This is a genomic window from Pontibacter sp. HSC-14F20 (assembly GCF_019599265.1).
Lineage (GTDB): Bacteria > Bacteroidota > Bacteroidia > Cytophagales > Hymenobacteraceae > Pontibacter.
This window is the reverse complement of record NZ_JAHZTC010000004.1, coordinates 172,186-258,312: the sequence shown is the minus strand read 5'-3', so window position 1 is coordinate 258,312 and position 86,127 is coordinate 172,186. Positions and strand designations below refer to the sequence as shown.

Below are 86,127 nucleotides of genomic sequence, written 5' to 3'. Positions count from 1 at the left end.
TGGATAGAAGAACGAAATGAGAAACAAGTAAAAATCCACTGGAGCTTCACAGTCAAGGAGGCCAGGGAAAAGATGGCTTCTCAGTATGCTAAAGTGATACCTAATGACTAAATTGACTGTGTACTAGGTCCGGCTCACCATAAACAGTTCTAGTGATGACTCCTCCGGCATTGAGCACCCAATTAAACCCCACCCGGGAGGCAATTGCATTTACTCTGAAACCGTTAGAGGCATAGCCAACAGAAATTGGCAAACTCAAGTTCTTTGTTGCCAGAGTATGTAGGGGAACACTTAGATTAAGAGCTCCAGTGGAATAATTAACTGGGATATCTCCATACCTCCCTAGTTCAGCTGAATTCGGAGACGGAGGTAAGATTGATGGAAGCTTAAATTCGCTTTCCTGCCCAAAGACTTGTGTGCACCTGAAACATAGTATAAGTGATATAAACAGCAAGGGGAAAGCTTTTGGAGGGCTTTTCTGTAAGGTTCTGGCCATACTACTTTTTTATTGTTTTCTATCTAAAGGATTAAATCTCTAAAGTAATAGCTCCTGTTCAGCTTCAGCTTGAACCAAAGTTTTAATCAATAACTTGCTAAGACAACCTAATACTCTGCTCGAAATTTAACATATAAACATCTAGAGATATTTTTATACGACCTATCAGCACTTTGTTGATACTAGTCAGGGGCAAATAATCACGGAAAACCATTCTAATAATGAGAAGCAATAAAGTAGAGTACATATAACAAAAGGCTTTTCTCACTTAAGCTACACTTAACTTGATTGTCATATCTGTGCTAGCTTAACCATTATCATATTTTTTACACCGATTGCATAACCGTGTCAAGAAATCTTTTATAAGTATAATAGCATGTTACTAATTTTGTTTGACTCATAATCGGTCTAATCACTAAACAATATCTAGTATTAATCGTGTAGAGTGTGCCAATACTGGCCTAACCTGCCCGTCCTTAATAACATTAAATAATTTTTATACATTACTAATTATATATAGAAGGGGTTTCATAAATTTTAATTTTAATATTTAATTGCACTAAAAACCTCCATGCAAAGAAACTAACCTGAAAAAAATTCAATTTTATCCAGCATTGATTTTGGATAAAACTTTAGCTATTCCCTTTGCGAGAATCCTGAGAATGAACTAGCTGTCTTGGTGTAGTTGGCTATGCTAGAATCACCCTTCTCTTGCACGAATTTGCCTCTAAATAGCTTGAGATGAAGCATGTACGCAGCAAGCCAGCAGAAATTGAAAGACTAGATTTAAACAAGCCTGGCTTAGGCATTAAGTATCCTGAGAAGACGCATCACCTGTTCTATAAGACTCGGCTTAGTCATTAAGGAATTTGCAGGCCCTTCTTTGGCTCTGAGCAGTACCCTATGAGTTTCCACATACGGCCTCAGAGGAAGGTTTTAGAGTAAGAATAAAAGAGCAGCAGCAAAACCATTAATTCACAGCCAGCGGACAAACCTGCTCACCGGGAGGGGCCGGTAGGCAAACCGGAAATATCTCCAGTCTTCAAGTATTGCAGGCAATGCCTCTGGAGATGATGATTCCTAATTAAAATACAGACATTCTAAAAAAAGACAATAAACTGACAAAGGAAATTCAAAACCAAGCTAATAACATATGAGTATATTCTCATAACCCCATATACATGCTAACACTCAAGAAACCTCAACCACCCAGCACCAGGTCCCAAAAAAAGCAAAACAAAAAGTGCCACAGATACAATATTCCTCTGATTTTCACCAGGAGGAGAGGAAGTTCCGAAGGTGACTTGAGTGGAGGGCGATCGCCCTGTCCTCGATGCTCCTCCTGTTCATGCTCTATCTTATCGATGGCATGGCGTAGGTGATGGTGCTTGCTCGCAAGGGCATACGACATACACTATTTTGTTATAAAATATTTTACATTTTTCCCTCTCCAATTATTCTTCCGATTTGAGAACCCATTCGATACCACTTTCATAGTATATACCTTAGAACCCAATGCTTGTCTGCACATCTTGGTCCTTTAGCGTTCGGTTGATAAGCCTTCTTTTATTCTTTTTATGCAGTTAGCCCTCTTCTGCACAACGAGAGACATCCTATTGGTATTTCCATAACCAAGCCGGTTTAAGATTTCATAACTAATCCGTAGAGGCCCTTACAGACGGTAAAATATTTCTGGATCGCAGAATATTTAAAGAAGGATCATCCGCAATTTCTGACTCACAAGGCAACTTACTCTTCTATACCGACGACATTTCGGTCTGGAACAAAAACCATCAGTTGATGCCGAATGGCCATGACTTACCCGGACATTGGTCCACCACGCAAACGGCTTTGATCGTACCTAAGCCCGGCTCCAATCACCTGTATTACCTATTCACAACCGATGAAAGAAGCAAGCTTTCGCCAAGCAATGAGGGGCTACGTTATTCCATAGTCGATATGCGGCTTGACAATGGCAGAGGCGATGTAGTGGCAAGTACTAAGAACATCCCTATGTTTGCTGAGTCAGCAAAGCAGCTAACTGTTGTCAGGTATACCAACGGCAAGGATCTCTGGGTGCTGGCAAGAAACTACCAGCGCAACTCGATTCTGGCATTTCAGCTAAGTGAAAACGGGATAGCAGCCTGTTGAGTCACAGGTAGGCATCAAGCCTAGGAGCAGCGACTACCTGGGCTATTTGAAAGCATCGCCGGATGGCCTTAAGCTGGCACAAGTTTTTTATGGAAGCAGGATAGTCGAAACCTGCTCCTTCGACCCAACCACCGGGGAAGTATCAAATCCGGTTTTGCTTCAGGCGGAGGAGTTCTTTGATGTCTACGGTGTTGAGTTTTCGCCTGATGGCAAACTCTTATATGTCAGCTCGGGAGCTTCCTTTGCCGGAGGCCCTCCTGCAAGAGTCCATCAACTGAGCCTGAAGAAAACTTCTGCAAGCGAAATCTTAAACTCATAAATCCTCCTAATGAAAAGAACCATCGGAAGTGAGCAAAATAGCGTGGGCGCTCTGCAGCTAGGACCGGACGGAAGGATATACGTAGCAAAGCGTGAGGGCTACTTAGACGTGATCACTACTCCGAATGCTTTAGGCACTGCATGTGGATATGTCACGGATGCAGTTTATCTGAAAGGGAGGCAATCCGATATGGGTTTACCCAATTTCCCACCCTACTACTTTTTCAACTGTGAGAATGTCAATATTGATCTGGGACCTAATGTAACCCTTTGCGCTCGCTGGCGAGGAGCTGGTTTTAGATCCTAAACTGGCAAATGCTACCCTCACATGGTCCGATAGCTCTACTGCTCCCACTTTAACGGTGTCTGCTCCTGGGACTATTAAGTTGTGGCTTCCGTTTATAATTGTGTGGTCTATGACAAGATCACATTGAATTATTACCCGGGCATCAGCATCGACCTAGGGCCTGACTTGTATTTTAGCGATAAAACATCACTTATTTTGCCGGCACCAGAGGCATATGCGACCTAACTTTGGAGTAATGGGTCAACCTCCTCCAGCTTTGTAGTCAGCTGGCTAGGCCGATATAGCGTACAGGCTAGCAATGGATGCGATACAGTAGAGGACAAGATAACTGTACAAGCTGAAAACTGTGATTGTGATCTAGTGATTCCCAACATCTTTACCCCGAACAATGATGGCAAGAATGATTACTTCTATATGACACCCCACCAGAACATCAGCAAAGTAAGCCTAAGCATTTAAAATCATTGGGGAGGGAAAGTAACGGAGCTTAAAATTCCGACGACCGCTGGAATGGACAAGGCGCCTAGGAAGGGATATACTTTTACTTGCTCACCTATGACTGCCTGCAAACACAAAACCCTTAAGCAAGTCAATAAGAGCAACAGTGACGCTTACAAGGTAATTAAAACAGGAAAATTATACAAAAACCTTTTGACTCATCGTTTTTACCAGAATCCCTCATTTCCATTTGGATGTATTTCAAACATTCAATTTTTTGGTCGAGCTATTCCACTCCAATACCAACCATCAGCCTGAAAAGCTATCTCTTGCAAGCTGATGGTTTTTCAGTTCAGCTAATCTGTGCCGCATTGCTAGTAGGAGCCCGATTCGGCGCATGCTGCCAGACTAACTTTCCAACCTAGGCCTAGTTCGGCTACGCCTGCTTTGAAGCCTTCCAGCTAGCATAGTACTTCGGTAAAGGATCATGATAAAGATTCGGCTAAAACTCTCAAATCCTCCGTGAATTGATTCGAAATTCGTACATCGGAGAGCAGGGTAAAACAACCACTTACCGATAAGTGGTTGAGATAGGACAGGCTGACCTCAGCTACTTCACACACCTCTATCTCAGCCGCTAGAGCAACATCTACCACTTCTGCTACGACCACTGCTATATTCTGTTCGGGGGCGAGAAGGTACTAATCGTGAACTGGTAGCTTTACATGGAGAAGAGCAACTCTTCGATCGGTAACTGAATCACAGCTTGAGCCGCTCCCGAAGTTTCTGCATGTCCTCCCCCACCTTCACATCGAGTATCTTGGCATAGTGCTGGGTGGTTCTGAGGTTAGTGTGCCCCAGCATCTTCGAGACGCTCTCCATCGGCACGCCATTCAATAGCGTTATTGTCGTGGCAAAGGTGTGGCGGGCGGCATGGAATGTCAGTTGCTTATTAATGCCACATAAATCCGCAATCTCCTTCAGGTAGGCATTCAACTTCTGGTTACTCGGCACAGGCAGGACCCTCCCTTCATGGATACACTGCGGGTGCTGCTTGTATTTGTTAATGATCCTGAGAGCGGTTGGCAGCAAGGGAATTCGGGAAGGAATATCCGTTTTCTGCCTGTTCTTATACACCCACTGCTCCCCATCTACCCCTTTTTGTATATCAGTGTATCTTAGCTTCTGCACATCCACATAGGCAAGCCCGGTAAAGCAGCTGAAGAGGAAAATATCCCGCACCTGTGACAGACGCTCAGAGCTAAACTCTTTTTCCGCTATCCGCTGCAGCTCCTCTTCTGATAGAAAGACACGCTCCACAGTTCTTATCCTGGACTTGTAATTCAAGAACGGACTCGACGAAAGCCAACCGTTGGCAAGGCAGATACGAATAATCTTCCCGAAGTTCTTGATGTATTTGACAGCCGTGTTGTTGGAGCATTTGCGAACGCTTCGCAGGTAGTGTTCATAATCGGTAATGAAGGCATGGTCTATTTTCTGAATGTCGATATCATTCACCCCGAATTTCCAGGCAAGAAATTCCTGTGTATGCTTCAGGGAAGTGGTATAACGCTCCAGCGTACTTGCCGAGAATTCATCACCCACCAGATCTTCAATTCGCTTGTTGTGCTCTTTGAAGATACCGACTAACATCTTTCCTTTTTTTTCCTTACCTAAGAACTTGTTCTTTAAGCTCTCTGCCGTTACCGGGTCCCCCACGTTTACTAGCTGCCGATGCGCCTCGTAGAGCTTGCCTTGCAGATTTTCCAGGTAGGCATTCAAAGACCTGACTGCCTCTTTAGTACCTAAGGCGCGCCCTGCAGCAGAATTCCACTTGTTCGGCTCAATGGCTCTGCCCGTTGTCAATTCTGCACGTTTTCCCGCCACTGTGACACGCAGATAGACCGGAACAGGTCCAGACAGGTAGTTTTTGGGTTTCTTAAGATAGAAGAGGATACTGAAATTGATGTTCATAACAGTGACTTTTAAGGTAAAACAAATATAGCCTTGCAGTCACACCGAATCAAGATGTACACCAATGATACATCTTGACTATCAGTCAATTACGGATAATCTGGTGAGTAAGTAGTTTGCTCAGATGCACTCACCGCATTACTCACCTTAATACTTCGAAAAAGCGAATAATTTGATGTTTGCACTAAAACAAAAAAAGCCTGCAAATACTTGATTTGCAGGCTTTTAGGTGATTTTGGTATCGCTACCAGCAGAGAGTGAGGGATTCGAACCCCCGGACCTGTTACAGTCAACGGTTTTCAAGACCGCCGCGTTCGACCACTCCGCCAACTCTCTGTAATTGAATCGAGCACAAAAGTATAGTGCCGCGTTGAATTTTCAAAACTATACGCAATTATTTTTAGCTGGTTTAAGCTTTTAAGGTATAAGCAGCTGATTTTGAAGCTCAAAATTTTTCAGTGTAATCATTGCCGGAAGCCGTACTTACCGATGGCTATACCTAAAACCCCTCCTACACCGCCGCCGAAGTAGCTTTTTCAGCATGCTGCGCCGTCCTGCGTGTGAGGCGTTTAGTTACTGTGTCGATGCTCACATTGATCTCGAAGCCCAGTATCAGAATCATCGACACAAAGTCCAGCCAGATCATGAGACCAATAAGCGCCCCGATAGAACCGTAGAATTTGTTGTAGGTGTCGAACGCGCTGATGTAGAGCGAGAATATCATCGACACCACAAAAATCAAGATCGTCGCTACCACGGCGCCAGCCGAAAAGAAAGGCCATTTGTCTTGTATCGCTGGCACGTAATAATAGATGAGCGATGTGGCTAGCAAAAATAGCAGGATGATGGCCACGTATTTCAGAATCACGATCAAGGTATAGGTATAACTCTCGGTCACGACCTCGTAAAAGACAAGCACGTCCAATATCCACTGCCCAAAGAAGATTGCCGCCACAGCCAGAAAGAGGATGGAGGAGAGCGCAATAGTAAGTACGGTAGCAATAACCCGCTTTTTAAAGTAGGGCCGCTTGTAGAAGGTATGGTACTTCTTGTCGAAGGCATCCATCAGCGACATGATACCATTGGTGGACAGAATCAGGGCGAAGAGAAAACCGAAAGATAGCAGTCCCCCGCGTGGCTTGTTCACAATGTCGTCGATGGTGCCATAGGCTACGGTATACATCTCCTTAGGCAGGAAATCGGCCAGGAAATTGAGGATACTCTCGCCCAGGTCCAACGACAAAATGCTGGGCATGTAAGGTATGAGCGTAAACAGGAAGATGATGGTTGGGAAGATGGCCAGCGTAAAGTTGAAGGCCATGTAAGAAGCACGCTTGGTAATGGAGTCCAGCCTGAGTTCGCCCAGCAACACATCGGCCACGTCGTATACCGAAGACCGGCCGCTGTTGAAACGCCACCGCTTCAGGAACACGATAAATTTGCGATACGCTCTGCGGCGCTTCAGATATTGCTGGTTCAGCCTCATTCGCTATAGTATCCGTCCAACTTCTGGTGTATGAGCACAGGTATAGCCGTCGGGCGCCCTGATTTCATATCCACAAACACCATGGTGGTCTCGCCCACGTTCAGCAGCGTCTGTTCCTCATTATACACCTCGTACTCAAACTTTATACGCGAGCCGTGCGGCTTGTGCTTAACAAAGAGCTTGATCGTCAGCAGATCATCGTACTTGGCCGGACGGATATACTTGCATTTGAGCTCCAGCACAGGCATCATGGTGCCTGTCGCCTCCATCTCTTTATAGTGTATACCTAGTCTTCTGAATACCTCCGTACGGGCCACCTCATAATAGGCAGCATAGTTGCCATAATAGACATAGCCCATCTGGTCGGTTTCGGCGTAGCGTACGCGTATCTGTACTTCTGATTCGAACATTTGTTTAAATGGTTGGATGGTTAAATTGCTAAATGATTGACCTCCTATAGGCATTTATTATACCTGCGAATCAACGATTTAACAATGCAGCAATTAAACAATTTACTTCAAAATATTCCGCTGCGTCAGTGCTCTTTGGTAGCGGCGGGCATTGGCGATGTGCTCGGCATGCGTAACGGCGAAGCTATGGTAACCCGAGAAATCTTCTTTGGCGCAGAAGTAAATGTACTTGTGCTGTTCCGGATTTAACACGGCATCGATGCTGGAGATATCCGGCACGTTGATCGGGCCCGGAGGCAAGCCGGCATACCTGTACGTATTGTAAGGTGAGTCGTGTTGCAGGTGCACGTTAAGCACGCGGCGGATTGAGAAATCGCGCACTGCATATACCACAGTCGGATCAGCCTCTAGTTTCATGCCGCGCTGCAGACGATTCAGGTATACGCCTGCCACGCGCGGCTTCTCGTCGTTCTTGATTGTCTCAGCCTGCACAATGGAGGCCAGCGTCGATACTTCTTTCGTAGACAAGCCCAGTGCTTCGGCTTTGGCTTTGCGCTCGGCGGTCCAGAAGCGGTCGTACTCGGTTTTCATGCGTTGCATGAGTTCCGGTGCTTTAATCGTCCAGTATACCTCGTAGGTGTTAGGTATAAACATGCTTACCACCGTTGTTGTGTCGAAACCGAGCGTCTGCAGATACTCCTGGTCGTTGAGCAGGCTGTCGATTTCCTCAGCCGATGGTTCTACAGCAGCGGCCAGTTTTTCGGCCAGCTGGCTGCGCAACCGGATGTTGTTGAACGTGATTCTGAGCGGCACCTGTTCACCCAGGCGTAGCACACCGATGAGTTGGCGGTTGCCCCAGCCGTTCTCAATCTTATACCTGCCTGGCTTCACCAATTCGTCGTAGTCCATGAGCTTGGCCATGAAGCGCAGCGAAAGGCGGTCGATGATGGTACCGGTGGCTTCTACTGAATCGAGCGCCTGTTCATAAGAAGCGCCGGTCGGGATGTATACATAAGTGTCCTGCCCTTTGGTGTCGACGTTGGCCGTATACACGATCTGGTAGGCATAGTAAGAAAAGCTCACAAACAGGAACAGCAACAGCACAATAATGCCGGGAATCCACATGCTTTTCTCTTTCTTGACGCGTCTGCGCGGGGTGACTTCGTTAGCCATAATGTAAATTAGGAGCCCGGAAAAGGATGTCAGGTTCCGGACCTGTATAGTTTAGGCTACAAAAATAACACTATTCTTTCTTATCTGACTAATTTTGAAACGGCATCTGTTTTAAGCGAGCTTTCTACCCGTTCGCAAAACCATACCTGCAACGCTGTAAGCTTTTAATCAGTATGCCATACCTAAATGCTCAACCTCATAAAAATAAAACTATGGCGAACGCTGTTTTCCTACAGATACATCCGGACAATCCACAGCCAAAAAAGATACAGGAAGCAGTCGGGATCCTGCGCAACGGAGGCATCATCATCTACCCGACCGACACCATTTACGGACTCGGCTGCGACATACACAACACCAGAGCGGTGGAGCGTGTCTGCCAGATCAAGGGGGTTAAGCCCGACAAGGTGAATCTGTCTTTCATTTGCTTCGACCTTACACATATCTCCGATTATGCCAAGATCGACACGCCTACTTATAAGGTGATGAAAAAGGCACTACCCGGCCCCTTTACCTTCGTGCTCGATGCCAGCAGCCGCGTGCCGCGCTATGCAGGCAGCAAAAAGAAAACGGTAGGTATACGCGTGCCCGATAACAAAATCGCTTTGGCGCTCGTGCAGGAGCTTGGCAACCCCATCCTCTCCACCTCTATCCGCGATGAGGACGAAGTGCTCGAGTACAGCACCGACCCCGAACTGATCTATGAAAAATATCGAAATTTAGTAGATGCCGTGATTGATGGTGGTCCCGGCCAGAATGTCGCCTCTACTGTGGTAGACGTAGCCAACAATTTTGAAGTGCTTAGAGAAGGTGCGGGAGATATTGAGGAATATCTGTAAGAGTTCTGAGTCTCGAGTTCTGGTCATTTTTATATTCCCATTTTAACTCAGAACTCGAGACTCAGAACTGGCCGTCTGCGGCCTTCGGCCGCTTATGTTTCCAGCGCTTGTGGGTCCAGAGGTAGTTGGCCGGGTTGCGTCGGATGGAAGTTTCGAGTTTGCGGGCGAAGCCTTCGGTTATCAGGAAAGTGCCTTCTCCGGGCTTGGTGGTGCCATCAGACAACACGTCAAAAGTCAGACAATAATGGCCACGCTTGATGCGCTCCACATCCAGGAAAAGCACCGGACAGCCAAAGGCATGCGCCAGTTTCTCGGCTCCGACAAAAAAAGGCGTATCCTGGTTGAGGAAGGTTGTCCAGAACTGTATCTCGCCATAAGGAGGTGTTTGGTCTGAGAGCATGGCAACCACACGCGGCGTCTTTCTATTTCGCACGAAGTCGCGCATGGTATCTTTCATCTTGATCAGGCGGGCACCCAACCGGCCACGCAGGTATAGCATGAACTCTTCAAAGAATTCATTCTTGAGTGGTTTGTAAACACCTTCTGCCGGAAAACCGAACTGCACAGCTCCTGCCGACAAAATCCATTCCCAGTTACCGGAGTGCGAGCCCATGGTAATAACGGTACCGCCTCGCTGCACATAATCGTCGAGCACCTCCTGATTGGAAAACACAATGCGGCGGCGCATCTCAGCTGCGTCCATCGAGGCCAGTTTGAGTATCTCAACGATCAGGTCTGGGAACTGCCGGTAAAAGGCCCTTGCTATACCTTGAATCTCCTGTTCTGACTTTTCGGGAAAGGAATTGCGCAGGTTTTGCAGCACGACCTTTTTGCGGTAGCCGATCACGTAATACACGAGCACAAACAAAAAGTCAGCGAGTAGGTATAGGACAGGCAGCGGCAACAAAGACAGGCCTTTGAGCAGCCACCACAGCGGGTAATAATGTATGGGTATGTTCGGAGATTTTTTCACAGGTATAATCGCCTGCAAAGGTACAAGCTATACTTGCATTATGAAATTAAAGAAATCGTGCTTATTTCGCAGCAGTACTTGACAAAGGATTGCTTGACAAAAGACTAAGGACTTATTAATACAGGCACCGATCCTTTGTCAAATAGTCCTTTGTTCAAATTTAAACTCTTAACTCAACCCATTGCTTCTCCTTACCGAAACCATGTACCACCCGCCCATCCAGTACTTCGCGCAAGCGCTACGGATGGAAGGCTTACTGATAGAGAAAAACGAAAACTACGTGAAGCAGAGCTACCGTAACCGCTGCCATGTGCTCACGGCGCAGGGCATGGTGCCGCTGAGCGTGCCAGTACTGCGGGGCAATAGCAAGGACAAAACCCTGATCACTGAAATAGAGATTGACTATAGTCAGAAATGGTACAACGTGCACTGGCGCACCATACAGGCGGCCTACGGTCGTGCACCTTATTTTGAATTTTACAGTGACTACCTGAAAGAGGTATATGAGCGTCAGCCGAAATATTTATTCGACCTGAACGTTGATTTATTGCGGCTTTATCTTAAATTTCTGAAACTAGAGCCGACAATCGGGTTCACAGACAGCTATCAGACAGGGCAACCGGAGGGGATGCTCGACCTCAGAAATAGGATACATCCTAAAATCATTCCTGACAACTTGTACGTACAACCCTATACACAAGTATTTGGCAAACAATTTGTACAAGACCTTAGTATAATTGACTTGTTGTTTACACAGGGTCCGAAGTCGCTTTCCTACTTACAATAATGCCCCGGCAAAACTAAACCTTTGCGGACCAGGGCTTGTTAACAATCAGGGGCTTTTCCTGTTAGCCTCAACGAGTTACAATTTATAGACCTTTACATTTTTTTATAGAGTATACATGGAAGCTAAATTCTCAAACAGAGTGAAAGAGGTGATCTCACTCAGCCGTGAGGAAGCTATCCGTCTTGGGCATGACTATATTGGCACTGAGCATCTGGTGTTGGGCATGATCCGGGAAGGAGAAGGTACTGCCATCGCCTTGCTCAAGAAGCTGGGTGTTTCGATAGATGAACTGAAGTACGCTTTAGAACAGGCTACACGTAACACTGCTTCGCAAAACAGCAACATTACCGGCAGCATCCCGCTTACCAAACAAACTGAGAAGGTGCTTAAGATTACTTACCTGGAGGCCAAAATCTTCAAAAGTGATATAATAGGTACTGAACATCTCTTATTATCCATCCTTCGGGATGAGGACAATATTTCTTCACAAATCCTAGCGAAATTCAACGTGAACTACGAAGCGATAAGAGACTCCCTGGATTATCATAGCAATAATCCACTGGCATCGTCTGACACAGACGATAATGATGATTCTGACAAATTGTTTGGCTCTTCTTCCCGTGCTGGCAGCAGCTCGAGCAAGAAGCCCGGCGAAAAGTCGCGTACACCTGTGCTCGACAATTTTGGCCGTGACCTGACTAAACTGGCAGAAGATGACAAGCTCGACCCGATTGTGGGCCGTGAAAAAGAAATCGAACGCGTGGCCCAGGTACTGAGCCGTCGTAAGAAAAACAACCCAATCCTAATCGGTGAGCCTGGTGTAGGTAAAACAGCTATTGCTGAAGGCCTTGCGCTGCGCATTGTGCAGAAAAAGGTAAGCCGCGTGCTCTTCAACAAGCGTGTGGTAACCCTGGATCTTGCCTCTCTGGTGGCAGGCACAAAATACCGTGGTCAGTTCGAAGAGCGTATGAAAGCTGTGATGAACGAGCTCGAGAAGTCTCCGGACGTGATCCTGTTTATTGATGAGCTGCATACGATTGTGGGTGCTGGTGGCGCTTCCGGTTCGCTGGATGCCTCTAACATGTTCAAGCCGGCTCTTGCCCGTGGCGAAATCCAATGCATTGGCGCGACCACGCTTGACGAGTACCGACAGTACATTGAAAAAGATGGTGCATTGGCCCGTCGTTTCCAGATTGTAATGGTAGACCCTACCACGCCGGAAGAGACCATGGAGATCCTGCACAACATCAAGGATAAGTACCAGGATCACCACCACGTAAACTATACCGATAAGGCAATCGAGGCCTGTGTGAAGCTTTCGGACCGCTACATGAGCGACCGTTTCCTTCCGGACAAGGCGATCGATATTCTGGATGAGGCAGGTGCGCGTGTGCACATCAATAACATTGTGGTGCCGGATGATATCTTGAAGCTCGAAGAGCAGATTGAGAACATCAAGGTAGAGAAAAACCGTGTGGTGAAAAGCCAGAAGTACGAAGAGGCTGCTCAACTACGCGACAAAGAGAAAAAACTGATTGACCAGCTCGAACAAGCTAAAAAGAACTGGGAAGAAGAGACCAAGAAGAAGCGTTATTCGGTAAAAGAGGAAAATGTGGCAGAGGTTATTGCCATGATGACAGGTATACCAGTGAAACGTATCGCGCAGAACGAAGGTCAGAAGCTGTTGAATATGGCTGATGAACTAAGCGGTAAAGTGATTGGTCAGGAGAAAGCCATCAAGCAATTGGTGAAAGCCATCCAGCGTACACGCGTTGGTCTGAAAGATCCGAAGAAGCCGATTGGTTCGTTCGTGTTCCTGGGTCCGACTGGTGTAGGTAAAACGGAGCTGGCCAAAGTGCTGGCCACTTACCTGTTTGATAAAGACGATGCATTGGTGCGTATTGATATGAGTGAGTACATGGAGAAATTCAGCGTATCTCGCTTGGTGGGAGCGCCTCCGGGCTACGTGGGCTACGAAGAAGGTGGTCAGCTGACGGAGAAGATCCGCCGCAAGCCATACTCTGTCGTGCTGCTCGACGAGATCGAGAAAGCGCACCCGGATGTGTACAACCTGTTGCTACAGGTGCTGGACGATGGTATTCTGACAGACGGACTTGGCCGCAAGGTGGATTTCCGTAACACGATCATCATCATGACCTCCAACATCGGTGCACGCGATCTGCAGGACTTCGGTGCCGGTATCGGTTTCATGTCGAAAACCAAACAAGACAACGTGGACGAAATCATGAAAGGCACTATTGCTAGCGCCCTGAAGAAGACGTTCTCTCCAGAGTTCCTGAACCGTCTGGATGACGTAATCGTGTTCAACTCACTCGGTCGTGAGGACATGCACAAGATTATTGAGCTGTCGCTTGGCAAACTGTTCACGCGCATTGAAGCACTTGGGTATAAGATCGAACTCACCAGCAAAGCGAAGGATTTTGTGGCTGAGAAAGGCTACGATCCGAAGTATGGTGCCCGTCCGCTGAACCGCGCTATTCAGAAATACATCGAAGACCCTATTGCGGAGGAGATACTGAAAGCCGAAATCACACAAGGCGACACCATGATGGTGGATTACAAAGAAGGCGAAGAGCAACTTACTTTTACTTCGAAAAAAAGCAATGGCAAGAAACCGAAAGGTATAGCCAACGACGGAGAAGAGGAAGAAACTGAGCCAACCAAGTCATCTGGTGATGGTGAGAAATCTGACAAATAAGGTATAAAACCTAAGGTATAAGGGTTGTCCTATTTAGGGCAGCCCTTATTTTTTGTCTGGTTTATAGCTGTTTTCGGCTTATAGTTTTTAAATTTGACAATTAATCATTTCGTATCAGCTAAATACAGATATACCCCATTTCATGGCAGGAGAAATCAGAAAAGGCCAGATAGAAACGCTGGAGCGCAAAAACGCCGAAGCTTTGCTTGGCGGCGGACAGGACAGAATAGAAGCACAGCACAAAAAAGGCAAACTGACGGCCCGCGAGCGCATTCATCTTTTAATGGATGAAAACTCTTTTGAGGAGATCGGGAAGTTTGTGATGCACCGCTCTAAGGACTTTGGTCTGGACAAGCAGTACTATCTCGGCGACGGTGTGGTGACTGGTTACGGCACCATCAACGGGCGTCTGGTATACGTTTTCTCGCAGGACTTCACTGTTTTAGGTGGTTCGCTTTCTGAAACCCATGCTGAGAAGATCGTAAAGATCATGGAACTGGCCATGAAAAATGGTGCGCCCGTGATCGGACTGAATGACTCAGGCGGAGCCCGTATCCAGGAAGGTGTGGTATCGCTGGGTGGCTACGCTGACATTTTCTACCGCAACACACTTGCCTCTGGCGTTATACCTCAGATTTCAGCTATCATGGGACCATGCGCCGGTGGTGCGGTGTACTCCCCTGCCATTACCGACTTCATCATGATGGTGGAAGACACGTCGTACATGTTCGTGACCGGCCCTAACGTGGTGAAAACGGTAACACACGAGAATGTAACGTCTGAAGAACTGGGCGGAGCCAGCACACACAGTTCCAAGAGCGGTGTGACGCATTTCTCCTGCGCAAACGAAGTGGAGTGTATCAACTATATTAAAACACTGTTGAGCTACGTGCCGCAAAACTGCGAGGAACTGCCGCCGTCAGTACCTTACGAGGAAAAAGCAGACGAAACCCGCGCTGTACTCGACACCATTATACCTGAAAACCCGAACCAGCCTTACGACATGCGTGAGGTGATCGAGGGCATCATCGATGCGGACTCTTTCTTTGAAGTACACAAGAACTTTGGAGAGAACATCGTGGTAGGCTTTGCCCGTCTGGGTGGCCGCAGCATCGGCATCGTAGGCAACCAGCCTGCCGTGCTCGCCGGCGTACTCGACATCAATGCCAGCACCAAGGCTGCCCGCTTTGTGCGCTTCTGCGACAGCTTCAACGTGCCCTTGCTGGTATTGGAAGACGTACCGGGCTTCCTGCCAGGTACTGACCAGGAGTGGCGTGGCATTATTACTAACGGAGCTAAGTTGCTGTATGCGTTCTGCGAAGCGACTGTACCACGCATCACGGTGATTACCCGCAAGGCTTACGGCGGTGCTTATGACGTGATGAACTCTAAGCACATTGGCGCCGACATGAACTATGCCTGGCCAACTGCCGAGATCGCGGTAATGGGTGCGCAAGGTGCTGCTGAGATTATCTTCAAACGCGAGATCGCTGAAGCCGAAGATCCGGCTGCGAAACTGGCCGAGAAGGTGCAGGAGTACAAAGACAAGTTCGCAACGCCATACCGTGCCGCGCACCGTGGCTTCATCGACGAGGTGATCATGCCGAACGAAACTCGCGCTAAGCTGATCAAAGCCTTCAAAATGCTGGAGAACAAGGCGGTGACACTGCCACGCAAGAAGCACGGAAATATTCCGCTTTAATTGGATTGAACAACGAGCATGCACAGCCATAGAACATCTGGCTGTGCATGCTCGTTATGTTTAACAACCATTGTGTATACATTACTGAAAAACCTGATGAGAAAAGAATCTTTCGATTTTCTAGAAAAATATCTGAATAACTCCTCTCCTACTGGCTTTGAGTCTGAAGGACAGAAACTGTGGCTGGAGTATATTAAGCCCTACATTGAGGATTACTTTGTAGACACGTACGGTACGGTGGTGGGTGTGATCAATCCGGAGGCCGAGTACAAGGTGGTGATCGAAGCGCATGCCGATGAGATCTCCTGGTTTGTAAACTACATCACGCCCGAAGGATACCTATACCTGAAGCGCAATGGTGGCTCCGATGCCTTGATCGCTCCTTCCAAAAGGGTAAACATCTATACCTCCAAAGGTATCGTGAAGGCTGTTTTCGGATGGCCGGCCATACACGTGCGCAAGGTAGAGAACGACAAAGCCCCTACCATTGAAACCGTGTTCCTGGACTGTGGCGCCAGCAACCGTGAAGAGGTAGAGAAAATGGGGATACACGTAGGTTGCGTGGCTACTTTTGAAGACGAGTTTACGGTGATGAACGACAAGTTCTACGTAGGCCGTGCATTAGATAACCGTGTGGGTGGCTTCATGATCGCTGAAGTGGCCCGCATGATCCATGAGCGCAAGCACAAGCTGCCATTCGGTCTGTACATCGTGAATGCGGTGCAGGAAGAGATTGGTTTGCGTGGCGCTGAAATGATCGCGCACCGTATCAACCCGAACGTGGCCATCATCACAGACGTGACGCACGATACGCAGTCGCCGATGTATGACAAAAAGAATAGCGGCGACATCCACTGTGGCAAAGGTCCGGTGATCGCCTATGGTCCGGCAGTTCAGAACAATTTGCGTGATCTGATCATCAATACCGCACAGGAAAAAGAGATTCCATTCCAGCGCTCTGCCGTTTCACGTGCAACCGGAACCGACACCGATGCCTTTGCTTACTCGAACGCAGGTGTAGCCTCGGCGCTTATCTCCCTGCCGCTGAAGTACATGCATACCACGGTAGAGACTGTACACAAGGACGATGTGGAGAACGTAACAAAGTTGATTTACGAGACATTGCTAAAAATTGAGGACAATCAGGACTTCCGATACCTGAAATAGAAATCACTTTTAGCCCGAGAGAAACCACACAGCCCTGAGCGGCTTGTGTGGTTTTTTGTTTTAAAGCCCTCCCTAATTCTTTACTTTTGATTATGCGCTTCCCCTATACCTTCACCGACCAAATGGGCCGTCAAGTCACGCTGCCACACATGCCCCAGCGCATTGTGTCGCTGGTGCCTTCGCAAACCGAACTCCTTTTTGATCTTGGGCTTGTAGACCGCCTTGTGGGCTTGACCAAATTCTGCATTCACCCAAGTGATAAAGTGAAGCAAAAGACCATTGTTGGCGGTACCAAGAATTTCAAGCTGGAGGTAATTGATAAGCTACAACCAGACCTGATTATTGGCAACAAGGAGGAGAACTATCAGGAAGGTATAGAAGCCCTGCAGGCAAAGTATCCGGTATGGATGAGCGACATTTATACCTTGAAGGACTCTCTTGAGATGATTAGCCAGGTTGGGCAGTTAACGGGTACAGAGGTCAAGGCTCAGGAATTGGTTCAAGGGATAGTGGCTGGCTTCAACACTTTGCAGCCTGTGCACCCTGCTATACCTACCGCTTACTTCATCTGGCGCAAACCTTACATGGCCGTGGGCAGTGATAATTTCATCGACCACCTGCTACAGCGCTGCGGCTTTTCCAACATTTTCGTTGAACAGTCCCGCTATCCGGAGATATCGCCGGAGCAACTGCACAAGACCGCTCCGAAACTAATCTTACTCTCATCAGAGCCCTACCCTTTTCAGGAAAAGCACTTTGCTGAGTTTCAGGAAATGTGCCCGGAAGCCGAGATTAAAGTGGTAGATGGGGAAATGTTTAGTTGGTATGGCAGTCGCTTGTTAAAGGCGCCTGAGTACTTGCAAAGTGTAATCAATGAAGTAGCAAAAGGTATAGCGCATTAAGATAAGGTATAGTGCCTTTCTAACTATACCGCGCCAACAATTGCTCGGCCCGCTCAGCTATACCTTTAAAATAATCTGAATCAGCTTTTACAGCTACAGGAGACTTGCCGACTATTTCACGTTTGTTCATCGGGTCAGCCAGATTCGCAAACTTGATAATCTTCATCATTCTTGCAGATGGCATGGTACCTCCTCCAACTGCCTGCTCCAGTTTTTCGATCAGTTCCAGGCGAAAATCTTTCTTCTCGATTGCTTCTTCATCAAGCAAGCGCAAGACAGCCGCAACCGCTTCGTCTTCAAAATCTGAGGCAATGGCAATATCAATCAACTTGTCAGTAGATGGCGGAGGGAGGCGCATCAGGGTGAGGTAGCCGCCACCCTGCGTAGCTGCGGTAGCATAATACTTCAGCCAAAAGGAATTAGTAAGCGGATCTTTGTAAACAGCGGCATAACCACCGGCAGAAGTCTCCCTCAGCTCAAACTGCGGCAACAGTACCTCGATCAGACCAGCGTCTCCGAACAAATAGCGCTTTCCCATTTCCTATACCTCGTTATACTTTATTTTAAACCCCATTTGCTCCAGATCTTCCCAAAATCGTGGGTAGGATTTACGTACCACCTCTGGCTCCTGAATCTGAATCGGTTGCAGCAAGGAAATCGGGGCAAAAGCCATGGCCATGCGGTGGTCCTGGTAAGTCCTGAAATTCAGTTGCCGATTGACCAGCAGCGTCGGATTCATCTGAAAAATGCCGGGAGTTCTTTCATCGAATGATGCTCCCATACTCAAAACCTCAATTTGTAAAGCCTGAATGCGGTCTGTTTCTTTGATGCGCAAACTCTCTAGTCCGGTCATCTCAACGGCTATACCTAAGGCAGCACACAGCGCGACGACGGTCTGGGCCAGATCAGGACAGTTGCTGAAGTCGAAGGCCACTCTTTTCTCCGCATGCTTTTTGGTGAGGCGCACTCCTTCCGCCTTGAACTCGGTATGCACACCCAGCCGACGCATGATATCCACAATAGCTTTGTCGCCCTGGTAAGAAGTTTCCCGCAACCCGAGCAGGATAATATCCGCTTCTTTGGCCAAAGCCACCATGCTATACCAGTAACTGGCAGCAGACCAGTCTGACTCTACAGTAAAAGCCGCTGGCTGGTATACCTGATGCGGTACCGTAATCGTGTTGTCCTCAAAGCTGTCCTCCACCCCGAAGTGCTTCATCAGCGCCAAAGTCATTTCGATGTATGGACGTGAGCTGATCTTGCCTTCCAGTTCCAGTTCAAGGCCTTCCGGCAGCAGAGGGGCAATCATCAGCAAAGCCGAAATGTACTGACTGCTGATATCGCTGCGCACCTTCAGGTGCTTTTTTCCACTGCTTTTAAAGCCGCTGATCTGGAGCGGCGGGTAACCTTCCTCACCTACGTAGGCTATACCTGCGCCCAGTTCCTGCAAGGCTTCCACCAGCACTTTGATCGGTCGCTGGCACATGCGCTCGGTACCGGTGAGCGTTTTTTGCTGACCGGTTATAGCATAAAAGGCCGTCAGGAAGCGCATAACCGTGCCGGCGTCCTCGGCGTCGATCGTATCAGAGTCGCTTTTCAGGAGCTTTTGCAGGAGTTGGGTGTCGTTGGCCTCAGAAAGGTTCTGCAATTCGGATTTTTCACCGGCAAGTGCTGAGATAATCAAAGCGCGGTTGGCTTCGCTTTTAGATGCCGGTAATTGTACACGCCCTTTCAGTATACCTGTAGGGTGGGAAATAGTAAGAGTTTTAATCATAGTAGCTGGTAGTAGCGCAAGGCTTCCTGTATTTCGGGCAAGGTAACCGGCTGGTCCCAAACGGCCTTGCCTATACCTTGCAACAGGGTACAATTGATGGTGGAACGGGTATTTTTCTTGTCCTGCAAAGCCAATTGGGCCATTGCCTGAATATCTTCTTCTGTCAGTTTTACTTTTTCGTAAATCGATATCAGAAAAGTCTCGATCTGGTCCAGTTCGCGCTTGGTAAGCAAATCCTTCTTTACGGAAAGGTAAGCCTCGCACAGCATCCCGACGGCAATGGCCTCGCCATGCAACAGTTCACGACCCATTTGCTCCATCAGGTAGCTTTCTACGGCGTGGCCCACGGTATGGCCGAAATTGAGCACTTTGCGGTAGCCGCCTTCCAACGGATCAGCCTCCACCACGGCAGACTTTATACCTACCGAGTGGCGAATCAGTGCATCCCAGTCTTCAGTGAAAAGCCCGATGTGGCGCTGTTCCTCAAAGGCTGCTGCGTCGGCAATCAGCCAGTGTTTGATGATTTCGGCAAAGCCTGACTTGAGCTGGCGCTGCGGTAGCGTACTCAGAAAAGTCGGGTCGATGATAACGGCTTTAGGCTCTTTGTATACCCCGATGTGGTTCTTGAGTCCGTGGAAGTCTATACCTGTTTTGCCACCCACGCTGGCATCGACCTGCGCCAGAAGTGTAGTAGGCACCTGTACAAAGTACATCCCGCGCTTAAAAGTGGCCGCACAAAAACCGCCCATGTCGCCAATCACACCGCCGCCCAGATTCACCAGCACCGACCAGCGGTCCAGGTTAAGTTCGGTCATGCGCTGCCAGATGTACTCGCAGGTATGCAAGGTTTTATGCACCTCGCCGCTCTGTATCTGGATAATGTCGTGCTCGGGTAAATGGGGCTTCACCTGCGGATAGCAATGGTGTAGGGTGTTCTCGTCCACCAGTACGGCTATATTCGAAAAGGCCAGGTTTTGCAACACTGTTTTCAGTTGTGGCAACACGTCTCGCCCGATGTATATGCTTTCAGTCACGATGGATTTTGTTTTGTCAGGTATAAAGAAATAGCCAGTAATAGCTTAGGCTTAGTGCTTCTCTAATTCGTTTTTTAAACTAATAGCTGTTGCTCAAATGAGAAGTCTTTCCCTTCGAATATTTTCTAATTCGGCGTAGTCCTAGGTATACGCTTACGAAGCCTGTTCCGGCTCGATATCAGGTTTTGCTTTCGGATTTCCGGCCTGCAGGATGCTGGTCTGCTTGCGAATAGACTCCACATGAATCAGTTTGTAGAGCTCTTCTACAAAAGCCGGATTTATACCTACTTCGCCCGCCCAGTCGGCACGAGTCCGGAAAATCTCTTTCCAGCGCTCAAGCTGCAGCACCTGTACATTATTCTGCTTTTTATACTCCCCTATCTGCTCCACCAAAGCCATACGCCTCGCCAAAGCCCCAATCAGGTCGTGGTCGGCAGCATCGATCTTCAGGCGCAATTCCTCTGCCCGGTTCACCAGTTCCACGTCATCGTAGTTAGTTTTGCGCACCTGTAGCTTACTCAGAATGTCAGCCAAAGCGGCTGGCGTTACTTGCTGCTCCGGGTCGCTCAGTGCTTCATCCGGATTCGGGTGCGTTTCGATCATCACACCGTCATATCCCAGGTCAAGTGCCCGCTGCGAAATGGGGTGAATCAGTTCGCGAGTGCCTCCGATATGGCTCGGGTCCACAATGACAGGCAAGTTTTGGAAACGCGCTTTCAGTTCGATCGGAATCTGCCAGACCGGGGCGTTGCGATACTTGGAAGGCTGGTACGATGAAAAGCCACGGTGTATGGCAGCCAGATCGGTTATACCTGCCTGGTAAATACGCTCGATCGCGCCGATCCACAGGGCCAGATCCGGGTTCACGGGGTTCTTCACCATTACAGGCACGTTCACACCGCTCAGTGCATCGGCTATCTCCTGCACGGCAAATGGATTTACAGTAGTTCTGGCCCCAATCCACAGCACATCTATACCTTGTTTCAGGGCTTCTTCTACGTGGCGGCCGGTGGCTACTTCGGTGGTCACACGCATACCCAACTCCTGCTTCACGCGACCCAGCCATGCTAAGCCCTGCTGGCCTATACCTTCAAATGTGTTGGGTCGGGAGCGTGGTTTCCAGATTCCAGCACGGAACAGGTGCACATCCAGCTTTTTAAGGGCTGCTGCAGTCTGCATAACCTGCTCTTCAGTCTCGGCGCTGCACGGCCCGGCAATCACCAGTGGCCTGCCCCGCTCAGCCAGTAAATCAGCAAAAAATGAGTCTTTATTTTTGAAATTCATCGGTGTCAATTGTCCATACAAAGGTACGACAATTACAACAGTTATGCAGCGCATCTGGTTTAAGGGAATGTATACCCCCTAAAACAGTACAAAAATATACCTTAAGTACCAGGCCTCTATAGTGTATAACTTTCGCACATACACTATCTTTGCGCCGTTTAACATGCTATTACATGAACCCGGTTACCAACGTTTCTTTCGACGATACAGCCGTCGCTTTTTCATCTAAGTCGGACGCTGAGCTTTATAAAATGTTTCTGTTGTTCAAGTCGATGAACAACAACACCTTCGTGAAAGTGGGCGGCGGTCTGCTCAACACAGCGATTAAACTGCACCTGCCGGTTAAGTTTATCATCAAGCCAACCATTTTCAACCACTTCTGCGGCGGCGAGACGATCGAAGAATCGGAGCGTGCCATCCGCGAGCTGGCCAGGTATAACATCGGCACCATTCTAGACTACTCGGTCGAGGGCGAGGGCGTGGACAAAAGCTTTGATGATACCCGGGACGAGATTCTGCGCACCGTAGAAAAAGCCCGTGGCAACAAGAATATACCTTTCTCGGTGTTTAAGGTGACTGGCCTGATGCGAACAGACATTTTGGAGAAAGTGCAGGCTGGTGAAAAGCTGACACCAGAAGATCAGGCCGCTTTTGAGCGTGGTCGTCAGCGAGTGAATGACATCTGCAAGCGCTGTTACGAAGCCGATGTACGGGTATTTGTGGATGCAGAGGAAAGCTGGTTCCAGGAGACAATCGACAACCTGGCCTACGACATGATGGCACTCTACAACAAGGAGAAGGCCATCATTTACAACACGTACCAACTCTACCGCCACGACCGCCTCGACGCCCTGGTGCGCGATTACGAAAATGCTACTGCCAAAAACTATAAACTAGGAGCTAAACCTGTGCGCGGTGCCTATATGGAAAAAGAGCGCAAGCGTGCCGAAGAGCAAGGCTATCCAAGCCCGATCAACCCGACCAAAGCAGCTTCAGATAAACTATACAACGACGGTCTCCGCTTCTGCATCGAGCACATCGACCGCATATCGCTTTGCGCTGGTACGCACAACGAAGACAGCTGCTACCTGTTGATGGAACTGATGGAGGAGAAAGGTATAGCGCCAGAGGATAAGCGCGTATTCTTCGCCCAGCTTTTTGGCATGAGCGATAACTTGTCTTATAACTTGGCTAACGCCGGATACAATGTGGCGAAGTACGTGCCTTACGGTCCGGTAGAGTCGGTGATGCCTTACCTGCTGCGCCGCGCCAACGAGAACACAGCCATTGCCGGGCAGAGCAGCCGCGAGTTTGGGTTGATCAGCAAAGAAATGGAGCGCCGTAAAAAGGCAAAACACTAAATCATCACTTGTCAGATTATTATATTTAATCTGACTGGCACAAAAAATAAGAAGGCCCTGCATTGCTGCAGGGCCTTCTTATGTGTTTAGAACTATAAGGTATAATCCGTAGTTCTGCTATTGATTACTGTACAGTTACAGTAGAGTCAACTTCAACAGTAGTCTCAACAGTAGTGTCTGCTTCAACTTCTTCAGTGATTACTTCTTCTTCAGTAACAACTTCAGTTTCTACAGCTTCAGTTTCAGTTGCAGTTTCTTCAGTGTTGCAAGCTGTGAAAGCTACCAGGGCGAACGCTACGAAAGCGAATTTGAACAAATTTTTCATTTTGTGTTTGTGATTAAGTGTTTTGGTTTCGAATTTGAACTTCATACCGCAAACCCGGATAGGTAACCCGGTATTTTTTATTTTTTTAAAATATTTTTTTGTTGGGTTACAAAAAGCGGCCTGGCGTATTAAAATCAGAACGGCATGAGGAAGAGTTTGTATGAGACGGATGAGGCGATCATGGAGGGAATCCGCAATGACGATGACCGAGCGCTCGCACATCTTTATAAGCTGCACTTCCCGATGATTTCTTATTTCATTATCAGTAACAGTGGAACTGATGATGAGGCGAAAGACATTTATCAGGAAGGCGTGATCGTCTTCTACGAGAAGATCAAAGGCAACAGCCTGGAGCTTAGCTGCCAGATCAAAACTTACCTCTATTCCGTGTGCCGCAGGTTATGGCTAAAACGACTGGCAGAGAAAGGCCGCTACGCAAATCGCATAGAGGATTCTGAGAACTACTTGTCGCTGGAGGAGGATGTGCCGCAGCACGAGGAGAACGAAAGGCAGTTCGGCGTTATGGCTGAAGCGCTTGACCAGCTCGGCGAACCCTGCCGCACCTTGTTGGAGGACTTTTACATCCGGGCACAGGGGATGCAGGAAATTGTGGAGAAGTTTGGTTATACGAACACAGACACAGCCAAGAACCAGAAGTATAAGTGTCTGCAGCGCCTCAAGAAGCTATTCTTTACTTCTTATAAACCAGAGGTATAGCCATAGATTAAAATGAACGTTAGCACCTTGTAAAAGGTATTTTTATAGACCCATGTTTGACCACCGCATATACGAGCAAATAGAGCGCTACCTGGCCGGCACCCTGCCCGCCGAGGAGAAAGCAGCCTTTGAAGCGCTGTTGCTCACCGACCTGCGGCTTGCTGACCAGGTACAGGAGCACCGGCAAGTACTGCAGGCCATGCAGCAGTATGGCAAGCGCCAGCAATTGCGCCATAAACTCAACAGCATCCACACCGAAATGGAGACCGGGCCACAAGCTATCACCAGCGAACTGACTGCCTGGAAAGTCTTTTTTAAGAAGCATGCACAGACCATGGCGGTTGCTGCCAGTGTTTCGCTACTGTCGGTATTTGGTACGCTTTGGAGTGTCCAGCAAATAAAGAAACCTGTACAGCAGCAGACTGCCCGCTACGTGGAGCTTCGCCGTGAGGTAGAGAAAATCAAAAAAGAACAGCGTGCCATTATCAATGGTATCGCCAGTGCAGATGCCGCCGCACCGGCCCCGCGTTCGGCACGCTTCAGTGGTACTGGTTTCGCCATCAGCCCGGACGGGTATATCGTCACTAGTTCGCACGTTATTCAGGGAGCAGACTCTATCCTGATCGAAAATAAGGCTGGCCTGAAGTATAAGGTAACGGAAGTGCACCGCAACACCGACTACGACCTGACCATCCTGAAAGTAGAAGACCCGGCTTTTGCTGGTTTTGGCAAGCTACCTTATACCTTCAAGACAGCCACTTCAGATCTGGGTGAGCGCGTGTATACCCTTGGCTTCCCACGCGAGGACATCGTGTTTGGCGAAGGCTCGCTTAGCTCAGCTTCCGGTTTCGAAGGCGATACTACTTCTTATCAGATCTCCATCCCGCTAAACCCGGGTAACAGTGGCGGTCCGCTGCTCGATGACAAAGGCAATGTTATTGGCGTGATCAACGGTAAGCAGGCAGGTCAGGAAGGGGCCGCTTTTGCAGTGAAATCATCATACCTGCTGCAAATGGTAACAGAAATGAAGGAGAGAGAGAATGGACTTGCAGTAAGCCTGCCACAGCAAAATAACCTGAGCGGAACCTCACGCACACAACAATTAAAGAAACTTCAGGACTATATTTTCGTCGTAAAAGTCTACAATTAAGATACGACAATATTGTTTTATTACAATACCACAGAGGACTATCTATACTGAAACGTAGATAGTCCTCTTTTTTTATAACTTTTTTAAAAAGATACAGTTAAATAAACAAGGTATATCCCGACCAAAGATGTACAATTTATTTTATCGTGAACTATAAAGGAAAAACTATGAAAATGCGAATGTTAAAACCTCTTGCAGCTGTATTTGCCGCAGGCTTTTTATACAGCTGCGCCAGCAGTAATGATACAATGGATACCACTGCCATGGACGAAACTACAACCATGAGCGAAACAACCACCATGGCCGGTGATGATGTTACTACAGAAACAGAAGTAAGCACCGACGTAACCACCAACACGGACATGGATACTGCTGCCACAATGGATGCCACTGCAGAGACAAGCTCTATGGCTATATTGGATGCAGCCAGAACAAAAAGCGAAATTTCTACTTTCATGGAATTAATACAGGCGGCTAACATTTCAGCAGCTTTTGATCAGGAAGGTGAGTTTACCATCTTCGCTCCAAATAACGAGGCCTTTAAGCAACTCCCTGCCGGTCAACTGGAATACCTGAAAAAGCCAGAAAACAGAAATGAACTGATTCAGGTCCTACAGGCTCATATCATTTCAGGTAAAGTAACTACTGCTCAACTACAGACGAATCAGCGAATTCAGGTAGGTGAGGATGACTATATCGAAGTAGCTTCTGCAGGTGCCAACCCGACTGCCTTTACTATTGGCGGTGCCAGCATTGTAGATTCTGATATTGAAGCAAACAACGGTGTAATCCACGTGGTTGACCGTGTGCTGGTAACTGCTGACCGTGTAACCGACGAAAAATAAACAACATCATTTTATACACTAATGAAAAAGCCTTCCGCTATGGAAGGCTTTTTCATTGGCACCTGGCAGAAACCACTTTAAATAATGTAAAACTGCGTTGGCTAAGCCCCTTTTGCAACCATAGGCTAGGTCAGCCGTTACAATAAACTAGTCTGCAAAAAAGCAGGCATCCTTAAACAATACTTATACAAACTAAAAAATTAAACTATGGACAGACAAAATAATGCGAGCATGATGACAGCCATGTTCCGGGACCGTGACAGCGCAGAACGCGCCTATGAAGAACTACGTGCACGCGGATACGACAAAGATGATATCAACGTGGTATTGTCCGACGAAGGCCGTAAGCGTCACTTTAGTGATGACGTAGACCGTGACGGCGACACCGAACTTGGAAATAAATCACTGGAGGGAGCCGGAGCTGGTTCAGCCATTGGCGGCACACTTGGTGCTATAGTAGGAGCCGTGGCAGCCATCGGTACTTCAGTAGCTATACCTGGCTTGGGCCTGGTGGTGGCTGGTCCGCTGGCAGCTGGTCTGGCCGGTGCAGGTGCAGGCGGCTTAACGGGCGGCCTGATTGGTGCGCTGGTGGGTGCCGGTATACCTGAAGAACGCGCTAAGGTATATGAAGAAGGCGTGAAAGAAGGTAATATCGTGCTGGGCTTTAAGCCACGTACATCAGAAGATGCCCGCTACTTCGAGGATCATTTCCAGAAGAACCGCGGAGAGCATATTTATTACTAAGGTAGTATACCTTACCTGAATCAAAGGCTTGGCTTTTCCCTTGGGGCGAAGTCGAGCCTTTGTTCTTTATACCTTCCCCTAACTGTAGCATCGCATAAGCTGTTTATAGAATAAATTGAACATATACCGAACCTTTTTCCGTATGCCTTTAAAAAACGAAGAAATATCAAAAGCAAAAGATAAGACTATGAAAAACCTATGGATGGCAGCCACCCTTACACTGGGCACGCTTGCCTTTGCATCCTGTAACTCGAATACACAGGAAACCGACACCACCGCCAATGTAGACACCGAACTGAACACAACCGCTGCAGTAGATTCTACCCTGAACGATGACAAGCGCGAGTTTATGACCAAAGCACACAGCATCAGCACACAGCAGGTAGAGTTGGGCAAATTGGCGGTCGAGAAAGGCACAACGGACCAAATACGTGAATATGGTCAGCAAATGGTAGACCTGTACTCCAAGAAGCTGGACGAGCTGCAAGATATGTCAGGGCAATATAGCGTTACGCTGCCACAGCAAATGGAAGAAGACCACGCAGGACGTGTACAGGAGCTTCGCGATAAAAATGCTGGTGAATTTGACCGTGCCTATTGGGATACTGTGGTAGATGCCCACAAAGATGCACTCGATGCGTTTGAGGATAATGTGAAAGACATAGAAGAGACAGACAATACTACCTTTAACCTTTGGGCGCGCAATACCACCAAAGAAATCCGGGCTCAGATGGAAAACGCGATGGGCTTCCGGCAGGATAACAAAAACTAACCACACCAAACAGGCGGCGCTACCAGCACCGCCTGTTTGATTTATAGGGCTTTCTTCAATACCCCTTCCAGTATCGCCCAGGTATGACGGGCCAGTAGTTTCTGCCCTTCCGCATTAGGATGCACGCCGTCGGGTAAGTTAAGGTGCCGCATACCTGCCACTCCTTCCAGCAGAAAAGGCACAAAGGCTACATTATTATTGATGGAAAGCTCTCTGAACAGTTTTCTGAACTCTGCTGCATAGCGCCCTGGCACAATGTCAGGAATCTCCATACCTGACAGAATAATCTGTGCATCCGGGTGTTTGTACTTAACCTTGTCTATGATCTGTTGCAGGTTCTGGGTGGTTTCCCGGACAGGTATACCCCGCAGTCCGTCGTTAGCCCCTAGCGCCAGCACAAAGATATCGATGGGTGCAGACAGCCAACGGTCCACCCGGTACAGGCCACTTGCTGTGGTGTCGCCGCTGATGCCCGCATTGATCACCGTATAGGCATCATATCCTTCCTCTTTCAACTTCTCTTGTATCAGCGATGGATAGGATTGCGCCGTTGGCAATCCATATCCTGCTGTCAGGCTATCCCCGAAAAAAAGAATTGTCTTCATAGTTGTCTGGTCTTGCTATACCTGTCTGAGCAACTGCTTTGGAACTAGCTATACTGTGAGAAAAAGCACTTCAGCGCTTTAGATCAGACAAGCTGTTCCTGCTCAGGTTTCAAGGTTTAGGCATGCTCGGGAAACGAAAAAAAAGTCAGAACAGTTATATAAAGAAGTGAGGCTTTGCGTAAAACAAGCAGGCGATCTGTTTGTTTACACTTAACAAATACCCCGCTTTGCGATAAAGCTATATTTATACTACATTAGGACTCGCCTTAAAAGAAATGCCCGTGGCCTCATCTGCGGCACTACTTTTGCGTAGATACAATGTGGTCCAACTAACTTAATTAGATGCTATCCTTGACAACCAGATTAAAAATATTTCTTTCTGTACTGGCCGTAATCTTACTCACGGGCTCTTTTATCCTGTACAGCAAAAACAGCACACCTGCCGGCAAAAACGAAATCCTGATCAAAGCTCTGATGCAGGGTTTGAGCACGATGCACTATAAGCCGGAGAAGGTAGACGACAACTTTTCGAAAAAAGCCTTTGGGCTATACCTGGACCGTATCGATTTTAACAAAAAGTTTCTGTTAGAGTCAGATGTGGCCATGCTACGTAAGTATGAAACCCAGTTGGACGACCAGCTGCGCGCCGGCTCGTTTGAGTTTTTTGACATTTCAGCCGATCTGATCGAGAAGCGCACCAAAGAGTCTGAGGCTTTTTACAAAGAGATCCTGTCCAAGCCATTCGATTTTTCTAAAGAAGAGAACATTGAGCTGGACGGCAAGAAACTGAAATTTGCTAAAGACAAAAACGAGCTGAAAGAAGCCTGGAGAAAGCAGCTGAAGTACCAGACACTGGTGCGCCTGGCCGACATGCAGAAGCAACAGGAAAAAGCCACCGCCAGTGCCGATAGCAAGGAAACGCGCAAGACCATGGAACAGATGGAAGCCGAAGCCCGTGAAAAGGTGATGACAGCTTACAACGAACTCTACAAGCGTCTGGATCAGGTAACCCGCGACGACCGCCGCTCTACTTACATCAACGCAGTAGCAAACGTTTACGATCCGCACACAGGTTACTTCCCTCCTAAAGCCAAAAAAGACTTTGATATTGAGTTCACAGGCCGATTGGAAGGTATAGGCGCCTCCCTGCAGGAGAAAGATGGACAGATTAAGGTAATGGAAATTGTTCCGGGCAGCCCATCGTATATGCAGGGTGATCTGAAACCAGGCGATGCGATCCAGAAAGTAGCCCAGGGCAGCAATGACCCGGTTCTGGTGGAAGGTATGCGCCTGGACGATGCCATTCAGCTTATCCGTGGTAAAAAAGGAACAGAAGTACGCCTGACAGTACGTAAGCCAGATGGCAGTACCCGCATTATCCCGATTGTGCGCGATGTGATCGTGTTTGAAGAGACCTACGCCCAAAGTGCCATGATTGACGACAAACAGAAGATCGGATACATTAAGCTTCCTGGATTTTATGCCGACTTTGAGCGCAAAGGTGGCCGTAATAGTGGTGAAGACGTGAAGGCTGAGGTTGAGAAACTGAAAGCAGCCGGTATGCAGGGCCTTGTACTGGACCTGCGCAACAACGGCGGTGGTTCACTGGCCGATGCTGTGGAAATGGCTGGTTTGTTCATCGAACAGGGCCCGATCGTTCAGGTACGCACTTCATCTGGCAAAACCGTAGTGCTCGACGACCGAGATCCGGAAGTACAGTATACTGGTCCGCTCGTGATCATGGTGAACTCAAACAGCGCATCTGCTTCTGAAATTCTGGCAGCAGCCATGCAGGATTATAAGCGTGCCGTAATTGTGGGTACACCTACTTTCGGTAAAGGCACTGTGCAGCAGTTTGTTGAGATTGACGAAGCCCTGCCATCACAGTTTGATCCATACAAACCATTCGGAGCGCTTAAACTGACCATCCAGAAGTTCTACCGTATTAACGGCGGCACCACGCAGCTGCGCGGTGTAACGCCAGACGTTATTCTGCCAGATGCTTACAGCTACCTGGAGTTCGGTGAAAAAGAGCAGGAATATGCTCTGGCTTTTGATGAGATATCACCAGCCCGCTACAAAACATGGACACGCACCAAGCTGAACATTCCGGCGATACAGGCTAGCAGCAAGGGCCGCATTGCAGACATCGAGAGCTTCAAGATCATTCAGCAGAGCGGCGAAAGACTGAAAAAGCAGGTGGACAACACTTCCCGCTCTCTGAGTCTGAAGAAGTACATGGAAGAGGAGAAAAAGAGCGAAACAGCCAACAAACAACTGGAAGACGCTCAGAAAAATATTCCGGTGCTGAATGTATCACGTCTGAAAACTGATTTGCAGACCCTGGCGGGAGACACCGCCAAAATGGCCCGCAACAAAGACTTCCTGAGGTCGCTGCAGAAAGATGTGTATGTGGAAGAAGCAGTAGCAATCATCAAAAACGACATCAAGTAATCGCCCTCAATGGGCATTAAGCAAAAGCCGGCTATGTAGATAGCCGGCTTTTTTTTATTTTGCATCTTCGCCTTACCAATACCTTACTCATGAAACACGTCAACCCGCTTCAGAGCTTCCGAACGAAGCGCTATACCTTGTCTTGTATTGCAACGGTACTCCTCGCCTTTTCCAGTTGTGCGCCTCGCCCACAAACGCAACCCGAAGCCGGGAAGCGTGGCGTTGTAGCAGCTAAAGCCATGGTGGTATCGGCTCATCCCGATGCTTCTAACATTGGTTTGGAGATACTGCGCAAAGGTGGCAACGCTTACGACGCAGCCATCGCCACACAATTTGCGCTGGCAGTTTGCTATCCGGTGGCCGGCAACATTGGTGGCGGCGGATTTTTGGTTTACCGCCATCGTACCGGCGAAACCGGTGCGCTTGACTTCAGGGAGAAAGCACCTGCAGGCGCTCACCGCGACATGTACCTCGACTCGCTGGGGAATGTAATCCCTGACCTGAGTCTGCTCGGCCACCTGGCAGCAGGCGTACCCGGCTCTGTTGATGGTATGATTAAGCTGCACGAAAAGCTTGGTTCCCTGCCTTTTGCTGAACTGATGCAGCCCTCTATTGACCTGGCTCGTCGCGGCGTAGTGCTGACTGCCCGTGAAGCCCGTATGTTGAATAATGCCCGGGAAGAAATGATCAGGTATAACAAGCATACCCCCTACCTAACACGTGAGCAAGCCTGGCAACCAGGTGATACGCTGTATCACCTGGACCTGGCCCGCACTCTGGAGCGCATCCGCGACCAAGGTCGTGATGGTTTTTACGCCGGCGAAACGGCCGACCTGATCGTGAAAGAGATGCAGCGGGGCGGAGGCCTTGTTTCGCACCAGGACCTACGCGATTACAATGCGGTATGGCGCACGCCGATTACGGGTCAGTACAAAAATCTGAAAGTCACCTCCATGTCGCCGCCCTCGAGTGGAGGTATAGCACTCATGCAGCTACTTACTATGGTAGAGCCTTACGACCTGAAAAGCTTTGGCTGGCAGCAGCCTCAGACCATTCAGCTTATGACAGAGGCCAAACGCCGCGTATACGCTGACCGCGCCACTTACCTCGGCGACCCGGATTTTCACAAAGTGCCTAGCAATGGCCTGCTGGATCGTAGCTATTTGCAGGAGCGTATGCAGAACGTGAACCTGGAACGAGCCACGCCATCTTCTGAAGTAAAAGCCGGTGTACTGCCAGTGTATGAATCAGATCAGACAACCCACTTCAGCATAGTGGACCAGTTTGGTAACGCCGCTTCCATCACCACGACCATCAACGGAGGGTATGGCTCCATGGTGGTGGTAGAAGGTGCTGGTTTCCTGCTCAACAACGAAATGGACGACTTCAGCGCGAAGCCCGGTGTTCCGAACATGTTTGGCCTGATTGGAGGCGAAGCAAACTCCGTGCAGCCCGGCAAACGCATGCTCAGCGCCATGACACCAACTATTCTGGAGAAAGACGGCAAGCTCTTTATGGTTGTGGGCACACCGGGCGGCTCGACGATTATCACTTCTGTTTTCCAAACGATACTGAACGTAGTGGAGCATAATATGACCATGCAGGAAGCTGTGGCTGCTCCCCGCTTTCACCATCAGTGGCTCCCCGACGAGATACAGCATGAACCGAATGCCATCTCGCCTGAAGTACGAGCCGCGTTGGAAAGCAAGGGGTATAAATTAAAGCAGAGAGGTAGGTATGGCGCAGTGGAAGGTATACTGGTGCTGCCTAACGGTAAACTGGAAGGTGGTGCCGACCCGCGCGGTGACGATACTGCAGTTGGCTTCTAAAAAGGTATAGCCAACCGGCTTTTTGATTTCATAAATACAAAAGAGAGAGCCTGCAGGTATAGCATCTGCGGGCTCTCTCTTTTGTGTCAGGTATACCTTAGCCATTCTTTCGCTTCTCGATAAATCCGCCGATATAATTGGCCATGGCCGCTATACCTGTGGTACTCATCAGGCCAAACATCAGTTTCCGGCGGTTTAAGGTAGCCGTATCAAATTTTGCTTCTGTTTCGGCGTCGGGTACGGCAGCCTGCAGGAACGAGCGCAGGGTCTGGGCCAGCAGGAGTCCGGTGATGCCGACTGCCACATGCGCCGTGGTCTGGTCGCCTTTCTCCAGATTTCTGCTCAGGAGCAGTAGCCCGCTTCCAGCCACAGCAGGTATAAGCGCTGTTTTGGGTCGCTTCTCATTCATAAAATAACTGCTCAGGCCTGTCCCGATCAGGGTGGCAGCGTGTACATTGTTTATGATTTGCGGTTTGTCTGTCATAGTCGTTTCCATTTATTCGTTTACTTCTTACCGATTGATTTACGGCTTGGTTATACCTGTTAGAACGACTTCAGATAAGGAACCGCTATACCTATACATAAAAAAGCGGCCTCCCGTAAGGCAGGAGGCCGCTTTTTTTGAGTTGATATAAACTAGTTTCTTACCAGTTTGGCTTGGTATACCTTGCCTTGTACCGCTACCTGCACATAATACATGCCGTTACGCAGACCGGCTACCTTCTCGTTCAGCTGCTGCTGCACACTGCTCAGGTTACCGTTTAGTTCATACATTTTAGTGCCGTTTGCAGAACGTAGCTCCAGTGTCATCTCATCCATCACCGATACTTCTACTGGTAATGAGATGTTCACCACAGGGCCCTGCGTCGGGTTCGGATACAGACGGAAAGCCAGGTCCTGACCATTGGCTATACCTGCCGGGAAGTCGTTGTCGCGGATGGCCAGCGTGAAGCTACGGGCTGATGCGGCTATACCCAGGTCGGTGGTTACATTGTTGATATGGAACGTTACCTGCTCCGTTGGCTCAGTCACTTTGTCGTCTATGATGCTCACGTCGAAAGTGGCTGATGTAGCATAAGCAGACACCTCGACTGCAATTACGTTGTTAGCGGCTACCGGGGCAGTCGTGTAATCAACTGCTGTGGCTGTGGCACCGTCCTTCACAGTCAGGTATAGAGTGTGCGCTTTTGGCTGCGCAGCCGAGATGCTCATGTTCACGGCAAAGGGTGCATCGCCTTCAGTTGCCGTCAGTGTAGGTGCTGAGAAAGCAACGGCTGGCGTTGCGCTGAAGCTGAAGCGGGCCGATACCGGTACGTGGTCTGAGGTGGTGCTTCTGTAACTCGGAATCAGGCTAAGCAATTGGTTCTCAATTGTAACAGATTCCTCGATATATTCATCCACTAAAGATTTAGAAACGATGATGTGGTCCAGGAAGCTCTGGAAAGAGCCACTCGCATAGGTATAGCCACCTGCCACGCTCAGGTCGTAGGTCAGTGCTCTGTAATTTTCATCCTGTACAAATGGGTTCAGGGTAGAAGGCAGGTCGTTTACTACAGAAACGTCCACATCGTCATTCATATCGCCCAGCATCACCAGGTTTACGTTCGGGTACTGTGCCGCCAGGCTGTCTTTTAACACCTGCACGTCGTACTTACGTTGGTTGTATGGCGTCACGTTCGTGCCGGAGTTGGCTCTGGTATGAAGATTCACCACATAGATTTGCTGCGTCACGCCGTTTACTGTGGCTTCCAGTTCCACCATCAGAGGAAGGCGGCCGCTTGCCCAGAAACTGGTCTGTGCAGCCGGATAATCTGGCAACGTAGCTGTACCAGCTAGCACATCCTGATACAATTTGTGGAGCAGAACTTTTTGGCTCTTTACTTTAATTACATCCTTCTTGTAGGCAACATAAAGTTTTTGTGGCACCAGGTTACGGCTTGGGTCCCAGGAATAAGAGTGCACATCAGAACGAACAAAGTCATAGGCCGGCAACTCAGCTATCAGGCTGGCCATGGCGGCATCGTTTGCAATCTCCTGGAAGGCAATGATATCAGCGTCCAATGTCTGTAGTGCCTTTTTAGCATTGGCAAACTGCAGTTCCTCGTCGTTAGGACCAAGTTCTGAGCCTCTGTCGTCTTTGTCAGCGCCGAACCACTCCAGGTTCCAGGACACGATGTCCAGGGTGCTGCTTTTCGGCAGGGAGGTGCCGGTTAAGTTACTTTTCACTACAGAGAAATCGCCGCTTGTGTAGGTCAGCTGGCCAGTGGAGCGGAGCTTGGTGCTGCCTGGCTTATAGCGCAGGTATACCTGGTTTGAAAGACCCGCTTCAGCAGCAGTATAAACCAGAGAAGAAGCGTATACCTGTCCGTTTTTGGAAAGTTCGAAATCAGTACCTACTGACAGCGTCATACCTGCCGGGTAGCCCAGTGCAGAAAAATTGAAGGTATACGGAGCAGAGGCGTTCGGTACTTCCACCAACCCAAAATCAAGGTTGAAGTCACTGGCAACCAACAATTGGTCTACATTCTCCACAGCGAAATCGTCCAGTGTCCAGCGGGCGGCATTAAGGTCAACACCAGAGGTATAGACGAAAGCCACGTGCACCGAAGCACCTTTGTAAGCAGTGAGGTTTACAATCGACTGCTTCCATACGTCAGAAGCGGCAGCCGGGAAATCGCCATTCAGTTCTGTCCAGGTGGCAGTGGCAGGTGCGCTGCTGCCGTCGTAGTCTGTCGACACCATCAGCTTCAGACCAGGACCCGTAAAAGCAGTTCTTGTCCAGAAAGAAAGTGCGGCGATGTTGAACTCAGACAAATCCAGTGCAGGAGAAATCATCCAGTCTTCGTTGTCTTGGGCGCTGCCGGCATAGCCGTTAATTTGAACGCCGTTGTTACGTGGGTTTTCTTCTGTCTCTCTTCCGAAAGTCGTGCAGCCCCATACCTGGTCACCAGTTACGCTATAGGCCTTCCAGCCGCCTGGCAGGGTGGTAGAGCAGTTGTTAAAGTCCTGAGCAAATGGGCTAACCGCATTGGCTTTCAGCTCGGTTACGACAGTAGCTATATCGTGGCCACTATGCGAAATCGTACCCGACAGAGCGCCTGTTGTAGTTGGCGTTACCTGCACAAACACTGTGGGATTAGCGGCCATCTCCTCAGCTGAAAAGGTAAGGCTGGTCACGAAACCAGAAGTCGCCCGTTTTGAAACTGTGAAGCCTCCTGTCGCCGTTAGCTGCACATTGTCCGTGATGTTGGCGCTGGTCAAGGTATAGGAAACAGTTGTTGGCTGTCCGGCAGCCACTTCGCCAAAGGCAAGTGAAGCAGGAGCCAGCACGATGGGGTCCTTGCTGTCGCTCAGACTGCTCACCTCAATGTTGTCCACAGCAAAACTTGGTCTGGAGCCGCTACCGCTAATCTGGCGCGTAGCCCAGCGCAACTGCACCACCTCCTGGTTTTCAGCCGCTTCTGGCAGCGTCAAAGTGAAGAATTCTACCTGTTGAGGCTCCGTGTTACCGCTCGTGGCCCATTTCTCCGTGTTGTTCTGGTATTGGGTGCCCTCAATTGTGCTAAAATCCCCGCTTGTTCCAACGCGGTATTGCAGCACGATTTCGTTGATACGGGTATTGCTTCCACCGTCATATGGATTGCGCAGCGTCATCATGTCGAAAGAGACCTTTACGGCCTGCTTCTGCTGCGTATTGATTGCAAATGCCAGGCTCAGGTCAACAGACCCACTGTTCAGGATACCTATCTTGCCGTTGTAGTTGTGAATCGCACCATTGGTAGTAGTGGATGTGCTGCTAGCCAACATGGCTCTATCGGCAGTAGCAGGAGTGGTTCGAAAGTTCGCTCCAGGACTTGTAGACAGTAACCAGCCTTGCCACCCGTCAGGGTATGCTATAGAGGCATGCTCCAAGCCGGAGAAATCCTGCGAGTAAGGCAGCGGCTGTGGCTGCGGGTTTGTCTGCGCTAAAGCTTCTCCGCCAGCTAAAAAGGCACAGCAGACCAGCACAAAAGCAGAGGCTTTGTGTAGATGTTTAAACATAGGTATAAGAGAGATTTGATTTCTGATGTGTAGGGGACGCAAGAGTGTACTGCACTGTCGCGCAATGGGATACGTACACAGAAGTGCGCATGAAGATCCATCGGTTGCAAAGGTAAGCAGACGCTTTCAATCAAATGTTACCAAATCATCAATATTATTTCAATTGTATATTTTGGTGGTGCTACACCTTGCTCAGCGCCTGCTCTATATCTTTAATCAGATAGTCTGCATCTTCCAGCCCGATGTAAAAGCGCACCAGATTAAAGTCTAGTTTGCCTTTGTGACTGCCGTTGTTGTAATAGGCGGCGGCCGGGTATATTAGCGACTCGTGTCCGCCCCAGGAGGCCGCCATCAGAAAGTGCTGCAAACTGTTGCAGAAGTCTTCTGCTTTCTTGATGTCATCTGTTCTGAGAGCAATTGTAAACTGCCCGGTGTTGTTGCGCAGTTGTTTTTTGGAAAGCTCATACTGCGGATTTGAAGGCAGGAAAGGATAATAGATCTTCTCAACCTTTTCCTGCTGCTGAAGCCAGGCTACTACCTTTCGGGTTGTTTCAGCGACGCGCTCCATTCGCACATGCAGTGTGCGCAGACCACGCAGGAGCAGCCAGGCATCGTGCGGCGACAAAATAGCCCCGAGCGTCATAAACTCTCCCTCGAATATCCTGTTGATCATGTCGCGACTGCCACAAATCACGCCGCCCATCGTGTCAGAGTGGCCGCCAATGTATTTGGTGCAGGAGTGCACGACCAGGTCCACGCCCATCTGTAAAGGGTTCTGGTTGAGCGGCGAGGCAAAACTATTGTCGATGATGGTGCTACAGCCATGCGTTTTGGCAAGTGCTGCAACAGCTGCAATATCCTGCTGCTCAAAGGTAAAAGAGTTCGGGCTTTCCAGGTATAGCAATTTCGTGTTGGGCCGCATCGCCTGGCGGTAGTTCTCCGTGTCGGTACCGTCTACCAGGGTTACTTCTACCCCGAACCTGGGCAGGAAGCGGTTCATCAACACATTGGTCCAGCCGTAAGGTTTATCCACACACACCACATGATCTCCTGCCTTCACTTGCGATAGCACCGCTGCCGAAACTGCCGCTATCCCGCTTCCAAAGGCAATAGCATGCTCCGCTCCTTCCATCGCCGCCATCTTCTTCTCAAACATGGTCACAGTGGGGTTGTTGCCACGGGTATAGAGGTATGACTCTGCCTCGTTCTGGAGCATGCGCCGCATATCGTCCACCGTTTTGCTGGCAAAATTGCTGGTCTGCAGGATGGGAGGCGTTACTGCATTGTAATACAGTTCCCGATCTTCGCCCAACTCGTTCAGGATGTAAGATAGCTCCATGGTATAAGGATTTTGTCCCCCTCTTGTACTCTTATTTCGAGCTTCAGGTTATGATGGCAAGCGCTTACATCTAGTTCGCTTTTGCAGGTATAGACATCGCAGAAAATGCCTGATAAAGAGGCCTCTGCAACAGCAATTTACTGGCTCAGAAATTATTTTATAAATATTTTGCAAGTCCCTGATTTACAGCATATTAAAATCATAAAATCACTGCATTTACACCTTAAATATGCAACTGTTAGCAGGCTAAAAATGTTGTAAATACATGAAAGAGAAAGAAGAAGAAAACATCATATCCATGTATCCGGAAGAGCAGAAACAGCTGGACAAGGAATGGTATAAATCCATCCCGGCGCAGGTGTTTCTGAACTACTTTTTCGCTATCAATTACCACCTCGATCATTACGAAGGGATGGGTCTGCAGCAGCTGGCCTACTTTAAGGATGTGCCTGCTGAGTTATCTGAAGAAGATTTGGAAGCAGTGAAGAAACTGTTGCTCAACAGCTGGAATACAGAGTATGCTTTGCGTACTACAGCCGAGTTAGGCGATGAGAACTATATCCGCAACGCCTTGCACTGGACGTTTCCGCAGGCTTACTATACCGTGTTTGCGAGCTTACAGGCTTTTCTGCATACCCGCCAGATCAAGACCAGCAACGAGTCCTTGGTGATGCGCGAAGCGGGCCGCCTGATCGTGAAGAATGCTTACCCGCAGGCGATGAGCTTTTATGCATCGGGGCATTACGATGACTTCCGCATCAACCGTTTGCCGCTGGCGCATTACAAACCAGGCTTGCAGATTGCGGGCAAAGAGCTCGAAGCGCAGTCGCAGATCGGTCAGTTTTTGAAGACTACGCGACGCATGAAGGCCAGATCCGTTCGACAGCAGGTACAGGCTAACCCGAATACCGCCATCCGCAGCAGCCGCACAGGTGAGGTGCTACAGAAGTTTGGTCCGCAGCATTGGCAGCAGCTGACCTGGCGTATGGGCTATACAACGTTGTTCGACTTGCTGGCGAGGTTGCGCATCTCCAGTTCGCACCGCGAGATCGAGCGCTTCGTGCAGTCCGACATCGACTTTAAGCTGTTCCACGAATCGCTGCTCCAGATTGTAAGCTACCTGAACGGTATACATGAGTGCTATGTGGCGCAGGCCATGAGTTTGCAGCAATACGAGGCTTTTGTGCAGGAACTGCCGGCCTATCTGCAAAACTCCTTTGTGGCAGCCCGATTGCAAGACAAAGTAAAACCGCTTTTGCAGGACGATGAGCAGCAACTCCGCACAGCTGCTTAAGTCCCATTTGTTCTACTACATATATGGGAGCCCCGGCAAGTCTTGCTTGCCGGGGCTTTTACTTTATGTCCCGCTACAATACAGCGGCTAACAATTAGCAATTTAATGTTTAAAACCTCCTGTTTATTTAGCAATTTTGTAGTTTATATATAACAGTCACCTTTAGTACTAAAATCGCATGCAACTCAGCGAACAGGAACTACGCAGACGCCACGAGCGCGAAGAGCTGGAGAAAATGGGCATTAACCCATATCCATCCGAAACATTTGAAGTGACGGCCACGGCCAAAGAGATAAAGGAGAATTTCGATAAGGACAAGAACAACTACCAGGAAGTAACCCTGGCTGGTCGCCTGATGAGCCGCCGCGTGATGGGCAAAGCCTCGTTTGCTGAGCTGATGGACAGCACCGGTCGCATCCAGATCTACGTATCGCGCGACGACATTGCGCCTGGCGAGAACAAGGACATGTACAACACCGTGTTCAAAAAGATGCTCGATATCGGTGACTTCATCGGTATCAAAGGCTATGCTTTCATCACACAGGTAGGCGAGATTTCGGTACACGTAACAGAGCTGAAGGTATTGACCAAATCGCTGCGTCCGCTGCCGATTGTGAAGCGTGAGGTTGATGAGAACGGCAACGAGATCGTGCACGATGGCTTTACAGACCCGGAACTGCGTTACCGCCAGCGTTACGTGGATTTGATCGTGAACCCGCACGTGCGCGAAACCTTCCGCAAGCGTACGCAACTGGTAAATTCCATGCGTTCCTACCTGACAAATCAAGGTTACCTGGAAGTAGAAACCCCTATTCTGCAGCCACTGTACGGTGGTGCGGCGGCGCGTCCGTTCAAGACGCACCACAACACGCTGGACATGACGCTATACCTGCGCATTGCCAACGAGCTATACCTGAAGCGCCTCATCGTAGGCGGTTTCGACGGTGTATTCGAGTTTGCCAAAGACTTCCGCAACGAAGGTATGAGCCGTTTCCACAATCCGGAATTTACGCAGGTGGAGCTTTATGTGGCCTACAAAGATTACAACTGGATGATGGACCTAGTAGAGGAAATGGTGGAGAAAGTAGCCATGGACCTTCACGGTACTACCGAGGTGCAGGTGGGTGAGAACATCATCAATTTCCAGCGCCCATGGAAGCGTTTTACCATGTTTGAGGCCATCGAGCACTTCACTAAGATCGATATTTCGGAGATGGAAGAGCCGGAACTGCGCCAGACTGCCGAGTCACTAGGTATAAAAGTGGATCCGAAACTGGGCAAAGGCAAGATCATCGACGAGATTTTTGGTGAGACCTGTGAGCCGTACCTGATCCAGCCAACTTTCATCACGGATTACCCTGTGGAGATGAGCCCGCTAGCCAAGAAGCACCGCGACAAGCCGGGTCTGGTAGAGCGTTTCGAAGCAATCTGCAATGGCAAGGAAATTTGCAATGCCTTCTCCGAACTGAACGACCCGATCGACCAGCGTGCCCGCTTTGAAGAGCAGCTGGAGCTTGGCAAGCGTGGCGACACAGAAGCCATGGTGCTGGACGAAGACTTCCTGCGTGCACTCGAGTATGGTATGCCACCAACTGCCGGTTTAGGTATAGGCATCGACCGCCTGAGTATGATCATGACGAACTCGCACTCTATTCAGGATGTGCTGTTCTTCCCGCAGATGAAGCCGGAGAAGAGAGAAGAATAAGCGATCATCTTATATAAATAAGAAATGGCCCGCTAAGGTTTAGCGGGCCATTTCTGTTTATACTTGATTTCCTATCTAAAACTTTTCCTCACCCGAATTTCTATTTTTCAGGTTATCAGCAGCATCCTTCAGGCTTTCTTCTTTCCCGACCCAGGAGTCAATTTTAGTCTTACCAACACCTAACTTCTCGTTGATGCCGCGGCCTACCCAAGCGGCGGAGTCTGACAGGCGGCGACGGGTAATACGGCCACTGTCGGGCGCCATAAGTATACCGGCTAGCACACCTACGCCGGCGCCGGCGAGCAAGCCCATGGCGACCCCCAATGTTCCGCTGCTCTCGCCATGTGAGTCAGAAGAAGACGCCTTGCGATTTCCGCTGCTATACACAGTTCGTTGCTGCATTTGCGGCTGGTGCATTGGCTCACGAACAGAGGAGTGTGTTTTGTTTCCGCCCGATTCTTTGCCCACATGGCTGTAGGTTGAGGAAGATCGCGGGGTGTTGCTGTATGTACTTTTGGCCTCTCCCAGGCTGCTGTAATCCATTTTCGTTCTCATAGTTTCCTTTGGTTTTAGTGTGAATTCATTCCTGCAAACTTCTATTACTCTCTAAAATAATAACGGGAGTAAAGTTCTAAGGTTAACGTAATTCAGCTCGCCAATTACCAAAAACAAAAGGCCTGCCCCGGTAAGGGACAGGCCTGTCATCTTCACAAAACTAGTGTTTCCGCCTCAGAGGCAGGTATGCCCCGGGAGTAAGCTAAGTTTAAAGTATAGTTTCTGAAAGGGCTATGTACTAAACGTTTGTTTCAGTAGAGCCACCTGTGCTTGTACCGGCAGATGAACCGGTTGAGCCAGTTGATGAAGACGATGCATTGCCGCCCGTGTTACCACCAGTTTTATTCGCATTGCCCATTTTGTTCATGGCTTCGTTGCTCATGTTCTTAATCTCGTCAAGGCCAGTCTGCAGGTTCTTTTCTAAGTCTTTGCTCAGCTTGTTCGCCCACTTTTTGATACCAGTTCTGGTTTGCTCACCTGTGTCCGGGGCCATCAATAGACCTGCAATTACACCGGCGCTGGCACCTGCCAACAGTGCAAGCATTACTTTTCCGCTATTATCTTTCATAGTTCTGTTTATTATAAATTGTTGGATTTGATTTCTTTGATTTTCAACTGTTGACCTAATAACGATGAAGCCATGTATTAAGTTATAACTATACTACAGTTTTGTACTATACTGCATCTAAATAACGAAAAAAAGCTCAGCAAAACACTTTGCTGAGCTTTTAATTGCGATCAGTATGTTATTACAAGTCTCTGATCACTTTCATGATCTCATTCTTGGTCTTGCCTAACTTTTGCTGCAGACGGCCCCATAGCTCGTCCTCCTGACCTTCCACGTAAGTCAGGTCGTCTTCAGTAAGTTCTGCGTAGTTCTGCTTCAGTTGGCCTTTTACATCGTCCCAAGATCCGCGCATGACCAGGCTGCTGCCATCATCAGTCACTTTGTTGCTCTCGAGCTTGTCCATAAAGTTTTTCACAGTGCGCTCCAGGTCATCACCTGCTTTGCTCAATGTTCTCTTTAAACTGTCGCGCGTGTCAAGGCCATTGTTGGGAGCCAGCAGTATACCTGCCGCTACGCCTACTCCAATACCGGCCAGCGTGGCCAGCAAAATCTTTCCTTTTTCGTCGTTCATCTTGTTTATCATTTTCTGGTGCTGTTTATTTGATAAGGCGCCTTCATAAATAATAGAAAGTATAGTCCTTCTGCCTATATCTCTTTTAATTTACGTTCCAATACATACGGGGCAGTGCATACTTAGTTTGCTATACGTTATTACTCCCCGTCCACCAATAATTGCGTACAAACGATAACTAATAAAACACGATGAAAAAAACAGCTTTCGCGACAGCTTTCCTGGCTATGAGCGTCTTCTACTCCTGCAAAAACAGTGAAATTCCCTGCATCGATCAGGCTAAGATCAATCCCGACCAGATGTGTACCATGCAGTACGACCCTGTGTGCGGCTGCGACGGAAAAACCTACGGCAATGCCTGCGAAGCTGACCGGTCAGGCGTAACTTCCTATACCAAAGGCGAATGCGCCACTAAATCCTGAGCCATACCTGACAGCCTATGACTGACTATGACTGAGAAGAAATATTTTAAGCAGACCAGGCCTTTTCGGGTGCCTACTACGGATGGCAAACTGATAGAAGAGCATTTCGGCAAAGCCTCTACCCAGACCAGCGCTTTTAGTGTGGCTCACATGGTAGCGCCGCCGCATTGGGGCGAGCCACATCAAACGCCAGAATTCGACGAAATCACGATCGTGCTGCGTGGCCGCAAGTTAATTGAGGTAGACGGTGAAGAGATTGTTGTAGAAGCCGGCGAATCCATCCTGATCAAAGCCGGTGCCCGCATCCGTTATGCCAATCCCTACAACGAAGAGACAGAATACTGGTCGGTTTGCGTACCGGCATTCGACTTCACTAAAGTGCATCGGGAGGAAGATTGATGCTAATTTTGTCATCCTGAATGGATCTTTCTAGTAAATGGCAACGACTACATTTCCAGATTACTTTACAGAATGACACCAATTTCGAGGGTATTCTTTAGAGTATAATTGCCCAGAGAGATTGGGTGGTTCAGATGTTCCCCGAGTAGCCTCCTGGCAGTTGTTCCAGGAGATAGACATTCTCTTATACCAGTCTTCCTCTTACGCTTCTAATATAAAAAAACCCTTGGCGCATTTAGCACCAGGGGCTTTTCATATTTCAGAAGATACGAGATTCATTTAAAAACCTTCACATCTTCAATTTTCTAGTTCTTAGAAATTAAGACTGCTTGCTGATCATTTCTACCACATCTTCGGAGATGCCCATGGTAGAGAAGCCACCGTCGTGCATCAGGTTCTGCATCGACACCATACGGGTCAGGTCAGAGAACAGGGTGATGCAGTAGTCAGCGCATGACTCAGCAGAAGCATTGCCAAGTGGCGACATCTTATCAGCATAATCGTAGAAAGCGTCGAAACCACCTACGCCTGTACCAGCAGTAGTTTTGGTTGGCGACTGTGATACTGTGTTCACGCGCACTTTATTCAGCTTACCCAGGCGGTAGCCATAGTTGCGGGCAATCGACTCAAGCACGGCCTTTGCCTGCGACATGTCGGTATAGTCAGGGAATACACGCTGAGCAGCGATGTACGAAAGCGCTACGATAGAGCCCCACTCGTTCATGGCATTTTGCTTCTCAGCCACGTGCATCACTTTATGGAAAGAAAGCGCCGAAATGTCCAGCGTCTTCAGGAACCACTCATAGTTCAGGTCGCCATACGACTTGCCTTTGCGGATATTCGGGCTCATGCCGATAGAGTGCAGCACGAAGTCAATTTTGCCGCCCAGTATTTCCTGTGCTTTGGTGAAAAGGTTTTCCAGATCCTCTACAGAAGTGGCATCAGCAGGTATAACCTGTGTGTTGCAGGCCTCAGCCAGTTTGTTGATCTCGCCCATACGCATAGCCAGGGGTGCATTGGTCAACACGAACTCAGCGCCCTCTTCTTTGGCACGCATCGCCACTTTCCAGGCAATAGACTTCTCGTCAAGCGCTCCGAAAATGATTCCTTTCTTTCCTTTAAGCAGATTATAAGACATGTATTTGTCAGGTTAATGTTTCAAATTTTATTGATTTCTGCCAGATAGGTATAGCTAGCGCAAATCAGGCAGCAATATAGCAATTACTAGGTATAACTCAAGTGCAAAGCAGTCTTCATTCACGCAAGTTAACTCCTGTCTTAGCTCCCATCGCTGTTTCAGGATCGGGGTACTGAGCACAGGAACAAAACTGGATGAGCTTACAGCGATAGCAATTCCTTGGCACTCTTGTAGGCGCTCGCACTTGGGTTGGCCCCTGCAATCATGTGTGCAATTTCGTCTACACGCTCCTTCTCACTTAGCTTCTTCACGCGGCTGATCGTGCGGTCTTCGGTATCGTGCTTGTATACAAAGTAGTGTGAGTTACCCTGCGCCGCTATCTGCGGTAGGTGCGAAATAGCAATAATCTGATGCTTCTGTGCCATCTGCTGCATCATCCTGCCCACTTTCACAGCTACTTCACCGGATATACCTGTGTCGATTTCATCAAACACAATCGTAGGCAGAGCAGTCTTATCGGCTAGCATGTACTTGATGCTGAGCATCAGACGGGAGAATTCACCTCCGGAGGCGGCTTTCACCAGGCTTTGCGGCTGTGCTCCTTTGTTGGCGCTGAACAAGATGCTGATCTCATCGGTGCCTGTGGCAGTAGGAGCCGCACTTTTATGCTGTATGACAATGCGCGCGTTTGGCATGCCAAGTTCAGCCAGCAAGGTATAGAGCTCCTTCTCAAACTGGCCAAACGAAGCCTTGCGACGCTCTGAGAGCACTGCTGCTTTTTCCAGCATTTCATTCTCGGCCTCTTTCATGGCTTTCTCGGTGCTGGCCAGGGCATTGTCCAAGTTAAGCACACTGCCTACTTTGTTTTCGAGTTCACGTTGTATTCCGAGTAATTCGGCTATAGTGTTTACCTGGTGCTTGCGCTGCAGGGTATAGATCGTATTAAGTCGTTCCTGCACTTCCGTGGTGCGGGCAGGATCAGCCTCAGTCCGGCGCTCGGCATCTTCCAGTTCGCCAGCCACATCATTCAGCTCAATCATGCAGCTCTCGGTGCGGGTACGGAGCTCTTCATATTTTGGAGAGAAAGCCGCTAACTGCCCGATCAGTTGTACTGTGTCTTTGAGGGCAGAAGTGATATTGAACTCGGATTCCGTAAGTGACTGCACAGCCTGCGTCAGCTTCAGTTTTATATCCTCTGCATTCTCCAGTTCCTTTAGTTCTGTCTCCAGCTGCTCCTGCTCGTCTTCCTGCAGGTTGATCTCTTCCAGTTCGTTGAGCAGAAAGGTATTGTAATCCAGCTCCTTCTGCGCCTGCGCCAGTTGGTCAGTAAGTTTTTTGTAGTCGCCCTCCAACTTCTTATACCTGCGAAAAGTCTCGTTGTAGTCTTTCAGGTATGAGAGGTTGCCTGCATAAATGTCCAGCGAGGTGTTGCCTGCATAGATGTCGAGGATGTTGAGCTGAAAGCTGGTGTCGCCCAATTGCAGCGTGTCGTGCTGCGAGTGGATGTCCATCAGGTTCTCCCCTATTTTGCGCAGCACGTCCAGCGTTACAGGGGTGTCGTTCACGAAGGCGCGCGACTTTCCGCTCGGGCTGATCTCGCGGCGCAGAATGCACTGCTCATCAAAGTCCAGGTCTTCGGCCAAGAACACCTCTTTGAGATTATACTGCGAAATATCAAACACGCCCTCGATCACGCACTTCTGCTCCTGGTTAAAAAGCAACTTGGAGTCGGCGCGGTTACCGAGCAGCAAGCCGATAGCGCCCAGCATAATGGACTTACCAGCACCGGTTTCGCCGGTTATAATATTGAGCACCGGCGATGGATTCATTTCCAACTGCTCTATCAGTGCGTAGTTTTTTATTTTAAGATCAATCAGCATATATCAGGATGCAAGACGTTCGTCACAAGGTATAAGACTTAAGGCCCGGACTTAGTTCGATAATTTGGGTGTATTTTAATAAGGTGCTTCTATGTCGTAAATCACTTCTTCTACCTCCGCTACAGGTATGGTGTGCTTGCTTCGCCGGCCGTCCAGCAACTCCAGTTCTTCAGCTGAAACATGCTGTAGCACGCCCTGCATCACCACGCGGGTTCTCAACACCACCTGCAACGTCTGCTGTTGCAGCAAATCGGGCAGGTGGTCGGCCAATTTGTTTCGATTGATTCTGATCTGACGTTTGCCCATAGGTATAGCGCACAGGTATAGCCATCCGCCCCGTGAAGATACGCGCTTTCTGTGAAATTTGGAAAAGGCTTAGCGCTGGAGCAGCACTTCGTATTTGGTGTTGTTGGTAGGGTCAACCTGCGTGAGCAAGGTATAGGCAGCCTGCTTGTCGGCTGGTGCGGCAGTTTTGAAAACATGCACCAGCTCATCCGACTTGGCTTCAAAGAAAGAGCGAATTACCGCCGCGCCGGGCTTCTGCTGCGATATTTTCTGGATATTGCGCAATACTTCTAAAGTGGCCTTGCGGGCCTTTTCCGGATCCTGCACCATGATGTCCATTCCCTCGCGGTGCATCGCATAAATGCCTTCCCTAAAAGGGATAAATACGGGGTCCTGCATGTTGTCGATCATCCAGTAGCGGTTTCGGTTCCCCTCAAACGGACGCCAACCCGGGAAAATAGAGTTCTGTGAAGCCGCCAGGTTCAGGATACCACGTGCCCTGTCAAAAGAAGGCGAACCGCCCAGTTTGGAAAAGCTGTCGTTATCCATCCCAATAATCATGTAGGCGTAGAAAGCGAGCATCGCCGACAGGTTGCCGGTAAAGTTATTTTCGGCAAAGTCGAGTGGTTGTGCTTCGTTGAACTGGAAAAGCCAGTCACGGTCAATGAACGAGAAAAGAGTGGACTCGTAGCCGGTACCGTAAGCTGGCCGTACCGACACAACCTGCACATTGGCCCGGAAAGTACCAACTTCAGGCATTTCGGTCAGGTTGATCAGGATACGGCATTTAATGCGCTCATCTACTCTGTAAGATTGGTTTGTCCAGCGGCGGTTGTTCATAAACTCAAAAATGCGGTTCTGCATTTCGGTGAACAGTTGCCGGTCTGCAAAAGCTACCTGTTCGCTGTTTACCACCACATCGCACTGCAGCTCCTGGGCACGCGCTCCCAAGGCTATTCCCATCACACACAGCAAAACAAACAGTCGCTTAAACATAGAGTCTCTCCCAGATCAGGTTGACGATATCCTGTGCCACTTCGCTTTTGTGTTTCAGTTCAAAAGCTGTGGTCTTATTTTCCTCAATAATAGTGATTTTATTTGTATCGTGCTTAAAACCAGCGCCCGGGTCGTTGAGCGAATTCAGCACGATCATGTTCAGGTTCTTCTTTTTCAGCTTTTCGCGTGCGTTGCTGTCTTCGTTGTCTGTCTCCAGGGCAAAGCCTAAGGCAAACTGATTTTCCCGCTTCTCTTTGCCGAGCGCAGCTGCTATATCAACGTTCTTCACGAGTTCAATAGTCAGTTCGGCACCGGTTTTTTTTATCTTTTTGGTAGCAACGACTTTGGGTTTGTAATCGGCTACGGCGGCAGCAAACACCCAGATGTCAGCTGCAGGAGCCAGCCGTTTTACGGCCGCATACATTTCGTCGGCTGTCGTGACAGGCGTCACCGTTATACCTTCATGCTGTGCCTGCAAATTAGTAGGGCCTGCCACCAGCTGTACCTGAGCACCCCGACTGGCAAAACACTCGGCCAGTGCATAGCCCATTTTGCCTGTAGAATGATTACCGATAAAACGCACCGGATCAATCGGCTCATACGTTGGGCCGGCGGTCAGCACCACGGTTTTGCCCTCAAACAGTTTTTCCAATGCCTGAAAAGTGGTTTTCTAGTACGCAAATAATTTCCTCGGGCTCTGCCATGCGCCCCTGCCCTACCAGTCCGCTAGCCAGTTCGCCATACCCTGCTTCAATGATGAAGTTGCCATACCCTCGCAGTTTAGTAAAGTTAGCTTGCACTGCCGGGTGCTGGTACATATCCAGGTCCATGGCCGGGGACACAAACACAGGGCAACGTGCCGACAGATAAGTGGCTGAAAGCAGGTTGTCACAGAATCCGTTGGCAAATTTGGCTACTGTGTTGGCGCTGGCAGGTGCTATCACCATGGCATCGGCCCAAAGACCCAGTTCTACGTGGTTGTTCCAGACGCCCTGCTCGTTGAGCACAAACTCAGTGAGCACCGGCCGTTTGGAAAGGGTTGCCAGTGTGAGCGGGGTTATAAAGGCAGAAGCAGAAGTGGTCAGGATTACCTGTACTTCTGCTTCTGCTTTTACGAGTAAGCGGACCAACATGGCTGCTTTATACGCAGCTATACTTCCGCAAACTCCCAATACTATTTTCCGATTCCGGAGCATGCGCCTTACAGCGATATTTCGTCAGTCTCTACGTCTGGTGTACGAACGTATACATTGCCTTCCAGGAATTCCTCGATCGCCAGGTTAGTTGGCTTTGGCAGGCGCTCGTAGTATTTAGAAATTTCGATCTGCTCACGGTTCTCAAATACCTCCTCCAGGTTATCCACTGTAGTCGCAAACTCCGCCAGTTTAGAGTTCAACTCTTCCTTGAGCTTAACAGAAATTTGGTTTGCTCTTTTAGAGATCACCGAAACAGACTTGTACACATTGCCGGTCTGCTTTGCGAAATCTGCCATGTTACGGGTAACGATTGATGATGGAACTGCTGCCATATATACTTGCTTTATGAATTGCTTGGGTTATTTTTCTTTATTTTCTCGAGCTCGCTCTGCGTGTTGGTGTATACCTGTTCGGCACTACGCAGGAAACGGCTGTCCGGATACTGGTCGATGAAGGCCTGGTAAAAGTCTACAGCCTCCATGTAACGCTCCTGCTGCTTGTCGGGCACACTTTCCAGCGCAAACCGATACTGTGCGTCTACTCTTAGGTAAGAAGCCTCCTCGCTGTAAGGTGAAGACGGATTTTCGCGCAGGAAGTTTGTAAAGGCCACTACAGCCGACCTGTAGTAACGCAGTTTGTAGTACAGACGGGCACTTTCAAAGGATTTCAGATCCAGCTTCGCGCTCAGATCATCGAACATGGTGTTGGCCTCTGCGGCATACTGGCTGTTCGGGTAGCGCACCAAGAACTCCTGAATAGACTCCATGGCTGTTACGGTACTGGTCTGGTCCTGCTCATAGTCCGGCGAGTCGTTATAGAGCGACTTAGCCTGCAGGAACATGGCCTCTTCAGCCATTTCGCTACGCGGGAATGTTTCGAAGAAAGTGCGGAACTGGAAAGCGCTCAGCATGTACTCCCGCTGCTGGTAATGTGTGTTGGCGTAATAGAAACGGGCTTTTTCAGCTTCAACTCTACCCGTCATTAAAGGCATTACCTGCTCCAACAGTTGGTTTGCACGGTAGTAGTCCCCTTTCTCGTAATACTCGAGCGCGGCTTTGTATTTCAGGTCAACGTCGTTGCTTTTCAATAGCTTCTGGAAGTTGCTGCAGCTGGTTGCAAAAACCAACAGGCACAACATTACGACGGTATGCAGGATTCCTTTGTTCATGAACGGGCAAAATTATACAATATCCCTGTGATTTACAAGCGTGAATATACAGTGTTTACTGAGGGTTCGGTGTCTGCTTGACAGCTCCGGCAGCAGGCTTTTTGGGTTGAGACTGCTTTGGCTTGGCACCCGATGCTTTGCCTTTTGCAGGCTCGGCGGCTTTTGCAGGAGAAATCGGCTCTTTTACCGGTTCCCGGGGTGCCAGCACCTCTTTTTTATCCGGTCTGAGCTCTTCTAGCCAGGCAAATCCTTCCAGCCTTCGTTCGGAGGCCTGCAACTCGTGCGGCGGTATAAACTTAGCTTCCGGATTTACAAGAAACGAAATAGATTTGAGTTTATTTTCTGCAAAGTTCAAAACCATGTCACTACATATGGCCCTGTTCATACCAGTCAGCACCGAATCGCCCTCCAGCGCAAAATAAATGCTTTCTCCGTTGCCATTCACATTTACCCGCCGCATACGCCCTTCCTGAAAATGCGCCACCATGTTACGGCCTTTTACCTGGTTGTAGTTTTGGAGTGAGTCTTCTGAGGTAATAAAGGAGTTACTAAAGATGTACATCTTGTCGATCGTTTTATTGCGCATATGAATGCGAATCGTATCGCCCACAATCTGGCTCTGCTCGCTCCAAAGTGTCGGGTCGCGGTGCATGTACATGAGGGAATCGGTGCGGTTGTAGCTCAGTGAATCGCACGTACCCTGCAGGTCTGACTTGAAAATTTTTACATTTTTGAACGCAAACAGCATGCTCGGCTGTCCGTCCGCCTTGGCTTCCTGCGAAATCAGCGAATCGGCGGCCATATACAGGGTATCGCCATCCATGATCGATTCCATCACCGGACTTCCCCATACCTTGGCCAAGCCCTGGTCGCGCCAGTAGCGCCCCACTTGCCCACGAATCGTCACATCATCTTTAAGTGAGCGCATGGTCATGTTCACTTTTGCCTCGCCATAACCACGGCCTTCGTCATAATACAGGTCATCCCCTCCCAAACGGTACTCCGGCGTCACGATGTAGGCATTGCGACCAAAACGTGATACTTTGGTGACAGTATTATATGTACCCTGTTCCGCATAAAGGTCACCGTTTTGTCCTTTGATAAAAGTTGGCCCCTGGAAGTATACCACCTCGCTTTCGGTGTTGTAGCGCATATTCTGGGCCGTGATTTCGTAATCAGGCGAGAATACTTTTACATTTTGCTGAAAAGTGAAGACTTTCGTATTGGTATCGTAGGTGCCGCGCTGGCTCTGCAGGCGGTTATTAGGCTGCACAATGGTACCACCCTCGGTATAGACCGCCGTGCGTGAATCCATGTTATAGTCCAGGGTTGGCGTCGTAAGCGTCATGTTAGGATCCTGCATCGTTACCCCACCGCTCATTTTGGCGGTGCGTTTGGCACCATCGTACACCGCTTTCGATCCAGTCATAGTAACAGTGTCAGCCTGGTTGATGCGCACGTTGCCGAAAGCTTCCAGTATCTCGCTATCCCGGTACTGGTAAACAGAATCAGCATATAGAAAGGTCTCCTTCTGCTGAAAAATCACGTTCCCGATCAGTTTGTTGACACGCTTTCCGTTGATCGTGGTACCAACCAGGTCATCCGCACCTTTCAATTCTACCCGATCCTGTTGTCCCTGCTGCTGAGGACCTTGTTGTGCCGGTGTTTGGACGCGACGCAGCGTATCCTGTTGCGGCGTAGTGCGGGGCTGCTGGGGTGCCTGCTGCGGCTGGTTGATGCGTGGCTGCGGTGGCTGTTGCTGCGGCACAATCTTTGGCGGCTGCGGCGGTCGCACCTGCTGCGTGGCCTGGCGCAATTTCACCGGAGGTTTCTGCTGCTGTTGCTCCTGCGCCAAAACTGTCAACGACAATAGCGTAAAGAGAATAGAATAGACTAATTTTGTGATGTTCATGCTTTATGGACAAAAGACAAGGACTTCATCAGGAGCAACGTTTTATTTCGACGTTTCTATACCTGTGGCCTTTGCCTGATCTTAACTTCAAAATTATAAAAAATATACCAGCCGCTGCCTTATGCTAAAGAAAGTTTCCGGTTTCATCCAATCCCATACCCTTTGCGAGCCTGACAGCAAAATACTGGCGGCTGTGAGTGGCGGCATCGACTCCATCGTGCTTTGCGAAGTGCTGCACCAGCTTAAGTATACGTTTGCCATTGCGCATTGCAACTTCGGGCTACGTGCCGAAGACGCAGAGGCCGACCAACTCTTCGCCAAAAAGCTGGCCAAAAAGTACGAGGTGCCCTTTTATACCGAAAATTTTGATACCCGTGCTTTTGCTGCGCAGGAGAAACTCTCGATTCAGATGGCAGCCCGTACACTACGCTATACCTGGTTTGAACAGGTACGCCAGCAGGAAGGTTACGACTACATTGCCACAGCTCATCATAGCAACGACCTGACAGAGACCATATTGCTGCACCTCACCAAAGGCACAGGTATGGCAGGGCTTCATGGAATACCTGCCCAGAACGGCCACATTATCCGGCCGATGCTCACCGTTGCCAAAGACGATATTTTCGATTTCGTAACCGAGCAGCGATTGATCTGGCGGGAAGACATATCCAACGAGACAACAAAGTACCAGCGCAACAAAATCAGGCATGAGGTAATTCCGGTGCTCAAGGAAATCAACCCGAACCTGGAGGAAACCATGCAGCACACGGCCGAGCGGGTAAGTCAGGCCGAGGCGATCGTGCACGCCTACATCGACAACCTGCGCCAGCAATGTTTTAAAGAAGCTGAAGGTGCCGTGTACCTGTCGCTGGTGCCGTTGAACGCAACGGGCCTGCCGGTTGTGCTGCACGAGCTGTTGAGACCTTTTAACTTCAACTATACCGTGGTGCTGGAACTGGTGGAGGCGCTGGAAGGTATACCGGGCAAACAGTTCGACTCACCGAGCCATACCCTGGTCAAAGACCGCGACCAGCTCGTGATCACGCCCCGCAACCTGAATCGGTTTGGGAGTGTAATCATAGCCGAAGGTCAGACTGAAGTAAATGAAGAGCATGTATACCTAACGCTGCGTTATGTACCAGCCAGTGAATATAAGCTCAACACAAAACCCCATGTGGCTGCCCTGGATGCCGGCCTGCTCAAATTTCCTCTGAAGTTGCGCCCCTGGCAGGAAGGCGACTGGTTTGTACCGCTCGGCATGAACGGCAAAAAGAAAATCAGCGATTTCCTGATCGACAAGAAGATCCCGGCCAACCTTAAAGCTAAAACGCTGGTATTGGTATCAGAGCAGTCTATTGTTTGGATTGTGGGCCAGCGACTCGACAACCGCTTTAAAGTGACGGAAAAAACAGAACAGGTGCTGGAAGTCTCGTTGCAGCGGAAGCCTGCGGCTTCCTGACAAATGAATCCTAGACAAAAGACTTCATGTACGGATAATTAAAAATCCTTTGTCTTTTGTTACATAGTCTTTTGTCCGAAAAGCACGCTTTTAACAATAGATTTTTCTACTTTTACGGAAGTAAACTGATTCTCAAACCATAATTAAAGTATATCCTACAATGAAAGTAACCGTAGTTGGAGCTGGTAACGTTGGTGCGACATGCGCTGATGTATTGGCTTACCGCGAAATCGCGAACGAAGTAGTTTTAGTGGATATTAAAGAAGGTTTTGCTGAGGGCAAAGCGCTTGATATCTGGCAGAAAGCTCCCATCAACCTATACGACACGCGTACTGTTGGCGTAACCAACGATTACAGCAAAACTGCGGGTTCTGACGTGGTAGTAATCACATCTGGTCTGCCACGCAAGCCGGGCATGACGCGCGATGACCTTATCTCTACCAACGCCGGTATCGTGCAGTCGGTAACTGAGAACATCGTGAAGCACTCGCCTGACGCCATCATCATCGTGGTATCTAACCCACTTGACGTGATGACGTACGCAGCGCATATCACCTCTAAACTGCCTCGCACCAAGGTTATGGGTATGGCTGGTATCCTGGATACTGCCCGCTACAGAGCATTCTTGGCTGAGGCCCTGAACGTATCTCCAAAAGACATCCAGGCAGTATTAATGGGTGGCCACGGCGATACCATGGTTCCACTTCCACGCTACACAACAGTAGGTGGCATCCCGGTAACTGAGTTGATCGACGAAGAAACACTGAACGCTATTGTTGACCGCACCAAGAACGGGGGTGGTGAACTGGTGAAACTGATGGGTACTTCTGCCTGGTATGCCCCGGGCTCTGCGGCTGCTCAGATGGTGGAGGCGATCGTGCGCGACCAGCGCCGTGTGTTCCCTGTTTGTGTGAAGCTCGAAGGTGAGTACGGCATCGATGGCGTATACCTGGGTGTTCCGGTAATCCTGGGCAAAAACGGTATCGAGAAGATCATCGAACTGCAACTGAACGAAGACGAGAAGCAACTGCTGGAGACGTCACGCGGTCACGTGAAAGAAGTAATGGAAGCGCTCGACAACATCAACGCCGCCAAAGCTTAATCGTTATACCTACTTATTGATACCAAAAGCGCCGCTTCTGCAAAGGAGTGGCGCTTTTTTGTCTGAATCTTACATAGGGCCCTACCCCAGGCGGAGAATCTGTTGCTACCAATTCTCCAGGTATAAGCTATGTAGCTATAGATTCATGTGCACGGTTGAAACACCTCTATCCCTCTCAAGAGGGGGACTTCTGCCATTACCAGTTTTATAGGTATCGCTTCTTAGCACATATCACTGAAGGTATAGCAAGACTAACTTGCACTTCAGCTACGAAGCAAATCACCTGAGCCAGGTGCACAACTGACGATTTTGTGTCTGAGCGGTCAGCGAGTTTAAAAGCGTCTTAATTTTTTTCCTTGATGGGTGTAGGGGCCTCTATTTTTTCTTTATCGAGGGCCCCTACCCCCATCAAGGAAAAAAGTAGGTGCCCGTCGCACAGGCGAAACTATGAAACACCACAGTTTGCTATACCTGCAAAACTGCAGCTATACCCGCTGGTAAGCGAAAAATTAGCTTTAATCCTTCTGACTCGCCTGAAACAGCTTCTGTTTTTCTTCTTTAGAAAGACTTTCGTAACCCGACACAGAAATCTTATCTAAGATCAGATCAATCTCCATTTGGCTGGGCTTACCGGCATACCCTGTGTGGTAGCCAGAAGATGGGCGGGAATCATTCCCGACTGTAGCTTTCTGGCGGTGCGTTACCTTCAGTTTCGGACGGCGCTTGAACAGGTTCGTAATGAAATCCATGGTGCTGTGTAAGGGTCGCCCCATGTCGCGGCCGCGCTGCAGTTGCTTCACGAAAAGCCAGCCAAAGAGCGCGCCACCTAAGTGCGCAATGTTACCACCAGCATTATCGCCCACAGCCCCGGAAATAGACAAAATCACTAGAAAAGCAGCGATGTACTTAATCCGTACCGGACCTATCAGAATCAGGTTGAAGGTATAGTTCGGTATCAGCGTAGCCGCCGACACGACCACCGCGAGCACACTGGCCGAGGCACCGATCATCACGGCATAGGCTGCGCGGTCGGCAAAGTACGGAATCAGGTTGTAGCTCAGCATATAGAGCAAACCACCGGCGATACCTCCTAATATGTAGAGGCTAAGCAATTTCTTTTCACCAAGATACTCGCGAATCAGCTGCCCGAACCAGTAGAGGTTGAGCATGTTGAAGATGATGTGCAGGAAGCCTTCGTGGGTAAAGAAATACGAAATGATCGTCCAGGGACGGGTGATGAAAACGAGTGGGTCAGAGGGGAGCGCGATAAAGCGCATCAGCCCCGTGTAGGCCCAGCTGCTACTGGTCAGGTACAGCACCGTACGAAGCACGATCAAAGTCACAAAAACGATGACGTTGATCAGAATCAGTTGCTTCAGGGTGTTGTTCGGCTGCCGGAAAGAGTCTTTTATGTCTTGGATGATACTCATTATACCTGTTAGCTGAAAAGAGCGGAAAGGCTTCTGCGCCTTACTATTTTATACTTGTTGTTTTTATTACTACGTATCCTGATAATCGTTGCGTTGCCACATTCTAATAAGAATATACGCAAACAGCATACCGCCGAGGTGCGCGAAGTGCGCCACATTATCGCCCGGCACCCTGTTAAAGCCCGCGTAGAGTTCGTAGCCTCCATACAGTAGCACAAAATATTTGGCCTTGATGGGGACGGGCAGGAAGAGCAGGAAAAGTTCAAGATTCGGAAAGAGCATACCAAATGCCATCAGGATACCAAAAACGGCCCCCGAAGCACCCAGCATCGGCACGTTAACCGCCTGATTAAAGACTGCTGTAACGGCTTTTTTGCTTTCGGTGATGTAGCCTTCGTTATCCGGATTGCGCTGGTATTCTATCGCAAAACGTTTCTCGTACCCACCCGCGTAGTGCGATTCCATAAAGTTGTAGAAACTTGATGGTGTTGGGTTTTCGATATACTGTACTGCTTCGTTTTCGATTGTATTCAGTTCATAAGCCCGCACGCCCGAGTAAAGCATACTGGCTCCCAGGCCTGTGATCAGGTAAAAGGCCAGAAAGCGCTGCGAACCCCAGAAACGCTCCAGCAGAGGCCCGAAGATGAACAAACTGAACATGTTGCTGAACAAGTGTGCCCAGCCGCCATGCAAAAACATGTGGGTGAAAAGCTGAATCGGCTGAAAGTAGTCGGAGCCGAAATGGTACAAAGCAAATTGCCGGTAATCAAACACATTACCCTGCAAAATAAATACGACCACGTTGATGATCAGGAGGTTCCTGACCATGGGGGTTATATTGAACATCTTATCTTCTTTTCTCGCGTCGCTTGCTACACTGTTGGCTATACCTATACCTAAGAACGAACTCAGAAAAGCAAAAACAACAATTTAACAATCAACAATTTAACAATTCAAAATCACCCCTTCAGGAAAAGCTCATGCAGCTGACCGAGCTCCATGATAACCAGCGTCTTTTGTCCGCCGGGGGTATAGTTGGGTACTTCGCAGCCAAACAGCTTGTCTACGAGCGAGTTCATCTCGAGGTCTGACATGCGTGGCTGCAGTTTGGAAGCCAGTCGCTTGGCCATGGCCCGGGCGAGGTTCTCCCGTTTATCCAACTTGAGCGTGGCCAGATTGTTTTTATACTGTTCAATCAGCTCTTCGAGCAGCTCTTTTTCGTTAGCCGCCTGCACATCGGCAGGTATAGCGTTCAGGATGATGGTATTGCCGCCAAAGTCTTCGAACTGAAAGCCCAGCTCCTGAAACTCTGCCCGCAATTCTTTCACCAAAGCCGAATCAGCGGGCGACAACTCGATGGTCTGCGGGAAGAGAAGCGCCTGCGAGGTCACCATCTTTTTCTGCAGCGAGGCCATGTATTTTTCGAACAAAATCCGCTCCTGTGCCGCCTGCTGGTCGATGATCATCACCCCTGACTTCACCTGCACCAACAAATACTTGTGATGCACCTGCAAAGTTTTGCTGGATGTGGTCATGGGCGCAGCAAAAGCATCGTCGAGCAAGCCCATACCTGATGGCGACGTGATTCGCTCTTCCTGTTGCTCAACTGGCTGCGTATTGCGCAAAGGTTCGTAAAGCTGTTCCCAGCCATTGGTACTAGCCTTTTTGGGTGAGGATGGCGCTTTAAAGCCTGAGAATGTGCCTTCATTTTCAAACCCTTCTCCCCCATGCTGCATCCGGATCGGCTGTAACGGCGCAAAGTTCACATCACTCTGAAAATCAAGCGAAGGCGCAATGTTATGCGTTCCCAGCGATTTCTTCACGGCAGCATGCACAATGGCGTATACCGTCTTCTCGTCCTCAAACTTGATTTCAGTCTTGGTCGGGTGCACGTTGATGTCGATGCGCTCCGGCTCAATGTCGATGAAAAGGACATAGAACGGATGGCTGTCTTTTGGCAGAAGTCCTTCATAGGCCGTCATCACGGCATGGTTGAGGTAGCCGCTTTTGATAAAACGGTTGTTCACGAAGAAGAATTGCTCACCCCGGGTCTTCTTGGCAAACTCTGGCTTGCCAATGTAGCCACGTACGTTCATAAAAGGCGTTTCTTCTTCGCAGCCGGCCATTTGCTCTTTGTAATTGTTGCCAAACACGCCCACAATGCGCTGACTCAGCTTACCGGCCGGCAGACTGAAAATCTCTACATCGTTGTGGTGCAGCGTAAAAGCTACTTCCGGGTACGCCAGCGCCACCCGCTGAAACTCGTCCAGGATATGGCGCATCTCCACCGCGTTCGTTTTCAGAAAGTTGCGACGGGCGGGTACGTTATAGAAAAGATTTTTGGCAGCAATTGATGATCCCGCAGGTATAGCAGCCGGCTCCTGCGACACCACCGTAGACCCTTCTACCAGCAGGCGTGTCCCTGTTTCGGCGCCATGCGGCTTGGTTTTAAGTTCCACCTGCGCCACAGCCCCGATCGAGGCCATCGCTTCTCCCCGGAAGCCCATCGTACGGATCCGGAACAGGTCTTCGGTGGATTTGATTTTAGATGTGGCGTGCCGCTCGAAACACATGCGGGCGTCGGTTTCCGACATGCCGATTCCGTTGTCCACTACCTGCACCAGTTGTTTTCCTGCCTCCTTCACAAGCAGCTGCACGCTGGTAGCGCGGGCGTCTATGGCGTTCTCGAGCAACTCCTTCACCACCGATGAAGGCCGCTGCACCACTTCGCCGGCAGCTATCTGGTTGGCAAGGTAATCGGGCAATAAGTGTATAATATCGGACATCCGCTATTTCAAATTCAATTTGATGGTATCTTCCCTTCGGAGCACCCGATTTCCGAAAACGGCCGGGTTTTTGAATATACTATTTTGTCAAAACAGAACTTATTCAGAACGAATTTTATTACTAATTTACAGACCAGTTGCAAAACGCGATCGGAAATCAGAGAAAGTATGTGGTTCTGATTTTAACTAGAGAAGCTGTATGACTTGTGACTCTCGGGCCGTTAGCACTTACAAGCACCATCTGCCATACCGCCTAAGGGAGGCAAAAAAGACCGGAAATAATTTTTCTCGTTTTTTGAACCACCTTCTGCAAAAATAGGGGTAATTTCGACTTGTTCCAATATAATAATACCAGTACAGGATGTTGAAGAGTTTTAGCTTAGGATTACTTATACTTATCTTTCTCGGCATGGGTCCGCTGATGTCACTGACTCCGTCAGACAACATCATTGTGGCTTCTAAAGAGCAAAGTTGGGTAGACAGTGTCTTTACATCTATGACTCCCAATCAGCGTCTGGGCCAGCTGTTTATGGTGGCTGCCTACTCCAACAAAGACGAAAAACACTTCCGCCAGATCGATACGCTTGTAGCCCGCTACAATGTGGGCGGTATCATGTTCATGCAGGGTGGCCCGGTGCGGCAGGCGCAACTAACCAACCGCTTCCAGAGCAAGGCAAAAGTGCCGGCGCTGATCGCTTTGGACGCCGAGTGGGGTCTGAACATGCGTCTCGACAGTAGTATGCACTTCGCTAAGCAAATGACGCTGGGCGCGCTCGATGATGACAAGTATGTATACCTGATGGGCCGTGAAATTGCGCTCAAAATGAAGCGTATGGGTGTGCACGTAAGCTTCTCGCCTGTACTGGACGTGAATGTGAACCCGGCTAACCCGGTAATCGGCAACCGCTCTTTCGGCGAGACCAAAGAAGAAGTGGCCCGACGTGGTGTAGCCTACATTAAAGGCCTGCAGGACCACGGTGTAATCGCAGTCGCCAAGCATTTTCCCGGCCACGGTGACACCGACACCGACTCCCACCTGACCCTCCCGGTGGTGAACCACGACATGAAACGCCTTTCTGAGGTGGAGCTATACCCTTTCCATAAGTCATTTGAGGCCGGCGTGATGGGCGTGATGGTTGCGCACCTGCACATGCCCAAGATCGACTCGACTAAAAACCAGGCAGCTACGCTCTCCAAACCCATTGTAACAGGACTCCTGAAAGAAAAGATGAAGTACAAGGGACTCGTGTTTACCGACGCCCTGAACATGAAAGGCGTGAGCAGCTTTTACAAGCCTGGTGAGGTGGATTTAAAAGCTTTGATGGCTGGTAACGACGTATTGCTGTTCCCGGAAGATGTGCCAACTGCTTTACGCAAGATCAACGAAGCTATTGCGGCCAAGCAAATTAAGCAGGAAGACATTGACCAGCGTGTGCGTAAGATACTGCATGCCAAGTACTGGGCCGGTCTGAACAATTACAAGCCGGTATCGCTGACCAATCTGCAGCAAGACGTGGATCGTCCGTTGAGCAATGTGGTGCAGGAGCAGCTTTATGAACATGCCGTAACCGTTGCCCGCAACAAAAGTAACCTCATTCCTTTCCGCAATCTTGATACTTTGAGCATTGCATCGGTGGCGATCGGTACGGGACCGAACAGCATTTTCCAGCAAACACTGGGCAACTACGCTCCGGTAACCAAGTTTAGCATCAAAGACCGCTTCGCTCCGGATACTGCCTTCACTAAACTTATATCTAAACTGCAGGACCATGATGTGGTAGTGGTAAGTGTGCACGGCATGAACAACACCCCTTTCCGCGACTTCGGTATCGGCTTGGGTACACGTGCTTTCATTAAATATCTACAGGATCGCACCGATAAAAAAGTAGTGGTAGCCGTGTTTGGAAACGCCTATAGCCTGAAGTTCTTCGACAAGAGCGAGTGGCTGGTGGCTGGATACGAAGACAACCCGATTTCGCAGTCGCTGGTGCCGCAGGTGCTGTTTGGAGCCCGCGCCGCCAAAGGCAAACTGCCGATAACTGCTTCGGCTAGTCTAAAGGCAGGTACAGGTATAGCCACGCCTTCCCTCGGTCGCCTGAAGTACGGCACACCGGAAAGCGTAGGTATGGACTCCAGGACCCTGACTCAGATCGACAACATCGCCACAGAAGCCATTGCCTATGCCGCAACGCCGGGCGCTCAGGTATTGGTGGTAAAGAACGGTACTGTGATTTTCAACAAATCATACGGCCACTATACCTATGATAAGAAAAAGCCGGTAACCAACAACACGGTATACGATATTGCGTCCATCACCAAAGTGGCAGCTACGCTGCAGGCCGTGATGTTCTTGAAAGACCAAGGCAAGATCAACCTCGATGAAAAAATAGCGACATACCTGCCGGAGCTGAAAGGCACCAACAAGGCCAATCTCGTGATCCGCGATGTGCTGGCGCACCAGTCGGGTCTGCGTGCAGGTATACCGCACTGGCAGAAAACGCTGGATAAGCTGCAGCTGAACCAGACCTTCTACGCCAGCGCTCAAAATGATGTGTTCCCGAACGAAGTGGTGCCCGGCATCTACTCCATCAAATCAATGGAGGACTCGCTATGGGCCTGGACCGTGCGCTCGCCGCTGCTGGTGAAGCCTAAAGCTGCCAAGACCTATAGCTATCAGTACAGCGATCTGGGGTTCTATATTCTCAAGCGTATGTCGGAGCGTATGCTGAACCAGCCGCTGAACGAGTTCATGGATCAGAACTTCTACGGTCCGCTTGGCCTGAGCACCATGACCTATAACCCACTCCTGAAGCACCATCGCGATGTGATTGTGCCGACCGAGGATGACAATTACTTCCGCAAAAACCTGATATGGGGAACGGTGCATGACCAGGGCGCTGCCATGATGGGCGGTGTAGGCGGCCATGCTGGCTTATTCTCCAACGCCAACGATTTGGCTGTGCTCCTGCAAATGAACCTGCAGAACGGCAACTACGGAGGCCACAAGTTCTACAACAATCCGGTGGTGACTGAGTTCTCGAAGCGCCAGTCCACCACCAGCCGCCGCGGCCTGGGCTGGGACAAGCCCGATCCGGACGGCAACGGCCCGACTTCGAACTTAGCTTCGAAAGCTACCTTCGGCCATACAGGTTTCACAGGTACAGGCGCCTGGGTTGATCCGGAGAACCAGCTGATCTACATCTTCCTGAGTAACAGGGTATACCCAGACGCAGGCAATTCTAAACTGGTGAAGTATAACATCCGCACCCGTATACACGATGTGATTTATAAATCGATTGTTCCTAAAACTTAACATAGAATGGATTGTTAACAAGTGCAGCTCCGCGTGGGGCTGCACTTGTTGTTTCCTCAGCATAAAACCATGAAAATCGGAATAGTTTGTTACCCTACCTTTGGGGGAAGCGGCGTAGTCGCCACTGAACTCGGCAAGGCGCTGGCCCTTAAAGGGCATCAGGTACACTTTATTACTTACAGCCAACCGGCCCGGCTCGACTTCTTCAACGAGAACCTGTTCTACCACGAAGTTTATATCCCGAATTACCCGCTGTTCCAGTACCCACCCTACGAACTGGCGCTGGCCAGTAAAATGGTAGATATCGCCCGTTTCGAGAAACTCGACGTGCTGCACGTGCACTATGCCATACCCCATGCTTCGGCGGCCTACATGGCCAAACAGATCCTGCGCACCAAGGGTATCCACATACCTATCATCACGACGCTGCACGGCACGGATATTACGCTGGTGGGCAAGGACGCTTCTTTTGAGCCGGTGGTGACGTTCAGCATCAACCAGTCGGATGGCGTAACGGCTGTTTCAGAAAGTTTGCGTACCGAGACTTACGAGTTCTTCCAGATCGAAAAAGAGATTGAGGTTATACCTAACTTCATTGATCTGAACAAATTCAAACGCCAGAAAAAAGAGCACTTTAGAGCGGCTATCGGCCCGAACAACGAAAAGCTTTTGGTGCATACTTCCAACTTCCGGGGCGTGAAGCGTGTGGAGGACGTGATCCGGATTTTTGCCAAAGTGCGTGAGCAAGTGCCTTCCAAGCTACTGATGGTGGGAGACGGACCTGAGCGCCCTAAAATGGAGAAGCTATGCCGCGATCTCAATATTTACAACGATGTGCGCTTTTTGGGGAAGCTGGAGGCTGTGGAAGAAGTGCTGTCCATCGCCGATCTGTTCCTGATGCCGTCTGAGAAAGAGAGCTTTGGCCTGGCTGCACTCGAGGCGATGGCCTGCGAAGTACCCGTAATTTCGACTAATGCCGGCGGTATCCCTGAGTTGAATGTGCACGGCCTCACTGGTTTTGTGAGCAATGTAGGCGATGTGGATGACATGGTGCGTAACGCCCTGCTCATCCTCGATGATGTCAATCTGCCAACTTTCAAGGCAAACGCTCTGGCTCGCGCCCACGACTTTGACATTGAGAAGATCGTGCCGCTCTACGAGCAATTCTACCAGCGCATCATCGACGCACAATTGGCTGAAACCAGTAATCCACTGTAATTCAGTAGTAAAGACAAAAATTCCGGCCGCTATACCTGTTGCCGGATTTTTTTATGTCCTATCTTTACTTTATGGTGTCGTGCACGATCATCCCAGTACTGTCACCTCAGCGAAAGGAGCGATCTGGATCGGGAAACACTTAAGCTAATATGGCGTGAGCATCCTGTATACCTTTTCTATACCTATACCTAGCTACTACCCTATTACCCGACCAAACCATGGCAAAAGATCAATACTACATCATTGACTTCGACAGCACATTTACACAGGTAGAGGCGCTGGATGAACTGGGCGAAATAACGCTCGAAGGCGAGGAGAACAAAGCGGAAATTCTGCAGCAGATTATGGATCTGACCAATAGTGCCATGGAAGGAAAAAGTTCGTTTACCGAAGGTTTGTCCAAGCGTCTGGCCTTACTCAAAGCCAACCGCCGTCACCTGAAGCCCCTGATCCACCTTTTGCAGAACAGAGTGTCGGACTCTATCAAACGCAACAAAGAGTTCTTTAAAGCCTACGCCGATAATATCCTGATTGTGTCGAGTGGCTTCAAGGAGTTTATCACCCCGATCGTGACCGAGTATGATATCAAGGAAGAGAATATTTACGCCAATACTTTTAAGTTTGATGAGCAGGGTAATATCATTGGTTTTGATGAAGAGAACCTGCTTTGCCTAGACCGGGGTAAAATAAAGCTACTGGAAGAGCTGGCCCTGGAAGGGGATGTATACGTGCTTGGCGATGGGTATACCGATTACGAAATAAAGGAGGCGGGACTAGCCAATAAGTTCTACGCATTCACCGAAAACGTGGTGCGCGACAGTGTGGTGGCCAAAGCCGATAACGTAGCTCCTAGTCTGGATGAGTTTCTGTACCAGCACAACCTGCCAATGGCCATCTCCTATCCTAAGAATCGGATTCGCGTGCTTCTGCTGGAGAATGTACACCCCAAGGCTTTGGAGTTGTTCAAGCGTGAAGGGTATCAGATCGAAACTGTATCGGGTGCTTTGAGCGAGGACGAACTCTGCGAGCGCATCAAAAATGTGTCGGTGCTAGGTATACGTTCCAAAACGCAGGTAACGAAGCGCGTGCTTGAGCATGCGAACAAACTGATGTGTATCGGCGCTTTCTGCATCGGCACTAACCAGATCGATCTTACGGCCTGTCTTGACGCAGGCGTAGCCGTGTTCAATGCCCCATACAGCAATACCCGCAGCGTGGTGGAGCTTGCCATTGGCGAGATCATCATGCTCTGCCGCAACGTGGTGGATAAAAGCACCAAAATGCACCAGGGTATTTGGGATAAATCCGCGACCGGCAGCGTGGAGGTGCGCGATAAGAAACTAGGTATAATAGGCTACGGCAGCATTGGTGCACAACTTTCGGTGCTGGCCGAAGCGCTGGGAATGGATGTGTACTATTATGATGTGATAGAACGCCTGCAGCTCGGCAATGCCCGTAAATGCGAGACACTCAAACATCTCCTCGAAATAGCTGATATTGTTAGCCTGCACGTGGATGGCCGCACCAGTAATGAAGGTATGTTCGGTGCCGAAGAATTTGCTGCCATGAAGGACGGGGCCATCTTTTTGAACCTGAGTCGTGGCCATATCGTGGATTTGCCTGCTTTGGTAGCGGCTATTAAATCAGGAAAGATACATGGCGCTGCGGTGGACGTATACCCTTACGAGCCCGCCACCAACGACGAAGAGTTTGTCAGCGAACTACGTGGTCTGCCTAACGTCATCCTAACCCCACACATCGGCGGCAGCACACAGGAGGCACAGGAAAACATAGGTATGTTTGTACCGAGCCGTATCATGGAGTATATCAATTCAGGCAACAGCTACCAGAGCGTCAACTTCCCGAACATACAGTTACCAGAGCTCAAAAATGCGCACCGCCTGATTCACATTCACCAGAACGTGCCGGGAGTGCTGGCCAATATTAACAACGTGCTGGCCGGTAATCAGGTCAACATTTTGGGCCAGTACCTGAAAACCAACGAACAGATCGGCTACGTGATCACCGACATCGACAAGCTGTACGACAAGAAAGCGATTGAGGAAATGAAGCAGGTACCGGCTACGATCAAGTTCAGGATTTTGTATTAAGATAGAAGCGTACTCTGTCAAATCAGTGAAAGTATACCTCACACCAGCCATATGACTTTAGCAGAATATATTAGAAAGATGTGCTTATTATTGGCTTCTGCTTTTTCTTGAACCGCTATCTTTATAGCCTGTTTTTGACTATGTTTCAGGTATAAATTTTTCGGGCAATTCTATTATTTGCACGATTCAGGCAGGATCTTAACTATCCCTCCAGGATACCTCCAACCTTTTACCTTTCTAACCACTCAACTTTTTAACTTAAAACACCTGCCCGATTTCCTGTTTCAGATAGCTAATTGCTCTGGCGGTTGGGTCGATCTCGTTGTTGAGAACATTTTCCAGGATGCGTTTGGCGAGTTCGGTGCCTTTCGCTTTTTCGTCGAGGCTTTGGAAAGATCTGTTGATCAGATTTACGACTTCCTCGCGGGCGTGCCGTACCTGCTGCCACGACTGTTCGGTCATATATACCTGTTGCGACATGTTGTGATTAAACTCGTTGCGGATTTCGGTGAGCAGAATGCGATGATACTCGGCGGCAGAATGTCCTCCGCCGCTCACGCGCAACAGCATATTACTTGGAGTGATGCGTTCCAGCAAAAGCACAACGCGTTCGTAGGCCTGCAGACGAATGGGGGTTACAACCTCAGCATTCTTATGACGCAGTTCCAGCAGGCGCAATTTGTAATCACGCTCCAGAACTCTTTTCAGCATCGAGTAAGCTACTGCGGCCACTAGTATGGCAGGTATAGAAATCTTAAGTATGTCCAGTATAATGTTGGTGCTCTCTTCCATTTGCAATTGTTTTGAACCTTAAATATCGGAAAAAATTAATTTAGGTTGGCATGAATCATTTTCAAGGTATAGCTGTTTAGCTAATACATTCGGGAGCCGCAGCAAAATTGCGAGTAATTGCGTAAATTGCAGCTCCATTTCAAATTTGAACAGATCATGGCAACTGAAACAAAAACTGCTCCGATAGCGCTTACTGAAAAAGCGCTGGTTGAGGTTAGAAATATAATGCAAGAGAAGAACGTACCTGCTGAATACGGCCTGCGCATTGGCGTGCAGGGCGGTGGCTGTTCAGGTATGTCGTACCTGCTGGGCTTTGATAAGGCAAAGGATACTGATGAAGTATACAACCTGGACGGTCTGAGCCTGATCATGGACAAGAAGCATGCGATGTATGTGCTAGGTATGGAAGTTGATTTCCAGGACGGCCTGAACGCACGTGGCTTTGTTTTCAACAACCCACAAGCCAAGAGTACCTGCGGTTGCGGAAGCTCATTCTCTGCTTAAAAACACCTTTCTTTCTCTTTAGTAGAAAGACAAAGCCCGGCCAATTGGTCGGGCTTTGTTGTTTTTATACCTGGGATGAACCTTTCAACTAGATGAAAATAAAAGTTATCAGAAAAACGAAAAGCAATGTGGCTAGCACCATGTCGAAAATATTCAGCGTTAGCGAACTGCCAGCTTTACTATAGCTTCCTTCATATTCTTCTGCCAGAACTTTTGCAATAGCTTCTTTCTTCCTATACCTTATTAGCAGGTATAGCCAACCTACTCCGGCTAATAAAATGTCACCTAATAAGAATTCCATGGATTAACTCTCAAACTCCTAAATTCTTAAACTCCCAAACTCAATAAGTCCGCGTCATACCCGACGGCACAACCAGTATAAAATCCGCCTTCTGCTTATGCTCTTCTGTTAACTTATCCAGGTTTTCCTGCAGTACAGTCGTGATGGTCAGCGTTTTTAGTTGCGGATTTCCCTGTTTCAGATACCAGCCAATTCCTTCAAAATTATCGGAGTGATAGGCGCCATTCAGGTGTAGCATTTTTATGCCACTGTTTGCCTGTTGTAAAATAAAGTGCGCCATAGTCGCGTCTTTTAGGGCCTGCGCCTGCACAATATTCTCGCTTTTGGTGTTGCCATGCGTGCTGTTGCCGAACATGGCGAGCATGTTCTTATACCCTGGCAAATCCATATCTACCTGCACGGGCAGCGGTGCGATGTAACGTTTGGCATCTGCCGACACATTTTCCAGCGCTTTCAGGCTGCCAGCTGATACCATGGCGGCATAGCGGCGCGGCACATTCGTCGCGATGAAACGTATAGACACCTCTTTGGCAAAGCGCACCACCGGTCGGTAGTCGGTTTTGTAGTTATTCCACGGCCTCGACTCCTGCTCAAAGTTATTCTCCGCCACCTGCCCCGACAGGTACTCGTTCAGCACCAGTTGTACATCAGCTTCAAACATTTCTGCACCGATAGCAAAGCTTTGCTGGTGGGCTTTGTGCAGATCCTTGGCTACTTCCAATTGAAGCCAGTGCGCGATCGGATCGTTGTGCTGCTCCCCAAACAGCACCACATCGGCCTTCTGCAATTCGTCCAGCATTTTGCCATACTTCACCTGCTTGCCCTTCGCGTTGAAAAGCTGGTAGGCGGGTTTGTCTTTGTCAGTGGCAGTGGCTATACCTGTAGTGAACATAAGCAGCAGGAGTGTGAGAAAGGAAAAATTAGTCATCTTTTCGTTATTAACTTTAACAGGTTATTGGTTTAGGAAACTATTCGGCTCAGTGGTTTAGAGCACTTTCCTGTTTTCTAATTCTTCACATACCAGCCGCTCTAACTCTTTATATTTAATCTGGAGTGAGTTCGCTGTAATGGAAAAGGGTGTTCCATACATCTTGTAATTCGTCTGCATTGCTTTCCTGGAGAACATATTAGTAGCACGCGCCATATATTTCTCAGGATTGTTAGTATGCAATAGCATTATCTTATTCGATACGATCTCCAGTGTTTCTACGCCAGTTATTTCCTGCCACCCAATTAAACCAACGCTTACCGCACTTGAGTTATCCGTAATACCTTCTTCATCAATCGTCAGCCCTACCTTCTTATCGAATAATTTTCTAAGGATGTACACTGCGCCCAACCCAAAGAATAGCACAGCAGCAACTCCAGCTATCCGGATAATCTCCTCACTCCTGAAAATTGGAGATATAAATCTGGCCGGCTCGGTTGCAAAGAAAACCCCTGCAACAACGAATGCTACGGCTCCCATACAGAAGAGCATCATTTTTGCTTTGCTAAGCGGGATTTCTATTATCTGGTTCATCGTCAAATATGCAGTTTCCCCTATCAAGTTACAAAAAAATAGCTGGCTCCGAAGAACCAGCTATTCTAATTTTATACCAATACCTGATCGGTTATACCCTGTAAAACAACCACTTCGACAATTCTTTGTAGTTGATCTTCTTGCCGTACATCAGTATACCTATGCGGTAGATTCTGGAAGCGATCCAAGTGGTGAAGATGAAGCCCAGGATCAACAGTCCCATCGAGAGCAGGAGCTCGCTGGCAGGCACACCGAACGGAATGCGCACCATCATCACGATCGGGGACGTAAACGGTATGATCGACATCCAGAACGCCACAGGCCCGTCCGGATTCTGAATCACCACGGTGTAAGACATGATAAAGGAGATGATCAGCGGGATCGTGATCGGGAACATGAACTGCTGCGTATCCGTCTCGTTATCCACGGCAGCGCCAATGGCCCCGAAGAGGGAACCGTATAGCAAGTAGCCGCCTAAAAAGTAAAACAGGAAACAACCTAGCAAGAGCGGAAAGTTCAGGTTAGAAATGGCACTGCTCACCTCTGATATTGTTGTTGCCTGGCTGGTTTCCTCTGTTTGCGTTGATTCTTCACCTGTTGCCAAATCCCGTCCGGCCTGCATTTGCTCGATTGGAGTAGGCGCCGGTTTGATACCGAACGCTGCCTGCACGCCGCTCACCACGATAGCCGACAGCACCACCCAAAGCAAAAACTGCGTCAGGCCCACGCCGGCTATACCTACAATCTTGCCCATCATCAGCTGAAAAGGCTTCACCGACGAGATCATCACCTCCACAATGCGGTTGGTCTTCTCCTCAATCACGCCGCGCATAATTTGCACGCCATACAGGAAAATGAAGAAGTATATGATCACTGCCCCAGTAATACCCGCACCCGAGGTCACCCATACGTTGCTGTCGCGTTCGCCGCTCTCGCTCAGATTCACGGTCGTCATGGTCACGTTGGCTTTCATCTTGTTGAGCATCTCACGGTCTATACCTGAGGCCATAAAACGCTGGCTCTCAATTTCTTTCTCGAGCATGTTCTCCAGCCTGAACTTCACTTGCAGACTGGTGTTTTTCTTGGAGTAAAGGCGTATACCTTCCGGCGTGTCCAGGTCGAATTTTGGAATGTGCAGCAAGGCGGTATAGTCGGTTTCCTGATAAGCCGTTTTAGCCTGCTCCAGCGAACTGGCAGCTATGGGTATAATTTTCAGGTCTTCTTTGCTTTCCAGCTTATCTGCAAAGAGTCCGCTTTCGTCCAGCACCATCACCACGTCATCGCTGTTGGAAACAGTGGCTAGCCAGGCAGGTATAACCATGAAAGCGGCCAGCAACAGCGGTGTCAGGAAAGTCATGATGATGAAGCTTTTCTTCCGCACGCGTGTCAGGTATTCACGTTGTATGATGAGCCAGATCTTATGCATGGTAGGTTTCTTTTACTTTTCGGATAAATATGTCATTGATACTCGGCACCAGCTCCACAAAAGAGTGCACCTCCACGCGTTGGATCAGGTAACGCAGCAAGTCGTTTGGCGAAGCGCCATCGAGCAAACGGATAGAAGCGCGGAACACACCATGGTTATCATGCTGCTCCAGCACCTCAAAGTCCGGTGACGTGATGAGCAATTGCCCGTTGCCAATCACCTGATATGTATCGGTCTTGTACGTGTCTTTGATTTCACGCACCGGTCCGTCGAGCACCTTGCGGGAGCGGTTGATCAGGGCAATGTTATCGCACAATTCCTCCACCGACTCCATGCGGTGCGTCGAGAAGATGATGGTCGCCCCGTTATCACGCAAGCGCAGGATTTCGTCCTTGATCAGGTTGGCGTTGATCGGGTCGAAACCAGAGAAAGGTTCATCGAGAATGATCAGGGAAGGCTCGTGCATGACCGTGGCCATAAACTGCACTTTCTGCTGCATTCCTTTTGAAAGGTCCTCGATGTTCTTGTTCATCCACTCCTTTATCTCGAAACGCAGCACCCACTCTTTGATTCTGGCCGTGGCCTCGTCTTTGGTCAATCCTTTGAGTTGAGCAAGGTATAGCAATTGCTCGCCAACCTTCATTTTTTTGTACAGACCACGCTCCTCGGGCAGGTAGCCCATAGACTTGATGTGCGAAGGCCGAAGTTTCTCACCCTTAAAGAATATTTCGCCGGAGTCGGCACCGGTTATTTGGGTAATGATGCGGATCAGGGACGTTTTGCCTGCCCCGTTTGGCCCCAGTAAGCCAAAAATACAGCCCGCCGGTATGTCAAAACTGACGTTATCGAGGGCAGTGTGATTGGCGTATCGCTTGGTCACACCGTCAATTTTAAGAATGCTCAATGCTTATAACCTTTTGGTATGTTCAAAAATAGACTTTTTGGGGCTGAGTGACAAGCGATATCAACAAAGCACTATACTTAATCGACTAACGCAGGTATAGGCTATACCAAATTCGGGTGCTGCCTTATATAAGCAACAAAAGCCTGCCTTCTCTACTGAAAAGGCAGGCTTTTGTTTATTTGGTTCTTTAAAAGCTTACTGAAAATAGTCTTTTACTTTTTCGAAGAAGCCTTTATCGCTTTTACCCGGATGTGGTGCGAAGTTGTTGGAATCACGCAGGCGCTCCAGTGCGGCACGCTCCTCGCTGCTCAGCGTCTTTGGCGTCCACACGTTGATGTGGATCAACTGATCGCCTTTTCCATACCCGTTGATGTCTTTCACGCCTTTGCCACGCAACCTGAAAATTTCGCCACTCTGCGTACCCGGCTTGATCGTGATTTTCACGCGGCCACCGATAGTCGGCACTTCGATATCGGCACCCAGTGCAGCATCAACAAAGCTGATGTACTGGTCGAATATCACGTTGTTGCCATCGCGCTTCAGGCTTGGGTGTTCTTCTTCTTCAATCTGAATCAGCAGATCGCCCGGCACACCGCCACGCTCCGGCACGTTGCCTTTGCCGCTCATGGAAAGCTGCATGCCGTCCATTACACCGGCCGGTACGTTGATCGTGATCACTTCTTCCTGCAACTCACGTCCGCTGCCGTGGCAGGCTTCGCAGTTTTTGGTTACAATGCGGCCTTCGCCGTTACAGGTAGGGCAAGTTGCCGTGCTTACCATCTGGCCCAGCATGGTGTTCACCACCTTGCGTACCTGACCTGAACCCTGGCAAGAGCCACAGGTCTGCATGTCAGTGCCGTTCTTGGCGCCGTTACCACCACAGGTAGCGCAGGCTACATAGCGCTTTACTTTTATTTTCTTCTCAACGCCGTTGGCAATTTCCTCAAGGTTGAGTTTTAGCTTGATGCGCAGGTTGCTGCCTTTGCGGGTACGTCGGCCACCCTGACGGCCAGCGCCGCCAAAGAAGCTCTCGAAGCCGCCACCACCTCCGCCGCCGAAGATGTCGCCGAACTGGGAGAAAATGTCCTCCATGTTCATACCGCCACCGCCGCCGAAACCGCCGTTCATGCCTTGATGGCCAAACTGGTCGTAGCGCTGACGCTTCTGCTGGTCGCTCAGTACTTCGTATGCCTCAGCTGCCTCCTTAAACTTATCTTCTGCCGTGTGGTCGTCGGGGTTCTTGTCGGGGTGAAACTTAATAGCGAGCTTACGGTAAGCCTTCTTAATCTCCTCCGGACTTGCTCCTTTGCTTACACCTAAAACCTCATAATAATCTCTCTTAGCCATTGATTAAGCTCCTATGATAACTTTCGCGAAGCGGATTACCTTTTCATTCAAGGTATAGCCCTTCTCAATTACGTCTACTATTTTGCCTTTCAGTTCTTCTGATGGAGCCGGGATCTGGGTAACAGCTTCATGATAGTCGCTGTCAAAATTATCTCCTGCGTTGATCACGATCGGCTTCAAACCTTTGAGTTGCGTCACATGCTTCAGTTTATGAAACACCAGCTCCAGGCCCTGCAACAAGGCATCTACGTCTTTAGTTGCTTCCATCGACTGACGGGCACGCTCCATATCGTCCAGCACAGGCAACAGTTCGCTCATTAAATCTTCGTTTGCTGTTTTCAGCAGGTCCATGCGCTCTTTGTTGGTGCGGCGTCTGAAGTTCTCAAACTCGGCCATCAGGCGGATGTATTTATCTTTCATTTCTGCCAGTTCGGCTTCGGCCTGGGTTTCAGATCCACTTTCTTCTACTGTCTCCTCCGCCTGCTCCTGTCCGTTATTTTCTTCTGTGTTGGCAGTGTTATCCTGTAGTTCTGCGTTTTCCTGCTCTTTCTTGATATCTTTCTCTGACATAATGCCTTAAGAATTATAGGTTGATAGGTCTATTTTGTCTTTTCAATTGTCTTGCCAATTCTGATTTTGTGCCAGATTGGCATTTATTAATTGATAGATGCTGCTGCTAAAAAAAATCGGTAGCAAGCCTTGCAGCCTCTACCGATATGTATTTGTATGAAGACTGACGGACTACGAGTTGAGCGCTGACCAAATCATATCTTTTAATTGCGTAATATTTTTCTGCGTCATGCTGGAGATAAACACCGCTGGAATATCCTTTGGCAAAGTTTCACGCATCTCCGCTTCCAGCTCATCATCGATCATATCGGTTTTGGTGATCGCCAGAATACGTTTCTTGTCTAGTAGCTCCGGATTAAAAGTCTCCAGCTCGTTCACCAGTATTTTATATTCCTCCGCTATATCCGGGCTGTCGCATGAGATCATAAACAGGAGCATGGAGTTACGCTCGATGTGGCGCAGGAAACGCAGACCAAGGCCTTTTCCTTCTGATGCACCCTCGATGATACCTGGAATATCGGCCATTACAAAGGACCGGTAATCACGGTAAGCGACTACACCCAGGTTTGGCTCAAGTGTCGTAAATGCATAATTTGCAATTTTCGGCTTGGCCGCCGATACCACAGACAGTAAGGTAGATTTACCGGCATTCGGGAACCCTACCAGGCCGACATCGGCCAGAAGTTTCAGTTCCAGAATTACCCACTCCTCTATACCTGGCTCACCCGGCTGGGCATAGCGCGGTGTCTGGTTGGTCGGTGACTTAAAGTGCGCATTGCCAAGGCCGCCACGTCCGCCCGGCGTCAGGATAATCTCCTGTCCGTCTTCGGTAATCTCGCACATGAACTCGCCGGTTTCGGCGTTACGGGCAATTGTTCCGAGTGGCACTTCCAACACATCATCTTTGCCTTGTGCACCTGTTGAGTGACTCGGGCCACCGCCCAGACCATTTTCGGCAATTACGTGCTTGCGGTATTGCAGGTGCAGCAAGGTCCACAACTGGGAATTGCCGCGCAGGATAATATGGCCTCCTCTGCCACCGTCGCCACCGTCTGGGCCTCCCATAGCGGTGCGTTTATCGCGGTGCAGGTGTGCAGAACCGGCACCGCCGTGTCCGGAGCGGGAACAGATTTTTACGTAATCAATAAAGTTGGATTGAGCCAATGCAAGTAATGCTAATAGGTATAAATTATAAGGTATAAGCAAGTCCGGAGCATCAAAGTTCCGGTTTGCTTATACCTTTCTGTATGAAGTCTAAGTTAGCCGCTTCGGAATGTTACTTCTGCTTTTCTTTCAGCGTGTCGACCTGCTCGCAGATCTCACCAAAAATTTCTTCGATCTCGCCGATTCCGTCCACTGCGCAGAACTTGCCTTGTCCGGCATAATAGTCGGCCACCGGCGTGGTTTTGGTGTTGTACTCCTGAATGCGCTTGCGAATCAGTTCCTCATTCTGGTCATCAGAACGGCCGGAAGTTTGTCCACGCAGCAATAGACGCTTGGTAAGCTCTTCATCGTCCACTTTCAGGGCGATCATGCAGGAGATTTCAGTGCCATGATCCATCAAAAGCTTGTCCAGCCCCTGCGCCTGAGGTACCGTGCGAGGGAAGCCGTCAAAGATAAAACCACCTGCGTGGCTGTGCTCCTTCACTTTATTCTCGATCATGCCGATCACCACTTCGTCGGGCACCAGCAATCCGTTATCCATCAGAGACTTCGCTTTCATCCCCAGTTCAGTACCAGCGGCAATCTCTGACCGAAGCAAATCGCCGGTAGAAAGGTGGATCAGGTTATATTTATCTATCAGCTTTTGGCTTTGCGTACCTTTACCAGCACCAGGAGGGCCAAACAAAACGATGTTGAGCATATCTTTGATTTATGATAAAAAACAAATTTAAGTATAAAATCGGTGTATTGTTCAATATTTTTTGAGTCGCGCCTGGTACTGTGCGGTGCTTGATGCCTCTGCCAGCTCTGGTTCTCTAAGACACAATTTTGTAAATATCGCGCAGGTTGCGGCCCAGGCCATTATAGTCCAGTCCGTAGCCTACCACAAAATCGTTCGGTATAGATTTGGCAACATACTTCACATCCAGTTGATGCTGCAGGCACTCCGGCTTCATAAGCAGGGTAATAACCTCGATGGATGAAGGATTCTTTTCGTTCAGCTGTTGCAAAAGCGCATTTATGGTATGGCCCGTATCCACAATATCTTCAATGACCACCACATCACGCCCTTCGATGTTATCTGTCAGGCCCAGCACCTCTTTTACCTGCCCAGTGCTCTGCATATCCTGGTAAGACGACATGCGGATAAACGAGATCTCGCATGGGATGTTGATGCGCTTCATCAGGTCGGCCGTAAACATGAACGATCCGTTCAACACGGCCAGAAAAAGTGGATTCTTGCCAGCGTAGTCCTGCTCAATTTGTTCTGCCAGCATCACTATGCGTGCAATGATTTCTTCTTCGTACATGTAGGTACTGAACTCACAATCGTGTATCGTAATGGTGCGGGGCTCCATATAGCGTATAGGTCTTGTTGGTAAACAAAGGTACGGATAATAAAAAATAAGCCCAACCGAAAGGATGGGCTTATTTATACCTACAGGTAATATACAGGTTATCTGGCTGTAATCCCAGCTATAACAACTGTATTTTCAGGATTAATGACCTGTCCGGTAGCTGGCGCCTCATGCTCCAGTTGCATGTTCAGGTTCGGTTCTTCAGGTATAGCCGGGGTACGCTCCGTGGCTATGTGAGGTGCAATTACCAACGACACGATCGACATCAGCTTGATCAGAATGTTCATAGAAGGACCGGATGTGTCTTTGAACGGGTCACCTACGGTATCGCCCGTTACGGAAGCTTTGTGGGCGTCAGAGCCTTTATACTCCATCTTGCCATTGATCTCTACGCCTTTCTCAAACGACTTTTTGGCATTGTCCCAGGCGCCACCGGCGTTGGACTGGAACATCGCCATCAGCACACCCGACACGGTTACACCGGCCAGCAGACCACCTAGGATCTCGGCAGAAGGCGTATCTGCAAATACATCTCTGAAACCAAAGCCCACTAACACAGGCACGATCAGGGCAATAGCACCTGGCAACATCATTTCACGGATAGCCGCTTTTGTGGAGATGGCCACACACTTTTCATATTCAGGCTGACCTGTGCCTTCCATGATACCTGGAATTTCGCGGAACTGGCGGCGCACTTCATGCACCATAGCCATGGCCGCACGGCCTACTGCCGCAATACACAATGCCGAGAAGATGAACGGAATCATGGCACCGATAAACAGGCCGGCCAGCACAGGCGCTTTGTAAAGGTCAATGGATTCGATACCGGCTATACCTACGAAAGCAGCAAAAAGGGCCAGTGAGGTTAGAGCCGCTGATGCAATCGCGAAGCCTTTACCGGTAGCGGCCGTGGTGTTCCCTACGGCATCCAGAATATCGGTACGACCGCGCACTTCTTTTGGCAGCTCGCTCATTTCGGCTATACCACCGGCATTGTCAGCAATAGGACCGAATGCGTCGATAGCCAGCTGCATGGCAGTAGTTGCCATCATACCGGCTGCTGCAATAGCCACACCGTAAAGACCGGCAGAAGCATAAGACAATACGATACCGGCAGCCAGCACGATGATAGGCAACACTGTAGAGTGCATACCTACCGCCAGACCCGCAATGATGTTGGTGGCGTGACCAGTAGACGACTGCTGCACAATCGAATTAACAGGCTTTTTGCCCATGGCCGTATAGTATTCCGTAATAATACTCATCAAAGTACCTACAACCAGGCCTACAATCACAGCGATAAAAACACCGTTTGAAGTAAACTCGAAGTTACGCAGGTTCATGTTTTCCGGCAGCATCCAGTGGATAGCGAAGTAAGCGCCAACCGCCGTCAGGGCAACAGAGATCCAGTTTCCTAAGTTTAGAGCACCCTGCACGTCACCGCCTTCTTTTACCCGGATGAACAGCATACCGATCAGGGAGAACAAGATACCTAGGCCAGCGATAAACATTGGTAGGATGATCGGGGCCATGCCGCCGAAATTATCTTCAGAAACTACTTCACGACCCAGCACCATCGTTGCCAGAATAGTAGCCACATACGAACCGAAAAGGTCAGCTCCCATACCTGCCACGTCGCCTACGTTATCACCCACGTTATCTGCAATGGTAGCGGGGTTACGCGGATCGTCTTCTGGTATACCTGCTTCTACTTTACCTACTAAGTCGGCACCCACGTCGGCTGCTTTGGTATAAATACCACCGCCAACGCGCGCAAAAAGGGCAATACTTTCAGCACCCAGCGAGAAACCGGTGAGCACTTCTAATGCCACTTCCATTTCGTGACCATTCACACTGCCATTCACACTGTGAACAAAGAAGTAGTAAAGCACGATAAAGAGCGAGCCCAGGCCCAGTACAGCCAGACCAGCCACGCCCATACCCATTACCGAACCACCCGCAAACGATACGCTAAGGGCGCGAGACAAGCTTGAGCGTGCTGCCTCTGCCGTACGCACATTGGCCTTTGTGGCAATGCGCATACCTATAAAACCAGCTACGGCAGAAAAGAGAGCACCCATGATAAAGGCTAGTACAATGGTCCAGTGTGATTTCTCACCGGTATAGCCCAGGTAAAAAAGGAATATGCTGGCGATGATTACGAAATAGAAAAGCACTTTGTATTCCGCCTTCAGGAAAGCCATTGCGCCATCGGAAATGTGGCGGGCGATCTCCGTCATGCGTTCGTTGCCTGCTGCTTGCTTCGTTACCCAGGCCGACCTGATAAAGGTATAGATGAGAGCTGCCACACCAAATCCAGGAATTGCGTAGAGAATAGGTTCCATTCAGTAAGAGTTAGTTTTGTTAAAAGGGTTCAGATTCGGAAAATTGCTATATAGAGCTATTAAAGAAAGCCTATTCATTTGACTTTTCCAAATATTTGCTTTCAAAGCTACTTTTATCATTCATCATTTATTCTCTTATTACTAAGCCTTTTGCAGAGGAATTTACTTAAGAGAATTATACACATCCAATAAATCTCCCCTTAACACATAAAAAGGCACAAAAGGGCCACTATAGTTGGTAGTCAACGAGGTAGCAAAGACGGGTCAGGATTAGAATTTAGCGAGAGGGAACAGAGTATAGATACTATCTAAGCATGCGTAAACACGCCTTTTGAACCTATCTTTAAACCGTGCCACTTCTAATAATGTGTAGGAAAGTGTAGGATTAAAAAGCAGTGCTGCATACGATATGTTTGACTGCATTAGGATAGCGTGCCTGCAGAGGGATAAGCAGTAGCAATCCAAAATTGCCTCTTCGCCTAGTTTATAGCGATTCAAAAACTTTAAATTAGCATGAACAGCTTCATCATTATCCGAGCGAAATACATCATTAATGAGCAGCTTACTGCCATACTTCTTCTTTAACAAGTTAAGTGTCCTGTTGTCATCTGTAGACACAAACAGGTAGTCATATTTATGAAGCCTTCTATCGATTTCACTCAAAAATGTCTCTGTGGGTACAGGATCAATTTCTTTCCCATGATCGGTTCGCCGTATTTGTACGCCGAGAATCTTATTCGCATCAAAAAAAACCTTTTTATCGAGCAGCTTTTGTGCTATTTCTTTCTTGAACACAAGCTGCTGTACAAAGCCATGCATGCGAATGAAATGCTTACGTCTCCAAATACGAAGCGGATAAACCTCTCTAAACGAATTGCTTGTTATATGAACCAGAGCTCCTTCACTTAAATTGCCCTGCTCAAAATAGTAATTCCAAATATTAGGATTTTCTATTGAGGGGTCAGTATATAAGTAAGGATGGTTACCAAAATCTATGTAATAAGAAAGACCATTGCGATGAGCTAAGTCAATACCATATATTGCCTGAATAAATAATGAGAAAAAGCCTCGCGGGCATGTGGCAGATTTAGCCTCACAAGGACAGTCGCTTACAAAACAACATACAGTATATATACCACCCTGCTGCATCTTTTCAAGTTTCTCTTCACTAAGCTCACACTTCTTTGGCTCCATATGATCTTTGGCCACACTAACCTATACTCGTCTACAACTTTACCATCAACTCCTTGTACAGCGCTACCATGCTCTCAATGTCTTTCTTGTGAACAATTTCATTTGGGCTGTGCACATTGTCCTCGGGCGCACCAACGAAGCACCAATCCCAGGGGTATGGGCCGTGCTGCAGTTCCTTGGCATCACTTCCGCCGGCACCTTCTACTTCCAACTGATAAGGTATACCCGAGTCTTTGGCTATACCTATAATTTTCTCAACATAAGACCTGCGGGGTATCAGGCTGTCGCGCATAGAAATTGCAACACCCTCTCCTGGTTTTACACCTTCGGTTACCCAGGTAATATCCGAGATAAGTGCCTGATGCACGCCATACCGCTCTGAGATGTATTTTGCCAGGTAGGCCACCGAACCCCCGCCATGCTCTTCCCAACTACTAAACGCGATGATGCCATTTTCCAAAGTCTCAGCGACTTGTAAAGCGCTCCATACCCCCAATCGGTTGTCGAGGTAACAGGATTGCACGGTTTCTTCTGTTTCCCGGAAATCGCATTTAAACACAAGCTCTGTCCCCCGTTCTATCTCACGTTCGTACTTATAGCTAATCTCGTGCTCGTCTTCATCAAACTCTAGCGTACACTCAATTTTTCCCTTTGCGTCCTCACCCACCAGCGTATAACCGGTTTGCAAGTCAGGTCCACCGATTTTTACCAGCTGCCTGCCATAGCGCACCGTGAAGCCGATTGTATCGATGTGCGCAAAAATGGCCGTCCTGGGCTTGCCAAATATTAACAAAATACAATCCTGAAAACCTTCTCCATAAACTACCACAGGTTGTTGTTTCCACTGAACTTTCTGTTCTTCAATGTAGTTAAGCAGAAAATCGGATAGCTTTTTTTCGTTGCCGGACGGTGCGTGTATGCTGCAGAGTTGTTTCAGAAGTTTCATGCAATATTTCTTTTGTATCAATTCAAAATTAATATAATTGTTGTACTTTTAATACCTGTTCACCAGATTAGGAGCTATTGGCACGACACTCCGGACTTTTCTTTTGACCTATGAATAAGATTGTACTTTCGTTTCTCGGTATCATCCTGTCACACTTTGCTTTGAGCCAAGGCTCTAAGGCGCAGTCTGACACAGCCATCAGAGAAGTGACGATACAATCAGTGGAGGTGATTCCTGCGGCCGGTAACATCAAAGGCATGCTGCTGATGGACAAAGACATCCAGTACGAGCTGGAAGGTGCCGTGGACAACATGTACAACTTCAAGTACGAACTGGCCGAGAAACAATTTAAATCGCTACGCCGCCGCTACCCGAACCACCCGCTGCCTTATTTCCTGATGGGTCTTAGCCAATGGTGGAAGATCGTGCCTACCAATATTCAAACCCTGGAGTACGACGACCTGTTTTTCGCTTACATGGATTCTACCATCCAGAAAGCTGAAAAGCTGTATGACCAGAATAACAAAGATTACGAAGCAGCCTTTTTCCTCTCAGCAGCTAATGGATTTGCTGGTCGACTACATTCTGAACGCAGCAACTGGCGCAAAGCAACCGTTGCCAGTAAGCGATCGCTGGAGTACCTTGAGAAAGCCAAAGCCGGCAACGGCCTGAGCCCCGAGTTTCTGTTTGGTGAAGCACTCTTTAACTACTACTCCATCTGGATTCACGAAAATTACAAGATGCTGCGCCCGGTACTGGCCTTTTTCCCAAGCGGAGATAAGCGACTAGGTATAAAACAATTGCGCTATGTAGCAAATAACGGTTTCTATACCGGTACAGAGGCCAAGTTCTTCCTGATGAAGATATATGCCAATGAGGAAGGCAACATGGAAGCGGCACTGGATCTGGTAAAGGGACTTGTGGAGAAATACCCGAACAATGCCTATTTCCAGCGTTTCTACGCACGTGCGCTTTTTGTGCAGGGTCATTTCACGATGGCGGAGCGGGTATGCCTTGATATTCTGAGCAAGCTCGATCGGCGTATGCCGGGCTACGAAGCCGTTAGTGGGCGCTACGCTTCTTATATCCTGGCTTATATCAACCAAAATAAGTACCGCGATTTCCAAAAGGCAAAAGCCTACTACCAGAGCTCTATCACATTCGCTGAAATAAGCAACGAGCGTGATTCCGGTTATTTTGTCAACTCTTATCTGAACCTTGCCCGCATTGCGAAGCAGGAACGCGAATTAAAAACAGCAAAGCACTATTATAGCATTGTACTGGATGCTACCGATAAAAAACATGCGGCCAACAAAGAGGCGAAAGATTTCATGAAAGCACACAAGAAAATTTAACTTTGCTATACCTTGTCTCGTCCTGATATAAGTTGACGGTTTTGAGACGAAGTTACTTTTTAAATTGAGACCTCCAATGCGTTTGTGTTGGAGGTTTTCTTTTTCCACTGTTTCACCTCTAGTTCCTGCTGGGCGTGCATCTGCTCAGGTGTCAGGAAATGACACGAGAGATGGGGCCTGAGGCGGTTGTAGATGCCCACTGACTCTCGGATCACTGCCACGGCCTCCAGGTGGTGGGCAAAGCCCCGCTCGAGGGCAAACTCATCCTTCAGAATGCCGTTCACCCGCTCGGCCACCGCGTTCTGGTAGGGGTCGTACTTTTCCGTCATACTCGGCCTTATCTGCGCCTTTTCCAGCAGCTGCTGGTACTCTGCAGCGCAGTAGGGCAGTCCCCGGTCCGAATGGTGGATCAGGTGAAACCCATACTTTCTTTTGCCCACAGCCATCCGCAGGGCCTGCAGGGGCCCCTCTGCCCGCAGGTCCTCCGAGAGGTGGTAGCCCATGATCTTTTTAGAGTAGGCGTCCGTGACCAGCGAAAGGTAGCTGTGCCCTTCCCGGGTGGGGATGTAGGTGATGTCTGCCGCCCACACCTGCTCGGGGCGCTCTATTTTGAGCCCCTCCACCAGGTTCCTGTGCTTTTTCATCCAGTGCTTTGAATCAGTCGTTTTATGGTAGCTCTTGCGAGGCTTGATCAGCAGGCCTCTTTCTCTTAGAATGGTAAAGAGCTTGTCTCGTCCCACCTGCAGCTGCTCCTGCAAGAGATGATAGAGCTTGCGGGTGCCCAGGCGCGGCATCTGCATCCGGATTTGCTCCGCCAGCTCCACGAGCTGATCGGCGATCTGCTTTTGTTCCAGAACTCTTGCCTGCCGCTGATAGTAGGCCTGGCGGCTGAAGCCAAGTAGTCGGCAGGCCACAGAAAGGCTTATTTGCTCTTTTTGGCGGAGCCGCTCGAGGGCCCCGCCACAGGCTTTTTTCGGATCTGGATCCCCATCTGCCCCTCGGCCACGTCAATGATGGTGTCCAGCAGCCTGGCCTTGAGCTCGGCTTCCCGGGCTCTTTTCTCGGAAGCCGCCAGCAGGGCCTCTAGTTCTTTGATGCGTTGGTTGGGTGTCTGGGGCATAGCGCTTGGATTGTAGTCCCAAGTTAAGCGACCGTGCTTACGAAGCCAAACCAGCACAGTGCTTCTGCCCTGGATGCGGTACTTTTTCTGGGCTTGCTTGTAGGTCAGATCCCCTCGCTCTACCTCGGCTACCACTTGTAGTTTAAAGCCTAAGGTGTAGTCGCGCTGACTGCGCTTGCTTTTTTTCTCTGCTGCTTTTTCCATATAAGGTTGATTTTAGTGTCAACCTATATTAGGACGGTACACCTTAATCAAAAAAGCCCTGACAATAGTTTTGTCAGGGCTTTTTTGATTTATCATTCGCCTGGTGCTTAGTTTACCATACGCTCGGCTGGCACCTTTACTTTTTCTTTGAAATATTCGAGTGTTTTCTGCAGTCCTTCAGCGCGGTCCACTTTCGGCTCCCAGCCCAATACCTCTCTAGCTTTCGAGATATCCGGCTGACGCTTCTGCGGGTCGTCGGTCGGCAGCGGCTGGTACTCCACTTTTAGCTCCACACCTGTCAGCTTGCAGATCTCCTCGGCAAACTGCTTGATGGTGATCTCAGAAGGGTTACCCACGTTGACTGGCATGTGGTAGTCGCTCAGCAGCAGGCGGTAGATGCCCTCCACCAGGTCATCCACATAGCAGAAAGAGCGTGTCTGGCTACCGTCTCCGAAAATGCTGAGCGGTTCACCGCGCAGGGCCTGGCTTAGGAAAGCAGGCAGTACACGGCCGTCGTCCAGTCGCATGCGCGGGCCATAGGTGTTAAAGATGCGCACGATACGCGTCTCCAGACCGTGGTGCATGTGGTAAGCCATGGTCATGGCCTCCTGGAAGCGCTTGGCCTCGTCATAGCAGCCACGCGGCCCCACCGGGTTTACATTGCCCCAGTAATCCTCACTCTGCGGGTGCACCAGTGGGTCTCCGTATACCTCCGAGGTGGAGGCAATCAGCATGCGGGCTTTCTTGGCCATGGCAAGCCCCAGCAGGTTGTGCGTGCCCAGCGAGCCTACCTTCAGCGTCTGAATCGGTATTTTCAGGTAGTCGATCGGACTAGCAGGAGAGGCAAAGTGCAGGATGTAGTCAAGCTCTCCCGGCACGTGCACAAACTTGGACACATCATGGTGATAGAACTCGAACTGCTCCAGTTGGAAAAGGTGTTCGATATTTTCGAGGTTACCCGTGATCAGGTTATCCATCGCGATCACGTGGAAACCCTCTTTTATGAATCTGTCGCACAGGTGGGAGCCGAGAAAACCGGCGCCGCCTGTAACTAATACTCTTTTTCTGGCCATACCTATACCGTCTCCTTGGTTTGCTGTGGAACAGTGGCCTGCTTGACGCCGATACCAAAGTAGGTAAAACCTTTCTCTTCCATCTCACGGGCATCGTAGATATTGCGGCCATCAAAGACCACCTTTTCTTTCATCAGCTTGTTGACTACGGCAAAGTTAGGCGAGCGGAACTCAGGCCACTCGGTCACCAGCAAGAGCGCATCAGCGTCGATGAGCGTTTCGTACTCATCCTTGCCGTACTCGATCGTATCGCCGAGCGAGTGTTTGGCCTCCTTCATGGCCACCGGGTCGTAGGCTTTCACCCTGGCGCCCTGTGCCAGCAGCTTTTCGATGATCACCAGTGAAGGCGCCTCGCGCATGTCGTCCGTTTTAGGTTTAAAAGAAAGCCCCCACACGGCAAAGGTCTTGCCTGTCAGATCACCTGAATAATAGTTCATTACTTTATTGAAGAGCACCGACTTCTGACGCTCGTTCACTGTCTCCACCGACTTCAATACTTCCATGGCGTAGCCGTTCTCCGAAGCCGTCTTGATCAAAGCCTTCACGTCTTTGGGGAAGCAGCTTCCACCGTAGCCGATGCCCGGGTAGATGAACTTGTTGCCGATACGGGCATCCGAGCCGATACCTTTGCGCACCATGTTCACGTCAGCGCCCATGATCTCGCACAGGTTGGCAATGTCGTTCATAAAGCTGATCTTGGTGGCCAGCATGGCATTGGCTGCGTACTTGGTCATCTCCGCGGAAGGGATGTCCATAAAGATGAGCGGGTGCCCGTTCATCAAAAAAGGCTTGTAGAGCTTCGACATCACCTGTTCGGCGCGCTCAGAGTCTACGCCCACCACAATGCGGTCGGGCTTGAGGAAGTCGTCGATGGCAGCACCCTCTTTCAGAAACTCCGGATTGGAAGCCACATCGAAGGCGATGTCGGCGCCGCGCGCCTCGAGTTCCTCGCGGATGGCGCGGCGCACCTTGGCAGCTGTACCCACCGGCACGGTGCTCTTGGTCACCACCACCAGGTAGTCACTCATGGAGCGGCCGATCTCGCGGGCCACAGCCAGCACATACTTCAGGTCGGCTGAGCCGTCCTCGCCCGGAGGCGTGCCCACAGCAATGAAGGCTACCTGGCAGCCCTGCACGCTGGCGGCAAGGTCGGTGGAGAAGGAAAGGCGCTCCTTCTGGGCGTTGCGCGTTACCATCTCCTCGAGGCCCGGCTCGTAGATGGGCAGGATGCCCTGCTTGAGGTTATCAATTTTCTTGGAGTCGATGTCAATGCAGGTCACGTCGATGCCCACCTCGGCAAAGCAGGTGCCCGTCACCAGGCCCACGTAACCGGTGCCAACTACAGCTATTCTCATAGGTAAATGTTATTAATGAAATACAAATCTAGCGTTATTTTAAAAAGCAACATGCCATCTCAACATACCTGTCCGCCTTCCAATACTGCCTTATCTCTTTATCGAAGACGGTACATGTATACTTTAGGAAAGCTTCACTATATGCAGGAAGCATCAATTTCTTGATAATGTTGTAAATAGTTGCACAGGGATGTTCCCCATGAAACACACACTTTTCAAAAGCAAAATTAAACATTTTTTAAGAAGGATTTGAACTTGGCTACCAATTATGACATCCAGCAGCGTGCTGAGCTGATCCCATGGCAGTGCCATTCCTTCAAAGTACCGCGAACCGGCGCCTTGTCTTACTTCGTTCAGCAAAAAAGAGTTGCGGTATATCCTCAAAAATTAAAATAAATCAATAGCTCTTCCTTTTAACCGACAGCCTGTGTTGCTAAGGCAGGTTATTTTATACCTACCCTGATGCCGCATTTCACATAATTTGGAGGCGAAGAACATAATTTTAATTTTCTCTACAACCTGTGTGCCTGTCTCAAGTATAGATAAGGGAAGCTAACACCCTGAGTCACCTATGAAACCAGACTGGCTGGACACCAAAGAATATCCCTTCAAATCCAATTATCTGGAATTAGAAGCTGGCAAGATGCATTATATCGATGAAGGGGAAGGGCACCCGATCGTTATGATTCACGGCACGCCTTCCTGGTCATTCGCATACCGCAACCTGATCAAGCTCCTGAGCAAAAAATACCGCTGTGTAGCACTGGACCTGATCGGCTTTGGTCTGTCTGACAAACCTAAGGACTGGAGCTACAAACCAAGAGCCCATGCCGCCAACTTTGAGCAACTCATGGCACACCTTGGTCTTAGCGAAATTACTTTGCTGGTACATGACTTTGGCGCGCCCATTGGCCTGGCCTATGCCATTAAACATCCTGAGAAAGTCCGGAGCATCGTGATGCTCAATACCTGGACCTGGTCGCTCTCAAACCATCGGGTGTTTTCAAAGGCCAGCAAATACTT

General features: G+C 49.2%; 75 protein-coding genes and 1 tRNA gene (1 of these 76 only partly in view). 28 read left to right on the top strand and 48 right to left on the bottom strand.

Translation table 11 applies throughout. From position 1 onward, the window contains the following. Positions 1 to 1,697 precede the first annotated feature (1,697 nt). Complete coding sequence (locus K3G39_RS06250; RefSeq protein WP_220625311.1) at positions 1,698 to 1,907, bottom strand: hypothetical protein; 210 nt, start codon at positions 1,905 to 1,907, stop codon at positions 1,698 to 1,700. 389 nt (positions 1,908 to 2,296) lie between these two features. Between K3G39_RS06250 and K3G39_RS06245 the strand changes: the two genes are divergently transcribed. Both K3G39_RS06245 and K3G39_RS06240 read left to right on the top strand, forming a co-directional pair. Then, positions 2,297 to 2,647: a hypothetical protein gene (locus K3G39_RS06245; RefSeq protein ID WP_220625310.1), complete on the top strand. Its 351-nt coding sequence runs from the start codon at positions 2,297 to 2,299 to the stop codon at positions 2,645 to 2,647. Positions 2,648 to 2,693: 46 nt separating this feature from the next. Next, positions 2,694 to 2,966 carry a hypothetical protein gene (locus K3G39_RS06240; RefSeq protein WP_220625309.1) on the top strand — a complete coding sequence of 91 codons (273 nt, stop codon included), beginning with the start codon at positions 2,694 to 2,696 and terminating at the stop codon, positions 2,964 to 2,966. Between the two features lie 1,503 nt (positions 2,967 to 4,469). On the opposite strand, the gene K3G39_RS06235 is transcribed toward K3G39_RS06240, so the two are convergent. The 5 genes from K3G39_RS06235 to mltG form a co-directional block, all read right to left on the bottom strand. Continuing rightward, positions 4,470 to 5,684 carry a site-specific integrase gene (locus K3G39_RS06235; protein WP_220625308.1) on the bottom strand — a complete coding sequence of 405 codons (1,215 nt, stop codon included), beginning with the start codon at positions 5,682 to 5,684 and terminating at the stop codon, positions 4,470 to 4,472. A 251-nt stretch (positions 5,685 to 5,935) separates the two neighbouring features. Next, positions 5,936 to 6,020, bottom strand: a tRNA-Ser gene (locus tag K3G39_RS06230). 175 nt (positions 6,021 to 6,195) lie between these two features. Then, positions 6,196 to 7,170: a YihY/virulence factor BrkB family protein gene (locus tag K3G39_RS06225; RefSeq protein ID WP_220625307.1), complete on the bottom strand. Its 975-nt coding sequence runs from the start codon at positions 7,168 to 7,170 to the stop codon at positions 6,196 to 6,198. Continuing rightward, a complete protein-coding gene (locus K3G39_RS06220; protein ID WP_220625306.1) occupies positions 7,167 to 7,580 on the bottom strand; it encodes a thioesterase family protein in 414 nt (137 codons plus the stop codon). Before K3G39_RS06220 ends, K3G39_RS06225 begins: the two co-directional genes overlap by 4 nt. Before the next feature lie 102 nt (positions 7,581 to 7,682). Next, positions 7,683 to 8,753 (bottom strand): endolytic transglycosylase MltG, encoded by a 1,071-nt coding sequence (gene mltG, locus K3G39_RS06215; protein ID WP_255594045.1) that lies wholly within the window; start codon positions 8,751 to 8,753, stop codon positions 7,683 to 7,685. A gap of 212 nt (positions 8,754 to 8,965) precedes the next feature. Here mltG and K3G39_RS06210 point away from each other — a divergent pair, with 212 nt between their 5' ends. Then, positions 8,966 to 9,592, top strand: a complete 627-nt coding sequence (locus K3G39_RS06210) for an L-threonylcarbamoyladenylate synthase (RefSeq protein ID WP_220625305.1) — start codon at positions 8,966 to 8,968, stop codon at positions 9,590 to 9,592. A 61-nt stretch (positions 9,593 to 9,653) separates the two neighbouring features. Here the strand turns inward: K3G39_RS06210 and K3G39_RS06205 are convergent, their stop codons facing one another. Next, complete coding sequence (locus K3G39_RS06205) at positions 9,654 to 10,565, bottom strand: lysophospholipid acyltransferase family protein (RefSeq protein WP_370627201.1); 912 nt, start codon at positions 10,563 to 10,565, stop codon at positions 9,654 to 9,656. 202 nt (positions 10,566 to 10,767) lie between these two features. Between K3G39_RS06205 and K3G39_RS06200 the strand changes: the two genes are divergently transcribed. The 5 genes from K3G39_RS06200 to K3G39_RS06180 all read left to right on the top strand — a co-directional run bounded on the left by K3G39_RS06200 (position 10,768) and on the right by K3G39_RS06180 (position 17,842). Beyond that, positions 10,768 to 11,352: a WbqC family protein gene (locus tag K3G39_RS06200; protein ID WP_220625304.1), complete on the top strand. Its 585-nt coding sequence runs from the start codon at positions 10,768 to 10,770 to the stop codon at positions 11,350 to 11,352. 115 nt (positions 11,353 to 11,467) lie between these two features. Beyond that, positions 11,468 to 14,071: an ATP-dependent Clp protease ATP-binding subunit gene (locus tag K3G39_RS06195; RefSeq protein WP_220625303.1), complete on the top strand. Its 2,604-nt coding sequence runs from the start codon at positions 11,468 to 11,470 to the stop codon at positions 14,069 to 14,071. 142 nt (positions 14,072 to 14,213) lie between these two features. Next, positions 14,214 to 15,773, top strand: coding sequence for an acyl-CoA carboxylase subunit beta (locus K3G39_RS06190; RefSeq protein WP_220625302.1), 1,560 nt, complete (start codon positions 14,214 to 14,216; stop codon positions 15,771 to 15,773). 96 nt (positions 15,774 to 15,869) lie between these two features. Next, a complete protein-coding gene (locus K3G39_RS06185) occupies positions 15,870 to 16,940 on the top strand; it encodes a M42 family metallopeptidase (RefSeq protein ID WP_220625301.1) in 1,071 nt (356 codons plus the stop codon). 92 nt (positions 16,941 to 17,032) lie between these two features. Beyond that, positions 17,033 to 17,842: an ABC transporter substrate-binding protein gene (locus K3G39_RS06180; RefSeq protein ID WP_255594044.1), complete on the top strand. Its 810-nt coding sequence runs from the start codon at positions 17,033 to 17,035 to the stop codon at positions 17,840 to 17,842. Positions 17,843 to 17,861: 19 nt separating this feature from the next. Here the strand turns inward: K3G39_RS06180 and K3G39_RS06175 are convergent, their stop codons facing one another. From K3G39_RS06175 to K3G39_RS06160, 4 genes are all read right to left on the bottom strand, one after another. Further along, positions 17,862 to 18,380: a hypothetical protein gene (locus K3G39_RS06175; protein WP_220625300.1), complete on the bottom strand. Its 519-nt coding sequence runs from the start codon at positions 18,378 to 18,380 to the stop codon at positions 17,862 to 17,864. Between the two features lie 3 nt (positions 18,381 to 18,383). Next, the gene (locus tag K3G39_RS06170; RefSeq protein ID WP_220625299.1) at positions 18,384 to 19,616 is read right to left on the bottom strand and encodes a 3-phosphoshikimate 1-carboxyvinyltransferase; all 1,233 of its coding nucleotides are present in this window, start codon (positions 19,614 to 19,616) and stop codon (positions 18,384 to 18,386) included. Beyond that, entirely contained in the window at positions 19,613 to 20,650 is a 1,038-nt protein-coding gene (aroB, locus tag K3G39_RS06165; RefSeq protein WP_220625298.1) for a 3-dehydroquinate synthase, read from the bottom strand. Before aroB ends, K3G39_RS06170 begins: the two co-directional genes overlap by 4 nt. A gap of 153 nt (positions 20,651 to 20,803) precedes the next feature. Then, complete coding sequence (locus K3G39_RS06160) at positions 20,804 to 21,934, bottom strand: bifunctional 3-deoxy-7-phosphoheptulonate synthase/chorismate mutase type II (protein WP_220625297.1); 1,131 nt, start codon at positions 21,932 to 21,934, stop codon at positions 20,804 to 20,806. Between the two features lie 173 nt (positions 21,935 to 22,107). Between K3G39_RS06160 and K3G39_RS06155 the strand changes: the two genes are divergently transcribed. Beyond that, positions 22,108 to 23,295: a proline dehydrogenase family protein gene (locus K3G39_RS06155; protein ID WP_220625296.1), complete on the top strand. Its 1,188-nt coding sequence runs from the start codon at positions 22,108 to 22,110 to the stop codon at positions 23,293 to 23,295. Between the two features lie 124 nt (positions 23,296 to 23,419). Here the strand turns inward: K3G39_RS06155 and K3G39_RS06150 are convergent, their stop codons facing one another. After that, a complete protein-coding gene (locus K3G39_RS06150; RefSeq protein ID WP_220625295.1) occupies positions 23,420 to 23,620 on the bottom strand; it encodes a hypothetical protein in 201 nt (66 codons plus the stop codon). A gap of 144 nt (positions 23,621 to 23,764) precedes the next feature. Here K3G39_RS06150 and K3G39_RS06145 point away from each other — a divergent pair, with 144 nt between their 5' ends. The 5 genes from K3G39_RS06145 to K3G39_RS06125 all read left to right on the top strand — a co-directional run bounded on the left by K3G39_RS06145 (position 23,765) and on the right by K3G39_RS06125 (position 27,848). Next, positions 23,765 to 24,337 carry an RNA polymerase sigma factor gene (locus tag K3G39_RS06145; RefSeq protein ID WP_220625294.1) on the top strand — a complete coding sequence of 191 codons (573 nt, stop codon included), beginning with the start codon at positions 23,765 to 23,767 and terminating at the stop codon, positions 24,335 to 24,337. 52 nt (positions 24,338 to 24,389) lie between these two features. Then, positions 24,390 to 25,487, top strand: a complete 1,098-nt coding sequence (locus tag K3G39_RS06140) for a serine protease (protein ID WP_220625293.1) — start codon at positions 24,390 to 24,392, stop codon at positions 25,485 to 25,487. 179 nt (positions 25,488 to 25,666) lie between these two features. After that, complete coding sequence (locus K3G39_RS06135; RefSeq protein WP_220625292.1) at positions 25,667 to 26,332, top strand: fasciclin domain-containing protein; 666 nt, start codon at positions 25,667 to 25,669, stop codon at positions 26,330 to 26,332. 207 nt (positions 26,333 to 26,539) lie between these two features. Continuing rightward, the gene (locus K3G39_RS06130; RefSeq protein WP_220625291.1) at positions 26,540 to 27,076 is read left to right on the top strand and encodes a hypothetical protein; all 537 of its coding nucleotides are present in this window, start codon (positions 26,540 to 26,542) and stop codon (positions 27,074 to 27,076) included. A gap of 187 nt (positions 27,077 to 27,263) precedes the next feature. After that, the gene (locus K3G39_RS06125) at positions 27,264 to 27,848 is read left to right on the top strand and encodes a DUF4142 domain-containing protein (RefSeq protein WP_220625290.1); all 585 of its coding nucleotides are present in this window, start codon (positions 27,264 to 27,266) and stop codon (positions 27,846 to 27,848) included. A 41-nt stretch (positions 27,849 to 27,889) separates the two neighbouring features. Here the strand turns inward: K3G39_RS06125 and K3G39_RS06120 are convergent, their stop codons facing one another. Further along, entirely contained in the window at positions 27,890 to 28,453 is a 564-nt protein-coding gene (locus K3G39_RS06120) for an arylesterase (protein WP_220625289.1), read from the bottom strand. Positions 28,454 to 28,795: 342 nt separating this feature from the next. Between K3G39_RS06120 and K3G39_RS06115 the strand changes: the two genes are divergently transcribed. Both K3G39_RS06115 and ggt read left to right on the top strand, forming a co-directional pair. Further along, complete coding sequence (locus K3G39_RS06115; protein ID WP_220625288.1) at positions 28,796 to 30,907, top strand: carboxy terminal-processing peptidase; 2,112 nt, start codon at positions 28,796 to 28,798, stop codon at positions 30,905 to 30,907. An 89-nt stretch (positions 30,908 to 30,996) separates the two neighbouring features. After that, positions 30,997 to 32,736, top strand: a complete 1,740-nt coding sequence (gene ggt / locus K3G39_RS06110; protein ID WP_220625287.1) for a gamma-glutamyltransferase — start codon at positions 30,997 to 30,999, stop codon at positions 32,734 to 32,736. Between the two features lie 97 nt (positions 32,737 to 32,833). On the opposite strand, the gene K3G39_RS06105 is transcribed toward ggt, so the two are convergent. The 3 genes from K3G39_RS06105 to K3G39_RS06095 all read right to left on the bottom strand — a co-directional run bounded on the left by K3G39_RS06105 (position 32,834) and on the right by K3G39_RS06095 (position 38,116). After that, positions 32,834 to 33,232: a hypothetical protein gene (locus K3G39_RS06105; RefSeq protein WP_255594042.1), complete on the bottom strand. Its 399-nt coding sequence runs from the start codon at positions 33,230 to 33,232 to the stop codon at positions 32,834 to 32,836. 140 nt (positions 33,233 to 33,372) lie between these two features. Continuing rightward, positions 33,373 to 36,777, bottom strand: coding sequence for a T9SS-dependent choice-of-anchor J family protein (locus K3G39_RS06100; protein WP_220625286.1), 3,405 nt, complete (start codon positions 36,775 to 36,777; stop codon positions 33,373 to 33,375). A 181-nt stretch (positions 36,778 to 36,958) separates the two neighbouring features. Further along, positions 36,959 to 38,116: a PLP-dependent aspartate aminotransferase family protein gene (locus tag K3G39_RS06095; protein WP_220625285.1), complete on the bottom strand. Its 1,158-nt coding sequence runs from the start codon at positions 38,114 to 38,116 to the stop codon at positions 36,959 to 36,961. A gap of 265 nt (positions 38,117 to 38,381) precedes the next feature. Between K3G39_RS06095 and K3G39_RS06090 the strand changes: the two genes are divergently transcribed. Then, positions 38,382 to 39,410, top strand: coding sequence for a hypothetical protein (locus K3G39_RS06090; RefSeq protein ID WP_220625284.1), 1,029 nt, complete (start codon positions 38,382 to 38,384; stop codon positions 39,408 to 39,410). Positions 39,411 to 39,588: 178 nt separating this feature from the next. Next, positions 39,589 to 41,115 (top strand): lysine--tRNA ligase, encoded by a 1,527-nt coding sequence (lysS, locus tag K3G39_RS06085; RefSeq protein ID WP_220625283.1) that lies wholly within the window; start codon positions 39,589 to 39,591, stop codon positions 41,113 to 41,115. 75 nt (positions 41,116 to 41,190) lie between these two features. Here lysS and K3G39_RS06080 read toward each other — a convergent pair whose 3' ends face one another. From K3G39_RS06080 to K3G39_RS06070, 3 genes are all read right to left on the bottom strand, one after another. Then, on the bottom strand, positions 41,191 to 41,670 hold the full coding sequence (locus tag K3G39_RS06080; protein ID WP_220625282.1) for a YtxH domain-containing protein: 480 nt from the start codon (positions 41,668 to 41,670) through the stop codon (positions 41,191 to 41,193). 238 nt (positions 41,671 to 41,908) lie between these two features. Next, complete coding sequence (locus K3G39_RS06075; protein WP_220625281.1) at positions 41,909 to 42,238, bottom strand: YtxH domain-containing protein; 330 nt, start codon at positions 42,236 to 42,238, stop codon at positions 41,909 to 41,911. A gap of 181 nt (positions 42,239 to 42,419) precedes the next feature. Beyond that, entirely contained in the window at positions 42,420 to 42,821 is a 402-nt protein-coding gene (locus tag K3G39_RS06070) for a CsbD family protein (RefSeq protein WP_220625280.1), read from the bottom strand. A 179-nt stretch (positions 42,822 to 43,000) separates the two neighbouring features. On the opposite strand from K3G39_RS06070, the gene K3G39_RS06065 reads away from it, so the two are divergent. Beyond that, complete coding sequence (locus tag K3G39_RS06065) at positions 43,001 to 43,231, top strand: Kazal-type serine protease inhibitor (RefSeq protein ID WP_220625279.1); 231 nt, start codon at positions 43,001 to 43,003, stop codon at positions 43,229 to 43,231. 27 nt (positions 43,232 to 43,258) lie between these two features. Beyond that, positions 43,259 to 43,630, top strand: coding sequence for a cupin domain-containing protein (locus K3G39_RS06060; RefSeq protein ID WP_220625278.1), 372 nt, complete (start codon positions 43,259 to 43,261; stop codon positions 43,628 to 43,630). A 319-nt stretch (positions 43,631 to 43,949) separates the two neighbouring features. On the opposite strand, the gene K3G39_RS06055 is transcribed toward K3G39_RS06060, so the two are convergent. From K3G39_RS06055 to K3G39_RS06020, 9 genes are all read right to left on the bottom strand, one after another. Then, positions 43,950 to 44,768 (bottom strand): enoyl-ACP reductase, encoded by an 819-nt coding sequence (locus K3G39_RS06055; RefSeq protein WP_220625277.1) that lies wholly within the window; start codon positions 44,766 to 44,768, stop codon positions 43,950 to 43,952. 200 nt (positions 44,769 to 44,968) lie between these two features. Beyond that, positions 44,969 to 46,648: a DNA repair protein RecN gene (recN, locus tag K3G39_RS06050; protein WP_220625276.1), complete on the bottom strand. Its 1,680-nt coding sequence runs from the start codon at positions 46,646 to 46,648 to the stop codon at positions 44,969 to 44,971. A gap of 75 nt (positions 46,649 to 46,723) precedes the next feature. Further along, positions 46,724 to 46,954: a hypothetical protein gene (locus tag K3G39_RS06045; protein ID WP_220625275.1), complete on the bottom strand. Its 231-nt coding sequence runs from the start codon at positions 46,952 to 46,954 to the stop codon at positions 46,724 to 46,726. A gap of 69 nt (positions 46,955 to 47,023) precedes the next feature. Further along, the gene (locus tag K3G39_RS06040) at positions 47,024 to 47,929 is read right to left on the bottom strand and encodes a DUF4835 family protein (RefSeq protein WP_220625274.1); all 906 of its coding nucleotides are present in this window, start codon (positions 47,927 to 47,929) and stop codon (positions 47,024 to 47,026) included. Then, the gene (gene coaBC / locus K3G39_RS21140; protein WP_370627200.1) at positions 47,922 to 48,581 is read right to left on the bottom strand and encodes a bifunctional phosphopantothenoylcysteine decarboxylase/phosphopantothenate--cysteine ligase CoaBC; all 660 of its coding nucleotides are present in this window, start codon (positions 48,579 to 48,581) and stop codon (positions 47,922 to 47,924) included. The genes K3G39_RS06040 and coaBC overlap by 8 nt, the downstream gene beginning before the upstream one ends. Beyond that, positions 48,565 to 49,062, bottom strand: a complete 498-nt coding sequence (locus K3G39_RS21135; RefSeq protein WP_370627199.1) for a flavoprotein — start codon at positions 49,060 to 49,062, stop codon at positions 48,565 to 48,567. The genes coaBC and K3G39_RS21135 overlap by 17 nt, the downstream gene beginning before the upstream one ends. A gap of 68 nt (positions 49,063 to 49,130) precedes the next feature. Then, on the bottom strand, positions 49,131 to 49,457 hold the full coding sequence (locus K3G39_RS06030; RefSeq protein ID WP_220625273.1) for a DNA-directed RNA polymerase subunit omega: 327 nt from the start codon (positions 49,455 to 49,457) through the stop codon (positions 49,131 to 49,133). 11 nt (positions 49,458 to 49,468) lie between these two features. Further along, complete coding sequence (locus K3G39_RS06025; protein WP_255594039.1) at positions 49,469 to 50,293, bottom strand: outer membrane protein assembly factor BamD; 825 nt, start codon at positions 50,291 to 50,293, stop codon at positions 49,469 to 49,471. 55 nt (positions 50,294 to 50,348) lie between these two features. Further along, complete coding sequence (locus K3G39_RS06020; protein WP_220625272.1) at positions 50,349 to 52,205, bottom strand: OstA-like protein; 1,857 nt, start codon at positions 52,203 to 52,205, stop codon at positions 50,349 to 50,351. Positions 52,206 to 52,326: 121 nt separating this feature from the next. Between K3G39_RS06020 and tilS the strand changes: the two genes are divergently transcribed. Together tilS and mdh are read left to right on the top strand one after the other, a co-directional pair. Beyond that, on the top strand, positions 52,327 to 53,664 hold the full coding sequence (gene tilS / locus K3G39_RS06015; protein ID WP_220625271.1) for a tRNA lysidine(34) synthetase TilS: 1,338 nt from the start codon (positions 52,327 to 52,329) through the stop codon (positions 53,662 to 53,664). 160 nt (positions 53,665 to 53,824) lie between these two features. Next, positions 53,825 to 54,766: a malate dehydrogenase gene (gene mdh / locus K3G39_RS06010; RefSeq protein ID WP_220625270.1), complete on the top strand. Its 942-nt coding sequence runs from the start codon at positions 53,825 to 53,827 to the stop codon at positions 54,764 to 54,766. Between the two features lie 515 nt (positions 54,767 to 55,281). On the opposite strand, the gene K3G39_RS06005 is transcribed toward mdh, so the two are convergent. The 3 genes from K3G39_RS06005 to mutL form a co-directional block, all read right to left on the bottom strand. After that, positions 55,282 to 56,196, bottom strand: a complete 915-nt coding sequence (locus tag K3G39_RS06005) for a rhomboid family intramembrane serine protease (RefSeq protein WP_220625269.1) — start codon at positions 56,194 to 56,196, stop codon at positions 55,282 to 55,284. A gap of 69 nt (positions 56,197 to 56,265) precedes the next feature. Then, positions 56,266 to 57,024 (bottom strand): rhomboid family intramembrane serine protease, encoded by a 759-nt coding sequence (locus K3G39_RS06000; protein WP_255594038.1) that lies wholly within the window; start codon positions 57,022 to 57,024, stop codon positions 56,266 to 56,268. 131 nt (positions 57,025 to 57,155) lie between these two features. Then, positions 57,156 to 58,982 (bottom strand): DNA mismatch repair endonuclease MutL, encoded by a 1,827-nt coding sequence (mutL, locus tag K3G39_RS05995; protein WP_220625267.1) that lies wholly within the window; start codon positions 58,980 to 58,982, stop codon positions 57,156 to 57,158. Positions 58,983 to 59,343: 361 nt separating this feature from the next. Here mutL and K3G39_RS05990 point away from each other — a divergent pair, with 361 nt between their 5' ends. The 3 genes from K3G39_RS05990 to serA all read left to right on the top strand — a co-directional run bounded on the left by K3G39_RS05990 (position 59,344) and on the right by serA (position 65,624). After that, positions 59,344 to 62,295 (top strand): glycoside hydrolase family 3 N-terminal domain-containing protein, encoded by a 2,952-nt coding sequence (locus tag K3G39_RS05990; protein ID WP_255594037.1) that lies wholly within the window; start codon positions 59,344 to 59,346, stop codon positions 62,293 to 62,295. Between the two features lie 69 nt (positions 62,296 to 62,364). Then, entirely contained in the window at positions 62,365 to 63,513 is a 1,149-nt protein-coding gene (gene bshA, locus K3G39_RS05985; protein WP_220625266.1) for an N-acetyl-alpha-D-glucosaminyl L-malate synthase BshA, read from the top strand. Positions 63,514 to 63,731: 218 nt separating this feature from the next. After that, positions 63,732 to 65,624, top strand: a complete 1,893-nt coding sequence (serA, locus tag K3G39_RS05980) for a phosphoglycerate dehydrogenase (protein WP_220625265.1) — start codon at positions 63,732 to 63,734, stop codon at positions 65,622 to 65,624. 258 nt (positions 65,625 to 65,882) lie between these two features. Here serA and K3G39_RS05975 read toward each other — a convergent pair whose 3' ends face one another. Further along, positions 65,883 to 66,416, bottom strand: coding sequence for a hypothetical protein (locus K3G39_RS05975; protein WP_220625264.1), 534 nt, complete (start codon positions 66,414 to 66,416; stop codon positions 65,883 to 65,885). 156 nt (positions 66,417 to 66,572) lie between these two features. Here K3G39_RS05975 and K3G39_RS05970 point away from each other — a divergent pair, with 156 nt between their 5' ends. Next, a complete protein-coding gene (locus K3G39_RS05970; RefSeq protein WP_220625263.1) occupies positions 66,573 to 66,920 on the top strand; it encodes an iron-sulfur cluster assembly accessory protein in 348 nt (115 codons plus the stop codon). 88 nt (positions 66,921 to 67,008) lie between these two features. On the opposite strand, the gene K3G39_RS05965 is transcribed toward K3G39_RS05970, so the two are convergent. The 13 genes from K3G39_RS05965 to K3G39_RS05905 all read right to left on the bottom strand — a co-directional run bounded on the left by K3G39_RS05965 (position 67,009) and on the right by K3G39_RS05905 (position 79,997). Next, positions 67,009 to 67,221, bottom strand: a complete 213-nt coding sequence (locus K3G39_RS05965; RefSeq protein ID WP_220625262.1) for a hypothetical protein — start codon at positions 67,219 to 67,221, stop codon at positions 67,009 to 67,011. A gap of 40 nt (positions 67,222 to 67,261) precedes the next feature. Beyond that, on the bottom strand, positions 67,262 to 68,149 hold the full coding sequence (locus K3G39_RS05960; protein ID WP_220625261.1) for a ChaN family lipoprotein: 888 nt from the start codon (positions 68,147 to 68,149) through the stop codon (positions 67,262 to 67,264). A 57-nt stretch (positions 68,150 to 68,206) separates the two neighbouring features. Further along, positions 68,207 to 68,743, bottom strand: a complete 537-nt coding sequence (locus tag K3G39_RS05955; protein WP_220625260.1) for an STM3941 family protein — start codon at positions 68,741 to 68,743, stop codon at positions 68,207 to 68,209. A 91-nt stretch (positions 68,744 to 68,834) separates the two neighbouring features. Next, positions 68,835 to 70,169 carry an ABC transporter permease gene (locus K3G39_RS05950; RefSeq protein WP_220625259.1) on the bottom strand — a complete coding sequence of 445 codons (1,335 nt, stop codon included), beginning with the start codon at positions 70,167 to 70,169 and terminating at the stop codon, positions 68,835 to 68,837. Further along, entirely contained in the window at positions 70,162 to 71,073 is a 912-nt protein-coding gene (locus K3G39_RS05945; RefSeq protein WP_220625258.1) for an ABC transporter ATP-binding protein, read from the bottom strand. The genes K3G39_RS05950 and K3G39_RS05945 overlap by 8 nt, the downstream gene beginning before the upstream one ends. Before the next feature lie 195 nt (positions 71,074 to 71,268). Continuing rightward, positions 71,269 to 72,420, bottom strand: a complete 1,152-nt coding sequence (gene dnaJ, locus K3G39_RS05940) for a molecular chaperone DnaJ (protein ID WP_220625257.1) — start codon at positions 72,418 to 72,420, stop codon at positions 71,269 to 71,271. A gap of 3 nt (positions 72,421 to 72,423) precedes the next feature. Then, positions 72,424 to 72,990, bottom strand: a complete 567-nt coding sequence (locus K3G39_RS05935) for a nucleotide exchange factor GrpE (RefSeq protein ID WP_220625256.1) — start codon at positions 72,988 to 72,990, stop codon at positions 72,424 to 72,426. A 171-nt stretch (positions 72,991 to 73,161) separates the two neighbouring features. Continuing rightward, positions 73,162 to 74,154, bottom strand: coding sequence for a GTPase ObgE (gene obgE, locus K3G39_RS05930; protein WP_220625255.1), 993 nt, complete (start codon positions 74,152 to 74,154; stop codon positions 73,162 to 73,164). 112 nt (positions 74,155 to 74,266) lie between these two features. Further along, positions 74,267 to 74,854, bottom strand: a complete 588-nt coding sequence (locus tag K3G39_RS05925) for an adenylate kinase (protein WP_220625254.1) — start codon at positions 74,852 to 74,854, stop codon at positions 74,267 to 74,269. Positions 74,855 to 74,969: 115 nt separating this feature from the next. Beyond that, positions 74,970 to 75,512: a hypoxanthine phosphoribosyltransferase gene (hpt, locus tag K3G39_RS05920; RefSeq protein ID WP_220625253.1), complete on the bottom strand. Its 543-nt coding sequence runs from the start codon at positions 75,510 to 75,512 to the stop codon at positions 74,970 to 74,972. Positions 75,513 to 75,610: 98 nt separating this feature from the next. Continuing rightward, positions 75,611 to 77,857, bottom strand: a complete 2,247-nt coding sequence (locus tag K3G39_RS05915) for a sodium-translocating pyrophosphatase (protein WP_220625252.1) — start codon at positions 77,855 to 77,857, stop codon at positions 75,611 to 75,613. Positions 77,858 to 78,127: 270 nt separating this feature from the next. Continuing rightward, the gene (locus K3G39_RS05910; RefSeq protein ID WP_220625251.1) at positions 78,128 to 79,051 is read right to left on the bottom strand and encodes a hypothetical protein; all 924 of its coding nucleotides are present in this window, start codon (positions 79,049 to 79,051) and stop codon (positions 78,128 to 78,130) included. A 31-nt stretch (positions 79,052 to 79,082) separates the two neighbouring features. Further along, positions 79,083 to 79,997, bottom strand: coding sequence for a M20/M25/M40 family metallo-hydrolase (locus K3G39_RS05905; protein ID WP_220625250.1), 915 nt, complete (start codon positions 79,995 to 79,997; stop codon positions 79,083 to 79,085). Positions 79,998 to 80,107: 110 nt separating this feature from the next. Between K3G39_RS05905 and K3G39_RS05900 the strand changes: the two genes are divergently transcribed. Then, complete coding sequence (locus K3G39_RS05900; RefSeq protein ID WP_220625249.1) at positions 80,108 to 81,352, top strand: lipopolysaccharide assembly protein LapB; 1,245 nt, start codon at positions 80,108 to 80,110, stop codon at positions 81,350 to 81,352. A 59-nt stretch (positions 81,353 to 81,411) separates the two neighbouring features. On the opposite strand, the gene K3G39_RS05895 is transcribed toward K3G39_RS05900, so the two are convergent. From K3G39_RS05895 to K3G39_RS05885, 3 genes are all read right to left on the bottom strand, one after another. Beyond that, positions 81,412 to 82,676 (bottom strand): IS3 family transposase gene (locus tag K3G39_RS05895; RefSeq protein ID WP_220625248.1). Its coding sequence is split into 2 segments (ribosomal slippage): positions 81,412 to 82,310 and positions 82,310 to 82,676, totalling 1,266 coding nucleotides; the frame shifts between segments, so codons are not numbered across the junction. Positions 82,677 to 82,783: 107 nt separating this feature from the next. Beyond that, positions 82,784 to 83,749: a UDP-glucuronic acid decarboxylase family protein gene (locus K3G39_RS05890; RefSeq protein WP_220625247.1), complete on the bottom strand. Its 966-nt coding sequence runs from the start codon at positions 83,747 to 83,749 to the stop codon at positions 82,784 to 82,786. Between the two features lie 2 nt (positions 83,750 to 83,751). Further along, complete coding sequence (locus tag K3G39_RS05885) at positions 83,752 to 85,104, bottom strand: UDP-glucose/GDP-mannose dehydrogenase family protein (protein WP_220625246.1); 1,353 nt, start codon at positions 85,102 to 85,104, stop codon at positions 83,752 to 83,754. A gap of 571 nt (positions 85,105 to 85,675) precedes the next feature. Between K3G39_RS05885 and K3G39_RS05880 the strand changes: the two genes are divergently transcribed. After that, positions 85,676 to 86,127, top strand: partial view of an alpha/beta fold hydrolase gene (locus tag K3G39_RS05880; protein WP_220625245.1) — the 5' portion only. 448 nt of this gene lie beyond the right edge of the window; the window shows 452 of its 900 coding nt (coding positions 1-452); it begins with the start codon at positions 85,676 to 85,678; its stop codon lies beyond the right edge, outside the window.

Bases quoted from the DNA above. Each gene is read 5' to 3' on its own strand.
- K3G39_RS06250 (WP_220625311.1), bottom strand. From the start codon at position 1,907: ATGTCGTATGCCCTTGCGAGCAAGCACCATCACCTACGCCATGCCATC.
- K3G39_RS06245 (WP_220625310.1), top strand. From the start codon at position 2,297: ATGCCGAATGGCCATGACTTACCCGGACATTGGTCCACCACGCAAACG.
- K3G39_RS06235 (WP_220625308.1), bottom strand. From the start codon at position 5,684: ATGAACATCAATTTCAGTATCCTCTTCTATCTTAAGAAACCCAAAAAC.
- K3G39_RS06225 (WP_220625307.1), bottom strand. From the start codon at position 7,170: ATGAGGCTGAACCAGCAATATCTGAAGCGCCGCAGAGCGTATCGCAAA.
- K3G39_RS06220 (WP_220625306.1), bottom strand. From the start codon at position 7,580: ATGTTCGAATCAGAAGTACAGATACGCGTACGCTACGCCGAAACCGAC.
- mltG (WP_255594045.1), bottom strand. From the start codon at position 8,753: ATGGCTAACGAAGTCACCCCGCGCAGACGCGTCAAGAAAGAGAAAAGC.
- K3G39_RS06210 (WP_220625305.1), top strand. From the start codon at position 8,966: ATGGCGAACGCTGTTTTCCTACAGATACATCCGGACAATCCACAGCCA.
- K3G39_RS06200 (WP_220625304.1), top strand. From the start codon at position 10,768: ATGTACCACCCGCCCATCCAGTACTTCGCGCAAGCGCTACGGATGGAA.
- K3G39_RS06195 (WP_220625303.1), top strand. From the start codon at position 11,468: ATGGAAGCTAAATTCTCAAACAGAGTGAAAGAGGTGATCTCACTCAGC.
- K3G39_RS06190 (WP_220625302.1), top strand. From the start codon at position 14,214: ATGGCAGGAGAAATCAGAAAAGGCCAGATAGAAACGCTGGAGCGCAAA.
- K3G39_RS06185 (WP_220625301.1), top strand. From the start codon at position 15,870: ATGAGAAAAGAATCTTTCGATTTTCTAGAAAAATATCTGAATAACTCC.
- K3G39_RS06180 (WP_255594044.1), top strand. From the start codon at position 17,033: ATGCGCTTCCCCTATACCTTCACCGACCAAATGGGCCGTCAAGTCACG.
- K3G39_RS06175 (WP_220625300.1), bottom strand. From the start codon at position 18,380: ATGGGAAAGCGCTATTTGTTCGGAGACGCTGGTCTGATCGAGGTACTG.
- K3G39_RS06170 (WP_220625299.1), bottom strand. From the start codon at position 19,616: ATGATTAAAACTCTTACTATTTCCCACCCTACAGGTATACTGAAAGGG.
- K3G39_RS06160 (WP_220625297.1), bottom strand. From the start codon at position 21,934: ATGAATTTCAAAAATAAAGACTCATTTTTTGCTGATTTACTGGCTGAG.
- K3G39_RS06155 (WP_220625296.1), top strand. From the start codon at position 22,108: ATGAACCCGGTTACCAACGTTTCTTTCGACGATACAGCCGTCGCTTTT.
- K3G39_RS06150 (WP_220625295.1), bottom strand. From the start codon at position 23,620: ATGAAAAATTTGTTCAAATTCGCTTTCGTAGCGTTCGCCCTGGTAGCT.
- K3G39_RS06145 (WP_220625294.1), top strand. From the start codon at position 23,765: ATGAGGAAGAGTTTGTATGAGACGGATGAGGCGATCATGGAGGGAATC.
- K3G39_RS06140 (WP_220625293.1), top strand. From the start codon at position 24,390: ATGTTTGACCACCGCATATACGAGCAAATAGAGCGCTACCTGGCCGGC.
- K3G39_RS06135 (WP_220625292.1), top strand. From the start codon at position 25,667: ATGTTAAAACCTCTTGCAGCTGTATTTGCCGCAGGCTTTTTATACAGC.
- K3G39_RS06130 (WP_220625291.1), top strand. From the start codon at position 26,540: ATGGACAGACAAAATAATGCGAGCATGATGACAGCCATGTTCCGGGAC.
- K3G39_RS06125 (WP_220625290.1), top strand. From the start codon at position 27,264: ATGAAAAACCTATGGATGGCAGCCACCCTTACACTGGGCACGCTTGCC.
- K3G39_RS06120 (WP_220625289.1), bottom strand. From the start codon at position 28,453: ATGAAGACAATTCTTTTTTTCGGGGATAGCCTGACAGCAGGATATGGA.
- K3G39_RS06115 (WP_220625288.1), top strand. From the start codon at position 28,796: ATGCTATCCTTGACAACCAGATTAAAAATATTTCTTTCTGTACTGGCC.
- ggt (WP_220625287.1), top strand. From the start codon at position 30,997: ATGAAACACGTCAACCCGCTTCAGAGCTTCCGAACGAAGCGCTATACC.
- K3G39_RS06105 (WP_255594042.1), bottom strand. From the start codon at position 33,232: ATGGAAACGACTATGACAGACAAACCGCAAATCATAAACAATGTACAC.
- K3G39_RS06100 (WP_220625286.1), bottom strand. From the start codon at position 36,777: ATGTTTAAACATCTACACAAAGCCTCTGCTTTTGTGCTGGTCTGCTGT.
- K3G39_RS06095 (WP_220625285.1), bottom strand. From the start codon at position 38,116: ATGGAGCTATCTTACATCCTGAACGAGTTGGGCGAAGATCGGGAACTG.
- K3G39_RS06090 (WP_220625284.1), top strand. From the start codon at position 38,382: ATGAAAGAGAAAGAAGAAGAAAACATCATATCCATGTATCCGGAAGAG.
- lysS (WP_220625283.1), top strand. From the start codon at position 39,589: ATGCAACTCAGCGAACAGGAACTACGCAGACGCCACGAGCGCGAAGAG.
- K3G39_RS06080 (WP_220625282.1), bottom strand. From the start codon at position 41,670: ATGAGAACGAAAATGGATTACAGCAGCCTGGGAGAGGCCAAAAGTACA.
- K3G39_RS06075 (WP_220625281.1), bottom strand. From the start codon at position 42,238: ATGAAAGATAATAGCGGAAAAGTAATGCTTGCACTGTTGGCAGGTGCC.
- K3G39_RS06070 (WP_220625280.1), bottom strand. From the start codon at position 42,821: ATGATAAACAAGATGAACGACGAAAAAGGAAAGATTTTGCTGGCCACG.
- K3G39_RS06065 (WP_220625279.1), top strand. From the start codon at position 43,001: ATGAAAAAAACAGCTTTCGCGACAGCTTTCCTGGCTATGAGCGTCTTC.
- K3G39_RS06060 (WP_220625278.1), top strand. From the start codon at position 43,259: ATGACTGAGAAGAAATATTTTAAGCAGACCAGGCCTTTTCGGGTGCCT.
- K3G39_RS06055 (WP_220625277.1), bottom strand. From the start codon at position 44,768: ATGTCTTATAATCTGCTTAAAGGAAAGAAAGGAATCATTTTCGGAGCG.
- recN (WP_220625276.1), bottom strand. From the start codon at position 46,648: ATGCTGATTGATCTTAAAATAAAAAACTACGCACTGATAGAGCAGTTG.
- K3G39_RS06045 (WP_220625275.1), bottom strand. From the start codon at position 46,954: ATGGGCAAACGTCAGATCAGAATCAATCGAAACAAATTGGCCGACCAC.
- K3G39_RS06040 (WP_220625274.1), bottom strand. From the start codon at position 47,929: ATGTTTAAGCGACTGTTTGTTTTGCTGTGTGTGATGGGAATAGCCTTG.
- K3G39_RS21135 (WP_370627199.1), bottom strand. From the start codon at position 49,062: ATGTTGGTCCGCTTACTCGTAAAAGCAGAAGCAGAAGTACAGGTAATC.
- K3G39_RS06030 (WP_220625273.1), bottom strand. From the start codon at position 49,457: ATGGCAGCAGTTCCATCATCAATCGTTACCCGTAACATGGCAGATTTC.
- K3G39_RS06025 (WP_255594039.1), bottom strand. From the start codon at position 50,293: ATGAACAAAGGAATCCTGCATACCGTCGTAATGTTGTGCCTGTTGGTT.
- K3G39_RS06020 (WP_220625272.1), bottom strand. From the start codon at position 52,205: ATGAACATCACAAAATTAGTCTATTCTATTCTCTTTACGCTATTGTCG.
- tilS (WP_220625271.1), top strand. From the start codon at position 52,327: ATGCTAAAGAAAGTTTCCGGTTTCATCCAATCCCATACCCTTTGCGAG.
- mdh (WP_220625270.1), top strand. From the start codon at position 53,825: ATGAAAGTAACCGTAGTTGGAGCTGGTAACGTTGGTGCGACATGCGCT.
- K3G39_RS06005 (WP_220625269.1), bottom strand. From the start codon at position 56,196: ATGAGTATCATCCAAGACATAAAAGACTCTTTCCGGCAGCCGAACAAC.
- K3G39_RS06000 (WP_255594038.1), bottom strand. From the start codon at position 57,024: ATGGTCAGGAACCTCCTGATCATCAACGTGGTCGTATTTATTTTGCAG.
- mutL (WP_220625267.1), bottom strand. From the start codon at position 58,982: ATGTCCGATATTATACACTTATTGCCCGATTACCTTGCCAACCAGATA.
- K3G39_RS05990 (WP_255594037.1), top strand. From the start codon at position 59,344: ATGTTGAAGAGTTTTAGCTTAGGATTACTTATACTTATCTTTCTCGGC.
- bshA (WP_220625266.1), top strand. From the start codon at position 62,365: ATGAAAATCGGAATAGTTTGTTACCCTACCTTTGGGGGAAGCGGCGTA.
- serA (WP_220625265.1), top strand. From the start codon at position 63,732: ATGGCAAAAGATCAATACTACATCATTGACTTCGACAGCACATTTACA.
- K3G39_RS05975 (WP_220625264.1), bottom strand. From the start codon at position 66,416: ATGGAAGAGAGCACCAACATTATACTGGACATACTTAAGATTTCTATA.
- K3G39_RS05970 (WP_220625263.1), top strand. From the start codon at position 66,573: ATGGCAACTGAAACAAAAACTGCTCCGATAGCGCTTACTGAAAAAGCG.
- K3G39_RS05965 (WP_220625262.1), bottom strand. From the start codon at position 67,221: ATGGAATTCTTATTAGGTGACATTTTATTAGCCGGAGTAGGTTGGCTA.
- K3G39_RS05960 (WP_220625261.1), bottom strand. From the start codon at position 68,149: ATGACTAATTTTTCCTTTCTCACACTCCTGCTGCTTATGTTCACTACA.
- K3G39_RS05955 (WP_220625260.1), bottom strand. From the start codon at position 68,743: ATGAACCAGATAATAGAAATCCCGCTTAGCAAAGCAAAAATGATGCTC.
- K3G39_RS05950 (WP_220625259.1), bottom strand. From the start codon at position 70,169: ATGCATAAGATCTGGCTCATCATACAACGTGAATACCTGACACGCGTG.
- dnaJ (WP_220625257.1), bottom strand. From the start codon at position 72,420: ATGGCTAAGAGAGATTATTATGAGGTTTTAGGTGTAAGCAAAGGAGCA.
- K3G39_RS05935 (WP_220625256.1), bottom strand. From the start codon at position 72,990: ATGTCAGAGAAAGATATCAAGAAAGAGCAGGAAAACGCAGAACTACAG.
- K3G39_RS05925 (WP_220625254.1), bottom strand. From the start codon at position 74,854: ATGCTCAACATCGTTTTGTTTGGCCCTCCTGGTGCTGGTAAAGGTACG.
- hpt (WP_220625253.1), bottom strand. From the start codon at position 75,512: ATGGAGCCCCGCACCATTACGATACACGATTGTGAGTTCAGTACCTAC.
- K3G39_RS05915 (WP_220625252.1), bottom strand. From the start codon at position 77,857: ATGGAACCTATTCTCTACGCAATTCCTGGATTTGGTGTGGCAGCTCTC.
- K3G39_RS05910 (WP_220625251.1), bottom strand. From the start codon at position 79,051: ATGGAGCCAAAGAAGTGTGAGCTTAGTGAAGAGAAACTTGAAAAGATG.
- K3G39_RS05905 (WP_220625250.1), bottom strand. From the start codon at position 79,997: ATGAAACTTCTGAAACAACTCTGCAGCATACACGCACCGTCCGGCAAC.
- K3G39_RS05900 (WP_220625249.1), top strand. From the start codon at position 80,108: ATGAATAAGATTGTACTTTCGTTTCTCGGTATCATCCTGTCACACTTT.
- K3G39_RS05890 (WP_220625247.1), bottom strand. From the start codon at position 83,749: ATGGCCAGAAAAAGAGTATTAGTTACAGGCGGCGCCGGTTTTCTCGGC.
- K3G39_RS05885 (WP_220625246.1), bottom strand. From the start codon at position 85,104: ATGAGAATAGCTGTAGTTGGCACCGGTTACGTGGGCCTGGTGACGGGC.